The organism is Bradyrhizobium sp. 170 (genome assembly GCF_023101085.1).
Lineage (GTDB): Bacteria > Pseudomonadota > Alphaproteobacteria > Rhizobiales > Xanthobacteraceae > Bradyrhizobium.
The window spans coordinates 968,438-1,079,752 of record NZ_CP064703.1 but is presented as its reverse complement, the minus strand read 5'-3'; the positions used below and the strand labels follow the sequence as shown (position 1 = coordinate 1,079,752).

Annotated in this window: 118 protein-coding genes, 1 other RNA gene, 1 pseudogene and 2 riboswitches (2 of these 122 only partly in view); of the genes and pseudogenes, 37 read left to right on the top strand and 83 right to left on the bottom strand. The window is 63.4% G+C overall.

What is annotated here, in order from left to right; translation table 11 throughout:
- A protein-coding gene (locus tag IVB05_RS05135) for an EAL domain-containing protein (protein ID WP_247783358.1) crosses the window boundary here: on the bottom strand, positions 1-2,554 show its 5' portion. It extends 149 nt beyond the left edge of the window; 2,554 of the gene's 2,703 nt are visible here — the first part of the coding sequence; it begins with the start codon at positions 2,552-2,554; its stop codon lies off the left edge, out of view.
- A 258-nt stretch (positions 2,555-2,812) separates the two neighbouring features.
- Between IVB05_RS05135 and IVB05_RS05130 the strand changes: the two genes are divergently transcribed.
- Positions 2,813-3,916 (top strand): NAD(P)/FAD-dependent oxidoreductase, encoded by a 1,104-nt coding sequence (locus IVB05_RS05130; protein ID WP_247783357.1) that lies wholly within the window; start codon positions 2,813-2,815, stop codon positions 3,914-3,916.
- Positions 3,917-3,995: 79 nt separating this feature from the next.
- Here the strand turns inward: IVB05_RS05130 and IVB05_RS05125 are convergent, their stop codons facing one another.
- Positions 3,996-4,181, bottom strand: coding sequence for a DUF465 domain-containing protein (locus IVB05_RS05125; RefSeq protein ID WP_247783356.1), 186 nt, complete (start codon positions 4,179-4,181; stop codon positions 3,996-3,998).
- Between the two features lie 341 nt (positions 4,182-4,522).
- Between IVB05_RS05125 and IVB05_RS05120 the strand changes: the two genes are divergently transcribed.
- From IVB05_RS05120 to IVB05_RS05110, 3 genes are all read left to right on the top strand, one after another.
- Complete coding sequence (locus IVB05_RS05120) at positions 4,523-4,729, top strand: DUF465 domain-containing protein (protein WP_057851906.1); 207 nt, start codon at positions 4,523-4,525, stop codon at positions 4,727-4,729.
- 226 nt (positions 4,730-4,955) lie between these two features.
- Complete coding sequence (locus IVB05_RS05115; RefSeq protein ID WP_212419233.1) at positions 4,956-5,168, top strand: hypothetical protein; 213 nt, start codon at positions 4,956-4,958, stop codon at positions 5,166-5,168.
- Between the two features lie 23 nt (positions 5,169-5,191).
- Positions 5,192-5,443: a hypothetical protein gene (locus tag IVB05_RS05110; RefSeq protein ID WP_247518444.1), complete on the top strand. Its 252-nt coding sequence runs from the start codon at positions 5,192-5,194 to the stop codon at positions 5,441-5,443.
- Between the two features lie 122 nt (positions 5,444-5,565).
- Here IVB05_RS05110 and IVB05_RS05105 read toward each other — a convergent pair whose 3' ends face one another.
- Positions 5,566-6,249 carry a GGDEF domain-containing protein gene (locus tag IVB05_RS05105; RefSeq protein WP_247783355.1) on the bottom strand — a complete coding sequence of 228 codons (684 nt, stop codon included), beginning with the start codon at positions 6,247-6,249 and terminating at the stop codon, positions 5,566-5,568.
- A gap of 151 nt (positions 6,250-6,400) precedes the next feature.
- Between IVB05_RS05105 and purE the strand changes: the two genes are divergently transcribed.
- Positions 6,401-6,889 (top strand): 5-(carboxyamino)imidazole ribonucleotide mutase, encoded by a 489-nt coding sequence (gene purE, locus IVB05_RS05100; protein WP_247783354.1) that lies wholly within the window; start codon positions 6,401-6,403, stop codon positions 6,887-6,889.
- Entirely contained in the window at positions 6,886-7,989 is a 1,104-nt protein-coding gene (locus tag IVB05_RS05095) for a 5-(carboxyamino)imidazole ribonucleotide synthase (RefSeq protein ID WP_247783353.1), read from the top strand. Before purE ends, IVB05_RS05095 begins: the two co-directional genes overlap by 4 nt.
- 133 nt (positions 7,990-8,122) lie before the next feature.
- On the opposite strand, the gene aqpZ is transcribed toward IVB05_RS05095, so the two are convergent.
- A complete protein-coding gene (aqpZ, locus tag IVB05_RS05090) occupies positions 8,123-8,845 on the bottom strand; it encodes an aquaporin Z (protein WP_247783352.1) in 723 nt (240 codons plus the stop codon).
- Between the two features lie 256 nt (positions 8,846-9,101).
- On the opposite strand from aqpZ, the gene rpsU reads away from it, so the two are divergent.
- Positions 9,102-9,407, top strand: a complete 306-nt coding sequence (rpsU, locus tag IVB05_RS05085; protein WP_057838472.1) for a 30S ribosomal protein S21 — start codon at positions 9,102-9,104, stop codon at positions 9,405-9,407.
- 221 nt (positions 9,408-9,628) lie between these two features.
- Positions 9,629-10,273: a tetratricopeptide repeat protein gene (locus tag IVB05_RS05080; RefSeq protein ID WP_247783351.1), complete on the top strand. Its 645-nt coding sequence runs from the start codon at positions 9,629-9,631 to the stop codon at positions 10,271-10,273.
- A 197-nt stretch (positions 10,274-10,470) separates the two neighbouring features.
- On the opposite strand, the gene IVB05_RS05075 is transcribed toward IVB05_RS05080, so the two are convergent.
- The 14 genes from IVB05_RS05075 to IVB05_RS05010 form a co-directional block, all read right to left on the bottom strand.
- Positions 10,471-11,514, bottom strand: coding sequence for a hypothetical protein (locus IVB05_RS05075; RefSeq protein WP_247783350.1), 1,044 nt, complete (start codon positions 11,512-11,514; stop codon positions 10,471-10,473).
- 205 nt (positions 11,515-11,719) lie between these two features.
- Complete coding sequence (locus tag IVB05_RS05070; protein ID WP_247783349.1) at positions 11,720-12,004, bottom strand: cupin domain-containing protein; 285 nt, start codon at positions 12,002-12,004, stop codon at positions 11,720-11,722.
- 21 nt (positions 12,005-12,025) lie between these two features.
- Positions 12,026-13,123, bottom strand: coding sequence for an ionic transporter y4hA (locus tag IVB05_RS05065; protein ID WP_247783348.1), 1,098 nt, complete (start codon positions 13,121-13,123; stop codon positions 12,026-12,028).
- A 54-nt stretch (positions 13,124-13,177) separates the two neighbouring features.
- Positions 13,178-13,984 carry an alpha/beta hydrolase gene (locus IVB05_RS05060; RefSeq protein ID WP_247783347.1) on the bottom strand — a complete coding sequence of 269 codons (807 nt, stop codon included), beginning with the start codon at positions 13,982-13,984 and terminating at the stop codon, positions 13,178-13,180.
- An 18-nt stretch (positions 13,985-14,002) separates the two neighbouring features.
- Positions 14,003-15,400, bottom strand: a complete 1,398-nt coding sequence (locus IVB05_RS05055; protein WP_247783346.1) for an NAD(P)(+) transhydrogenase (Re/Si-specific) subunit beta — start codon at positions 15,398-15,400, stop codon at positions 14,003-14,005.
- A gap of 42 nt (positions 15,401-15,442) precedes the next feature.
- Positions 15,443-15,760 (bottom strand): proton-translocating transhydrogenase family protein, encoded by a 318-nt coding sequence (locus tag IVB05_RS05050; protein ID WP_212419221.1) that lies wholly within the window; start codon positions 15,758-15,760, stop codon positions 15,443-15,445.
- A gap of 11 nt (positions 15,761-15,771) precedes the next feature.
- Complete coding sequence (locus IVB05_RS05045) at positions 15,772-16,899, bottom strand: Re/Si-specific NAD(P)(+) transhydrogenase subunit alpha (protein WP_247783345.1); 1,128 nt, start codon at positions 16,897-16,899, stop codon at positions 15,772-15,774.
- A 133-nt stretch (positions 16,900-17,032) separates the two neighbouring features.
- Entirely contained in the window at positions 17,033-17,185 is a 153-nt protein-coding gene (locus IVB05_RS05040) for an aa3-type cytochrome c oxidase subunit IV (RefSeq protein WP_247783344.1), read from the bottom strand.
- A 97-nt stretch (positions 17,186-17,282) separates the two neighbouring features.
- Positions 17,283-17,669 (bottom strand): type II toxin-antitoxin system death-on-curing family toxin, encoded by a 387-nt coding sequence (locus IVB05_RS05035; RefSeq protein WP_247783343.1) that lies wholly within the window; start codon positions 17,667-17,669, stop codon positions 17,283-17,285.
- Positions 17,666-17,926, bottom strand: a complete 261-nt coding sequence (locus tag IVB05_RS05030; protein ID WP_057838483.1) for an AbrB/MazE/SpoVT family DNA-binding domain-containing protein — start codon at positions 17,924-17,926, stop codon at positions 17,666-17,668. The genes IVB05_RS05035 and IVB05_RS05030 overlap by 4 nt, the downstream gene beginning before the upstream one ends.
- A 139-nt stretch (positions 17,927-18,065) precedes the next feature.
- Entirely contained in the window at positions 18,066-18,653 is a 588-nt protein-coding gene (locus tag IVB05_RS05025; protein ID WP_247783342.1) for an intradiol ring-cleavage dioxygenase, read from the bottom strand.
- A gap of 100 nt (positions 18,654-18,753) precedes the next feature.
- Positions 18,754-20,628, bottom strand: a complete 1,875-nt coding sequence (locus IVB05_RS05020; RefSeq protein WP_247783341.1) for a M3 family oligoendopeptidase — start codon at positions 20,626-20,628, stop codon at positions 18,754-18,756.
- A 44-nt stretch (positions 20,629-20,672) separates the two neighbouring features.
- On the bottom strand, positions 20,673-21,116 hold the full coding sequence (locus IVB05_RS05015) for a hypothetical protein (RefSeq protein WP_247783340.1): 444 nt from the start codon (positions 21,114-21,116) through the stop codon (positions 20,673-20,675).
- Positions 21,113-21,445, bottom strand: a complete 333-nt coding sequence (locus IVB05_RS05010; RefSeq protein WP_247783339.1) for a helix-turn-helix transcriptional regulator — start codon at positions 21,443-21,445, stop codon at positions 21,113-21,115. Before IVB05_RS05010 ends, IVB05_RS05015 begins: the two co-directional genes overlap by 4 nt.
- Before the next feature lie 79 nt (positions 21,446-21,524).
- Between IVB05_RS05010 and IVB05_RS05005 the strand changes: the two genes are divergently transcribed.
- From IVB05_RS05005 to IVB05_RS04985, 5 genes are all read left to right on the top strand, one after another.
- A complete protein-coding gene (locus tag IVB05_RS05005; protein ID WP_247783338.1) occupies positions 21,525-21,866 on the top strand; it encodes a hypothetical protein in 342 nt (113 codons plus the stop codon).
- 119 nt (positions 21,867-21,985) lie between these two features.
- A complete protein-coding gene (locus tag IVB05_RS05000) occupies positions 21,986-22,627 on the top strand; it encodes a TerC family protein (protein WP_247783337.1) in 642 nt (213 codons plus the stop codon).
- A gap of 103 nt (positions 22,628-22,730) precedes the next feature.
- Positions 22,731-24,230, top strand: a complete 1,500-nt coding sequence (locus tag IVB05_RS04995; RefSeq protein ID WP_247783336.1) for a sigma-54 dependent transcriptional regulator — start codon at positions 22,731-22,733, stop codon at positions 24,228-24,230.
- Between the two features lie 365 nt (positions 24,231-24,595).
- Positions 24,596-26,731 carry a L,D-transpeptidase family protein gene (locus tag IVB05_RS04990; protein ID WP_247783335.1) on the top strand — a complete coding sequence of 712 codons (2,136 nt, stop codon included), beginning with the start codon at positions 24,596-24,598 and terminating at the stop codon, positions 26,729-26,731.
- A gap of 252 nt (positions 26,732-26,983) precedes the next feature.
- The gene (locus IVB05_RS04985; RefSeq protein WP_247783334.1) at positions 26,984-28,594 is read left to right on the top strand and encodes a DUF882 domain-containing protein; all 1,611 of its coding nucleotides are present in this window, start codon (positions 26,984-26,986) and stop codon (positions 28,592-28,594) included.
- A gap of 128 nt (positions 28,595-28,722) precedes the next feature.
- Here the strand turns inward: IVB05_RS04985 and IVB05_RS04980 are convergent, their stop codons facing one another.
- Both IVB05_RS04980 and IVB05_RS04975 read right to left on the bottom strand, forming a co-directional pair.
- The gene (locus tag IVB05_RS04980; RefSeq protein ID WP_214490606.1) at positions 28,723-28,998 is read right to left on the bottom strand and encodes a DUF2312 domain-containing protein; all 276 of its coding nucleotides are present in this window, start codon (positions 28,996-28,998) and stop codon (positions 28,723-28,725) included.
- 173 nt (positions 28,999-29,171) lie between these two features.
- A complete protein-coding gene (locus IVB05_RS04975) occupies positions 29,172-29,474 on the bottom strand; it encodes a DUF1244 domain-containing protein (RefSeq protein ID WP_247783333.1) in 303 nt (100 codons plus the stop codon).
- 225 nt (positions 29,475-29,699) lie between these two features.
- On the opposite strand from IVB05_RS04975, the gene IVB05_RS04970 reads away from it, so the two are divergent.
- A complete protein-coding gene (locus IVB05_RS04970; RefSeq protein WP_247783332.1) occupies positions 29,700-30,281 on the top strand; it encodes a DUF1036 domain-containing protein in 582 nt (193 codons plus the stop codon).
- The gene (pyk, locus tag IVB05_RS04965) at positions 30,278-31,714 is read left to right on the top strand and encodes a pyruvate kinase (protein WP_247783331.1); all 1,437 of its coding nucleotides are present in this window, start codon (positions 30,278-30,280) and stop codon (positions 31,712-31,714) included. Before IVB05_RS04970 ends, pyk begins: the two co-directional genes overlap by 4 nt.
- Positions 31,715-31,767: 53 nt before the next feature.
- Here pyk and IVB05_RS04960 read toward each other — a convergent pair whose 3' ends face one another.
- From IVB05_RS04960 to IVB05_RS04935, 6 genes are all read right to left on the bottom strand, one after another.
- On the bottom strand, positions 31,768-32,193 hold the full coding sequence (locus IVB05_RS04960; protein ID WP_247783330.1) for an OsmC family protein: 426 nt from the start codon (positions 32,191-32,193) through the stop codon (positions 31,768-31,770).
- 91 nt (positions 32,194-32,284) lie between these two features.
- Positions 32,285-32,959, bottom strand: a complete 675-nt coding sequence (locus IVB05_RS04955; RefSeq protein ID WP_214490601.1) for a TetR/AcrR family transcriptional regulator — start codon at positions 32,957-32,959, stop codon at positions 32,285-32,287.
- Between the two features lie 269 nt (positions 32,960-33,228).
- Positions 33,229-34,452, bottom strand: a complete 1,224-nt coding sequence (locus tag IVB05_RS04950) for a glycosyltransferase family 87 protein (RefSeq protein ID WP_247783329.1) — start codon at positions 34,450-34,452, stop codon at positions 33,229-33,231.
- Between the two features lie 252 nt (positions 34,453-34,704).
- The gene (locus IVB05_RS04945; RefSeq protein ID WP_247783328.1) at positions 34,705-35,835 is read right to left on the bottom strand and encodes a ribonucleotide-diphosphate reductase subunit beta; all 1,131 of its coding nucleotides are present in this window, start codon (positions 35,833-35,835) and stop codon (positions 34,705-34,707) included.
- 26 nt (positions 35,836-35,861) lie between these two features.
- Complete coding sequence (locus IVB05_RS04940) at positions 35,862-38,780, bottom strand: ribonucleoside-diphosphate reductase subunit alpha (protein ID WP_247783327.1); 2,919 nt, start codon at positions 38,778-38,780, stop codon at positions 35,862-35,864.
- Between the two features lie 114 nt (positions 38,781-38,894).
- Positions 38,895-39,111, bottom strand: a riboswitch (cobalamin riboswitch).
- Positions 39,112-39,247: 136 nt separating this feature from the next.
- The gene (locus tag IVB05_RS04935; protein WP_247783326.1) at positions 39,248-40,669 is read right to left on the bottom strand and encodes a short-chain fatty acyl-CoA regulator family protein; all 1,422 of its coding nucleotides are present in this window, start codon (positions 40,667-40,669) and stop codon (positions 39,248-39,250) included.
- A gap of 135 nt (positions 40,670-40,804) precedes the next feature.
- Here IVB05_RS04935 and IVB05_RS04930 point away from each other — a divergent pair, with 135 nt between their 5' ends.
- The 6 genes from IVB05_RS04930 to IVB05_RS04905 all read left to right on the top strand — a co-directional run bounded on the left by IVB05_RS04930 (position 40,805) and on the right by IVB05_RS04905 (position 48,045).
- Entirely contained in the window at positions 40,805-41,236 is a 432-nt protein-coding gene (locus tag IVB05_RS04930) for an acyl-CoA thioesterase (protein ID WP_247783325.1), read from the top strand.
- Complete coding sequence (locus IVB05_RS04925) at positions 41,233-42,786, top strand: MmgE/PrpD family protein (RefSeq protein WP_247783324.1); 1,554 nt, start codon at positions 41,233-41,235, stop codon at positions 42,784-42,786. Before IVB05_RS04930 ends, IVB05_RS04925 begins: the two co-directional genes overlap by 4 nt.
- Before the next feature lie 11 nt (positions 42,787-42,797).
- Positions 42,798-43,970 (top strand): 2-methylcitrate synthase, encoded by a 1,173-nt coding sequence (gene prpC / locus IVB05_RS04920; protein ID WP_247783323.1) that lies wholly within the window; start codon positions 42,798-42,800, stop codon positions 43,968-43,970.
- Between the two features lie 10 nt (positions 43,971-43,980).
- A complete protein-coding gene (gene prpB, locus IVB05_RS04915; RefSeq protein ID WP_247783322.1) occupies positions 43,981-44,901 on the top strand; it encodes a methylisocitrate lyase in 921 nt (306 codons plus the stop codon).
- 95 nt (positions 44,902-44,996) lie between these two features.
- Positions 44,997-45,211, top strand: a riboswitch (cobalamin riboswitch).
- A 109-nt stretch (positions 45,212-45,320) separates the two neighbouring features.
- A complete protein-coding gene (metE, locus tag IVB05_RS04910) occupies positions 45,321-47,708 on the top strand; it encodes a 5-methyltetrahydropteroyltriglutamate--homocysteine S-methyltransferase (protein WP_247783321.1) in 2,388 nt (795 codons plus the stop codon).
- A 139-nt stretch (positions 47,709-47,847) separates the two neighbouring features.
- Positions 47,848-48,045, top strand: coding sequence for a hypothetical protein (locus IVB05_RS04905; protein WP_247783320.1), 198 nt, complete (start codon positions 47,848-47,850; stop codon positions 48,043-48,045).
- Between the two features lie 180 nt (positions 48,046-48,225).
- Here IVB05_RS04905 and ftsH read toward each other — a convergent pair whose 3' ends face one another.
- Both ftsH and tilS read right to left on the bottom strand, forming a co-directional pair.
- Positions 48,226-50,148, bottom strand: a complete 1,923-nt coding sequence (ftsH, locus tag IVB05_RS04900) for an ATP-dependent zinc metalloprotease FtsH (RefSeq protein ID WP_247783319.1) — start codon at positions 50,146-50,148, stop codon at positions 48,226-48,228.
- Positions 50,149-50,415: 267 nt separating this feature from the next.
- The gene (tilS, locus tag IVB05_RS04895) at positions 50,416-51,450 is read right to left on the bottom strand and encodes a tRNA lysidine(34) synthetase TilS (RefSeq protein WP_247783318.1); all 1,035 of its coding nucleotides are present in this window, start codon (positions 51,448-51,450) and stop codon (positions 50,416-50,418) included.
- Positions 51,451-51,650: 200 nt separating this feature from the next.
- On the opposite strand from tilS, the gene IVB05_RS04890 reads away from it, so the two are divergent.
- Positions 51,651-52,919 (top strand): DUF892 family protein, encoded by a 1,269-nt coding sequence (locus IVB05_RS04890; protein ID WP_247783317.1) that lies wholly within the window; start codon positions 51,651-51,653, stop codon positions 52,917-52,919.
- Positions 52,920-52,991: 72 nt separating this feature from the next.
- On the opposite strand, the gene ybgF is transcribed toward IVB05_RS04890, so the two are convergent.
- The gene (ybgF, locus tag IVB05_RS04885) at positions 52,992-54,140 is read right to left on the bottom strand and encodes a tol-pal system protein YbgF (RefSeq protein WP_247783316.1); all 1,149 of its coding nucleotides are present in this window, start codon (positions 54,138-54,140) and stop codon (positions 52,992-52,994) included.
- Between the two features lie 182 nt (positions 54,141-54,322).
- Here ybgF and IVB05_RS04880 point away from each other — a divergent pair, with 182 nt between their 5' ends.
- On the top strand, positions 54,323-55,195 hold the full coding sequence (locus IVB05_RS04880; protein ID WP_247783315.1) for an alpha/beta hydrolase: 873 nt from the start codon (positions 54,323-54,325) through the stop codon (positions 55,193-55,195).
- A 120-nt stretch (positions 55,196-55,315) separates the two neighbouring features.
- On the opposite strand, the gene pal is transcribed toward IVB05_RS04880, so the two are convergent.
- From pal to IVB05_RS04810, 14 genes are all read right to left on the bottom strand, one after another.
- Entirely contained in the window at positions 55,316-55,807 is a 492-nt protein-coding gene (gene pal / locus IVB05_RS04875; RefSeq protein ID WP_247783314.1) for a peptidoglycan-associated lipoprotein Pal, read from the bottom strand.
- Positions 55,808-56,137: 330 nt separating this feature from the next.
- Positions 56,138-56,875: a hypothetical protein gene (locus IVB05_RS04870; protein WP_247783313.1), complete on the bottom strand. Its 738-nt coding sequence runs from the start codon at positions 56,873-56,875 to the stop codon at positions 56,138-56,140.
- A gap of 139 nt (positions 56,876-57,014) precedes the next feature.
- Positions 57,015-59,348 carry an EAL domain-containing protein gene (locus tag IVB05_RS04865; RefSeq protein ID WP_247783312.1) on the bottom strand — a complete coding sequence of 778 codons (2,334 nt, stop codon included), beginning with the start codon at positions 59,346-59,348 and terminating at the stop codon, positions 57,015-57,017.
- Between the two features lie 181 nt (positions 59,349-59,529).
- The gene (gene tolB, locus IVB05_RS04860) at positions 59,530-60,861 is read right to left on the bottom strand and encodes a Tol-Pal system beta propeller repeat protein TolB (RefSeq protein WP_247786589.1); all 1,332 of its coding nucleotides are present in this window, start codon (positions 60,859-60,861) and stop codon (positions 59,530-59,532) included.
- Between the two features lie 87 nt (positions 60,862-60,948).
- The gene (locus tag IVB05_RS04855; protein ID WP_247786588.1) at positions 60,949-61,818 is read right to left on the bottom strand and encodes a protein TolA; all 870 of its coding nucleotides are present in this window, start codon (positions 61,816-61,818) and stop codon (positions 60,949-60,951) included.
- A gap of 119 nt (positions 61,819-61,937) precedes the next feature.
- Positions 61,938-62,414 carry a biopolymer transporter ExbD gene (locus IVB05_RS04850; protein ID WP_247783311.1) on the bottom strand — a complete coding sequence of 159 codons (477 nt, stop codon included), beginning with the start codon at positions 62,412-62,414 and terminating at the stop codon, positions 61,938-61,940.
- A 37-nt stretch (positions 62,415-62,451) separates the two neighbouring features.
- Positions 62,452-63,165, bottom strand: coding sequence for a protein TolQ (gene tolQ, locus IVB05_RS04845; protein ID WP_247783310.1), 714 nt, complete (start codon positions 63,163-63,165; stop codon positions 62,452-62,454).
- 1,031 nt (positions 63,166-64,196) lie between these two features.
- Positions 64,197-64,961 (bottom strand): serine acetyltransferase, encoded by a 765-nt coding sequence (locus IVB05_RS04840; protein WP_247783309.1) that lies wholly within the window; start codon positions 64,959-64,961, stop codon positions 64,197-64,199.
- 80 nt (positions 64,962-65,041) lie between these two features.
- A complete protein-coding gene (locus IVB05_RS04835) occupies positions 65,042-65,425 on the bottom strand; it encodes a DUF1330 domain-containing protein (protein WP_247783308.1) in 384 nt (127 codons plus the stop codon).
- A gap of 29 nt (positions 65,426-65,454) precedes the next feature.
- Entirely contained in the window at positions 65,455-65,847 is a 393-nt protein-coding gene (locus IVB05_RS04830; protein WP_247783307.1) for a putative quinol monooxygenase, read from the bottom strand.
- A gap of 21 nt (positions 65,848-65,868) precedes the next feature.
- Positions 65,869-66,564 carry a dihydrofolate reductase family protein gene (locus IVB05_RS04825; RefSeq protein ID WP_247783306.1) on the bottom strand — a complete coding sequence of 232 codons (696 nt, stop codon included), beginning with the start codon at positions 66,562-66,564 and terminating at the stop codon, positions 65,869-65,871.
- A gap of 20 nt (positions 66,565-66,584) precedes the next feature.
- Positions 66,585-66,980, bottom strand: coding sequence for a cupin domain-containing protein (locus tag IVB05_RS04820; protein WP_247783305.1), 396 nt, complete (start codon positions 66,978-66,980; stop codon positions 66,585-66,587).
- A 102-nt stretch (positions 66,981-67,082) separates the two neighbouring features.
- A complete protein-coding gene (locus IVB05_RS04815) occupies positions 67,083-67,313 on the bottom strand; it encodes a 4-oxalocrotonate tautomerase family protein (RefSeq protein WP_247783304.1) in 231 nt (76 codons plus the stop codon).
- A 14-nt stretch (positions 67,314-67,327) separates the two neighbouring features.
- Positions 67,328-68,110, bottom strand: coding sequence for a carboxymuconolactone decarboxylase family protein (locus IVB05_RS04810; protein ID WP_247783303.1), 783 nt, complete (start codon positions 68,108-68,110; stop codon positions 67,328-67,330).
- A gap of 203 nt (positions 68,111-68,313) precedes the next feature.
- On the opposite strand from IVB05_RS04810, the gene IVB05_RS04805 reads away from it, so the two are divergent.
- Positions 68,314-69,207: a LysR family transcriptional regulator gene (locus tag IVB05_RS04805; protein WP_247783302.1), complete on the top strand. Its 894-nt coding sequence runs from the start codon at positions 68,314-68,316 to the stop codon at positions 69,205-69,207.
- A 22-nt stretch (positions 69,208-69,229) separates the two neighbouring features.
- Here the strand turns inward: IVB05_RS04805 and coaA are convergent, their stop codons facing one another.
- The 10 genes from coaA to IVB05_RS04755 all read right to left on the bottom strand — a co-directional run bounded on the left by coaA (position 69,230) and on the right by IVB05_RS04755 (position 75,978).
- Positions 69,230-70,186, bottom strand: coding sequence for a type I pantothenate kinase (gene coaA / locus IVB05_RS04800; RefSeq protein ID WP_247783301.1), 957 nt, complete (start codon positions 70,184-70,186; stop codon positions 69,230-69,232).
- A gap of 290 nt (positions 70,187-70,476) precedes the next feature.
- Entirely contained in the window at positions 70,477-70,962 is a 486-nt protein-coding gene (locus IVB05_RS04795; protein WP_247786587.1) for a DUF2852 domain-containing protein, read from the bottom strand.
- 108 nt (positions 70,963-71,070) lie between these two features.
- Positions 71,071-71,784, bottom strand: coding sequence for a TetR/AcrR family transcriptional regulator (locus tag IVB05_RS04790; protein ID WP_247783300.1), 714 nt, complete (start codon positions 71,782-71,784; stop codon positions 71,071-71,073).
- Between the two features lie 152 nt (positions 71,785-71,936).
- Positions 71,937-72,302: a hypothetical protein gene (locus tag IVB05_RS04785; protein WP_247783299.1), complete on the bottom strand. Its 366-nt coding sequence runs from the start codon at positions 72,300-72,302 to the stop codon at positions 71,937-71,939.
- Between the two features lie 102 nt (positions 72,303-72,404).
- The gene (locus tag IVB05_RS04780; protein ID WP_247783298.1) at positions 72,405-73,058 is read right to left on the bottom strand and encodes a glutathione S-transferase family protein; all 654 of its coding nucleotides are present in this window, start codon (positions 73,056-73,058) and stop codon (positions 72,405-72,407) included.
- 168 nt (positions 73,059-73,226) lie between these two features.
- On the bottom strand, positions 73,227-73,652 hold the full coding sequence (locus IVB05_RS04775) for a YciI family protein (protein ID WP_247783297.1): 426 nt from the start codon (positions 73,650-73,652) through the stop codon (positions 73,227-73,229).
- Positions 73,653-73,682: 30 nt separating this feature from the next.
- Positions 73,683-74,099, bottom strand: a complete 417-nt coding sequence (locus IVB05_RS04770; RefSeq protein ID WP_247783296.1) for a YciI family protein — start codon at positions 74,097-74,099, stop codon at positions 73,683-73,685.
- A gap of 223 nt (positions 74,100-74,322) precedes the next feature.
- Positions 74,323-74,697 carry a nuclear transport factor 2 family protein gene (locus IVB05_RS04765; protein ID WP_247783295.1) on the bottom strand — a complete coding sequence of 125 codons (375 nt, stop codon included), beginning with the start codon at positions 74,695-74,697 and terminating at the stop codon, positions 74,323-74,325.
- Positions 74,698-74,710: 13 nt separating this feature from the next.
- Positions 74,711-75,364 (bottom strand): glutathione S-transferase family protein, encoded by a 654-nt coding sequence (locus tag IVB05_RS04760; protein ID WP_247783294.1) that lies wholly within the window; start codon positions 75,362-75,364, stop codon positions 74,711-74,713.
- Between the two features lie 62 nt (positions 75,365-75,426).
- Positions 75,427-75,978 (bottom strand): dihydrofolate reductase family protein, encoded by a 552-nt coding sequence (locus IVB05_RS04755; protein WP_247783293.1) that lies wholly within the window; start codon positions 75,976-75,978, stop codon positions 75,427-75,429.
- Between the two features lie 114 nt (positions 75,979-76,092).
- Here IVB05_RS04755 and IVB05_RS04750 point away from each other — a divergent pair, with 114 nt between their 5' ends.
- The 3 genes from IVB05_RS04750 (at position 76,093) to IVB05_RS04740 (ending at position 79,449) form a co-directional block, all read left to right on the top strand.
- Positions 76,093-76,590 carry a helix-turn-helix domain-containing protein gene (locus IVB05_RS04750; RefSeq protein WP_247783292.1) on the top strand — a complete coding sequence of 166 codons (498 nt, stop codon included), beginning with the start codon at positions 76,093-76,095 and terminating at the stop codon, positions 76,588-76,590.
- Positions 76,591-76,819: 229 nt separating this feature from the next.
- Positions 76,820-78,496 carry a PAS domain-containing methyl-accepting chemotaxis protein gene (locus IVB05_RS04745; protein WP_247783291.1) on the top strand — a complete coding sequence of 559 codons (1,677 nt, stop codon included), beginning with the start codon at positions 76,820-76,822 and terminating at the stop codon, positions 78,494-78,496.
- 164 nt (positions 78,497-78,660) lie between these two features.
- On the top strand, positions 78,661-79,449 hold the full coding sequence (locus IVB05_RS04740) for an SDR family oxidoreductase (protein WP_247783290.1): 789 nt from the start codon (positions 78,661-78,663) through the stop codon (positions 79,447-79,449).
- Between the two features lie 114 nt (positions 79,450-79,563).
- On the opposite strand, the gene IVB05_RS04735 is transcribed toward IVB05_RS04740, so the two are convergent.
- Positions 79,564-80,130, bottom strand: a complete 567-nt coding sequence (locus tag IVB05_RS04735; RefSeq protein WP_247783289.1) for a histidine phosphatase family protein — start codon at positions 80,128-80,130, stop codon at positions 79,564-79,566.
- Complete coding sequence (cobS, locus tag IVB05_RS04730; protein ID WP_247783288.1) at positions 80,127-80,885, bottom strand: adenosylcobinamide-GDP ribazoletransferase; 759 nt, start codon at positions 80,883-80,885, stop codon at positions 80,127-80,129. Before cobS ends, IVB05_RS04735 begins: the two co-directional genes overlap by 4 nt.
- A gap of 72 nt (positions 80,886-80,957) precedes the next feature.
- On the opposite strand from cobS, the gene cobT reads away from it, so the two are divergent.
- Both cobT and IVB05_RS04720 read left to right on the top strand, forming a co-directional pair.
- The gene (cobT, locus tag IVB05_RS04725; protein WP_247783287.1) at positions 80,958-81,974 is read left to right on the top strand and encodes a nicotinate-nucleotide--dimethylbenzimidazole phosphoribosyltransferase; all 1,017 of its coding nucleotides are present in this window, start codon (positions 80,958-80,960) and stop codon (positions 81,972-81,974) included.
- A gap of 66 nt (positions 81,975-82,040) precedes the next feature.
- Positions 82,041-82,478 (top strand): hypothetical protein, encoded by a 438-nt coding sequence (locus IVB05_RS04720; RefSeq protein WP_247783286.1) that lies wholly within the window; start codon positions 82,041-82,043, stop codon positions 82,476-82,478.
- Between the two features lie 108 nt (positions 82,479-82,586).
- Here the strand turns inward: IVB05_RS04720 and IVB05_RS04715 are convergent, their stop codons facing one another.
- From IVB05_RS04715 to IVB05_RS04695, 5 genes are all read right to left on the bottom strand, one after another.
- Positions 82,587-83,000, bottom strand: coding sequence for a VOC family protein (locus IVB05_RS04715; protein ID WP_247783285.1), 414 nt, complete (start codon positions 82,998-83,000; stop codon positions 82,587-82,589).
- Positions 83,001-83,168: 168 nt separating this feature from the next.
- Positions 83,169-83,705: an SRPBCC family protein gene (locus tag IVB05_RS04710; RefSeq protein ID WP_247783284.1), complete on the bottom strand. Its 537-nt coding sequence runs from the start codon at positions 83,703-83,705 to the stop codon at positions 83,169-83,171.
- 30 nt (positions 83,706-83,735) lie between these two features.
- Positions 83,736-84,149, bottom strand: a complete 414-nt coding sequence (locus tag IVB05_RS04705; protein WP_247783283.1) for a DoxX family protein — start codon at positions 84,147-84,149, stop codon at positions 83,736-83,738.
- A 325-nt stretch (positions 84,150-84,474) separates the two neighbouring features.
- Positions 84,475-85,746 carry an RNA polymerase sigma factor gene (locus IVB05_RS04700; protein WP_247783282.1) on the bottom strand — a complete coding sequence of 424 codons (1,272 nt, stop codon included), beginning with the start codon at positions 85,744-85,746 and terminating at the stop codon, positions 84,475-84,477.
- Positions 85,743-86,111: a YciI family protein gene (locus IVB05_RS04695; protein ID WP_247783281.1), complete on the bottom strand. Its 369-nt coding sequence runs from the start codon at positions 86,109-86,111 to the stop codon at positions 85,743-85,745. Before IVB05_RS04695 ends, IVB05_RS04700 begins: the two co-directional genes overlap by 4 nt.
- A 475-nt stretch (positions 86,112-86,586) precedes the next feature.
- Here IVB05_RS04695 and IVB05_RS04690 point away from each other — a divergent pair, with 475 nt between their 5' ends.
- Complete coding sequence (locus IVB05_RS04690) at positions 86,587-87,552, top strand: glyoxylate/hydroxypyruvate reductase A (RefSeq protein ID WP_247783280.1); 966 nt, start codon at positions 86,587-86,589, stop codon at positions 87,550-87,552.
- A 145-nt stretch (positions 87,553-87,697) separates the two neighbouring features.
- Here the strand turns inward: IVB05_RS04690 and IVB05_RS04685 are convergent, their stop codons facing one another.
- Together IVB05_RS04685 and IVB05_RS04680 are read right to left on the bottom strand one after the other, a co-directional pair.
- Complete coding sequence (locus IVB05_RS04685) at positions 87,698-88,123, bottom strand: VOC family protein (RefSeq protein WP_247783279.1); 426 nt, start codon at positions 88,121-88,123, stop codon at positions 87,698-87,700.
- A 275-nt stretch (positions 88,124-88,398) separates the two neighbouring features.
- Positions 88,399-89,058 (bottom strand): TetR/AcrR family transcriptional regulator, encoded by a 660-nt coding sequence (locus tag IVB05_RS04680; protein WP_247783278.1) that lies wholly within the window; start codon positions 89,056-89,058, stop codon positions 88,399-88,401.
- Between the two features lie 108 nt (positions 89,059-89,166).
- On the opposite strand from IVB05_RS04680, the gene IVB05_RS04675 reads away from it, so the two are divergent.
- On the top strand, positions 89,167-89,811 hold the full coding sequence (locus IVB05_RS04675) for a glutathione binding-like protein (protein WP_247783277.1): 645 nt from the start codon (positions 89,167-89,169) through the stop codon (positions 89,809-89,811).
- Positions 89,812-89,913: 102 nt separating this feature from the next.
- On the opposite strand, the gene IVB05_RS04670 is transcribed toward IVB05_RS04675, so the two are convergent.
- The 14 genes and pseudogenes from IVB05_RS04670 to IVB05_RS04610 form a co-directional block, all read right to left on the bottom strand.
- Positions 89,914-90,480, bottom strand: coding sequence for a TetR/AcrR family transcriptional regulator (locus IVB05_RS04670; protein ID WP_247783276.1), 567 nt, complete (start codon positions 90,478-90,480; stop codon positions 89,914-89,916).
- A 4-nt stretch (positions 90,481-90,484) separates the two neighbouring features.
- Positions 90,485-90,952, bottom strand: coding sequence for a nuclear transport factor 2 family protein (locus IVB05_RS04665; protein ID WP_247783275.1), 468 nt, complete (start codon positions 90,950-90,952; stop codon positions 90,485-90,487).
- Positions 90,953-91,020: 68 nt separating this feature from the next.
- Positions 91,021-91,476 (bottom strand): tol-pal system-associated acyl-CoA thioesterase, encoded by a 456-nt coding sequence (ybgC, locus tag IVB05_RS04660; RefSeq protein ID WP_247783274.1) that lies wholly within the window; start codon positions 91,474-91,476, stop codon positions 91,021-91,023.
- Between the two features lie 76 nt (positions 91,477-91,552).
- Positions 91,553-92,464, bottom strand: coding sequence for a metallophosphoesterase (locus IVB05_RS04655; RefSeq protein WP_247783273.1), 912 nt, complete (start codon positions 92,462-92,464; stop codon positions 91,553-91,555).
- Between the two features lie 94 nt (positions 92,465-92,558).
- A complete protein-coding gene (locus tag IVB05_RS04650; protein ID WP_247783272.1) occupies positions 92,559-93,428 on the bottom strand; it encodes a DUF6869 domain-containing protein in 870 nt (289 codons plus the stop codon).
- Positions 93,429-93,592: 164 nt separating this feature from the next.
- Entirely contained in the window at positions 93,593-94,255 is a 663-nt protein-coding gene (locus IVB05_RS04645; RefSeq protein WP_247783271.1) for a hypothetical protein, read from the bottom strand.
- Between the two features lie 13 nt (positions 94,256-94,268).
- Complete coding sequence (gene ruvB / locus IVB05_RS04640) at positions 94,269-95,321, bottom strand: Holliday junction branch migration DNA helicase RuvB (protein ID WP_247783270.1); 1,053 nt, start codon at positions 95,319-95,321, stop codon at positions 94,269-94,271.
- Positions 95,318-95,764, bottom strand: a complete 447-nt coding sequence (locus tag IVB05_RS04635) for a hypothetical protein (RefSeq protein WP_247783269.1) — start codon at positions 95,762-95,764, stop codon at positions 95,318-95,320. Before IVB05_RS04635 ends, ruvB begins: the two co-directional genes overlap by 4 nt.
- A 100-nt stretch (positions 95,765-95,864) precedes the next feature.
- Entirely contained in the window at positions 95,865-96,284 is a 420-nt protein-coding gene (locus IVB05_RS04630; RefSeq protein WP_247783268.1) for a cytidine deaminase, read from the bottom strand.
- Positions 96,285-96,331: 47 nt separating this feature from the next.
- Positions 96,332-96,415, bottom strand: a pseudogene (locus IVB05_RS43700) (Holliday junction branch migration protein RuvA); the annotation flags it as partial.
- Between the two features lie 32 nt (positions 96,416-96,447).
- A complete protein-coding gene (locus IVB05_RS04625) occupies positions 96,448-96,942 on the bottom strand; it encodes a hypothetical protein (RefSeq protein WP_247783267.1) in 495 nt (164 codons plus the stop codon).
- Positions 96,939-97,556 carry a Holliday junction branch migration protein RuvA gene (ruvA, locus tag IVB05_RS04620; protein WP_247783266.1) on the bottom strand — a complete coding sequence of 206 codons (618 nt, stop codon included), beginning with the start codon at positions 97,554-97,556 and terminating at the stop codon, positions 96,939-96,941. Before ruvA ends, IVB05_RS04625 begins: the two co-directional genes overlap by 4 nt.
- A complete protein-coding gene (gene ruvC, locus IVB05_RS04615; RefSeq protein WP_247783265.1) occupies positions 97,553-98,080 on the bottom strand; it encodes a crossover junction endodeoxyribonuclease RuvC in 528 nt (175 codons plus the stop codon). The genes ruvA and ruvC overlap by 4 nt, the downstream gene beginning before the upstream one ends.
- A 265-nt stretch (positions 98,081-98,345) precedes the next feature.
- Positions 98,346-99,092, bottom strand: coding sequence for a YebC/PmpR family DNA-binding transcriptional regulator (locus IVB05_RS04610; RefSeq protein WP_247783264.1), 747 nt, complete (start codon positions 99,090-99,092; stop codon positions 98,346-98,348).
- A gap of 202 nt (positions 99,093-99,294) precedes the next feature.
- Between IVB05_RS04610 and IVB05_RS04605 the strand changes: the two genes are divergently transcribed.
- Positions 99,295-101,064: a methyl-accepting chemotaxis protein gene (locus IVB05_RS04605; RefSeq protein ID WP_247783263.1), complete on the top strand. Its 1,770-nt coding sequence runs from the start codon at positions 99,295-99,297 to the stop codon at positions 101,062-101,064.
- Between the two features lie 108 nt (positions 101,065-101,172).
- Positions 101,173-102,597 (top strand): methyl-accepting chemotaxis protein, encoded by a 1,425-nt coding sequence (locus IVB05_RS04600; RefSeq protein WP_247783262.1) that lies wholly within the window; start codon positions 101,173-101,175, stop codon positions 102,595-102,597.
- Between the two features lie 21 nt (positions 102,598-102,618).
- On the opposite strand, the gene IVB05_RS04595 is transcribed toward IVB05_RS04600, so the two are convergent.
- The 7 genes from IVB05_RS04595 to IVB05_RS04565 all read right to left on the bottom strand — a co-directional run bounded on the left by IVB05_RS04595 (position 102,619) and on the right by IVB05_RS04565 (position 105,701).
- On the bottom strand, positions 102,619-102,822 hold the full coding sequence (locus tag IVB05_RS04595; protein WP_247783261.1) for a hypothetical protein: 204 nt from the start codon (positions 102,820-102,822) through the stop codon (positions 102,619-102,621).
- Between the two features lie 63 nt (positions 102,823-102,885).
- Entirely contained in the window at positions 102,886-103,065 is a 180-nt protein-coding gene (locus IVB05_RS04590; RefSeq protein WP_247783260.1) for a hypothetical protein, read from the bottom strand.
- A gap of 116 nt (positions 103,066-103,181) precedes the next feature.
- Positions 103,182-104,003 (bottom strand): TIGR00282 family metallophosphoesterase, encoded by an 822-nt coding sequence (locus IVB05_RS04585; RefSeq protein WP_247783259.1) that lies wholly within the window; start codon positions 104,001-104,003, stop codon positions 103,182-103,184.
- Positions 104,004-104,006: 3 nt separating this feature from the next.
- Positions 104,007-104,582, bottom strand: a complete 576-nt coding sequence (locus IVB05_RS04580) for a 5-formyltetrahydrofolate cyclo-ligase (protein WP_247783258.1) — start codon at positions 104,580-104,582, stop codon at positions 104,007-104,009.
- Positions 104,583-104,787: 205 nt separating this feature from the next.
- A non-coding RNA gene (gene ssrS / locus IVB05_RS04575) (6S RNA) lies at positions 104,788-104,948 on the bottom strand.
- A 52-nt stretch (positions 104,949-105,000) separates the two neighbouring features.
- Positions 105,001-105,384, bottom strand: coding sequence for a cell division protein ZapA (locus tag IVB05_RS04570; protein WP_108514215.1), 384 nt, complete (start codon positions 105,382-105,384; stop codon positions 105,001-105,003).
- Positions 105,381-105,701: a DUF4164 domain-containing protein gene (locus tag IVB05_RS04565; protein WP_247783257.1), complete on the bottom strand. Its 321-nt coding sequence runs from the start codon at positions 105,699-105,701 to the stop codon at positions 105,381-105,383. The genes IVB05_RS04570 and IVB05_RS04565 overlap by 4 nt, the downstream gene beginning before the upstream one ends.
- 288 nt (positions 105,702-105,989) lie before the next feature.
- Here IVB05_RS04565 and tkt point away from each other — a divergent pair, with 288 nt between their 5' ends.
- From tkt to fba, 4 genes are all read left to right on the top strand, one after another.
- The gene (gene tkt / locus IVB05_RS04560) at positions 105,990-107,975 is read left to right on the top strand and encodes a transketolase (RefSeq protein ID WP_247783256.1); all 1,986 of its coding nucleotides are present in this window, start codon (positions 105,990-105,992) and stop codon (positions 107,973-107,975) included.
- Positions 107,976-108,115: 140 nt separating this feature from the next.
- Entirely contained in the window at positions 108,116-109,123 is a 1,008-nt protein-coding gene (gap, locus tag IVB05_RS04555) for a type I glyceraldehyde-3-phosphate dehydrogenase (protein WP_247783255.1), read from the top strand.
- 127 nt (positions 109,124-109,250) lie between these two features.
- Positions 109,251-110,447 carry a phosphoglycerate kinase gene (locus tag IVB05_RS04550; RefSeq protein WP_247783254.1) on the top strand — a complete coding sequence of 399 codons (1,197 nt, stop codon included), beginning with the start codon at positions 109,251-109,253 and terminating at the stop codon, positions 110,445-110,447.
- Between the two features lie 50 nt (positions 110,448-110,497).
- On the top strand, positions 110,498-111,315 hold the 5' portion of the coding sequence (gene fba, locus IVB05_RS04545; protein WP_247783253.1) for a class II fructose-bisphosphate aldolase. It continues 250 nt past the right edge of the window; only the first 818 of its 1,068 coding nucleotides appear in the window; it begins with the start codon at positions 110,498-110,500; the stop codon falls past the right edge of the window.

Sequence of the window (111,315 nt, the reverse complement as noted above, 5' to 3'; positions counted from 1 at the left end):
CCTGGGTCTCGACGCCCTCGGCAACAATCGACATTTCGAGGCCGTGGCCGAGGTCGATGACGGCGCGCACGATCGCCGCCGATTGCGGGTTGCGCCCGAGGTTCATGACAAAGGCGCGGTCGATCTTGATCTTGTCGAACGGGAACGCCTGCAGATAGCTCAGCGAGGAGTAGCCGGAACCGAAATCGTCCATCGAGATGCGGACGCCGAGCGCCTTCAGCCGCCGCAGCAGCGCAAGGCCGCGATCGAAATCCTCGATCAGCACGCCTTCCGTGATTTCAAGCTCGAGCCGGTCGGGAGCCAGGCCGGTTTCGAGCAGGATCGAATGCACCAGGCTGACCACGTCGCCGCGCATGAACTGCGCCGGCGACAGGTTGACGGCGATCTGCATCGGTACCGGCCAGGAGGCGGCCTCGCGACAGGCTTCGCGCAGGATCCAGACGCCCATTTCGACGATCAGGCCGCTTTCTTCCGCCAGCGGGATGAACTCGCCCGGCGACACGAAGCCGCGCACCGGATGCATCCAGCGCGCCAGCGCCTCGAAGCCGATGATCTTGCTGGCGGCGACTGTTGCGCCCGACGCGGCCTGCGGCTGATAGTACAACGACAATTCGCCGTTCCTGATCGCCATCGAGAGGTCCTGATGCAGCACGCGGCGGTCGCGGATCTGCTGGTCCATCTCGGGCGCGAAAATGCTGATCGAGCCGCGCGACTTCTGCTTGGCGCGGAACAGCGCCGCGCCGGAATTGGCCAGCAGCGAAGCCGCGTCCGCGCCGTGATGCGGAAATACCGAGATGCCGGTGGTGACCCCGGTGCGCACCGACTTGCCGTCGATCAGGAATTCGTCCGACAGGGCTTGCGCGAGCTGTTCGGCCAGCGCCTTGCCGGCCTCAGGCTGCTTGCCGTCGATGATCAGGCCGAACTCGTCGCCGGAGAGCCGGGCTACCACGCCGCCACGGGCGGAAGCCTGGATGCGGCCCGCGACCTCGATCAGGAGCTTGTCGCCCATCCCATGGCCGAACACGTCGTTGATTTCCTTCAAGCCATCGAGGTCGACGCACAGCACCGCGAATTCCTCGTCGGTGCCGGCGCAGGCCTCGATCATCTGCGCCAGCGCCTGCAGGAAGGCGGCGCGGTTCGGCAGATCGGTCAGGCCGTCATGATAGGCCATGTGCGCCATCCGCGATTCGGTCTGACGGCGGTCGGTGACGTCCTCGTGGGTCTTGATCAGATATTGCGGCTCGCCGGCCTCGTCGAGAACAGTCATGCGGCGGGTCAGGAACAGCCGCAGTCCATCCTTGGTGGAGATCGGGTGCTCTTCGGTGAGCAGGCCGCGCTTCTTGATCGCGGCCTCGTCGCGCGCGATGATCAGCTTGGCTTCGCGCGGATTGAAGATGTCGGCGGCGGTCAGGCCGGTGGCATCCTCGCGGCGGCGATTGAGAATTGTCTCGGCGCTGCGGTTGGCGAGCAGATACCGCCCGTCGCTGACGCGCTCCACGATCAGCGACACCGGGATGTTGTCGACCACCAGTTCGAGGAACTTCTTGGTGTTTTCGAGTTCGCGCGACAGCGACCGCCGGTCGGTGACGTCATCGAACAGCGCGATCAGGAATTCCGGCTTGTTGTTCTCGTTGCGCGCGACCACGCGGTTGGAGGAGAGAACGCGCCTGTCGTCGCCCCGTTCGACGAAATATTCGCCGCGGTGATAGCCTTCCGGCGCCGTTACCGCCGCCTGGTCCGCCGTCTCGATGCTCTTCGCGGTTTCGGGCCGGAAGATTTCGTCGGCGCGCTTGCCGATGATGTGATCGCGTGAGAAGCGCGAGAATCGCTCGAACGCGCGGTTGACGAAGATATAGCGGCCGTCCTCGATGTTCTTGGCGGCGACGCAGACCGGAACGTTGTCGAGCACCGATTCCAGAAATTTGGTGGTCGATGCCAGTTTGCGCGACAGCTGGCGCTGCTCGGTGCAATCCTCATGCGTTCCGATCGTCCCGCCATTGGGCAGGCGGAAGATCTTCGAAAGCACCGATCGCCCGCCCGGCAGTTCGGTGACGACGCCTTCCGGGCGGCGGGCAAGCTTGCTGAACTCGTCGACGGTAAGATTGATCAGGCCGCGTGCGAGACGCAGTTCGGCCAGTTGGCGGCCGGTCATCGAGCTCGAAATCTCGGCGCGGCTGAGCCCGTACATTTCGAGAAAGCGGTCGTTGCAGAAGACCACGCGGTTTTGCGCGTTGGTTATCATCACGCCCTGGTTGAGCGTGTTGAGCGCCGAGCCGATGAATGCGCTGCGCTGCAATTGTGCGCTCTTGGCCCCGCGCAACGCCGCCAGTATCCAGATCCCGATCGCAACCAGGAAGGAAACGACGGCGATCCCCCCGAGCAGCAGTTCCCACACCTGATTGGGATCGAATTCGCCGATATAGCTCGCCGGCGCAAAGCCCGCGGAAGCCGCGGCCCACGCAAGTCCGCACGGCGCAGCCATGGCGAGCAGACAGACGAGGGCCTGCGCCGGAATCAAATTCTTCCGTCCTGCCTGCCGGTTCCTGTCAGCCATTACCCACCCAAGGTTTGCGGGCGGAGTGTCTGGCTTGACGGGTTTGGATCGGGTAAATGACTACCCGTACAATTCTAAAATATGACCCAAATTACGGCAATTGGCCTGACATGATTAATGCTTCACTAACGGGACTGCGTTCGCGGCGTATTTCGAGGCAAACCAACGGGTTGTTTGACTGCTCGGGCGGACGAAACGATGATTGCCGGGCGTGGCAGGCGCCGATTTCCACGCCAGATTCCCAGGTCCGAAGCTGACATGGACAAGGTCGATTGCGTCGTCATCGGAGCGGGAGTGATCGGGCTCGCGATCGCACGGCGGCTGGCCCAGGCGGGCCGCGAAGTGATCGTGCTCGAGGCCGCTGAGGGCATCGGTACCATCACCTCCTCCCGCAACAGCGAGGTGATTCACGCCGGTATCTACTACCGCGCCGGCAGCCTGATGGCGCAGATGTGCGTGAGCGGCAAGCGCGCCCTCTACCAGTATTGCCGCGACCACGGCATTCCCCATCGCAATTGCGGCAAGCTGATCGTGGCGACGACACCAGGCGAAACCGAAAAGCTGCAGTCGATCCGCGCGCATGCCGAAGCCAATGGCGTCGACGATCTGCAGTTGCTGACGGGCGAGGCCGCGCGCGCGCTGGAGCCGGCGCTCAACTGCGATGCGGCCCTGCTCTCGCCCACCACCGGCATCATCGACAGCCACGCCTACATGCTGGCGCTGCGGGGCGACGCGGAGGAAGCGGGCGCGGCCTATGCGTTCCACACGCCGCTGTTGCGCGCCCGGGCCGGTGGCGGCCGGATCGAAATCGAAGCCGGCGGTGACGCGCCGATGACGCTTGCATGCAACCTGCTCGTCAACACGGCGGGCTTAAGCGCGCCCGCAGTGGCGCGCAGCATCGAAGGCATGCCGGTCGGGCTGATCCCCTGCGCCTATCTGGCCAAGGGCAATTATTTCAGTTGCAGCGCGCGGGCCCCGTTTTCACACCTGATCTATCCGGTGCCGGAGCCCGGCGGGCTGGGCGTGCACCTGACGCTCGACATGGCGGGACAGGCTCGTTTCGGCCCCGACGTGGAATGGATCGAGAGCATCGACTATGCGGTGGATCCTGCTCGTGCCGAGCGATTCTACCCCGCGATCCGGCGCTACTGGCCGACGCTGCCGGACGGCGCACTGATGCCGAGCTATTCCGGAATCCGGCCGAAGATCGTGCCGCCGGCAGTTGCCACGCAGGATTTTCTGATCCAGGGCCCAGCCGATCACGGCGTCGCCGGGCTGATCAATCTGTTCGGTATCGAATCGCCGGGACTGACGTCATCGCTCGCGATCGCCGATCATGTCGGCGCGCTGGTGGAGCTTTGACAGAGCCCACATGCGGGCGGATGAGCGCATCGGCGCCCATCCGGCCGTGTGGGGACTTTCGATACTTTTGCTGGGACTGTTAGTGGAGAGTTTCGCTGGCGGTATGCTTCAACCGCTCAATCTCATCCTTGACCATCAACTTGCGGCGCTTCAACTCGACAATTTGCAGGTCGTCTGTGGAAAGGTGCACGAGCGCTTCGTGCAATTCATTCTCGAGAATCTTGTGTTTACGTTCAAGTTCAACAAGATGCGCCTGTAGTGCCATACGAAATCTCCTCGGTGGTTGAACCTCAGATTCGATCCGGACGCGGGAGTGTACACCAGACGACGAATCTGTCGATGGGTATCCAGAATCGCGCCTGTCATATTTTCGGATTTATCTGTAACCAATCGTGAGTATGGGAACCCGGTCAGCTTGCGGACCAGCCTCGCAGGGACGATATTCACTGCCAGCCTTGAGCATGATCTCCGCGCAAACGCGTTCCGGTTTGCGCGGAGATCATGCTCAAATCAAAGAGCTAGAGCGGGATGACAATTCGAAGAAAAGTCATCACGCTCTAGGATAATCCGTTCACAACCTCATCATGCTTTCAGCTAACGTACACCATGACCGACGATGATGAGCGCGAGCTTGAAAACGAGCTCGCCCGGCTGCAGCAGGAGCATCGCGATCTCGATGCGGCGATCGACGCGTTGCATCAGTCGCCGGCGCCGGACCTGCTGCGGCTGCAGCGGCTGAAGAAACGCAAATTGCAATTGCGCGACCGCATCGCCTTCATCGAAGACCAGATCACGCCTGATATCATCGCCTGATCGTTGCGCTTGCCTCGTTCGGCCAATTCGGCTCGCCAAAACGTCCGCCTTCCGGCAGATCTTTTCCCCGACATCCACACAACCCGCGACATCACACAGCCCGGCGTAGCGAAGATCCTGCCGGACGGCCGACCGAAAAACAGGTTTCCGGTTGGCGGATGCGGCTTGACTCCTTGAGAACAAAAAGAGAACATGCCGTCCTGCCGCCAGCCTCGGGAGTCCCGCCATGTCCGTCACCTCACCCCTGTCCGACAACAGCCGCTACGAGCAGGCCTGCGATCAAGCCATCGCGATGTGCGACGGCAATCTGCGCTCGACCATCAAGGCGCTGATCATGGCGAACGAGTATCTGGAAACCGAACTGGAGGAATTGCAGGCGGCCATCGCCGCCGGCTGCGTGCCGGCGAGAACCTCCCATGCGGAGAGCGACGCGGCCTGATCAATCACCACCGGAGCGAACCAATGGCCGATGTCACATATTACGTCGCAATGCCATTCCTGCAGGATGATAGCGGCACGCCGATGGCGGGAGCCGCGGAAGAATGCCAGAGCCCGACGACCGCGTTACGGCGCGCCGAGACGATGTCGCGAATGGCCGGCAGCATCGGCGCCGTCGCCTTCAGCCGCAGCGGCGATCCGATGATCGGCGAATTCGGCGACGCGAAATTGCTGCGCAAGTTCGGCAATGTGCCGGATGACCTTAGCGGGTTGTAGCGTCGTCATTGCCTGCGACAAACGCGAAGCGTTTGCGCAAGGGAGCGAAGCGGACGAAGCAATCCATCTATCCGTTATGCCGTGCGATGGATTGCTTCGCTCCGCAATGACGACGCGCGAATTCACGACATCTCATGCCGCCGCAGCGCCTTGCGGACATACATGGCGCTGTCGGCTGCTTCCAGCGCGCGGCCGGCTTCGGAATGGGTATCGAGAATGGAGACACCCGCGGAGGCGCCCGCGGTAATGGTGCGGCCATCGAACACGAAGGTGAGGCGATCGATCGCCTCCTCCAGCGCGGCTGCCTTTGCCTTGGCGTCGGTCTCGCTGAGATTCCACAACAGCAGCGCGAACTCGTCGCCGCCCAGCCGGCCGACCACGTCGGAAGCGCGCACCTGCGCGAGCAGCGCCGTGACGATAGCCTTGAGCACCTGGTCGCCTGCGGCGTGTCCGAAGGCGTCGTTGATCGGCTTTAAGCGATCGACATCGAGCACGACTAGGGCGCCGCCGGCGCGATAGCGTTTGATGTAGGCGATCGCGCGACTGAGTTCGCGCTCGAAGCCGCGCCGGTTTGGAATGCCCAGCAGGAAATCGGTATCGGCGGAGGCCTGAAGTTCCTCGATCTGCGTCTGCGTCCGGGCCAGTTCCGCCTTCAGCCGGCGAATCGTCGCCTTGGTGCCGTTGGACACCGCCGGCGGCCGGGATCCCGGGGCGGATGACCGCCGCGGGGCGGTTTTTCGCCCGGAAACCGCGGTTTTGGGGCGTTTTCCGGCCCTGGAGGCGGTCGCCCTGGTTTTCTTCTTCATGGCCTTCCCTGTGCAGGCTTGCTTATGAAGGCTTGCCGGGATTCACCAAGACAGGATAGTCCATTCCTGATCCCTTGCCACGCCTTGGATGAGCCCCGGGCCGACCCTATAATCGGCCTATGTTTCTGGATTCCCGAACAGAATTGACGAGATGACCACACCCATCGCCATCATCATGGGCAGCCAGTCCGACTGGGAGACCATGCGCCATGCCGCCGAAACGCTGACGGCGCTCGGGATCGACTGCGAAAAGCGCATCGTCTCGGCCCACCGGACACCGGACCGGCTGTTTGCCTTCGCCAAAGGCGCCAAGGCCGCAGGCTTCAAGGTCATCATCGCCGGCGCCGGCGGAGCAGCCCATCTGCCGGGCATGGCGGCGGCGCTGACGGAACTGCCGGTGTTCGGCGTTCCCGTCGAATCGAAGGCGCTGTCGGGGCTCGATTCACTTTACTCGATCGTGCAGATGCCGGCCGGCGTTCCCGTTGGAACACTCGCGATCGGCAAGGCCGGCGCCATCAACGCCGCGCTGCTTGCGGCAAGCGTGCTCGCGCTGAATGACGCGGCGCTGGCAGCGCGATTGGCTGCGTGGCGCAAGCAGCAGACCGACGCCGTCAAGGAGCGTCCGGAGGGATCGGCGTGACGGCTTCAGGCAAGGTGAAGCTGAAGCCGGGCGACACCATCGGAATTCTCGGCGGTGGACAATTGGGCCGGATGCTGGCGATGGCGGCGGCGCGCCTTGGCCTGAAATGCCAGGTGTTTTCGCCGGACCCGGACTCGCCCGCCTTCGACGTTGTGCTGAACGCGACCTGTGCCGAATATGCCGACGTCGAGGCGCTGGAGTTGTTCGCCAACGATGTCGACGTCATCACCTATGAATTCGAGAACGTGCCGGCCGCCACCGCCATGGTGCTCGCCGCGCGGCGTCCGGTATTGCCGGCGCAGAGGATCCTCGAAACCACGCAGGACCGGCTGATCGAAAAAGATTTCGTCAAGCGGCTCGGCATCGACACCGCCGACTATGCCGACGTGTCGTCGGTGGAAACGCTGCAGAGCGCCATTGCGCGCATCGGCCTTCCCGCCGTGATCAAGACCCGCCGCTTCGGCTATGACGGCAAGGGCCAGGCGATCATTCGCGAAGGCGACGACCCCGCTCAAGTCTGGGAAGACCTCGGCACCAAATCCGCGATCCTCGAAGCCTTCGTTCCCTTCGAGCGCGAGATCTCCGTGATCGCCGCGCGCTCGGCGGACGGCGAGGTCGAATGCTACGATGTCACCGAAAACGAACACCGCGATCACATCCTGAAATTCTCGCGCGCGCCCGCCGCGATCTCGGATGCGCTGGCCGCAGACGCGCGTGCCGTCGCCGAGAAGATCGCCAACGCGCTCGACTATGTCGGCGTGCTCGCAGTCGAATTGTTCGTCGTTGCCGGAAACGGCGGGCCGCACGTGCTGGTCAACGAGATTGCCCCGCGGGTGCATAATTCCGGACACTGGACGCTGGACGGCGCCTCGATCTCCCAGTTCGAGCAGCACATCAGGGCGATCGCCGGCTGGCCGCTCGGCAAGCCGGTTCGTCACGGCGAGGTCACCATGACCAACCTGATCGGCGACGATATCCTCGACTACGAGCAATGGCTGACGGTGCCCGGCGCCACCGTGCACCTTTACGGCAAGGGCCCGCCGCGGCCGGGCCGCAAGATGGGCCATGTCACCGAGGTGTCCCCGGCCAGCAAGAAATAGCGCTAGAGCCCGGTTCTGATCTAATCAGAACCGGGCTCTAGATTCTTGTTTGACGCGTTTTCTTGACGCGAACCGGGTGTCCACTTCGCTCGAAAACGCTCTACCCGTGCTCTCGCCGGGCGCGTTTGAAAGATCAGGCCCTCTTCAGGCCTTCCACAATGCCGGCCGGCTCCTCGCTGAGCCAGCGATAGATCGCACCGCCGAGCGCACCGCCGATCAGCGGCGCAACCCAGAACAGCCAGAGTTGCGCCAGCGCCCAGCCGCCGACGAACAGCGCGGGTCCGGTGCTGCGCGCGGGATTCACCGACGTGTTGGTGACGGGAATGCTGACAAGGTGGATCATCACCAGCGCCAATCCGATGGCGAGCGGCGCAAAGCCCGCGGGCGCCTTGCCGTGGGTGGCGCCCATGATGATGAACAGGAAAATCATGGTCATCACCACTTCGGTGATGAAGCAGACCATCATGTTGTACTGCCCGGGCGAATGCGCGTCATAGCCGTTGGAGGCAAAGCCCTTGGCCAGATCGAAGCCGGGCGCGCCGCTTGCGATCACATAGAGCAGCGCCGCGGCAACGACCGCGCCGATCACCTGCGCGATCACGTAAGGAACGATCTGCTGCACCGGAAACCGTCCGCCGGCCGCGAGGCCGATCGTGACGGCGGGATTGAGATGGCAGCCGGAGATGTGGCCGATCGCATAGGCCATCGTCACGACGCTCAGGCCGAACGCCAAGGACACGCCGACCAGGCCTATGCCGACCTGAGGAAAGCCGGCGGCGATGACCGCGCTGCCGCATCCCGCAAACGTGAGCCAAAACGTGCCGATCGCTTCAGCGGTATATTTTTTGGTATTCATACTCGCCTCCCGCATGTTTAGGTTGCCGGATGCTAGGGGGAGCCCGTGATGGGCTCGTTATTTGAGGAACCAGGGTCGCACCGGTGCCGGATCCCGCCGATTTTCGTGGCTTTCCGGGGCGGGGAAACCGGCTTCTCAGGTGGACAATAGCGGATTTGTCTGCTACATGCCCGCGTTCAGGGTTAAGGGCCAGGCCTTTCGCCGGCCCTTTAACTTTACCAGAATTCCTATCCGATCAATTGAAAGAGGATGCCGCGTGCAGGTTCTCGTCCGCGATAACAATGTCGATCAAGCCCTCAAGGCGCTGAAGAAGAAGATGCAGCGCGAGGGTATTTTCCGCGAGATGAAGCTCCGCGGGCACTACGAAAAGCCCTCCGAAAAGAAGGCCCGTGAAAAGGCCGAAGCCGTGCGCCGCGCGCGCAAGCTGGCCCGCAAGAAGCTGCAGCGCGAAGGCCTGCTGCCGATGAAGCCGAAGCCGGTGTTCGGCGCCGGTCCCGGTGGCGACCGTGGCGGCGCTGGCGGTCGTGGTGGCCCGGGCGCAGGTCCGCGCGGACCGCGCTGAGCGCGTTCTAGAAAGATTTGAGTTGAAAACGCGGGCCTCAGGCCCGCGTTTTTGTTTTCGCCATCGCAGATCCGGCAGGATGGGATAATCAGCGCCGGTGCGAGCGGCGTGCTCGATCACTCGCATCTCCTTCGCCGGCCGTTGCGGCTATTTTGACCGATGCATTTTGCGGCTCATCGGGTTACCTATGCCGTATTGAACACGCGAGAGTATTCCGCTGCATGGCCGTTACGGATTACAATGCCCTTCCCTGCGCTTCGCGCTTCACGGCCGTACCCATCGCGCTGCTGGCGATCGTTCTCACTGTTCCTCTCGGTGGCTGTTCGTTCGACCTGGGATCATGGGGATCGGACAAGGAGAAGCCACAGGCCGTCGAGCAGAAACCGACGGGCACGATCAGCGGACAAAGCGTCAGCGACGCCCAAGGCTACACTACGCGCGGCCAAACTCTCGCCAAATCCGGCAAGCCCGAAGAAGCGCTGGCGGAATTCGACCGCGCGCTCACACTCGATCCCTACAGCGTGCCGGCGCTGTACGGCCGCGGCCTGATCTATCAGGCCGACAAGCGGCATGAGCAAGCGATCGCGGATTTCACTGCGGCCAACGGCCTGACGCCGCAACGGGTCGAGCCGCTGCTGGCGCGTGCAACCAGCTACCTCGCCATCGACAAGACAAAGGAGGCCGCTTCCGATCTGGACGAGGCGGTGCAGGCCGATCCCAACAGCGCGCAAGCCTGGTCGGCTCGTGGCGTCACCTATGAACGTCTCGGCGACAAGGCCAAGGCGTTCACCTCCTACGGCCGTGCGCTCGCGCTCCGCCCCAAGGACGAAGCCGCGCGAAGCGGCCTCGCGCGCACCGGCGGCTAGATGTGAGCGTCAAGAATACGCGTCAAATCAAAAATCCAGAGCCTCATTCCGATTCCATCGGAATGAGGCTCCAGGGTCTTCGCGGTTTTTGATTGAGTGAGGAGCCGGGCTGCAGCTTTGCTGGCGCGTTTCCTTGCGCCAGACAAAAGCCCTCGGATCAAGTCCGAGGACCTGCCTCGCCCGAAGAGGTCATAGACTTATTTCGGCAGCACCGCGTGGAAGAGTGACTTGGCGGTCGACAACGCGTCCTCGGCGGCCGCCGTGGCGCGTTCGCGCACGGAAGGTTCGGCCACTTCGGCACGCAGATCGAGCGGGCGCGAGACCGGAATTTCGGCAGGCGGCGTTGGGCGGTTCGGATTGACGGCTTCGGCATAAGGCGGCCGCGCCTGCGACGAAGTCTGACCAGACGATGGCTGACCATAGGGGTCGCCCGCCGGCGAGCCCGAGACCATGATGGGCGGCGGCAGCGGACGAAGGGCGGGCGCATTCGCGGCGGCAGGTGCATTGGCGACCACAGGCGCGTTCGTCACCACGGGCGCATTCGCAACCCTGGGCGCTTCGGGGGCGCGGGCCGTCTCAGGCGCGCGCGGAGAGGTTTCGCCATTGACGCGCAGGCGCTCGATCGCGGCGCGCGCCAGATCGTTGGCATCGCGCCTTTCTTCCGGCGCAGCCGCAGTCTCGACCGGGGCGGCCGGTGCTGTCGCCGCAACCGGAGCCGCCGAGGAATTCACGGGCTGCACGGGTGACGGCAGTATGACTCTGATCTTTTCCTTTTCACGCGGCGCCGCTGCATGACGGGCCTCGGCCGGGCTTTCGGCCGATTTCACATCCGACTTGGAATCGGAGGACTTGGAATCGGCGGACTTGGTGTCGGAGGACTTGGTGTCGGGCTTGGCGTCAGCCTTCGCTTCGGCTTTTGCGTCGGTCTTTTCCTGGGCCTTTTCGACCACCGCCGGCCGCTCGGCAGCGGTCTTTTCCATGATGGCCTTCTCGGAGATTCCCCTCGCCTTGACGCCGGCAGCCGGGAGATTGCTGACACTGGCCGTGGTGTCGGCCGACTTGGCGTCGGATTTGGCTTCAGCCTTGCCTTCCCCCTTGGGGTTGGCGGTCGACACCGCAGCGGCAGGAGCGTCCGCGTTGGGCTTGCTCACGATGTAGTGGTTGACGATGTACGCCCCGATGACGGTCGCAGCGACCGAGGGAAAGATGTCTACGGCGAACTTCTTCAGGTAATTCAGCATTCCGACCCTCCCCGCGGTCCTTCAATTGCCGGAACTTTGAGGCACATTGAGGGATCAACTGCGACGGATCGGAGGCAATTCAGCAGTTCCCGTGCAGGCCGGGCAACGCCGGCCTGGATCGAGCCGGAAAATCCAGGTTTCGTTTCCGGGAGGTTAACGGTTCCCGCCGCCGCCCGGCCCCGGGCCACGGCTCCACGGCGGATGGTCAGGGCTTCAGTTCGACCTCCAGAAACACGATCTCGGCTGCCGTCTCGTTGAGCACGTCGTGCTGGACGCCGGCTTTCCGGAAATAGGATTTGCCGGCCCCGAGCTGCGCCTTGGTGCGATCGCCGTTCGGCGCGACGATGGTCATCTCGCCCGAGGTCACCGGCACGATCACATAATCCATCCCGTGGGTGTGATGGCCGGTAGCGCTGCCCGGCGGCAGCCGCCACTCGGTAACGCGGACTTCTGATGTATCGACCTGAATGTCGGATTTGGCGGCGATCATATCAGATTCACTCCAGGGGAATTACGGCACGAACACCATAAACAGGAACACGGCGAATACCAGCATGTGCACGAGCCCGAACAGGATGTTGGTGCGGCCGGTGCCGAAGGTGAGCATGCTGATGACGAAGGTCAGCACCAAGAGCACCATCTCCGGCGCATTGAGCCCGAGCACCAGCTGCTTGTCGAGCGTGTAGGCGACGACTGCGACCGCCGGCACCGTCAGCCCGATCGTGGCGAGCGAAGAGCCGAGCGCGAGATTGATGCTTTTCTGCAGGTCGTTCCTGCGCGCGGCGCCGACCGCCGCAACGCCCTCCGGCAGCAGGATCAACGCCGCCACGATCACGCCTGCGAAGGCGGACGGCGCGCCAATCATCGCGGTCACGGCATCGACGACCGTCGAAAATTTCTTGGCCAGCAGCACCACCGCCAGCAGGGACACAAGCAACAGCGCGATGCTGAGCGCCAGCATCCGGTTGGACAGTCGGGATTCGCCGGCCGCCTCGCCTTTGGCCTGGTTGATGAAATAATCACGATGCCGGATGGTCTGGGTATAGAGAAACACGGCATAGAGAACGAGGGTGACGATGCTGACGAATCCGAGCTGGGCCGCTGAATAGATCGGCCCCGGCGCCGTCAGCGTATAGTTCGGCATGATCAGCGTGATGGTCGCCAGCACGAACAGCACGCTGAGATAAAGGTTCGCGCCCGAGACCTGAAAATCCTGCTCGCGGTAGCGCAGGCCGCCGATGAAGATGCAGAGGCCGACGAGGCCGTTGCACACGATCATCACCACCGCGAACACGGTGTCGCGCGCCAGCGCCGGTTGCGGCTTGTCGCCGAGCATGATGGTGGCGATCAGCGCGACCTCGATGATGGTGACCGCAAGCGTCAACAGCAGCGTGCCGTAGGGCTCGCCGATTCGCTCGGCGATCACCTCGGCATGATGCACGGCTGCGAACACGGTGCCGAACAGGATCGCCAGCAGCACCACCGCGAACAAGAACCCACCGACTGACGGCGTAAAGTTGAGCCCGAGGGCGATGGCCACGGCAAACAGCAGCATCGCCAGCGCCGGGAATATCCAGGCCGATCGCGGCATCGGTCCGTGTGCGCTCATGCGATCAAATCCCAACAGGTTCGTGGACGCAGGATGCGCCCACCATAACAGCCATCACCCCCTCGCAAGGTTGATGAAATTTCGCGCGATTTCAATCGCGCCGAAATTATCCAGATCGTTATGACCGCCTCGGGCAAGGCGGACAAACCGTTTCGGCTCGTTCGCCAGCGCAAACAGCCGCTCGCCAAAGGCAACGGGTATCGTGGGATCCAGCGCGCCATGCATCACGAGCAGCGGAACCTTGACCCTCGCGATCTGCGCGTCGGAACGGAACTGATCCCGCATCAATAGACGCACGGGTGCAAACCAGAACGCCGACGCGGCGACATCGGTGATCGACGTATAGGAAGCTTCCAGGATCAACCTCCCGATCCGCTGATCTGCCGCAAGCGCCACCGCAACGCCGGTGCCAAGCGAGAAGCCCCAGACGACGATGTTGTCCGCGCGATAGCGCGCGGCCGTAAAGGCATAGGCCGCCGCGGCATCCTGCAGCAATCCGTGCTCGCTCGGCTGCCCGGTTGAGCCCGCATAGCCGCGATAGGACAATACAACGACCCCGGTCCCGTCGGCGATGATGCTGCGAAAGCGGCCGAAGAAGCCGGCGAGATAGTCGCCATTGCCATGGAAGTAGAGCACGACCGGACGGCCCGGCCTGGCCGGAACGTGCCAGACGATGACCTTCTCACCGTCAGCCGTGGTCAGAATATGCTCTTCGGCCTCCGGAAAGCCCGCTGCTTGTGGCGCCGTGCGCGCACCCGTCGGGGCCGGAAACAGGACGGCGCGCTGCGCGAAGAACAACGCGAGCAGTCCGCAGACATAACCGACTGAGACGACGATCAGTAGCCATTTCAGTACGGTCATGAATTTCCTGGGAGCGCGTTACATCCCCTTGACGATGCTCTCGGTGACCTTCTTGGCGTCGCCGAGCAGCATCATGGTGTTATCGCGGTAGAACAGCGGATTGTCGATGCCGGCATAGCCCGAGGCCAGCGAGCGCTTGATGAACATCACGGTGCCCGCCTTCCAGACCTGCAGCACCGGCATGCCGTAGATCGGCGAGGTCTTGTCTTCTTCCGCGGCCGGGTTGGTGACGTCGTTGGCGCCGATCACGAAGGCGATGTCGGCCTGCGCAAACTCCGAATTGATGTCCTCGAGCTCGAACACCTCGTCGTAGGGCACGTTGGCTTCCGCCAGCAGCACGTTCATGTGGCCGGGCATGCGGCCGGCAACCGGGTGAATCGCGTACTTCACCTCGACGCCTTCCTTCTTCAGGAGGTCGCCCATTTCGCGCAGCGCATGCTGGGCCTGCGCCACCGCCATGCCATAGCCCGGCACGATGATCACCTTCTGCGCGTTCTTCATGATGAAGGCCGCGTCGTCGGCCGAGCCGAGTTTTGCAGGCTTCTGCTCGCCGCTGCCGCCACCTGCGGCCGCCGTCTCGCCGCCGAAGCCGCCGAGGATGACCGAGATGAAGGAACGGTTCATCGCGTGGCACATGATGTAGGACAGGATCGCGCCCGAGGAGCCGACCAGCGCACCGGTGATGATCAGCGCGGAGTTGCCGAGCGTGAAGCCGATGCCGGCCGCAGCCCAGCCGGAATAGGAGTTCAGCATCGAGATCACGACCGGCATGTCGGCGCCGCCGATCGGGATGATCATGAGCACGCCGAGCACCAGCGCAATGATGGTGATGAGCCAGAAGTCGATCGCGCTGCCGGACCGGACCAGGCCGAAAATGAAGAACACCAGCGCAAGCGCGAGCGCGATGTTGATGATGTGGCGGCCGGGCAGGATGATCGGCGCGCCGCTCATGCGCGCGGAAAGCTTCAGGAACGCGATCACCGAGCCGGTGAAGGTCAGCGCGCCGATGGCGACACCGAGCGACATCTCGACCAGGCTCGAGGCGTGAATCGCGCCGGGCTTGCCGATGTCGAAGGCTTCGGGCGCGTAGAACGCGCCGGCGGCGACCAGCACCGCGGCCATGCCGACCAGCGAGTGGAAGGCCGCGACCAGTTCCGGCATCGAGGTCATCGGCACCCGCCGCGCAATGACCGCGCCGACGCCGCCGCCGATGGCGATGCCGAGGATAACCAGCAGCCAGGCGACGCCGTCCGCCGGCGGATGACTGGCGAGCGTGGTGGCGACTGCGATCGCCATGCCGATCATGCCGAACAGGTTGCCCTGGCGGGATGACGCCGGACTGGACAAACCGCGCAGCGACAGGATGAACAAAACACCCGCCACGAGATACAGAATTGCAGCCAGATTGGCGTTCATCTCAGGTCCCCTTTGTCTTCGTCACCCCGAGGTGCACGCCGCTCACTTGGCCTTCTTCTTGTACATCGCCAGCATGCGCTGGGTGACAAGGAAGCCGCCGAAGATATTCACACAGGCGAAGATCAGCGCGATGAAGCCGAAGCCGCGCGCCCAACCGCTGCCGCTCGAGATCATCGGGACGCCGACCGCGAGCAAGGCGCCGACCACGATCACCGAGGAGATCGCGTTCGTCACCGACATCAGCGGCGTATGCAGCGCCGGGGTCACCGACCACACCACGAAATAGCCGACGAAGACGGCGAGGACGAAAATCGACAGCCGGAATACGAAGGGATCGACGGCTTGGGCTACATGCTCCATGGCTTCTCTCCTTAGGCTTTCGGCTGGAAGTTCGGATGGATGACGGCGCCGTCTTTGGTCAGCGCGGTGGCTTTCACCAGTTCGTCGTCCCAATTGACCGCGAGCGCCTTGTTCGGCTTGTCGACCATGGTCTCGATGAAGTTGAACAAATTGCGGGCATAGAGGCTCGAGGCCGATTGCGCCACGCGGCCGGCGACGTTGGTGTAGCCGACGATCTTGATGCCTTCGACATCAACGACTTCGCCCGCCTTGGCGCCCTCGACATTGCCGCCGCGCTCGACGGCAAGGTCGACCAGCACCGAGCCCGGCTTCATCGACTTCACCATCTCGGCGCTGACCAGCTTTGGCGCCGGCCGGCCCGGGATCAGGGCCGTGGTGATGACGATGTCCTGCTTCTTGACGTGCTCGGCGGTGAGGGCGGCCTGCTTGGCCTGGTACTCTTTCGACATTTCCTTGGCGTAGCCGCCGGCGGTCTGCGCGTTCTTGAATTCCTCGTCCTCGACCGCGAGGAACTTTGCGCCGAGCGACTCGACCTGCTCTTTCGTGGCCGGGCGCACGTCGGTCGCGGTAACCACGGCACCGAGCCGGCGGGCGGTGGCGATCGCCTGCAGGCCGGCCACGCCGACGCCCATCACGAACACTTTCGCGGCCGGAACGGTGCCGGCCGCGGTCATCATCATCGGGAAGGCGCGGCCAAAGGATTCGGCCGCCTCGATCACTGCGCGGTAGCCGGCGAGGTTCGCCTGCGAGGACAGCACGTCCATGACTTGTGCGCGCGTAATGCGCGGCATCAATTCCATCGCAAACGCCGCGACGCCGGCATCCGCGATCGTCTTCAGCGCCGCTTCATTGCCGTAGGGGTCCATGATCGCGATGACCAGCGCGCCGCGCTTGTATTGCGAAAGCTCGGATGCCTCCGGCCGTTTCACCTTGATGATGATGTCGGCGTCCTTCAACGCATCAGCGCTGACGGTGGCGCCGACGGCGGTGAATTCGGAATCCGGCAGGCCCGACTTGATGCCCGCGCCCGGCTCGATCGCGACTTCGGCGCCGATCGCCTTGAACTTCTTCACGGTGTCGGGGGAAGCGGCGACCCGCGGTTCGGACGGATCGATTTCCTTGGCAACGGCAATCTTCATGAGGCCTCCCGGCGCGGCGGGCGCGCGCGCAAGCAAACTAGCGTCTTTTTCGCTTAGTTGGATACCGGTTTCGCAACCGGCATGCGTGCAATTTTCTAGCCACCGCCGGGGTGGCGGTGCAGGCAGCGATGCGTCAGGTCAGGAAGTAGCCCATCAAGGCGACGATGATCACCACGGAGACCGTGCCGTATTTCACCAGCATGATGAACCCTTCATAGGTCTGCTCATGGGCCGCATAGTCATTGCCGTCAGCGGTCGTGTAGGCCACTTCGTTATGGTCTGCCATCGGTATCCCCAGTCAAAATCCGCGTTTCTCGCGTGCAATTACCGCAAAGCGTCTGGCAGGGCAACGGCCTACGCGCCGCACGTCCCTGCTTATCGGGTCATTCGGAAGGCCAATTATCCCGGATCCAGCGGGTCAGGCTTTCCTCGCTGACCTCGCCGGCGGCGAGGGAGAGGATGATCGACGTCGCGTGCGCCGGGTCGGGCGCAAATGGTATGTCGTTGACCCGCAAGAAGACCATCATGGCGTGAAACGCGATACGCTTGTTGCCGTCCACGAAGGCATGGTTGCGGGCCAGACCGAACGCATAGGCTGCAGCGAGTGCAGCCATGTCCGTCTGTCCGTAATTCCATTGATTTACCGGCCGCAAAACCGCCGACTCAAGAAGGCCATGATCCCGAATGCCTTCCGGTCCGCCGAATATCGCCAGTTGCTCGGCATGCATGTCGATGACTTCATCGACATCGAGCCAAACTGGCTCACTCATTTTGCAAGCGCGGCAAACGTATCGCGATATTCGTGCATAACCTGGCGCGCGATTTCCATGGTCCGCGCGTGCTTGGGGTTGAATGGCGAAAGGCGCAGGCTGCCATCCGGTTGCTCGACCGGATAGAACTTGTCCCCCTCCTTGAGATTGAGCCGGGCAAGAAGCTCTTTCGGCAGGATGACACCAACCGAATTGCCAATCTTCCGAATTTGAAGGGCGGTGTCCTCCAGCTTGTATTCGCGAGAGGCCTCTTCCATGCCGCGAGGGGTTTTGCTCATCATACGGGCTCCGTTGTACGGAATGTATAACACAGCCCAGCGAACTGTTCAACAAATGTATTACGTCGCCCCCGCTGACCCTATCCGCCCTCCTGTCTCGCCCGCGGCAATTGATGCTCTATCCGACCACGAAGTCGAAACGCCCGGCCAGCCACCCCGCGTTCTTGGCCGTGCGTATCTGCAAGTCCTTGCGGAAGAGGCCGTCGGAGCGGTTTTTTGACTCGCCGGGGAAATAGAGCTGGGTGGTCAGCACGCGGCCGTCGCGCGGCTGCACCTTCACATGGATATGGCGCGTACGGCCGGGATAAACGCCGGGCACGATGCTGCGCAACCGATAACGGCCTTCCGCATCGGAGAATTGATGGCCGCGCAGGCGGAAGCCGGAATTGTCGTAGCGGCCCTTGTCATCCGCCTGCCAGAAATCCAGCAAGGCTCCAGCGAGCGGTTTGCAGGCGCGCGTGAACACGAAGCCAACCAGCTCGATCGGCTGTCCCGCCATGCCCTCTTCGAACAACTCGGTTCGCTCAGGCGACGACGGCTTGAAGTACGGCCCTTCGGTTTGCGGCACGGTGGCGTCGTCGCCGTCGTGGCATGTGGGCGTCGGCGCAAGCGGGGCCTGAGCCACGCTGCCATCGACCATGAGCAGCGAACCGGCTGCGAAGACTCCCGCTCCAAGTACAACGCGCCGCGTCGGGGTGTCGATCATGGGGCACTCCCCTCCTGTCGTCACCGTCATCATGAAGGGCGACGGCGGCTGAAATTGTGTCCGCGCCCATCACAAATCCGTTTCGTGGCCGCGGCGCCCGTCAGCCCATCTCTTCCAACTCGTCGATCATGCCTGATATGACCGACAGCCCGCCGTCCCAGAATTTGGGATCCTTGGCATCGAGCCCGAACGGCTTGAGCAGTTCGGAATAATGCTTGGTGCCGCCAGCCGCGAGCATCGCCAGATAACGCTCGGCAAAGCCTTCGGAGGCGTTCTCGTAGACTGCGTAAAGCGAGTTCACCAGGCAATCGCCGAACGCATAGGCGTAAACGTAGAACGGCGAATGGATGAAGTGCGGAATGTACATCCAGAAATTCTCGTAGCCAGGACGGATGTCGATGGCCGGCCCGAGGCTTTCACCCTGCACGCTGAGCCAGATCTGGCCGATCCGCTCCGCGGTCAATTCGCCGTTCTTGCGCTCGGTGTGCACGGCGCGCTCGAACGAATAGAACGCGATCTGCCGCACCACGGTGTTGATCATGTCCTCGACCTTGCCCGCGAGCAGCGCCTGGCGCTGCCTGGCATTTTTGGTCTGCGACAATAGCCGCTTGAAGGTCAGCATTTCGCCGAACACGCTCGCCGTCTCGGCCAGCGTCAGCGGCGTCGGCGCCATCAACGCTCCATTTTTGGCCGCCAGCACCTGATGCACGCCATGGCCGAGCTCATGCGCCAGCGTCATCACGTCGCGCGGCTTGCCCTGGTAGTTCATCAGCACATAGGGATGCGCCGAGGGCGTGGTCGGGTGTGAGAACGCGCCCGGCGCCTTGCCCGGCCGCACCGGCGCATCGATCCAGCGATCGGTGAAGAAACGTTCCGCAATCGCAGCCATCTCGGTCGAGAAGCCGCGATACGCGGTCAACACCATCTTCTGCGCCTCGGGCCAGGCGATCGTGCCGGCCGCCGCAAACGGCAGCGGCGCGTTGCGGTCCCAATGCGCGAGTTTTTTCTTTTTGAACCAGCCGGCTTTGAGATTGTAATAGCGGTGCGACAGCCGCGGATAGGCCGCGCGAACCGAGCCGACCAGCGCGTCGACGACCTCGCGCTCGACGCGGTTGTTCAAGTGGCGCGAATCCGCAACATCCTGAAAACCGCGCCAGCGATCGGAAATCTCCTTGTCCTTGGCGAGCGTGTTGGTGACGAGCGCAAAGGTTCGCTCATTGTCCTTGAAGGTCTTTGCCAGCGCTTGACCCGCGGCCTTGCGCTTCTCCGGCGCGCGGTCCTGCAGCAGATTGAGCGTCGGCTCGATCGCGAGCTCCTTGGCCCCGACCTTGAAGCGCAGGCCGGAGATGGTCTGGTCGAACAGCCGATTCCAGGCGGCATAGCCGCTCTGGGATTTTTCGTGAAACAACTGCTCGACGCGATCTTCGAGCTGATAGGGCTTATCCTTGCGCAGATCCTCGATCCACGGCCGGTAATGGGCGAGCTCCGGCGTCTGCATCGCGCGCTCGATCACGGCATCGTCGATGCGGTTGAGCTCGAGGGCGAAGAACAGCAAATGTACCGACGCCGCCGTCAGCCGCTCGGAGACGTCGCCATAGAACTTGGAAATCGCCGGATCGACGCTGTCGCCGGCATGAACGAGGCCGGCATAGGAGCCGAGCCGGCCAGCGAGATCATCGATCGCCTCGTAGCGCCTGACAGCCCCGGCGAGCCAAAGGCCGCCATCGTCGCGGACAAGACTTTCCGCCAGCCTGCCCTTGTAATCCGTTTCAAAGGCTGCGCAGCCGGCATCCATCTTTTGCAGATCGCGCGCGACTTCGGCCGCGTCGATACCGGAATAGAGATCGGCCAGATTCCATTCCGGCAGCCTGCCGGTTTTTGATTTGGCTGCGGTCGCCTTGATGGCGGCGGCCTTGCCCGTGGCGGGTTTGCGGGACGCCTTATGGGCCCGGGATGTCGCGGTTTTTGCGGTCATGACAATTTCAGTATTGGAGTGGTGACCAGGAAATGGGCGGGAGATCAGGCGAAAGCCGCAAGCTGCGGTACGAACTGAACGAAAAGTTCTTCACCCTCGAGGAGCATTGGCTCAAGCTTTTCGTCGGTCGCACTGCGAATCGCACACCACAACGTGATCATGCGGACCATGAGCCACGATGTCGACGGGACTGCGGCCTTCGCGTGCAGTGCCACGAGATCGAGGTTTCGATGCTCGAACAGCAGCCGGCCGAATCCGTCTTCCAGGATGTAGCGGCCCCCTATCCGGGACACGCACAACTCGCAGGCCTGATCTGGAAGCGGGCTCAGCAGATAGAACTGGACGTCGCCTTTTTCCGTCACGCCGGTTTCCCATTCGCGTCCGGTCCCCGGCGCAGTCGCCGCGCTCAGCGCCGCCAGGATGGTGCCCAGTTCCCTTTCACTCCATTCGCCGGTGTTCTGTTTGCGCTCGAACGCCACGACGCTCATTTGCTTTCCGCTCCGAACAGCAGCCGGTACAATTCCGGCTCGTAGTACATTAACAGATGCTTCGCGAAGGCTGACTGTTCAATACCCAATTCGTTGGCCCATGCCCCCATGATTTCAGTTGGAACCCGGCTGAAGCCGTTCTCGACCTGTGAGATGAAAGTATAATACTTCAGGCCAAGACGTGCAGCGAGATCCGCCTGCGACAATTCGGCATCCGCCCTGCGCAGCTTGAGCCAATCCCCAGCCAGTTTCCGCAATTGCTTGGCCTCCGGCACAGCCTTGCCGGGAAGACGTTCAGTGAAAACGTCTTGATGTTTTCCTCGTTTCATGATTACTAAACTATCTAGAGTGAAATGACCGGGTAGGTGATGTTCCCTACCACAATCTCAGCTCGCGAATAAGAATCAGATGGCTTTCTTAGACCGCAGTCAGATTGTTGAGACAAATCCCCGGCCCCCCGCGGCCCGCGGCAAGGAGTTGTTTGCCGGCATCCTGCTCGTGGCGCTGCTGGCGACCGTGGGTATCCGGAACGTGGTGCCAGTGGACGCCCTGGCACCCGCGATCGTCACCCTGCTCTTTGCGGTTGCTGCATTGACGGCCGGTTTCGCGCTGCTCTGCCGGCGCGATCGCTTCCGCGTCATGTGGCTCGACCTCGCCGGAAGCCTGACGTTCATCGGCATCGTCCTCTCCGTTCTGATCGAACCGGACCAGATGGTCAGGCTCTTCGCCCTCTCGGATCAACCTGAGTAACGGGGAAGCATTTTTCCGCAGTCTGACTGCGTCTTTTTCTACGCACGTCCAAGCCCGGGCCCCTCTGGCAGTTCAAGCGAACTGCGATGTCGGATTGGACCTTCAACGGAGTGGCCCGAATGCTGGAACTAATCTCCTCGCAACACCTGACAGCGCTTTTCCAGGTCATCATGATCGACCTGGTGCTCGCCGGCGACAATGCGATCGTCATCGGGCTCGCAGCCGCCGGGCTTCCCGAGGGTCAGCGCAAGAAAGCGATTGTGATCGGCATATTGGCCGCAACGCTTCTGCGCATCGGCTTCGCGTCCGTCACGGTTCAACTGCTGCAAATCATCGGACTGCTGCTCGCGGGCGGCGTTCTGCTGCTTTGGGTGTGCTGGAAGATGTGGCGCGAGCTGCGTACGTCGCATCATCATGAACCGAAATTGCAGAGTCTCTCGGCAGCAAGCACGATCGATGGGGCAGCCCCTGCGGGCCATCAAAAGACGCTTGGCCAGGCCGTCTGGCAGATCACGCTCGCCGACGTCTCGATGTCGCTCGACAACGTGCTCGCCGTCGCGGGCGCGGCGCGCGAGCATCCGATGATTCTGATATTCGGCCTGGCACTCTCCATCGCGCTGATGGGGCTCGCCGCCAACTTCATCGCGCGCCTCCTGGAAAAGCACCGCTGGATCGCTTATGTCGGCCTCGCGATCATTCTCTATGTGGCCTTCGACATGTGCTACCGCGGCGTGCTGGAGGTTTGGCCACACCTCGCTTAGCCCCGCCTCAATGAGGCCATTTCTCAACCATTAAGCGTGCGTTAATCGCCATAGGCGAGAGTGCCCCGATTCGGTACATGTCGTGTAACGTGCGGGGTAAACCATGGCTGCCACCATCTTGATTGCCGATGACGACGCAGTGCAGCGCCGTTTGGTTGAAAACATGGTGCAGAAGTGCGGCTATGAGCCCCTCGTCGTCGACAGCGGCGATGCCGCCGTGGCCTTGCTGACCGCCCCGGATGCACAGGCGATCGACGCGGTCGTGCTCGACCTCGTGATGCCCGGCCTCGACGGGCTCGGCGTACTTTCAAAAATGCGTGAAGCAGGCCTGAGCATCCCCGTCATCGTGCAGACCGCCCATGGCGGCATCGACAATGTGGTTTCGGCGATGCGCGCAGGCGCACAGGATTTCGTGGTCAAGCCGGCGAGCTTCGAACGGCTGCAGGTGTCGCTGCGCAACGCGCTCAACACCTCGGCGCTCAAGGGCGAACTGCAGCGCATCCGCCACAGCCGCGAAGGCCGGCTGACCTTTGCCGACATCATCACCCGCAGCGAAGCCATGGCGGCCGTGCTGCGCACCGCGCAGAAGGCGGCAGCCTCCAGCATTCCGGTGCTGATCGAGGGCGAGTCCGGCGTCGGCAAGGAATTGTTCGCCCGCGCCATCCATGGCTCTAGCGAACGCAAGTCGAAACCCTTCGTCGCAGTCAATTGCGGCGCCATCCCCGACAATCTCGTGGAATCGATCCTGTTCGGTCATGAGAAGGGCGCCTTCACCGGCGCGACCGAACGCCACATGGGCAAATTCGTCGAGGCTTCCGGCGGCACGCTGTTTCTCGACGAGGTCGGCGAGTTGCCGCTGGCGGCGCAAGTAAAGCTGCTGCGCGCGCTGCAGGAAGGCACCGTCGAGGCGGTCGGCGGCCGCAAGCCGGTGAAGGTCGACGTCCGCATCATTTCCGCGACCAACCGCAAGCTGCTCGACCTCGTGAAGAACGGCGCGTTCCGCGAGGACCTGTTCTACCGGCTGCACGTTCTGCCGCTGACGATCCCACCCTTGCGGATGCGCCGCGAAGACATCCCGCATCTGTTGCGGCATTTCCTGGCGCGATTTGCCGCCGAGGAAAACCGCACCATCACCGGCATCAGCGGCGAGGCCGTGACCCATCTCGCGCAGCTCGACTGGCCCGGCAACATCCGCCAGCTCGAGAATACGGTGTATCGCGCCGTCGTCATGAGCGAGAGCGAGCAGCTTGGCCTGTCGGATTTCCCGCAAGTCCTCGGCCAGCCCGTACCGGACGGCCAGTTCCCGCACAGCGAACCACTGGTCGTCGCGCCGTCGACGGCACCCGCCATGGTTTCGGGTAGTGAAATACCCATCGCCCCGTTCGCCAATGCCGGCAGCCTCGCGATGCTGACCGCCACCGGCGAGGTGCGGCCGCTCGAAGATATGGAAAACGAGATCATCCGTTTCGCGATCTCGCATTACCGCGGCCAGATGTCGGAAGTCGCGCGCCGGCTCAAGATCGGCCGCTCGACGCTCTACCGCAAGCTCGATGAAGCTGCCGACAACGACCCGGCCGAAGGCGGCGCGCAGGACGCGAACTGAGGCGCGAATTGAGCTGATGGCCGGTGGGCGATTATGGCGTCCACGTGGCAAAGATCGTGGCAAACCAACGACATCGATCGTTCGGAAGCTTTTGAACCGTGGCTTGGCGGTGACAGACAAATGGCGGGGGTCGTGGCAAAAACGCGGGACCCGAGTTCAAAGGGTAGGTTGAGGTCAGTTTGTCGTGAGTTGTCCCGCATGGCGCTGGCTGCATGAAAGGGGCACATGTATCGTCTGCGTTTGAACCGTGGCGTGCAGGCGTACGACTGAGAAACCGATCGAGCCGGCGCTTCCCGCGCAAGCCGTGACGAACGATACCTAACGACTGTTCCATGCCGGGGCAGTTCGCCCAAGGGGGTGTGACGATGCGTGACTGTTCGACGAATCGTGCAGGATTTGACCGCGTGCTGATAGCTGTAGCGGCAACCTTCCTCACGGTTTCCGCGACCTCAACACTGGCGGCGCAGTCGACGACGCCGCGCGCCAGCGCCGCCGAACTCGCAATCGACGCAGCAGTTCCCCGTCCCGAACCCGCCAACGTTCCGCCTCCGACCGCCGGCGATTTCAAGATGGACTCCACCGCCTCGGTGCCTGACGCAGCCAAGGCACTCGACAAGGCAATCGAAAAGCCGGCCGAGCCCGGTTCGGCCACAAAGGCAGCTGGGCCCAAAGCCACCGAGACCGTCACCGCACCTGCGGCCAACGACGCAGCAACCGCCGCGCCTCCGGCTGCGGCAGCCACCGCGCCCGCCGCCGAACCCGCCAGGGAACCGGTGAAGGTAAGCACCGTCGCACCGGCCGACCAGCCGGTCGCCGACCGCCTGCGCGACATGCTCGGCGCCAAATCGCTGCGCTATTTCGACCGCAAGAACGAGCGCGCCGCCGTCGAGAAGTTCTATTCGGCACGCGACTACGCGCCGCAATGGACCCAGGCCGGCAAATTGACCGACAGCGGCAAGGGCGTGATCGCCCGCCTGAAGGACGCCGCCGCCGAGGGCCTCAATCCGACCGACTATCCGGTGCCGGATTTTTCGGTCGGCGCTTCGCCGGACCAGCTCGCCGAAGCCGAATTGAAACTGACCGCGAGCATGTTCGACTATGCGCGACAGGCCCAGAGCGGCCGGATGCACTGGTCGCAGGTCGCTGCCGACATCCTCTATCCCGAACACCCGACCGATCCGGCGGAAGTGCTCGCCAATATCTCGACCGCCAAGGACGCTTCCGCAGCGCTCGACGGCTACAACCCGCCACACAAGCCCTACAGGGATTTGAAGGCCAAGCTCGCCGAGCTGCGCGGTCAGGGCGACGGACCGATGATCCACATCGCCGAAGGTCCGGCGCTGGCGTTCAAGGCCGCCTCCAAGAAGCAAGGTGAAGTCGCGCCGGAAGATCCGCGCGTGCCGCAACTGCGCGCCAAGCTCGGCGTCGAGAATCCCGACGGCACGCATTACGACGCCAAGGTCGCCGCTGCCGTGCGCAAATTCCAGGAGAGCGTCGATCTCAAGCCGACCGGCGTGCTCGACGACCGCACGGTGAAGGCGATCAACAGCCCGAAGCGCGACCGGCAGATCGACCTGGTGCTCGTCAACATGGAACGCCTGCGCTGGCTGCCCCGCCAGCTTGGCGCGGCCTCGCTCGGTAACGCCTATGTCATTCTCAACGTCCCCGACTTCACGCTGAAGGTGATGCAGAACGGTGCGCCGGTCTGGACCACGCGGGTGGTGACCGGAAAGCCGGGCAAACATGCGACGCCGATGCTGACGGAAACGATGAAGTTCATCACCGTCAACCCGACCTGGAACGTACCGCCGTCGATCATTTACAACGAATACCTGCCGGCCCTGCAGCAGGACCCGACCGTATTGCAACGCATGGGCCTGCGCCTGGAACGCAACCGCGACGGCAGCATTCATATTTCGCAGCCACCCGGCGAGGCCAACGCGCTGGGCCGCATCCGCTTCAACTTCCCAAACAAGTTCCTGGTCTATCAGCACGACACCCCGGACAAGCATCTGTTCGCCAAGGAAGAGCGCGCCTTCAGCCACGGCTGCATGCGGGTGCAGAATCCCGATCAATACGCATCGACCCTGCTCAACATCGTGATGCCGAACGAGCGCTACTCGCCGGAGAAGATCCGCAGCATGTACGGCCGCAGCGAGATCGATCTGAAATTCCCGACGCCGATCCCGGTCAACATCACCTACCAGACCGCATTCGTGGATGACGCCGGCAAGCTGCAGACCCGCAAGGACATCTATGGCCGCGACGCCGTGATGCTCGGCCTGCTCAAGAACGGCCGCAACAAGGACCTCGAGGTCATGGTCTCCCATGCCCAGCCGAGCTATGCGCGCCCGAAAGACGGTTTGCCGCCCGGCGTCAGCTTCGCCAGCGACAACACCTCGTCCGGTCCGTCGTTCTTTGAGCGTCTGTTCGGGGGGCCATCGACCGTCACGCCGCCGGCCCCGGTTGGCCGCCGGCCGCAACAGCGGTTCACCCGGTAATCCTGTCCGAGCGGTTTTCCGAACAAAATCAACGAACTCGCCTTCCCGGCGAGTTCGTTTACGTTAACCATTATCCACCTCTAAATCGGCTCGGCACTTTTTCGCCACAGTCCACGGGTTAGGTTAAGTCTAACTTGGGGGCGGGACGGTAAACATCGGTTAACCATCCCGCTTTAAGAAAGCGTTCACCCTCTTTTGCCGGGGTCTGCAAAAGAAACACCGTGAACGCTCGTCGACTGGGTGGGCTCTTACGTGCTGGCTGGTTTCGCGCGCCAATTCAATTCGCTTGCTCTGCCAAAGGCCGGATATCGGATCGGCCTGACTTCGCTATTGCTGCTGGCTGGCGCAGGCTCGGTGCATGACGCGACCGCGCTGAACGAAACCCGCACCCTCTCCTTCCACCACACCCATTCCGACGAGAACCTCACCGTCACCTTCAAGCGCGACGGTCGCTATGACGAAGAGGGTCTCAAGAAGCTCAATCACTTCCTCCGCGACTGGCGCAGCCAGGACCAGACCACGATGGATCGGCACCTGTTCGACATCCTCTGGGAAGTCTACCGCGACGTCGACGGCAAGAAGCCGATCCAGATCATCTCCGCCTACCGCTCCCCCGCTACCAACTCCATGCTCCGCCGCCGCTCCTCGGGCGTAGCGCGCTTCAGCCAGCACACGCTCGGCCATGCGATGGACTTCTACATTCCGGACGTGCCGCTCGAGCAGATCCGTGCCGCCGGGCTCCGGTTGCAGCGTGGCGGCGTCGGCTTCTATCCGACCTCGGGATCGCCGTTCGTCCATCTCGATACCGGCAGCGTTCGTCACTGGCCGCGCATGACCCACGATCAGCTCGCCAGGGTGTTCCCGGATGGACGCACCGTCCACCTGCCCTCCAATGGCGGTCCGCTGAAGGGCTATGAGCTTGCCCGCGCCGACATCGACCGCCGCGGCAATGGCGACGACGCCACCACCGTCGGCAAGATGCCGAACCTGTTCGCGGCCCTGTTCAAGGGCGGCAAGTCGACTGAAGAGGATGACGAGGGCGCCAGCGTTTCCGTCAAGAACGAGAAGCCTGCACCGGCCAGCGTGACCGCCGCGAAATCCGCCGATCCGGTCCCGACCCCGCGCGCAAAGCCGGTCGGCGCGACCATTCAGCTAGCCTCGGCCGACGCACAGATCGTGTCGGCGCCGAAAGCCAAGCAAGAGTCCAAGCCTGAGGCGAAACAGGCTTCCGCCGACAACGCTGAACCGAAACCGCAGACGCCGACCGATATCATCAATTCCCGTGGCTTCTGGGACGACGTGCCGAAGGCGGCGAACCAGGCGACGCCCGCACAGGTCGCGGCCCTTCGGGCACGCCAGGCGCTCGCCGCCGCCACCGATCCGCAGCCGACCGCCAGCGTCACCGAATCGTTCAACAGGGCGATGGCCTATGCGCCGGCCGCCTCCTCGCCGGTTGATCGCGCCAACGTCGTCGCCGCCTCCGCGCCGGTCCCGGCGCGTCCCGCCCGTCCGGCGCGCAATGCCGGCGCCGCGACCGAAATCAACACCGTGGTCGCCAAAGGCGCGCAGGGTCAGGACGCCGTGGTCGCTACCTCGGCCCGCCTCGCCGCCGCCCAGGGCAACAATATCTGGATGCGGGTCGTGATGCTGGCGCCGAGCGCGAGCAGTGCGATGTCGACGACGGTGCTCGGCGACACCGAGATGACCCAGATGCGCAGCCACTTCGTCAAGCCGCCGGCCGCGATCGCCATGACCTTCTCGGAAGATCCGATGATGGGCATGACCTGCGACCGCTTCACGGGATCGGCGACCGTGCAACTACCGACGCAGTCGTTCGTGCTGCGCACCGCCGCGCTGCGCTAAGGTCCACTGTCTCCGCACGCTCCACGATCGTAGCCCGGATGAAGCGCAGCGCAATCCGGGTAAGCCTATCCGCTCGCGGCAGTGCCCCGGATTTCGCTTCCATCCGGGCTACGTGCTGCGTCAACGCCTCACAGCATACCCAGCGCCTGCATGTAGGTCTCCAAAATGGTTTCCTGCTCGGCGCGCTCATTGGCGTCCTGCTTGCGCATTCGCACGATGGTGCGCAGCACCTTGACGTCGAAACCGTTGCCCTTGGCTTCGGCATAGACGTCACGGATGTCGTCGGAGATCGTCTTCTTTTCTTCTTCCAGACGCTCGATGCGCTCGATGATGGCCTTGAGCTGGTCTTTGGCGAATTTTGTCGCGGGCTCGTCCTGGACGGCGGCGGCGGCGGAGGTGGCCATCGATTACTCCTGAATGGAACTGAAGGTGATGCTGAAAGATCAAGCGCCGCACGCGTTACCGCACGGCGCTTTTTTCAGGAGTGACCCTCAAGATCGGGGGCCCTTGCGTCAAGGAAACATCGCGCTCATCCACAGCGCGCCCACAGGAGATGAGGATACGCAGCCCGTGAGGCTCAATGCCCGGGGTGAACTTTCTTCATCGCGGCCAACTGCTCCGGGGTGGCCGTGCCCTGATGCTTCGCCTTCCAATTCTCATAGGGCATGCCGTAGACCGCCTCGCGGCTCTCATCCTTGCTGACGGCGACACCCCTGGCGTCGGCCTCTTCCTTCATCCAGTTGGAGAGGCAGTTGCGGCAGAAGCCGGCCAGATTCATCAAATCGATGTTCTGGACGTCGGTCCGGGCGCGCAGATGGCTGACAAGGCGCCGAAAAACGGCGGCTTCCAGTTCTGTTCTGGTTTTGTCGTCGATCGTCATGGCCTTGGGTCCTGGTCTTGAGTCCAGATCTTGGTCCTGCGTCATCTGGAGCCGAGCATATTGATATCAGGTGGGAATTGTCACAGATTTTGCCATATCTGCGCGCAAAAGTGGGTATCGCACGTGGAGTCCCGGTTTTCCATAGCGCGGGAAAAGCGTGCCCGGCCGTTGACAGGTCCCGCCGGGTCACGCGAAATCGTCAATGATTTGATATAGCTTCGGTGCATGACCGCAAAAGATTCTCGCCGTTCGTCCCCCCTCTCCGCACGCATGACCGCCGGCCTGACGCCGATGCTCGCGCTGGCGGCGGCGTGCCTGTGGAGCAGTCCGGCGGCGGCCGATTTCCGGCTCTGCAACAACACTTCCAGCCGGGTCGGCATTGCGCTGGGCTACAAGGACGCCGAGGGCTGGACCACCGAAGGCTGGTGGAACGTGTCCTCGCGAAGCTGCGAGACGCTGCTACGCGGAACTCTTGTCGCCCGTTACTATTACATCTACGCGCTCGACTATGACCGCGGCGGCGAATGGTCGGGACAGGCCTTCATGTGTTCGCGTGACAAGGAATTCACCATCAAGGGTACCGAGAACTGCCTGGCGCGCGGCTACGACCGCACCGGGTTCTTCGAGGTCGACACAGGCGAACAGCGAGCGTGGACCGTGCAACTGACAGAAGCCAACGAGCAACCCGCGCAGCGCGTGCCGGGAATTCCGGGAACGATGGGACCGGGCGGCCCCGGCGGGGTTCCCGGCCTGTCCAATCAGCCGAGCGGACCGGGTCTGCCGCCAGCCCCGGCGCCCAAGCAATGAGACGGCTCCGTCGCATCAAGATCCTCGCAACCCTCGGCCCGGCATCATCAGACAGCGCGATGATCCGAAAACTGTTCGAGGCCGGCGCGGATGTGTTCCGCATCAACATGAGCCACACGCCGCACGACAAGATGCGCGAGCTGGTCTCGACCATCCGCAATGTTGAGAGCAGCTATGGCCGCCCGATCGGCATCCTGGTCGACCTGCAGGGACCGAAGCTGCGGCTCGGTGCCTTTGCCGAAGGCTCCACCCAGCTCAAGAACGGCCAGAGTTTTGTGCTCGATTCCGACAAAACGCCGGGCGACAACAGCCGCGTGCAGCTTCCACATCCGGAAATCCTCGCAGCCCTTCGACCGGGCCATGCGCTGCTGCTCGACGACGGCAAGGTGCGGCTGATCGCCGAAGAAACCTCGCCCGAACGCGCGGTGACGCGGGTGGTGATCGGCGGCAAGATGTCTGATCGCAAAGGTGTGAGCCTGCCCGATACCGACCTGCCGGTGTCGGCGATGACGCCGAAGGACCGCGCCGATCTGGAAGCGGCGCTGGTGACCGGGGTCGACTGGATCGCGCTCTCCTTCGTGCAGCGCGCCGAGGACGTTCACGAAGCCAAGCGGATTATCCGCGGCCGCGCCGCCGTGATGGCCAAGATCGAGAAGCCGCAGGCGATCGACCGGCTCGGCGAAATTATCGACGCTTCCGACGCGCTGATGGTGGCGCGCGGCGATCTCGGGGTCGAACTGCCGCTGGAGCGGGTGCCGAGCCTGCAGAAGCAAATGACGCGGATGGCGCGCCGCGCCGGCAAGCCGGTGGTGATCGCGACGCAAATGCTTGAGTCGATGATCCAGGCGCCGGTGCCGACGCGCGCGGAAGTCTCCGATGTCGCGACCGCCGTCTATGAAGGCGCCGACGCCATCATGCTGTCGGCTGAATCGGCCGCCGGCAAATTCCCGGTCGAGGCGGTCTCGACCATGAACCGCATCGGCGAGGAAGTGGAGCGCGATCCGACCTATCGCTCCGTGCTGACGGCGCAGCGGTCCAACCCGGAGAATACGGTTGGAGATGCCATCGCGGACGCCGCGCGGCAGATCGCCGAGACGCTGGATTTGTCGGCGATCATCTGCTGGACCTCCTCGGGCTCGACCGCGATCCGCGTGGCGCGCGAGCGGCCGAAGCTGCCGGTGGTGGCGATCACGCCGAATATCGCCACGGGGCGCAAATTGTCCGTCGTGTGGGGCGTGCATTGCGTGGTGGCCGAAGACGCCCACGACCAGGACGACATGGTCGATCGCGCCGGCTCCATTGCTTTTCGTGACGGCTTCGCCAAGGCCGGCCAGCGCGTGATCATCGTCGCCGGCGTGCCGCTCGGCATCCCCGGCACCACCAACATGGTGCGCATCGCCAATGTCGAGCCGGAGGGCGAGGCGAAGAAGTGACGGCGTACGTTGTGCCGGGGCGCGCAGGCGCGAACCCGGAATGACAACGCCAGTTACTGCAGCGTCGCGTCCAGCTTGATCTCGGTGTTCAGAAGTTTCGACACCGGGCAGCCGGCCTTGGCCTTGCCCGCGAGTTCCTGAAATTTTGCATTGTCCGCGCCCGGGATCTTCGCATTCAGCGTCAGATGAACCGAGGTGATCGCAAAACCATCGCCCTGCTTTTCCAGCGTGACGTCGGCCCTGGTTTCCATGTGTTCGGCGGTGAGCTTGGCTTCTCCCAAAATCAGGGACAGCGCCATGGTGAAGCAGGCGGCATGCGCGGCGCCGATCAACTCTTCCGGATTGGAGCCGGGCTTGCCCTCGAAGCGGCTGGCGAAGCCGTAGGGGTAATCGCTGAGCGCGCCGCTCCTGGTCGAGATCGCGCCCCTGCCGTCCTTGATGCCGCCCTGCCACTTGGCGGATCCTGATGTCGTCGTCATCGCATGCTCCTTGTCACGGTTGAATCCGTCGATAAGCCGCAGCGTGGCAAATGGTTGCGACAAAGGCGTGTCGCAAACGGAAGCGAAGTTTCTACGCCCCGACCAGCGCTTTCGCCGGCAGCACCGCCTGCACGACGAGGCCGCGAGCGCGGGCATCCATCACGCCGACGGCGCGCAGCGCCAACAATGTGACGGTTTGCACGGCGTCGCGCAGCTTCGCGGGATCATCCAGATTCTCGGGCGCCAGCGGGCCGACCAGGGATTCATGCAGCGCGCCGAGCAGCGCGGTGGCAGCGAGCGCCGTGTCCTGTGCGGGGAGATGTCCGGCGCGCACCGCGGCGTCGATCCTGGCGGCAATCTCGCCGGAGATTTCGCGGCGGCTGGCGAGCCGCGACACCGAGACGTCAACATCGACAGGTTCGGCAAGAATGCCCCAGGCGAGCTTGCGCTGCGACAGCACATGCACGGCAACGGTGGTGACGGCGCCGGCCAGCGCCGAGGACGGCCCCGGCGCGGCATCCGCCGCGCGGCGGATCGCGGCCAGTTCGTCGCGCGAGACCTCGGCGATCAGTTCGGAAATCAGCTCGGCCTTGGAGGGGAAGTAGCGGTAGACGGTGCCGGCCGCGACATTGGCGCGGACTGCGACGGGCGCGATCTGGACCGCCGCCATGCCGCCCTCGGCCGCAGCGTCCCGCGCCGCCGCCAGGATGGCGCTACGCCGCGCCGCCAGCCGCTTTACGACCTGATGGGTTCGCCGATAGACCATGGCGCGCCTTCCGTCCCCGGCGCGCCCTGGAGCCCCGTGGAGCCTGCCAGAACGCGCACACCTTCAATGTCTTGAGCGATAGCCGCAGTCATCGCTTGAAGAAGTGAACAACTATTCACGCCTGATGACAAGACGGTTTTGCAGCGTGGTTCGGGGAGGATTGGCCGGCCAAGGCGCTTGCGAATGCCGCGCTGTGGGCGGCGTTCATCAAACCGCGAGCGATGTTTAATGCCCTGGCGCACGATATCGCCGCCATCGCCTCGCGCCGTTCACGCCCCCGCCGCAACCAGTTTTGGCGCCGGTTCATGCCGCCACCACGATCCGCCGCGGCGCAGGATCAGCGTGGACACGACCAGCGTGGTGCCAAGGCCGGTCGGAATACCGGTGAACATGTAGCAACCGATGAGGGCCACGACGGCGCCGAGCGCCGGAAGCTCGTAGGTGCGAAAACCGGACTTCAATCCTATGCGGACCAGGAAGGCGATCGGGATCGCCAGCACCATCATGTCGTACATGAAGAGATAGGGCGTGGTCAGCAGCGTCCCGGCGGCAAGCGCTGCGGCCTTCAGCGTGTAGGGCACACGGCTTCGCCACAACAGAGCCAGCACCACGGCAACAGAGGCGGTGAGAACCCACTGGAAAGCCCAGCCGAGCGGTTCGCTGCCGCCGAAGTAACGCACCATCGAGAAGATGCTCTGCAGCTTCCACCATGGGGCCTTGCCTTCGGTCAGGAACGTCTGCGAGAATTTCGGCATCCAGTGGAAGAACGCCAGCCAGCTCTCGATGCCGAAGGCGAGCCAGGAAGCGGCGGCCAGCACGACCGCCGTTACGCCGGCGCTGATGAACACGCGCCAATGCCCGGCTGCGATCAGCATGATCGGAAACAGCAGCCCGTATTGCGGCTTGTACGTCAAAAGCCCGAGGCAGATGCCTGCCAGTACCGGCCGTATCGGGATCAGATAGAGCGTGCCTCCGATCAGCGCCGCGGTGAGGAATCCGTTCTGCCCGACCAGCGCATTGATGAACGCCATCGGAATGGCGAGCGCGAGCAAATAGCCGAAGTTGCTGCCGACGATCGCGCGCATCGCGACGAGAAAGGGCAGAAAGCTGACCACGACCCAGCCGATAAAGGCGAGTTGATAGGGAAGCTGTGCAAGCAACGAAGCGACGAACAGGAACGGCGGCGGATAGTGCCAGGCAAAATAGCCGACAAAATCCTGGCCGAGTTTTGCGACCTCGACCTGCTTCTGGATGTCCCAGTCATACGCCTGCGCCGGAACGCCATCGAGCACCAGCCGCCCTGCTGCCCAGACGTTGATGAAGTCGGTCGGGATGCCGAGGCCGTTCGGATCGTAAACCCACCAGTGCGAGGAATATGCCGCCAGGCAAAGGGTCACGTTCGCAACTGCCAGCACAAGGCAAACCCTGACGAGCCACGCGGGAATTGCGGTTTGCTCCGGTGCGGTCTTGAGCGGGCTGAGGGCAACGGCCATGCGAAATCCTTGCTCGAGCGCACCCTGTCCGAACGCGCAGGCCCCCAAGCAATAGGCCGGACTGAATTGAGGAAATCTTAAGTTTTAGCGCGCCAACGTCGGTTTTTCCCAGTCGTCCCTGCGAACGCAGGGACCCATACCGCGTGATGCCTCAATGTGACGACCGGTTAGACGTCCTTTGCAAACAATCAGCTACGGTGGTTATGGGTCCCTGCTTTCGCAGGGACGACGGTGTACGAGTGCAAGCGTCTCCTACTCCCAGCTCAGCGCGCCGCCGTTCTGATACTCGATCACCCGCGTCTCGAAGAAATTCTTCTCCTTCTTCAGGTCCATCGCCTCCGACATCCAGGGAAACGGATTCTCGGTTTCGTCGAACACCCGCGCCAGCCCAAGCTGCGCGCAGCGGCGGTTGGCGATGAAGTGCATGTAGCTCTCGCACAGCGCCGCATTCAGGCCGAGGAAGCCGCGCGGCATGGTGTCCCGCCCGTAGGCCGCTTCCAGTTCGGCCGCCTCGCGCACCATGGCGCGGACTTCGTCCTGAAAGGCTTTGGTCCACAGATGCGGATTCTCGATCTTGATCTGGTTGATGACGTCGATGCCGAAGTTCAGATGAATCGATTCATCGCGCAGGATGTACTGGTACTGCTCCGCGATGCCGACCATCTTGTTGCGGCGACCGAGCGAAAGGATCTGCGCAAACCCGGTATAGAACCACATGCCCTCGAAGATGACGTAGAAGGCGACGAGATCGCGCAGGAACGCCTGGTCCGCTTCCGGTGTCCCGGTGCTGAAATCGGGATCGTCGAGATGCTGGGTATGCTTCAGCGCCCAGGCCGCCTTGTCGGTGATCGACGGCACCTCGCGGTACATGTTGAACAGCTCGCCCTCGTCGAGGCCGAGGCTTTCGACGATGTACTGGAACGTATGGGTGTGAACCGCCTCCTCGAAGGACTGCCGCAGCAGATACTGCCGGCACTCCGGATTGGTCAGATGGCGGTAGATCGCCAGCACGATGTTGTTGGCGACGAGGCTTTCGGAGGCTGCGAAGAAGCCGAGGTTGCGCTTGATGGCGCGGCGTTCATCCTCAGTGAGGCCGTCGCGTGATTTCCAAAGGGCGATGTCGGCCTGCATCGAGACTTCGGTCGGCATCCAGTGATTGTTGCAGCCGGCGAGATATTTCTCCCATGCCCATTTATATTTCAGCGGCAGCAGTTGATTGACGTCGGCGCGGCAGTTGATCATCCGTTTGTCGTCCACGGACACCCTGCCGCCGCTTCGGTCGATGGTGCCGAGGCCGGTTTGATCGGCCGCAACAGTGGTTTGCGCCACCAAGGGAAGCGGCATCCGGCGCTGGGTTGCAGCGGGTTCTGACCAGTCGAGCATTGTCGTTTCCTTCTTTTCTTGTCTGCTTACTGGCAGGCTTCGCATTCGGGATTGTCGATGGAACACGCGATAGCACCGGACAGGTCAGGCGCCGTGATGGCGGACGGCACGATGATCGGCGCGCCCGCCGACATCGCAGGTGCGGCCGCAACGGCGTTGAGCTTGCCGTCGGTGCCCCGCAGCGTGGACTTTTCGACATGCGTCGCACTGCGCGAGCGCAGGTAATAGGTCGTCTTCAGCCCGCGCGCCCAAGCCAGCCGATAGAGCGCGTCGAGCTTTTTGCCTGAGGGATTGGCGATATAGAGGTTGAGCGACTGCGACTGGTCGATCCATTTCTGCCGCCGCGAGGCCGCTTCGATCAGCCAGGCACTGTCGATCTCGAAGGCGGTGGCATAGAGCGCCTTGAGGTCATCAGGAATGCGATCGATCGTGCCAACGCTGCCGTCGAAATATTTGAGGTCGTTGACCATCACCTCGTCCCACAGCCCGCGCGCCTTGAGGTCGCGCACCAGAAACTCGTTCACCACGGTGAAGTCGCCGGACATGTTGGATTTGACATAGAGGTTCTGGTAGGCGGGCTCGATCGACTGCGCGACGCCGCAGATGTTGGAAATCGTCGCCGTCGGCGCGATCGCCATCACGTTCGAATTGCGCATGCCTGATGATTTGACGCGCTCGCGCAAGCGATCCCAGTCGAGCGTCACGCCGCGGTCCATCGCGAGGCCGCCGCGGGCTTCCGCCAATAGCTCGATCGAATCGATCGGCAAAATGCCCCGGCTCCACAGCGAACCGTCGAACGACGGATAGCGCCCGCGCTCGGCCGCCAGATCGACGGAAGCCGCGATGGCATAATAGGAAATCAACTCCATGCTGGTATCGGCGAAGGCAACAGCCGCGTCGGAAGCCATCGCGATTCGCAACGCCTGCAGCGCATCCTGGAATCCCATCAACCCGAGACCGACCGGGCGGTGCCGCAGGTTCGAGCGGCGCGCTTCCGGGATGGTGTAGAAATTGATGTCGATGACGTTGTCGAGCATCCGCATCGCAATGGTCACGCTGCGCTTCAGCCGCGGCTCATCCAGCCGCCCTTCCCGTACATGGTTGAGCAGATTGATCGAGCCGAGATTGCAGACGGCAGTCTCGTCGTCGGAGGTATTGAGCGTGATCTCCGTGCAGAGGTTCGAGGAATGAATCACGCCGGCATGGCGCTGCGGCGAGCGCAGATTGCAGGGGTCCTTGAACGTGATCCAGGGATGCCCGGTCTCGAACAGCATGGTCAGCATCTTGCGCCAGAGATCCGTGGCGCGAACCTGCTTGAACACGCGGATCTCGCCGCGCGCCGCCTTTGCCTCATATGCCGCATAGCGCTCGGCGAACGGTTGGCCATAGAGATCGTGCAGGTCGGGCGTCTCATCTGGCGAGAACAGCGTCCATTCGCCGTCGGCCTCGACGCGCTGCATGAACAGGTCGGGCACCCAGTTCGCGGTGTTCATGTCATGGGTGCGGCGGCGGTCGTCGCCGGTGTTCTTGCGCAGGTCCAAAAATTCCTCGATGTCGATATGCCAGGTTTCGAGATAGGCGCAGACCGCACCCTTACGCTTTCCGCCCTGGTTGACCGCGATCGCAGTGTCGTTCGCCACTTTGAGAAACGGCACCACGCCCTGGCTCTCGCCATTGGTACCCTTGATGTGGGCGCCGAGCCCGCGCACGCGGGTCCAGTCGTTGCCGAGTCCGCCGGAATACTTTGCCAACAGCGCGTTGTCCTTGACCGATTTGAAGATGCTATCAAGGTCGTCGGCAACGGTGGTGAGGAAGCACGACGACAATTGCGGCCGCAGCGTTCCCGAATTGAACAAAGTGGGCGTCGAAGCCATGAAGTCGAACGACGACAGCAGATCGTAGAACTCGATGGCGCGCCCCTCGCGGTCGATCTCGCGCAGCGCGAGACCCATGGCGACGCGCATGAAGAACGCCTGCGGCAGTTCGATGCGGTTGCCGCGCTCATGCAGGAAATAGCGGTCGTAGAGCGTCTGCAGCCCCAAAAACTGAAACGCCAGGTCGCGTTCCGGCTTCAGCGCCGCGGCGAGCTTTTTCAGGTCGAACCGCGCCAAATCGGGATCGAGCAGTTCGGCCTTGATGCCGGTCTTGATGTAGGCGGGAAAGTATTCGCCGTAGCGTACCGCCATGTCGGCCTGCGACGCGCTGGTCGGCGCATCAAGCACGAACGACAGAACCTCGGTGCGCAGCTTGTCGAGCAATAGCCGCGCGCTGACATAGGCGTAGTCCGGCTCCTGCTCTACCAGCGTGCGCGCCGCCATCACCGACGCCAGCGCCAGTTCGCCCTCGCCGATGCCGTCGTAGAGATTGCGCTGCGTCTCAGTGAGCACGGCTGCGGCGCTAACGCCGTCGAGACCGGCGCAGGCCTCTTCGATGATCAGCGTCAGGCGCGCGATATCGAGCGGGACCTGCAGGCCGCTCGCCAGCGTGACGCGCAGCGCAGGCTCGCCCGACGGCTGAGCGGCATTGGCGGCTTCCTGTCCGGCGCGTTGTCTAGTTCGCTCCTCGCGATACAGCACATAGGCGCGCGCGACCTTGTGGTGCTCGCTGCGCATCAAGGCCAGCTCGACCTGGTCCTGCACGTCCTCGATATGAAAGGTGCGGCCCTCGCTCATCCGGCGCGACAGCGCGCCGACGACTTCCGAGGTCAGTTGCTCGACGATTTCATGCACGCGGCGGGAGGCGGCCGCGCCATGCCCCTCGACCGCGAGGAACGCCTTGGTCATCGCGACCGAAATCTTGCTGGCGTCGAATTTCGAAACCGTGCCGTTGCGGCGGATCACCTGCATCGGCGGCGCGCTGTCCTGCGAAGCTGACGATTCGGTTCGCAACGCGAGAAAGGGAGCGGCTTTGGCTTCGGGAGAAACGAGTTGAGAAGATTGCGACATCGGCAGACCCCGTAGTGTTGTTGGGGCTGGATGTCTTGGAGCGACGCTGCATTGGATGCCCGGCGCAAAGCACCGGCATGATTCTGCGAGCGACCGCCGGACACCCCGCCCGTGGACGTTTTTCGGTGTCGCGGCAGGTCTCCTGGCTCGCAGGTCGGCGTCGTACCCGGTCTTCCCAATGCGTGGCCGCATCAGTGACGTGAAATCGGGAACAACTCACTGCTTACAGTTGCGGGGGCAGCGTCGGATTCTCGCAAAACACGCGATACACCGACTTCCCTCTTAGCCACCAAATCTTGCGATAGGGCGGGCCGTGACGGCTATATCTGGTATTATTCGGGCCGGAGTGTCAATGGGGCGCTGGAGATCGACGATCAAAAAATTTCCGCAGGGGGATGAAAAGCACGGGAAGCTGATTCTTTCTCCGCTTGAAAAACGTTTTCCCCGCTATTCCAGCCGCGTTCAGCTCATGACGTCGCATAGGGCGCGAAGCGGGACCGCGTTTCGTCGATTCGCAAGGCCCGGCCGACCGGCGGAAATGCGCGCTGCGGACAGTCCGGCCGTTCGCACACCTTGCAGCCCATGCCGATCGGCGTCGCCAGTGACGGATCGATCTTGAGGCCCTGCGAATAGACGATTCGCTCCGCATGGCGAACATCGCATCCGAGGGCGACCGCAAACGTCTTGGCGGGCGCGCCGTAGCCCCCTCGGCCGTGCGACACCGTCCGGGCAACCCAGAGGTAGGTTCGCTCATCGGGCATCCGCGCCAACTGCGTCAGGATACGCCCCGGGTTGGCGAAGGCCTCATAAACGTTCCACAGCGGACAGGTCCCGCCGACCCGCGAAAAATGGAAATCGGTCGCCGATTGGCGCTTCGATATGTTTCCGGCGCGATCGACCCGGATGAAGAAGAACGGCACGCCCCGCGCATTGTGGCGCTGCAGGGTGCTCAGCCGGTGACAGATCGTTTCAAAGCCCACCCCGAACTGGTGACTGAGCAACTCGATGTCGTAACGGCACCGCTCCGCCTCGTTGAGGAAAACGGCGTAAGGCAGGATCAGCGCGCCGGCGAAATAGTTTGCAAGGCCAATGCGGGCGAGGCCGCGTGATTCGTCGCTGGTGAACTTTGCCTTGTCGACGATCGAACATATCGCCTCGTCCAGTTCCAGAATGGCGATCTGCGTCGCGAGCTGAAACGCCTGCTGGCCGGGATCAAGGCTCGGCGACAGCCGCAGCGTCCGCGTGCGGCCATCGAACAGGCGCTGCGTTCCCGATCCCAGCTCGTCGATCGCGTCGATCAGGACAGTCACGCCGTGCCGGCTTTCGAGATACGACACCAGGCTTGGCGTCATCCGCCCGATCGGCAATTCCACGCGGCCGGCGATCGCTTCCGCCGCATCGTCGAGCTCGGCAATGTAGTTGTGATGCAGATAGAAGAAGTCGCGGACTTCCTCGAACGGCGTGGATGGCAGTACCGCCGCCACGGCTTGACGGTCGTCGCCGAGCCGCGCGGAGATTGCCGCATATTGCTCGGCGGCATGGCGGTATTTGCGGTTGAGGTTGACCAGCGCGCGCCCGACCGCGGGCATGTTTTGCGCGAGTTCGCGAAGTTCAGCGATAGCGATCGATTCGCCCAGTGAAGGATCCGCCAGCGCTTCGCGGAGGTCCGAGATCAGGCGCGCCTCATCGCCCTCGGCGAACGACTGCACGTCAAGGCCGAATACCGAATTGAGTGCCAGCAGCACCGGCACGGTGAGCGGCCGCTGATTGTTTTCCAGTTGGTTGAGGTAGCTGAGCGAGATCCCGAGTTTGCCGGCAAGTGCGGCCTGCGTCAGGCGCTGCTCCTCGCGCAGTCTTTTCAACCGCACGCCCATGAAGGTCTTTTTCATCGCATCACCTTCGCAAACTTTGCAAACTAAGCGGCTTTTCTTCGCAAGACTATGCTTTATCAGCCGTTTCGACGGTGCACGTTTGTAGATATTGCGAAGTCGTGAGGAAATAACAAGTCGTCCGGAGCAGGAAAAATGCATTCAGCGGCGTCGCCAAACCTCCATCCCAACGAAACCCGGTTCGTGGAGATGGTGTTTCCGGAGCAGGCCAATCACTACGGCACGCTGTTCGGCGGCCATGCGCTGAGCCTGATGGGCAAGGCGGCATTCGTCACGGCCACGCGGCACGCCCGCCAGAGCGTGGTGATGGCGACTTCGGACAGAATCGAATTTCATGAGCCCGTCCATGTCGGCGAACTCGTCGAACTCGTCGCCCAGGTCGTGCGCGTCGGCCGCAGCTCCATGACGGTCGCCGTCGACATGATCCGCGAAGACCTGATCAGCGGCCGGCGGAAATCCGCGGTGCGTGGAACGTTCGAGATGGTTGCGGTCAACGAATTCGGCCGTCCGGTTCCGATCGCGCAACCAACCATGACCGATCCAATCCAGAAGGAAGCTGCGTCTTGAAACAGCATAGCGTTCGCACGTCCAAATCGGCCGATCATCTCCCGCGCGCGAGCCAACTGGCCTGGAAGATCGCCGAGGTCGCCGCCGACCCGGTCGCGGTCGAGAGCGATGTGGTGGAGATGCTGGGCAACCGCATCATCGACAACGCCGCCGTTGCCGCGGCCTCGGTGGCGCGGCGTCCCGTTGCCAGCGCGCGAGCGCAGGCCGAGGCGCATCCGTTCCAGCCGGGGGCCACCGTGTTCGGCCTGACAAGGCCGCAGCGGATTTCGCCGGAATGGGCCGCCTGGGCCAACGGCGTCGCCGTCCGCGAGCTCGATTTCCACGACACGTTTCTGGCGGCGGACTATTCGCATCCCGGCGACAACATTCCGCCATTGCTGGCTGTCGCCCAGCACTGCGGGCTGACGGGCGCGGACCTCGTTCGAGGGCTGGCGGCGGCCTATGAAATTCAGGTCGACCTCGTGAAAGGCATCTGCCTGCACGAGCACAAGATCGATCACATCGCCCATCTCGGGCCGTCTGCCGCCGCCGGGATCGGCGCGCTGCTCGGCTTGCCTGCCGAGACGATCTATCAGGCCGTTCAGCAGGCGCTCCACGTCACCACGACCACGCGGCAGTCGCGCAAGGGCGAGATATCGAGCTGGAAGGCCTATGCGCCGGCCTTCGCCGGCAAGATGGCGATTGAATCCGTCGATCGCGTGATGCGCGGCGAAGGCGCACCGTCACCCGCCTATGAGGGCGAGGACGGTTTTATCGCCTGGCTGCTCAGCGGCCCCAAGGCGGAGTACGCAGTGCCGCTGCCGGAAAAGGGCGAACCCAAGCGCGCCATTCTCGACACCTACACCAAGGAGCACTCGGCCGAATACCAGAGCCAGGCCCTGATCGACCTCGCACGCCGGCTGGGACCGAAGATCGGCGATCTCTCGAAGATCGAAAGCATCGTCGTCCACACCAGCCACCACACCCACTACGTCATCGGCACCGGCGCCAACGACCCGCAGAAGATGGACCCGAAGGCGAGCCGCGAAACGCTCGACCATTCGATCATGTATATTTTCGCGGTCGCGCTCGAAGACGGCGGCTGGCATCACGAGCGATCCTACGCCCCCGAGCGCGCCGGTCGCGAAACCACGGTGGCGCTGTGGCGCAAGATCTCGACGATCGAAGACCCCGCATGGACCCGCCGCTACCACAGCCACGATCCGAAGGAAAAGGCGTTCGGCGGCCGCGTTGTCGTGAGACTGAAGGGTGGCTCCGTCATCAGCGACGAACTAGCGCTGGCTGACGCGCATCCGCTCGGCGCCCGCCCGTTCAGGCGGCCGGACTATATCCGGAAATTCCGCAACCTGGCGGAAGGCGTAATCAGCGCGGCTGAGCAGGATCGCTTCATCGCTACGGTGGAACGACTGGCCTCGCTCAAAGCAGGTGAACTGACCGACCTCACCTTCGCGATCGATCCAAAATTTCTCGGCAGCACATCGACGCACGGCATCTTCGACTGGCGCGACACTGCTCCGGTTGCGGTCCAGCGCGCCGCCAGCAATCGATAAGGGAGATTAAAATGACGGACATCAAGCCTTCGCCCAAGAAATCGGTCGCACTTTCAGGCGTGATCGCCGGCGACACCGCGCTGTGCACGGTCGGCCGCACCGGAAACGACCTGCATTATCGCGGCTACGACATTCTCGACGTCGCCGAAAGCTGCGAATTCGAGGAGATCGCGTATCTCCTCGTTCACGGCAGCCTGCCCACCTTGTCGGAGCTCAGAAACTACAAGGCCAAGCTGAAGGCGCTTCGCGGGTTACCTTCAGCGGTATTGCAGACGCTGGAATTGCTGCCTGCCGCCGCGCATCCGATGGACGTGCTCAGAAGCGGCGTTTCCGCGCTCGGCTGCATCCTTCCCGAGGCCCATGATCACAATCAGCCCGGCGCGCGCGACATTGCCGACCGGCTGATGGCCTCGCTTGGGTCGATGCTGCTGTACTGGCACCACTACGCCCACCATGGCCGCCGGATTGACGTCGAAACCGACGACGATTCGATCGGCTCGCACTTCCTGCATTTGCTTCATGGCAGAATGCCGCCGCCATCGCACGAGCGCGCGATGCATACCTCGCTGATCCTCTACGCGGAGCACGAGTACAACGCCTCGACGTTCACGGCGCGCTCGATCGCGGGCACCGGCTCCGACCTCTACTCCGCGGTCACCGGAGCGATCGGCGCGCTGCGCGGGCCGAAGCACGGCGGCGCCAACGAGATCGCGTTCGAAGTGCAGAAGCGCTACGGCGATACGGACGAGGCGGAGGCCGATATCCGCCGCAGGGTCGCGGCCAGAGAGGTCGTCATCGGCTTCGGTCACCCGGTCTACACCATTGCCGACCCGCGCAACAAGGTGATCAAGGAAGTCGCGCGCCGCCTCAGCATCGAGGGTGAGAACACCCGGATGTTCGAAATCGCCGACCGGATCGAGGCCGTCATGGCCGATGCCAAAAAGATGTTCGCCAATCTCGACTGGTTCAGCGCAGTCTCCTACCACGCGATGGGAGTGCCGACCGCGATGTTCACGCCGCTGTTCGTGATTTCCCGTACGTCGGGGTGGGCGGCGCATGTGATGGAGCAGCGCATCAACAACAAGATCATCCGCCCGGCCGCGAACTATATCGGCCCGGAGAATCTGAAGTTTGTGCCGTTGCATGAGCGTGGCAAGGCGGCCATCGCCCCACGCGCCGCGTAAGGAAGCAACAATGGTGTATCTCCTGGGTACTGATCTGGCCGACAGGCCGGCCGGGGTCCGCTTTCGCGATCTCCTGGACAAGCCAGGCATCCTCCAGATGCCGGGCACGCACAACGGAATGGCCGCGCTGCAGGCCCGCGACGCGGGCTTTTCCGCGCTCTATCTGTCCGGCGCGGCGATGACAGCATCGATGGGCCTGCCGGATCTCGGCATCATCACGATCGAGGAAGTCGCCTTCTTCATCCGCCAGGTGGCGCGCGCCAGCGGCCTGCCGGTGCTGGTCGATGGCGACACCGGCTATGGCGAAGCGCTCAACGTCATGAACATGGTGCGCACCTTCGAGGACGCCGGTGCCGCGGCCGTTCACATCGAGGACCAGTTGCTTCCGAAAAAATGCGGCCATCTCAACGACAAGAAGCTGGCGGATGCGCGCGACATGGCGGCCAAGGTCGCCGCCGCTGCCAAGGCGCGGCGTCATCTCTATCTGATTGCGAGAACGGACGCCGCAGCCAGCGAAGGCATGGACGGCGCGGTAGCGCGTGCAAAGCTCTATCTGGAAGCGGGAGCGGATGCGATCTTCCCGGAAGCAATGATTTCGCGCGAGATGTTCCAGGAGTTCGCCAGGCGCATTCCCGGCGTTCCGATGCTGGCGAACATGACCGAGTTCGGCAAGACGCCGTTCTTCACCGCGTCCGAGTTCGAGGCCATGGGCTATCGCATGGTGATCTGGCCGGTATCGTCGCTCCGCGTCGCCAACAAGGCCCAGCAGAATCTGTTCGCCGCCCTCAAACGCTATGGCAGCACCTGCAAGATGCTCGACCAGATGCAGACGCGCGCCGAACTTTACGCAACGATCGGGCTGCACGATTACGAAGCGCTCGACGCCTCCATCATCAGAACCATCGTTCCCACAGGCATGCCGCAGAGGTGAACTGTTCCGTCATCTTGCCGGTCGATATGGAATTCATTGAAAAGCCAATGCGGTCGGCGCCACCCGATCTCGTATTGACTGAGATCGCCGTTGACCTTAACTGAACCCGTCGTGGTTCTTCGGGCTCATTCGGCCCGAAGCTAAGAGGGAAGCCGGTGCGGCCGAAAAGCCAAAGCCGGAGCTGCCCCCGCAACTGTAAGCGGCGAGCCGCTGTCCAACAAAGTCACTGAGACCTTGCGTGGTTTCGGGAAGGCCGGACAGCAGCACTGACCCGCGAGCCAGGAGACCTGCCTCGACAACATACACGTCCTCGGGCGGGGTGTCCCGGTGGTGCGGTTGCGATTCCGCGCGCGCTCCGCCGTCCGCGGAATCCAGACGTGTCACTTCGGCCTTTGCCCCCAACTTTTGGGGTTAAGCCAATGTCTTCTTCTACATCGCCATCTTCTACGTCGTCTCCTTCCACGATCTCCACTTCCTCGCTTCCCGTTGCTTCCCTCGGCACACCACGTATCGGCCCGCGCCGCGAGCTGAAATTCGCATTGGAAAGTTTCTGGTCCGGCGCGATCGACGAGAAGGCGCTGATCGAAGCCGGCGCCGGTCTTCGCGCCGCCAACTGGGCGCGCCAGAAAAAACTCGGCGTCAACGTGATCCCGTCGAACGATTTCTCCTTCTACGACCAGATGCTCGACACGTCAGTGATGGTCGGCGCGATACCGGAAATCTATCGCTGGAACGGCGGCCCGGTCCCGCTTGCGACCTACTTTGCAATGGCCCGCGGCGCGCAAGGCACAACGCACGAGGCGAGCTGCGACCATGCGCATCACGGGCACGACGCCGCGCACGGCGTGCCCGCGCAGGAAATGACAAAATGGTTCGACACCAACTACCACTACATGGTGCCTGAACTGACGAAGGATCAGCAGTTCACCCTCGCCTCTCGCAAACCGATCGAGGAATACGACGAAGCCAAGGCGCTGGGCTATCAGACCCGCCCCGTGCTCGTCGGCCCGGTCACGTTTCTCAAGCTGGCAAAAAGCAAGGACGCCAGCTTCAATCCACTGTCGCTGCTCGACCGGCTGCTGCCGGTCTACATCGACGTGCTGCGCGAACTGGCCTACCGGGGCGCTGAATGGGTGCAGATCGACGAGCCATGCCTCGTGCTCGACCTCGACATCGTCGCCCAGCAGGCACTGCGTTACGCCTATACAGAGATCGCCAACGCGGTGCCGCAGCTCAAGATCATGCTCGCGACCTATTTCGGCGGGCTGGCCGGCAACCGCGACACCGCGCTGGCGCTGCCCATCGCCGGCCTGCATCTCGACCTGGTACGCGCGCCTGAACAGATCGACGGCCTCGCCGATTTTCCGGATGACCGCGTGCTGTCGCTCGGCATCATCGATGGCCGAAACATCTGGCGCGCGGATTTGAGCCGGATCCTCGACCGGCTCGCGCCCGTGATCGCGAAACGCGGCAGGGAGCGTGTGCAGATCGCACCCTCCTGCTCGCTACTGCATGTCCCGATCGATCTGGCGCTGGAAACGGGGCTCGATTCCGAAGTCACAAGCTGGCTGGCGTTCTCGGTACAGAAGCTCGAGGAGCTGACGACGCTCGGGACGGCGCTCGCCGGTGGACGCGGAGCGGTCGAGGCCAGCCTGAAAGCTTCGGACCAGGCAGCCGCCGCCCGCAAGGCCTCGCCGCGGATTCACAATGCGAAGGTGGCGGCGCGCATCGCCGGCATCGATGACGCCATGCGCCGCCGCGCCAGCCCCTTCGCCGACCGCGCCGGCGTTCAGCACGAGCGCTTCAACCTGCCGGCTTTCCCGACCACGACCATCGGCTCGTTTCCGCAGACGCCCGAAGTCAGGAAAGCGCGCGCCGCGCACGCCAGCGGTACGCTGACGGATGAAGTCTACAAGGTTTATTTGCAGGACCAGACGGCCCAGGCGGTAGAGTGGCAGGAAACCATCGGTCTCGACGTGCTCGTGCATGGCGAGTTCGAGCGCAACGACATGGTGCAGTACTTCGGCGAGCAGCTCGCGGGCTTCGCCTTCACCACCCATGGCTGGGTGCAATCCTACGGATCGCGCTACGTCCGTCCGCCGGTTTTGTTCGGTGACGTCTCGCGCCCGAAGCCGATGACGGTCGAGTGGTGGCAGTATGCCCAGTCACTGACGAAAAAGCCGATGAAGGCAATGCTGACCGGCCCCGTCACCATCCTGAACTGGTCGTTCGTGCGCGACGACATCGCCCGCAGCGAGACCTGCCGGCAGATCGCGCTCGCGATCCGCGACGAGGTCGCCGATCTCGAGGCTGCCGGCGCCGGCATGATCCAGATCGACGAGGCGGCGCTGCGGGAAGGCTTGCCGCTGCGCAAATCCGAATGGAAGGCCTATCTGGACTGGGCCGTCGACGCCTTCCGCCTCTGCTCGTCCGGCGTGCGCGACGAGACGCAGATCCACACCCATATGTGCTACTCGGAGTTCAACGACATCATCGGCGCGATCGGCGCGATGGACGCTGACGTGATTTCAATCGAGACCTCGCGCTCGAAGATGGAATTACTCGACGCGTTCAGGGACTACCGCTATCCGAACGAAATCGGCCCCGGCGTCTACGACATCCACTCGCCGCGGGTACCCGAGATCGGCGAGATGACCGGCCTGCTCAAGCTCGCGCGAGCGCGGCTTTCCGACGCCCAGATCTGGATCAATCCGGATTGCGGATTGAAGACCCGCAAATGGGAAGAGGTGCGGCCCGCGCTCGTCAACATGGTGGCGGCGGCTCGCGAATTGCGGGCGCTGGCGTAGCACAGGAGCTGCGTAGGGTGGGCAAAGGCGCACTTTGCGCCGTGCCCACCATCTGCACTCCGCAAGATGGTGGGCACGCTTCGCTTTGCCCACCCTACAACTGTCCTTATGATCACCGCGAAAGATCGAGGAGAATGCGATGCGCTTCTGGATTCAATGCACGAGGTTCGAGACGGGGCAGCCCGTCCATATCAATATCGCGCTCGTCGGCAGCATGTCACGCGACGGCGAGTGCACCGTTCTTGCCTTTGTCGGCGGCGACGGGGAGACGATCGAAGTGGTAGAGACGCCGGAGCATATCCTGGCCGTGCATCTCGGCGCCCCGGCGAAGGCATAACTCATCTCCCATGTACGGGCGCTTGGGCCGATGGGCGCGACAGGCGCGGCTCGGCCGACGCTCTCTCTTGTGGCGCACACGTGCCATGGTGTGCCGAGCCACGCCATGGCTAACGATGACATCGCCGACATAAAAAAACGCGGCGTTTCCGCCGCGTTTCTCTATTCGAATGCTGCCAGCTTACGCCTGCGGCTGCGGCTCCAGCCCCGGGTCGGGATCGGGACGCGGGCGCGGCTTGCCGGCCGGCGGCACGGCGGAGGCGCGCGGCGTGCTCGGCTCCAGCACCGACTCGCGGTTGGGCTTCTTGCCGTTGAGCAGGTCCTGAATCTCGTCGCCGCTCAGCGTCTCGAACTCGAGCAGGCCCTTTGCCAGGGTTTCGAGGTCTTCGCGCTTCTCGGTGAGGATTCGGGTTGCTTCGTTGTAGCCCTCTTCGACAAAGCGCCGGATCTCGGTGTCAATCTTCTGAACCGTGGCTTCCGATGCGTTCTGGGTGCGGGATACCGACATGCCCAGAAACACCTCGTCCTGGTTTTCGCCGTAGGACACGGTGCCAAGGGCTTCAGACAGACCCCAGCGCGTTACCATCATGCGCGCCAGTCGCGTTGCCTGCTCGATATCCGAAGAGGCGCCGGACGTAACCTTCTCCTTGCCGAAAACCAGCTCTTCCGCGACACGGCCGCCCATCATGATCGCCAGCCGCGACGTCATCTGCTCGAGCGACATCGACAGCTTGTCGCGCTCGGGCAGTTGCATCACCATGCCGAGCGCGCGGCCGCGCGGAATGATCGTGGCCTTGTGGATCGGATCGGTCGCGACGACGTTGAGGCCTACGATGGCGTGGCCGCCCTCGTGAAAAGCCGTCAGCAGCTTCTCTTCCTCGGTCATGACGAGCGACTTGCGCTCGGCGCCCATCATCACCTTGTCCTTGGCTTCCTCGAACTCGGCCTGCGTCACCATCCGCTTGTTACGGCGGGCGGCGGTCAGCGCGGCCTCGTTGACGAGGTTCATCAGGTCGGCGCCGGAGAAGCCCGGCGTACCGCGCGCGATGGTCTTGAGGTTGATATCCGGCGCCAGCGGCACCTTGCGGACGTGAACCTTCAGGATCTGCTCGCGGCCGACGACGTCAGGGTTCGGCACCACGACCTGACGGTCGAAGCGGCCGGGACGCAGCAGCGCGGGATCGAGCACGTCGGGACGGTTGGTCGCCGCGATCAGGATCACGCCCTCGTTGGCCTCGAAGCCGTCCATCTCGACCAGCAACTGGTTGAGCGTCTGTTCGCGCTCGTCATTGCCGCCGCCGAGACCGGCGCCGCGATGACGGCCGACCGCGTCGATTTCGTCGATGAAGATGATGCAGGGCGCATTCTTCTTGGCCTGCTCGAACATGTCACGGACGCGGCTGGCGCCGACGCCGACGAACATTTCGACGAAGTCCGAACCCGAAATGGTGAAAAACGGCACGTTGGCTTCGCCCGCGACCGCACGCGCGATCAAGGTTTTGCCCGTGCCGGGAGGGCCGACCAGCAGCACGCCGCGCGGAATCCGTCCGCCCAGACGCTGGAATTTGCCGGGGTCGCGCAGGAACTCGACGATCTCCTGCAGGTCCTGCTTGGCCTCGTCGACGCCAGCTACGTCCTCGAAGGTGACGCGGCCATGGGCCTCCGTCAGCATCTTGGCGCGCGACTTGCCAAAGCCCATCGCCTTGCCGGCGCCGCCCTGCATCTGGCGCGACAGGAAGATCCACACGCCGATCAGCGCGATGAAGGGCAACCAGGAGACGAGCAGCGAGACGAACCACGGCACGTTGTCGCCGGGCGGCTTCGCGGTGATCGAGACCTTGCCGTCATAGAGGCGCTTCACCAGCGTCGGATCGTTCGGCGCATAGGTCTGGAAAGAGGAGCCGTTGGTGAAGGTGCCGTGGATATCCGGCCCCTGGATCACGACGTCGCGAACGCGGTTCTGATCGACCTCGCTCAACAGCTGCGAAAACGAGATGTCCTGCGAGGACGTGCGCTGACCGGGATTCTGGAAAAGCGTGAACAATGCCAACAGCAGCAAAACAATGATGACCCAGAGGGCGAAGTTGCGCAGATTGGCGTTCATTGATCTTCCTTCGTGGTCGCGCGGATCGCGGCCCTATATCCTTGGCAGTAAACCCTTGAGTATTCCTTGGGTAGTGAGGCGAGAATCCCCGGTCCACTGCACCCAATCTAGGTGGCGTCCGGGTCAATGCCAAGGGAACCACACGGGACTATTTAACGCATCTTAACGCGATTCCCGGTCAAAAAATGACGCAAAAGCCGAGGTTTTTCCGAGGTGGTTAAGGCTCTTCGTCCCGATATCGCTGATATTGCGGTATGAGAACGCTTCTCACGCCCGGTTGCCCCTCCGCGGCGGTGCTGAATCGACATGAATTCGCCCCTTCGTCAAGCTGATCGCCGCCCCCGCCAGCGTCTGTTTCAGCCTTGTCTGCCTCTCGCCATTCGCAATGGCCCGGTCCAGCACCGCCAGCAGCGCTTCGACCTTGCCGAGTTCCGCGGGCCCTTCGTGACCGGCCCGGTCAATTGCGCGCTTGAGCAGCCGAAGCCGGATTTCCTCTGGCAGACCGGCAAACGCGGCGGCATCGAATCCGAAGCGCGAGGCATCATCGCGATCTCTCAAGGCGAGATAGCGCTCGGCGCCGTCGGCCAGCACTTCAATCGCGGCATTCGCCCGTGCCAGCCTTGTTGCCAGCCGCGCCAGGTTTCGGCTGTCGCCGCCCTCCTCGACCAGCGCAGGCATCAACGCGCGCAGCCGCGGCCGCGTGAAGTTCATGTCCCGATTGGTGGGATCGTCGGCAAAGGCGATCTTCGCCTTGCCCAGCGTCGCAACGAGCCGGGATTTCGGAACGTCGAGCAACGGCCGCGCCAGCCACACGCCCTCGCGCTCGGTCTCGCGCGCCATCGCGGCGAGACCGGCGATGCCGCTGCCGCGCAGCATCCGCATCAACAGCGTCTCGGCCTGGTCGTCACGGGTATGCGCGGTCAGGATGTGCGTCGCGCCGCTCGCCTGCGCGGCTTTCGCCAGCAGCCGATAGCGCGCCGCGCGGGCTGCGGCCGGCAAGCCGGTCTTCGGCTTGGTCCCGGTCCAGCGTAACGTTCGATGGGGTAGATCGAGCGTACGCGCGATGCGCTTGACGTCGCGCGCCTCGCGTGCGGCCTCGGGGCGCAAACCGTGGTCGACGGTGACGGCGATCAATCGCGGCCCGCGCGAAAGCGCACGGCGCCAGCGGGCGGCGAGCCACATCAGGGCAAGGGAATCGGGACCACCGGATACCGCCAGCACGAGCGCGGGCGCGGCCTTCCACTGTGCGAACAGAGCTTTCGCTTGCGGCACCGAGATCGGGGACTGGTCAGGATCGGGCATGGCTCGGCCGGCGCAATGGGAACGCCTATGTTTGGAGCCATCCGCCGACGATCGCAAGACGCAGGCCACCCCATCAACCGCTGCATGAGACCAGTTCCGATTGAGCCGGAGCACGGCCTATGCCCCACACGGTTTAGTTAGGAACAAAGCACGGAGCGTGCCGTTCGGGGACTCATCATCCCAACCTTCGAGGCCATCCCATGTATCACCACGTCAAGAAATTGATGTTCACCGTCCGCGTCGATGAACCCGACCCGCGCTTTGGCAATATGCTGCTTGAACAGTTCGGCGGCGCCAATGGCGAATTGGCGGCCGCTATGCAGTATTCGATACAGGGGCTCAATTGCGAGGATCCGGACCGCAAGGATCTCTTGATGGACATCGGCACCGAGGAACTGAGTCATCTTGAAATCGTCGGCACGCTGGCGCGCATGCACCTCAAGCCCATGAAGTTCGACCGCCAAGCGGCCGAAGCCGATCCGCTCGTCGCCATTGCAGGTGGTGGCGGGGTAAATCTGTTCAATTCGCAAGGCAACGCCTGGACGGCCGATTACCTCAAGGTAACAGGCGAACTCGACGTCGACCTGCGCAGCAACATCGCGGCCGAGGCGCGGGCCAAGATCGTCTACGAGCGGCTGATCAATTTCTGCGATGACGCCGGCACCAAGGACGCCCTGCAGTTCCTGATGACCCGGGAAATCACCCACATGAAGGCGTTCTCGCTGGCGCTCGAGAGCATGAGCAAGCCGGCCTTCAGCATCGGCCGCATCGCACCGACGCCGGGATTGGTCGACCAGTTCTTCAACGATTCCACCGGAACCGGTGAGCATGGCGAGATCGACACCCGCGGGCCCTGGAACGAAGGCAACGGCTGGGTATTCACGGAATCGCCGGCCATTCAGGCCGAACAGGGCGCCGCCAGCGCCATCGTCACGGAAAGCTCGCCGCCGGCCGACGAGGCCGGGCTGAACGATCTGTTGATCGATGAGCTCCGCGACATCCTGCATGCGGAAAAGCAACTGACCAAGGCGCTGCCGAAAATGGCCGAGGCGGCGCGCTTCGATCAGCTGCGCGAGCTGTTCGAGCAGCATCTGGTCGAGACCGAAAACCAGGTCGAGCGCATCAACGAGTGCTTCGATCTACTCGGCAAGACAGCCCGCGCGAAACCGTGCAAGGGAATGATGGGGTTGATCGAGGAAGGCCAGGAGGTCATGGCCGAAGGCGAGAAAAAGGAAGACGCCGCGGCCGATCTCGCGCTGATCGGCGCGGCGCAACGTGTCGAACATTACGAGATGTCGGCCTATACGACTGCGAAAAATATCGCCCAGCAACTGCGCCACAGCGCGGTCGTCGCTCTGTTGTCGAAGTCGCTGGCCGAAGAGGAGAACTCGGATCAGCTTCTCAACCAGGTGGCGCGATCACTGATGTCAGTGGCAAGAATGCCGGCTGCGATCGAGCAGGCGGAATAGATCGCTGCGATAGGCTCTTGCGGTCCACCATGGGCCGCAAGAGAAATCAGTACCAATCGTCGACACGGCAGATCAGCACTTAACCCGCTTTTGCTCACGGTCCACGGCAGCCTTCACGCCGGCAGATGCGCGCGGATATTTCCGCGTCACCTCGCCGAGCGCTGCGCAGGCGGCTTCCTTTTCCTTCAGCGCCGCCAGCGACTGGCCGAGCCGCAGCAGCGCGTCGGGCGCCTTGCCCGACTTGTCGAACTTGGTGGTCACGCCGAGGAACGCCTCGGCGGCGTCGCGATATTGCTGGCGCTGGAAATGACTCTCGCCGAGCCAGTATTGCGAATCCGCGACCAGCGGATCGCTCGGATATTTCTGCGCAAAGTTCTTCATCGTCGCTTCGGCCAGCGCATAGTCCTTGCGCTGCATGTAGCCGATGCCGAGATCGAATTCGTCCTTCGACGTGGCCGAGGGCGGCAGTGTGGTCAGCGCGGCGCTGGCGCCGGGTCCGGGGCCGCGCGGTGGCGGTGCGGCGGCGACGGGCGGCGGAAAGGCGCCTCCGGGATCGCGCGGACCGCCGAGATTGAGCGGCTCGCCCGGACCGCGTCCGCTCGGCGCGCCGATCGACGCCTCGTTTCCGATCGGCATCTGGCCGCCGCCAAGCGCACGCGGCGCGCCGGGGGCGTTGGGATTCTGGCTGGGATCGAAGGCATCGCCACGGCGCCGGCCACCGGCCTGCGGGGCTGCCGGGTCCTGTGCGATCGGCGCGGGAGAGGCGATCTGCGGCTGCTGGTCGTAGCCGGGTTGGGCCTGCGGATAGCCCTGCTGCTGGCGAGCCCCCTGCTGCGGATAACCTTGTTGCGGATAGCCCTGTTGCCCCTGCGGCGGGCCGGGTTGAACTGGAGGCGGCGCCGCGGCCACGCTGGGCTGCGCCGTCGGCGGCTGGCCGCCTGGCGCCGGCGGCGCGGCGCCGAGCTGGCGCAGCCGATCCTCGAGCTGCCGGTTGCGGTATTGCAACTCCTCGTTCTGGCCGGTCAGTTGCCGGAGTTGGGTTTCCAACCGCTGGATCCGCATTTCCAGGTCGGCGTCATCAGACTGCCCCTGGACCTGCGGGGAGCTTTGCGGAGAACGCTCCCACGGGAATGTGATCTGTGCGGACGAGGTCTGCACAGACAAGCCCAGCATCGCGGCGATCGCCGCGGCACCGGCAGCATTGAGGAATCTGGATGACATTTTGCCCTGACGACGAAAATCACGTGTCAAACGAAAGCAGAACACTATTGAGATAGCGAGTGCGCCAGAATTGTGACTGGCATTTCCGATTCGGTTCGTTGAGTTCCGGTATGGTTTAGTATCCGCTTCAAGACAAGCCGCCGGGCTCGGCGGACCGTTCACAAATCGAGGGAGATCCGCTCATGCACATATCCGTGAACGGGGTGCGGCTGTTCTTCGATGTCGAGGGTGCGAAGCTGGTTCCGGACGGGCCCGCGATGCGGGAAAAGCCCACCTTGCTACTCCTCCACGGCGGTCCGGGCTTTGATCATTCAATTTTCAAGCCTGCCTATTCCGCCTTGGCCGACATTGCCCAGATCGTCTATCTCGACCACCGCGGCAACGGCCGCAGCGAGGACGGCCCGCGAGAGGGCTGGACCCTGGCCCAATGGGGCGACGACGTGCGCGCGTTCTGCGACGTACTTGGCATCATCAATCCGATCGTGCTCGGCACATCCTTCGGCGGGATGGTCGCGCTGGCCTATGCCACGCGCCATCCCGACCACCCGTCAAAGCTGGTGGTGATCAGCACCGAAGCCGCTGGAGACACCTATCTTGACCGGCGCGTGGCGCTGTTCGAGCGCTTCGGCGGGCCCGAAGTGGGCGCGCTCGCGCGCAGCAGGTTTCTGGACGTCAACAACCCGAGGGATCAGGCGGCGGTCGACGCTTGGCGAAGGCTCGCCTTCCCCGTCTATACGCGGACGCCGCGCGACCCGAACCTCGGAAGCCGTACGGTCGGAAAGCCGGCGGTGGCACTGCACTTTTCCGCAAAGCCGGGCGGCGAGAGCCACACCTTCAACATGTTCCCCGACCTCCATCGCATTCAGTGCCCGACCCTTGTGATGGGCGGCGAAGACGATCCGATGCATCCGATCGAGAGCCAGGCGGATATCGCGACCGCGCTGCCGCCGCACCTGGTGCAATTCGAACGATTTGCGAATTGCGGGCACGCCGTGGTGCCCGATGCGCCTGAACGGGCGATGGGGGTGATCCGGGAATTCATCCTGCGATGCTAGATTAACTTCTTGACGCGTTTTCTCAGCGCGAGCCGGCATCCGCTTGGCTTGCAAGCGCAATGTGCAGTTAAACCGGCGCATGAAGGCGCCGGTTTTGAGATTTGAAAAAGGTCGAACGCGTCAGGCGCCGGCGTTCAGCACCGTGACGGCGCGACGGTTCTGCGACCAGCAGGAGATGTCGTTACAGACCGCGACCGGACGCTCTTTGCCGTAGGAGATCGTACGCATGCGGTTCGGATCGATGCCGCGCGAGGCGAGATAGCTCCGCACCGACTGGGCGCGGCGTGCGCCGAGCGCGATGTTGTATTCGCGGGTGCCGCGCTCGTCCGCATGGCCTTCGATGGTGAAGGAATAGCGGTTGTAGGTCTGCAGCCACTGCGCCTGCTTCTCCAGCGTGGCGATCGCCTGCGGGCTCAGCTCGGTCTGGTCGCTCTCGAAGAAAACGCGGTCGCCGACATTGACCACGAAATCCTGCTGGCTCCCCGGGGTTGCCGCGCTCGCCATCGCGCCATCGGCGCCGACGTTGTTCTTGGCGCAGGCGCCCATCGACAGCGCCACCGCGACCAAGGCCGCCAGCTTCCATCCCTGGAGGATACGCATCTGATATTTCATTCCGGAGCCTCCACGCTCACGTTTTTCGACTGTTATCCGGTCTACAGGTCGATGGTTAAGCGAACGTTCCGTCAACCTTGATGGAACCTTGCCAGACCCGATCAAATGCCGACAAACCGTGAAAAGCGACCGCGATAGTTAATGGTTTGTAAATGTGGCGCGATGGTGAAGGCAAGCGCGCACCGGCCCCAAATCACTAGATTTAGGGCTTTGTCATGGACATCGGGGCGAGATGCGCCGGCCCCCGGGGATGAGGAAGCCTTGCCGGGTTGCCGGCGCGGAGGAAGCCGACGCGGACCGGGCAGCTGATTCTGCCGCGGTCCGTCCGGCTCAGGAACTCGGAGCGATCGAGGCGCGCTCGTACGCGGAAGCGACACGGGCCGGCCGTGCAGCCCGGCCGCCGGCGCGCTCGAACAGCATCCGCCGCTCGAATGCGGTCGATCGCATCATCGGATAGCGCTCGAAGACCCTTTCCTTCATCGCCGGAAAATCTGCCGCCATCAGTCCGACCGGCTTGAGCAGGCCGGGGAACATACGGGGTTCGGCAATGGTTTCGTGCAGGAACACGCGGCGATAAAACGCCTGGTGTTCGGCACGCACGATCGCCAGCCCGAGATCGGCGTTGAAATATTCGCAAGCCATATAGGCGAGCCGCAGCGTCAGATAGGGTAGTTCAGGGAAGCGCTTGATCTTATCAGGGTCGGCGACGAAACGCGCGGGATCAATGATGACCTCGCCCCGATCGAGCCGGGGATACAAAATTTCGCCGAATGCCTCTGCCGAACAGGACTCCCGCCACTCCGAAGTGAGCAAGCTGATGCGAACGGAACTGTAGAGTTCCCCGAACAGGAAGACGCCAAAAGTCCAGGAATTCGGCAGATCGTCATATTGATCGGTAACACGCTGCGCGGGAGATTCCTTGACAGCCCCTTCGCGAAGATAGGCACGGTAGCGAAGGTTGTAGATTTCTTCTTTTTCTTCCGGTGTTTGCGCTAGACGATAGTCGACTTGATCCAACAGGTCCGAACTCCGTCCAAAGGCCGTATTAAACTCGGCCGGGGACCTCATGCTGCACTCCTAACGCTTCCAAGCAACCTCTACGAGCGGGTAAAGGATTAACAGCTTGTTAACGAGATTGCAAAGCCTTCAACAGGTTAAGGTTACTCCGTGAGGCCAAATTCCTCCGTATTTTCACGGGGATCGGAGGTCAGGCGATGGACCGTGAGGCGACCGGAACCAGCACGCTGTCCGGCGGACGGCGGCCATGCGAGGCATTCAGCAACTGGCGAACCCGCACCGCGGGCACCGGCGGGCTGAACAGATAGCCCTGCGCCTCGGTGACCGCGCCATCGGCGCTGATCAATTCGAGCTGCTCGTTGGTCTCGATGCCCTCCACCACCACGGACATTCCGAGATCGGCCGACAGCCGCGCCACGCCGCGCAGCAGCGTCAGCGGACGATCGCTGTCGATCCCTTCCAGGAACGAGCGGTCGATCTTCACCTTCTGCAGCGGGAAATTATGCAGGTAGCTCAGGCTGGAATAGCCGGTGCCGAAGTCGTCGAGCGAGATCCGCACGCCGAGCGAATGCAATTGCGACAGCACATCGTGCGTCAGCTGCGTGTTTCGCAGCAGCGAGGACTCGGTAATCTCGATTTCGAGCCGGTTCGCCTGCAGGCCGGAGACCTCGAGCGCGTAGCGGACTTCGCTCAGCACGTCGCGCTGATGGAATTGCTGCGGCGAAAAATTGACCGCGACGCTGACGCCTTCGGGCCATTTCATGCATTCCATGCAGGCCTTGCGCAAAATCCAGCGGCCGAGATCGACGATCAGGCCCATGTCCTCGGCGACCGGAATGATATCGGTCGGCGAAACCGTGCCGCGAACCGGATGATTCCAGCGCAACAGCGCCTCGCAGGTGGATATCCGTCCCGATTTGAGATTGACCAGCGGCTGGAAGAACAGCTCGAACTCCTCGTTGGCCAGCGCCTTGCGCAGGTCCAGTTCGAGGATGCGGCGGGATTCGACGACCAGCGCCATCTCCTCCCGGAAAAAGCAGAAGGTGCCGCGGCCGTCGGCCTTGGCGCGGTACAGCGCCATGTCCGCGTTCTTCAACAGCGTATCGGCGCTGACGCCGCGAGAGGTCATGGCGATGCCGACGCTGGCGCCGATCTCGACCAGATGATTGTCGATCTTGTAGCGCTCGCTCAGGCGATCGACGATGCGCCGGGCGAGACCGGCGGCGTCGTCGGGGGAATGGATGTTCTGCTGGAACACCACGAACTCGTCGCCGCCGAACCGCGCCACGAAGTCCTCGGGCCGCAGCATCTCGCGCAACCGTTCGGACACTGCGCACAACAACTGGTCGCCGCAGGGATGGCCGAGCGTGTCGTTGACCTGCTTGAACTGGTCGAGGTCGACGAACAGCAGCGCCGACAATTGTTCGGCGCCCTGCTGCACAGCCAGAAGCCGCCCGATCTCGTCCCGGAAATTGACCCGGTTCGGCAGCGCCGTCAGTTCGTCGTAACGCGCCAGATGACTGATCCGGGCCTCCGCATTGCGGCGCTCGGTGATGTCTTCGACCAGCACGACCGCGCCGCCGCCCTCCATCGCCTGGAACGTCCAAGACAGCGACCGGCCCCGCGTGACGTCGGGATCGGTGGTGATCATGTCGCGGGCCTGCGTGTTGACGATCTCCGACAGGATCATCTTGCCGCTCGCCGCCGAAATCGAATCCGAGTTGATGCAGGCTGCGACAATGTCGTGCGCGCTGGCGCCGCCCTGGATGAGATCCTCGGAGAGGTTCATCATCTGGCTGAAGCGATGATTCATCACCGCAAGCCGGCCATCGGCGCGAAACATGCAGAGCCCATGCGGCATGTTGTTCAGCGCGGTATCGAACTGGCCGGCCAGCGCCGCTTCCCGAAAACTCGACGTCAGTGCCTTGACGAAGATGGCGTGCAGGCTGAGGTTGATGCCCTTGAGGCCCATGAAAAACAGCGCCAGCAGCGCGGCGAGGCTGATGTAGAAAAAATCGGCATGCGTCGCCAGCGCCAGAGACATCGGGCCGCAAGCCAGCAGGATGTGATACTGGATCAGCTTGGGACGGCCGTAATTGCGGGCAGCGCCGCCGGCGGTGTAGCCGACCGTCGCCGCGACGCAGATCATGTGCGCGACCGCGTCGTTGTTGCCGAAAATCGTTAGGAAGCACCAGACGCCCAGCACGCTGGCGTAGACCATGGCGCCGGTCGCATAGCGCGGCTCCAAATATTTGGCCTGCTCGAACGTCAGCACCTGGGTGCGCCGCTCGTATTTGCGCATCTGGAAGGCGCGGACCGTGCCGATCACGATGATGAGCACAGCACACGGCCACAACAGCGCGTTGCCGGTCTTGAGCGCCGTCAATACGGCGGCGACGGCGGTGCTGACCGAGCCGATGAACATTGGCCAGAAATTCTGGCACATGGAATCGACCAGCGCCGCATAGAGCGCCGGCTCCGGCTCTTCCCGGCTACCTCGTTTTTTCGGGTCGACCAACTGCATCGGCAGGGCACGCGTCCTGTTAGGGTAGGTAGTTCTACCCTTCTCAGATGAAGCCTTTCTGAGGGAACATCGTTACCGAGACGTTGCTTTTTGCTTCGCACATCAAAAATTTGCCCGGAAAATCAGCGGGCTAGGCAATGATTGCCGATTAACGATTGTGCTCCCGCGCGGCCGGGTTCCATCAGGACAATAGCGGCGACCATGCCGGGTCGGAGGCAAAACCGGGCGTTGGTACCCGCAATTCGTTACGACCTGAGATATCGACGGTGAACAAGGACGGCCCGCTGCTGCCGCCGGGCTCGCGGAAGAACATCACCACCCGGCCGTTCGGCGCGAAGGTCGGCCCCTCATTGTGGAAGCCCGAGGTGAGGATCCGTTCGCCCGAACCGTCGGTCTTCATGATGCCGATCGCGAACTGGCCGCCGCCCTGTTTGGTGAAGGCGATGTAGTCGCCGCGCGGCGACCACACCGGCGTCGAATAGCTGCCCTCGCCGAACGAGATGCGCTGCGCCCCTCCCCCGGTCGCCGCCATCACGTAGATCTGCGGCTTGCCGCCGCGGTCGGATTCGAAACAGATCCGGCTGCCGTCGGGCGAATAGGACGGCGAGGTGTCGATCGCCGGCGTGTCGGTCAGCCGCGTCGTCGATTTCGAGCGCAGGTCCATCACGAACAGGTTCGAGTTGCCGCCCTGCTGCAGGCTCATGATGATGCGCTGGCCGTCGGGCGAGAACCGCGGCGAGAACGACATGCCGGGGAAATTGCCGACGATCTCGCGCTGCCCGGTCTCGACGTTGTACAGATAGACGCGCGGGTCGCCCTGGCCGAATTCCATATAGGTGATTTCCTGGGTCGACGGCGAGAACCGCGGCGTCAGCACCAGATCGCTTCCCTTGGTCAGGTAGCGGACATTGGCGCCGTCCTGATCCATCAGCGCCAGCTGCTTGACCCGCCGCTCCTTCGATCCCGTTTCGTGGACGAACACGACGCGGCTGTCGAAATAGCCCTTCTCGCTGGTCGCTCGCTCGTAGATCTGGTCGGAGATGATATGGGCGATCCGCCGCCAATATTCCGGCGAGGTCTGGTATTGCTGGCCGGTGAGCTGCTGCTGCTGGTTGACATCCCAGAGACGGAATTCCGCTTTCAGCCGGCCGTCGCCCTGCCGCGTCATCCGGCCCGTGACCAGATACGTTGCGTTGATCTGCTTCCAGCTCTGCCATTGCGGCGCGGTGTCGATGTTGGTGATGCGCTCGATGAAGGCGGCCTGATCGATCGGCGCGAACAGCCCGCTGCGCTTGAGGTTGTTGGTGATGACCTGCGCCACGCCGACGCCGACCTCGGCATCGCCGGGCGTGCCCGCCACGAAATTCGGAATCGCGATCGGTTGCGGAACGAACTCACCTTCGGGAATGGGAATCCGCTTCGGCGCCTGTGCGAAGGCATTGCGACCGCCGGAGGCCGCGCCAAGCGCAGCCATTCCGGCAATGACCTGACGGCGGCTCGGGCGATACAGCATGTTCGGCAATCCATCTTTATCAGTCATCGCTTCAAACTTTGCTCATATCTGTCATTGCCAACGGGTGTCCGCCACGTGACAAAACCGTTAGACTTTTTCCTTGAACACCGGCGCGAAATATTTCCATTCCTCGTAAAGGGCCGCCGGCAGCTTGTACGGCTGGCATTCGATGATCGCGCGCAACGCGCTCTCCTGATAGACGCGAAGGTAGGGGGTCGCCGGAGCGCCTTCCGGAACCGGCGACCCTTCAAGGGTGCCGTCGCGCTTCAGACGAATCGCAAACGCGGCTTCAGGCTTCTGCGATTCGATTCCCCCATAGGGCTTCTTCCAGCATCGCTCGACCTGCCGCTGGAACATCGCGCCCCAGGTTGCGGAATTGTCCGCAGCCGTGCCCTTCGCAAGGCCGAGCGCCGCGTTCGAATTCAGCGTGTCGCCGGTCGTGGCCTGACGCGACGGCTCACGCTTGTCGAGCAGGGCCGCGATCTGGTTCTGATCGAAGTGCCGTTCGACAATCCGCTTCTGCGGCTCCGGCGGCTTCGCCGCCTGCACCGGCTTCGGCGGCGGCTTCTTCTCTTCCTTCTTGATCGCTTCCGCGATCGGATCGGGCTTGACCGGATCCGGCTTCTTCTCGGCCGGCTTCGGCTCTTGCTTCGGCTCTTCCTTCGGCTTCTCGACGACCTTCGGCGGGTCGGGCTTCTTCTCGACCGGCTTTTCCTCGACCTTCGGCTGCGGCGGCGGCGCGGTCTCGGTCACGACAGGCGCCTTCTCGGTGATCTTGCCGACAGCATCGTCGACCGGCTTGGCTTCGGCGACCTTCTCGACCAGCGGCTTCGGGTTTTCCTTCTTGCCGGTCTTCATGCCAGCCATGACCTTGGCGAGCTGGTTCGAATCAATCACATCAACCGCCACAGACTCTTCCGGCGGCATTTCGAGGGCCTTGGTCGAGACAGACACCATCGCCCACCCCAGCACGAGGACGTGCAGGGCGACCGACGCAACCAGTGTCTTGTCGACGTCCTTGATCTTCACTTGAGCTTTCCCGCTCCGCTGTCAGCCGTCGCGTGCCGCTTCATGGCTCATGAGCCCTGCTCTGGGATGATGACGATATTCGCCTTGAATCCCGCCGTCCTAATATACCCCAATAATTTCATCATATCCGTGTAACAGACGTCCTTGTCTCCGCGCAGGTATACCACGCTCTCGGCTTCCGACCGGGTCTCCCGGATCGCCTTGATCTTGGGCAGCAGGTCATTGGCCGAAATCAGCGTATCCCCGAGATAGAGCTCGACGTTCGAATTGCAGGCCCCGCCGGTGCGCTTGACAGAGAGCGTCAACGGCGGCGTGTTGGCCTGGATCTGCTTGCTGCCGCTGGCGACCGGCAGGTCGATATCGATGCTCGAGGTCATCAGCGGCGCCGCCACCATGAAGATGATGAGCAGCACCAGCATCACGTCGACCATCGGCGTGACGTTGATCTCCGCCATCACGGCGGCACGACGCCGGCCGCGGCGTCCACCGCCACCGCCCGCCGAACCTGCCATGTTCATCGCCATGATCTTGATCTCACGATGCGCTCGTCATTTGCCGTTCTCACGCCCGCTCGTCGATCTGGCGGGACAGGATGGCTGAAAACTCGTCGGCGAAGCCTTCCAGCCGCTGCGCCTGCCGATTCACTTCGGACGTGAACTTATTGTAGAAAATGGTCGCGGGGATGGCGGCGATGAGACCGATAGCGGTCGCAAACAGTGCCTCCGCAATGCCCGGCGCTACAACCGCGAGTGAAGTGTTTTTCGAGGCCGCAATCGACTGGAAGCTCGACATGATGCCCCAGACGGTTCCGAACAGGCCGACAAACGGCCCGGCGGAGCCGACGGTCGCCAGCACCAGCAGCCGCCGCTCCAGCCGCTCGACCTCGCGGGCGATGGAGACGTTCATCACCTTCTCGATCCGCATCTGCAATCCGGCAAAGGAGCGTGTCTGGCTCTCGAACGAGCGCTTCCACTCGCGCATGGCCGCGACGAAGCACGCCGCCATCGATTGCGTCGGCTTGGCCGACAGCGCGCGATAAAGTTCCTCGATCGATTGGCCGGACCAGAACGCCTGTTCGAAGCGGTCCATGGCGCGCTTGGTGCGGCCATAGAGGAAAATCTTGTCGATCGCGATCGCCCAGACCCAGACCGAGCAGGCCAGGAGTCCCATCATGACCGTTTTCACGACCCAATGGGCCTGCAGGAACAGCGCGATCAGCGACACGTCAGCGGAGACCAACGGCAGGGCTGCCGGAGCCACGTCGGCGGGATTCATGGGCGGTATCCTCTCAACGCAAGTGTCCCTATTTCCTCCGGGAGCAATCGGCTGCCGGTACCACAGCCGCGCGTCGGGCGCGGCGTCATGCGCCAGCGCGAGAGCTCTCTTGGTGTCGCATGGGGGGCCCGCCGAAAGCCGGGTCCTGCTTCCCCTGCCAACATGTCAAAACGAGGGCTATCAGCGCGTCATTCCGTCCCTAACCAGACGCTAAGCTTGGTTAACTTTAGGTTACCAAAGGGGAATCCGACTGCCGGAAATCGAGGCAGGCCGGGCGGTTACGGGGGCCTAGGGTCCGGGTTCCATGCCCTCGGAGGTGGGTTGCCCGGCCGGCCGCCTCGCCCTTCGGGACGGCCGCTTCCGCCGCCCCGTCATTGCGAGCGTAGCGAAGCAATCCATAGCGCCGCAAGTGGAGAGGTGGATTGCTTCGCGGAGCCTGTCATCGGGCGCGCATTCGCGCGACCCGTTGGCTCGCAATGACGGCCGGGCAACGTTTCGCGGTCTCGCGACGCATTGCGCCCGAGGTTTGCTGGAGAACTTCCCGCCCTCTTGTTGAGAGGGCGCAGGGAAGACCGGGTGCACGCTGCACCCGCGGTCTCGTGTGCAATTTGCGCGTAAGAAGACGCACACGAGCATACAGGTTCAGCGGAAACACTCCGGCCTTCCCTGCGCAATGGCTTTACGGCTTATAGCGAGCTCTCCCCGGTGAACGGCTCTTTTGCCACCGTCGCCCGTGAGAGGCGTGCCTCTCGCGGACTTAACGCCAGCACCGCGGCGTCCGGACCACACGACTTCGCCGTACGCTTGAGGCGCGTACGTCTATCGCGCCCTTCACGTCCATCGCATCTCACCGCACGTTCGTGACGATGGCCAACGCCCCTCATCCGCCGTGAGACGGGCGGAGTTATGCGGCTGATTTGGCCTGCGACGAAAGCGGAATATTTTTGCAATCGAGACTGGACCGGGCAAATCACATTGAAAGCGCTAGGAAAATTCGCGTGCGCGCGCAGCCGCAAACCAGGCCGTTTCGCTCAGGCGGAAACCCTTGGCTCCGGGCAATTGGTCAAGTGCGCGGGAACGCCGATGGCGGTGCAGCCGGGCGGCACATCGTGCTCGACAACCGCACCGGCGCCGATCTTGGCGAAATCGCCGATACTGACACCGCCGATAATGGTCGATCCGGCGCTGAGCAAAACACCCCTGCCGATTTTCGGCGCGCGGTCGGGCTCCGAATGTTTTCGGCCGATGGTGACGTTCTGCAGGATCGTCACCTCATCGCCGATCACCGCGAAGGCGCCGATGATGACGCCGGTGGCGTGATCGAGAAACACCGACGTTCCGATCGATGCTGTGGGGTGAATGCTGACGGAAAGCTGATCGGACGACAGGCTTTGCAGCAGCAGCGCGAGATCGTTGCGGCGCTGGCGCCAGAGCCGGTTGGAGACGCGCCAGGCCTGCAGCGCGACGTATCCCTTGAAGTTCAGGAGCGGCGGCAGCAGCGTCGTCGTCGCGGGATCGTGAACGGCGATGCTTTGCAGATCGCGGCTCGCCGCGTCGATCAGATCGGGCGAAGCACCGAAGGCGTCGCGGGCAAGCTGCGCAAACCGCGCGCGATCCGCCGGGCTCCCGCCGAGCCGCGCGCCAATCTGGTGGGCCAACGCATGCGCGAAATCAGGATGATCGAAAATGGCCGTTGATAGCGCCGCGCCGAATACCGGGTCGCGCGCCACGGCGCCTTCAGCTTCACGCCGGATCGACCGCCAAAGCTGATCGACAGCAATTTCATTCTGGATCATGACAGCCGCCTCAGATTAGTGCGTCCGCATAATATAGACCGGCCGAGACACGGCGCCATGAGGTACGGTTCGAAAAAGCTTTACTGCGGCACGCCGTCTACCGCGAAAATGCGGAAACTGCCGTATTTTTCGCCGACCGCGCGAGCCTTGCTGTATTCGGGCGAATGGCGCCACTTCGTCATTTGCTCCATAGAGTCCCATTGAACCAGGACGACACGTCCCTTCGGCGGCTCACCGTCAACTGACACCCCGCCGCCTCCCCCGAGATATCGTCCGCCGTAAACTCTAAGACTCTCCCGCGCGAGCGGAGCGAACTCCTGCGCAAATCCTTGGGGGTCCCTGACGGTGTTGTCTTCGATCATGTAGACGGGAGGCTTTGCCTGCGCGTGGATTGAATTGACGCCAAACCCGCCGATGCCGATGCCGGCCACCAGCGCCGAGACTACCGCGAATGAAGTTTTCATTGTTGTCTCCTGCAGGCGAAGCCCAACGATTATTTCGATTTCGCGCCTAGCATGATGGGCGCGGTTTGCACGAGCTTGAGCGACTTGACCATCTTCTCCGTCGTGGCCTTGTATTTCTTGAAATGTTCGGATGCGAGATGCGATCGATAGGCATCCACGTCGCGATAAATTTCGAAGACCTTGACGCGAGCAGGATTGTCCTTGTCCGATACGGCGTAAAGGACCAGAACACCCGGCTCCACGCGAATGGCGGCTTCAATCTGCTCCTGTACCGCGGCCCTGTATGCCTCCAGCTGCGCCGGGTCGATCTCGATCTCCGCTACCTGTATGTACTGTCCATTCGTCTGCTGTGCGACGGCGCCACCGCCGAACGCTACGGCCAGCACGGATGCGCCGAAAACGAAAAGCTGTTTGGTATTCATCGTCTCCTCCTGACAGGCCTTTCAGCGGTTATGCAGCTTGTAGCGGAGCCAGATCGCTCCGCCCTCAAGAAGCCGATGGCTTTCGAGGGTCATCGACCTCAGAGGCGCCGACCGACCGGCACTTTCCTCCAGTGAATCAAAGATGCTCGGCGCGCCCTTTGCCCCATCGACTGCCGGGCACTGGATCAGACTGATTTCATCGACCAGGCCAGCCCGGAGTAACGCGCCGTTGGATACGCCGCCCCCTTCCAGGATCAAGCGCTTCACGCCGAGTTCGCGATTCAGAATTTCGAGCGTCAAGCCTAGATCGAGTTCAGTCTCACCTGCGAAGAGATAGGACACACCCTCGCTGCGCAGGCCGGCCAAATGCGCGTCCGAAACCTTTTCGGAAAGAGCCACGACGATTGGATCGCCGCCGATGTCCGAGCGGCCCCAGACGATCTTGCCATTGGCATCCAGCACGACCCCGTAGGCCTTCGCGTCGCGACGAGCGAGCCAGGCCTGACGGGAAATGCTCTCCTCGGTCGATACGGGATACGTTTTGCCTTTGGCAAACTCTTGGCCGGTGACGCGGCCGACAAGCCAGGCGTCCCCGCCAAGTTCGTCGTGCAACCTCTCGAACAAACCTGCCGCGACGGTATTCTCCGGCCGCCAGCGGCTGAGCAGTGTGCGGCCGTCGACGCTCGCGCACATGTGGCAGATTACGTATGGCTTCATTTCCAGTCTCCGAACGGACTTTACTTCCGGTATTGGTCATCGCTGACCTTTTCCATCCAGTCGACGTTCTTGCCGTCGATCGATTCCTGGACCGCGATGTGAGTCATCGCCGTGGTCGGCGTCGCACCATGCCAATGCTTGAGGCCAGGCTGAAACCACACGACGTCGCCGGCGCGGACCTCCTCGATCGCTCCCCCTTCACGCTGCACCCAGCCGAGACCCGAGGTGATAATCAAAGTCTGTCCGAGCGGATGCGTATGCCACGCCGTCCGGGCTCCGGGCTCAAAGGTGACGCTGCCGGCCCCTGCGCGAGCAGGTTCCGGAGCCTGGAAGAGCGGGTCAATCCGGACCGATCCGCTGAACCATTCGGCCGGCCCTTTGCGAGACGGCTGCGAACCTGCGCGCTTGATATCCATGGTCAACTCCTTCGATCGAACGAGGCTTGCGTGAAAATTCGCGAATATGGCCACGCCGCCTGCGACGAGTACGTTTCTGCGCGTCAGCATCGTTCCGTTCCGTCAAAGAGGATCATAGCCAGGCCTCTTGTAGATCGTTTCCGGCTTGCCAAGGATGTCGGGCCGGAAAACCCTCTCGGCCCAATCCTTCGGTTTGACATCCTCGATCGCGACCGAAACCGATTCCTCGCCAACCTTCAGCGTGTCCATCACCGCGCGGGTGAGAGCTTCCGCAAGCAAAGCCTTCTGCTGTTCTGACCTGCCCGAATAGAGTTTGACGATGACGTGCGGCATTATCGGTCCCTCGATCAGCGCGGGCGCTTTTCAATGACGTCCTTGAAGACGGGAGCAGCGGAGAATGCGTTCGGCCAGCCAGCGTAAAAGGCAAGATGCCCCACGACCTCGCCGGCCTGTTCCTGCGTCAACCCGTTATCCATTGCCCGGTTCAGGTGATAGGTGATCTGCGCGACCTGCCCCGTCGCGACGAGGGCGCTGACGGTAACAAGGCTCCGATCCCGCGGCGCCAATTCAGGCCGCAGCCAGAGATCGCGGAACAGCACGTCCGTCGTGTATTGGACGAGACCCGGCGTCACCTTGCCGAACTGCTGCTCGACGCGGGAGGCGCGCTGCGCCTCGGCGGTCTCGTCGAGGGGAAGCATCGAACCGGAGGCCGGCGGCAGTTGGTCGGGCCCGATGTTGCGAGCCTTGAACACTTCCCTGGCGATGGGGACGGCCCCCATGGCGTTGGCCCAGCCGGTATAGAACGCGAGGTGGGTAATGCTCTCAGACACTTCGGCCGGCTTCACGCCATGGTGGAGCGCGAGGTCGAGATAATACGGCAGTTCGACGCGCTGATCGCGGGCGATCAGGGCCGAGATCGTGACGATGCTGCGGTCGCGCGGCGAAAGACCTGGACGCTTCCAGAGATCCCCCAGCACAACACCCTGCGCATATTTCTCGAGGGCGGGCGCGACGGCCCGGATATCTTCCAGCATCGGCATTGGCTTTGTTCCTTCGGCGCTTGTCACCCCTTGGGCTGAGGCCGGCGCGACCAGACAGAGCGACAGGACGGTTGCAGCGAGCATTCTCATCGAAATCTTCCTTCGCGATTGACGACAGCGCCAGCAATGGGCGGCAACGGCGGGCCGCGGAGAACATCGGCAGGGCCGAGCGGATCAGACGCCCCGCGCAAGCCGCAGTTTCTTCGGACGACGTCTTCGATCAAAATCTAAGGCTTCCAGAGGTCAGGGATTAGGTGATAGAAAATGAATAGAATTATTAGATAGGCTTATGAATGGACCGGGAGAACGCCAGCGACCTCCTCGTCTTCCTGGCAGTCGCGCGAGAGCGCAGCTTCACCAGGGCGGCGGCAAAGCTCGGCATGTCCCAATCCGCTCTCAGTCAAATCGTGCGCAATCTGGAGGAGCGGCTCGGGGTGCGCTTGCTCAACCGCACAACGCGAAGCGTGGCGCCGACGCAGGCCGGCGACCGCCTCCTCCAGCACGTCGGTCCGAAGTTCGACGAAATGGACATCGAACTGACCGCCCTGGGAGAACTGCGCGAGAAACCCGCCGGCAATATCCGGATCACGGCCACGGAGCATGCCGCGCAGGCAATCCTGTTGCCTGCGCTGGCCAAGATCCTGCCGAAGTATCGGGACATCAGGGTGGAGGTCATCGTCGACTACGGTCTCGCCAACATCGTGGCTCAACGCTACGACGCGGGCATTCGCCCCGGCGAATTGGTCGAGAAGGACATGATCGCGGTGCGCGTCGGTCCGGATCTGCGGATGGCGGTCGTCGGCGCGCCTTCTTATTTTGCCGGCCGGAAGAAACCGCGCACGCCTCGGGATCTCACCGAACACGATTGTCTCAATCTGCGCCTTCCGACGCATGGCGGTCTCTACGCCTGGGAGTTCGAAAAGGACGGACGTGCGCTGAACGTCCGGGTCGACGGTCAGCTTGTCTTCAACGGCGCCGGCCCGCTGTTAACGGCGTCGTTGAACGGCTTCGGTCTGGCCTACCTGATGGAAAACAATGTGCAGCCGTACATCTCCGAAGGGCGGCTCGTCCGGGTTCTCTCGGACTGGTGCCCGCCGTTCTCAGGCTATCATCTGTACTATCCGAGCCGGCGCCAGCCCTCGCCCGCGTTCGCCCTTCTCGTCGATGCCCTTCGGTATCGACGTTGAGATGGCCAGGCATCGTCAAGCGCTAAAGCCGTCGCAGCGCCACCGTCTCGATGACGTGATCGGCACCCTTGGTGAGGATCAGCGTCGCGCGTGGCCGCGTCGGCAGGATGTTTTCCTCGAGATTGGCGAAATTTGTGCGCTCCCAGATCGCCGTTGCGGTGGCGATCGCTTCATCGTCCGACAGCAGCGAATAACGGTGGAAGTAGGATCTTGGATCGTGGAACGCGGTGTCGCGGAAGGTCAGAAAGCGCTGCACGTACCAATCGCGCAGCACCGACACGTCGGCGTCGATGTAAATGGAAAAGTCGAAAAAGTCGGAGACGACGGGCACTGCCTTGCCGTGGTGCGGCAACGGGGCAGTCTGCAGGACATTCACGCCCTCGACAATGAGGATGTCGGGCTGGTCGACCTCCTGCCACTGGTTCGGAACGATGTCGTAGGTCAAATGCGAATAGACCGGCGCCCGCACCGGGCTTCGTCCGGCTTTGATGTCGCTCAGGAACGACAACAACCGCGCCCGATCGTAGCTCTCCGGAAATCCCTTCTTCTGCATCAGCCCTTCGCGCTCCAGCACCGCTTTGGGATAGAGAAAGCCATCGGTTGTCACCAGATCGACTTTGGGCCGCGGCGACCATCGTGCGAGCAGCGCCTGCAGGACGCGCGCGGAGGTCGACTTACCCACCGCAGCCGAGCCGGCGATACCGATGATGTAGGGCACTTTGCGGTCGCGGATGCCGAGAAACTGGCGCTGCGCGTAATAAAGGCGCTGCGCGGCATCGACATAGATCGACAACAGGCGCGAGAGCGGCAGATAGATTTCCTCGACCTCCTTGAGGTCGAGGCGGTCATGCATCGAACGCAGCCGCGAGAATTCGCCGGGCTCCAACGTCATCGGCGTATCGTTGCGCAGCTCGGCCCACTGCTCTCGCGAAAAGATGCGGTAAGGATTATATCTCTGGTCGGGAGCACGGATATCCATGTCGCCGCCTCTCAAACTCTTAAGGCGCACACCCGTGGAGAGCTTATCCGCCGCGATGACGCTTGTCAGCCTCGACCACGTGCGTAGCTGGAGCATGTCCGTTCATAAAGCGACGGTTGCGGCATGTCGGTTTCGGGTCAAAGCGGAAGCCGGGCCGGGCTGTTTCCCGAGAACACCTGGTCCCAAAAACAAACCGCCCACCTGCTCTCGCAGATGGGCGGCTGTATCGCCATCAGGCATCATGGGGGCATCACGCCTGAGGCTGAACTCTCACCCGCGACGCTATTCGCTTAGCCCTGCTGCGGCTGGTCGTTCGGCGGGGTCGGACGCGGCTTGTGCTGCGCCATGAACTGGTCGAACTCTTCCTTGTCCTTGGCGTGACGCAGGCGATCGAGGAAATTCCTGAACTCGACCTGCTCTTCCTCGAGCCGGCGCAGGGTTTCCATGCGGTACTCGTCGAAGGCGCGGTTGCCGCTGGTGGGCGGGCCGAAGCCGAAGCCGCCAAAGCCGCGGCTCTCCATGCGGTTACGCATCCGGTCCATCTTGTACTGCATCCGCTCCATCTTGTTCTGCCAGCGGTCTCCGTGACTCCAGCAACCCATTTTTCTGCTCCCTAGTGTGAAAAAGAGGAGGGCAAGGCCGATCGGCCACCAGATGATGAAGCCGAGGATGGTCACGGCAATCCAGCCGGGGTGCCAAGGGCTCTCAAGCATACGCGGGCGATAGGTCTCTTCCGTCGGGCCGCGCCATCGATTGACATCTGCGGTGTAGGCCATTTCCCTCTCCATGACGGCGATCACGCCGTTGTGAATGTAAATAACATTTACATACCTAAACTATCCCACGTTTTTGTCAAGCGGGCGGCTGGCCGCACCCTCGAAAATTTATTTGGGAGTTCCCCAAGGGCCGGCAGGCGGCACGGGCGGCGGGCCTGACGGTTTCTGGTCCGGTGGCCGGCGGTCGGTCGGGAAACCGAGGCCGCGCAGGTAGATCAGCACTTCGGCTTCCAGGAGTTCTTCCGGCGACATCGGCAGTTTGCGCCGCGCGGCGTCGCCGCGGCCAAACAGCGAGGCGACCCCGTGCGACATCGACCAGATATGCAGCGCCATCATCAACGCCGGCGGTCGCGGCATGCCGGGCGGCGCCAGCGCGGCGAGCCGCTCGGCAGCGGCGCGAATGATCGCGAACGCGCGCTCGCTGGCCGCCATCAATGTAGGGTTTGCATCGACGGGGAGCCCGGATTCGAACATCGCCGAATAGAAAGCGGGCTCGTTGCGCGCGAAGGCCAGATAGGCCTTGCCGACCCGTTCGAACGCCGTAACCGTGTCCGGGCGGCCGTCGTCCCAGGCCTGCGTCAGCAGCGCTTCGAACTGCTCGAAGCCGCGCTGGGCGATCGAGGACAGCAGTTCCTCGCGATCGCGGAAATGCCGGTAGGGCGCAGCGGGGCTGACGCCGGCCATCCGCGCGGCGTCGGCGAAGGTGAAGCCGGCCGCGCCTTTCTCGGCGATCAGGCCGAGCGCCGCCTGCAGCAACGCCTCTTTCAGATTGCCGTGATGGTAGCCGCGCTCGCTGCGGCCTTGGTCCTTTCGCCAGCTCATGTGAAAGGCTTTTACATGAGCCGGCTGAAAAGGTCACTTATTTTGAGGCCGTTAACGGGCGTTCATCAAGATTAACGGCGTGCGGGGCGGCGCAATTTCCGGACGATTCCAACCGCCCGGGTCCTAACCGCCCGGGGCCTAGCGGCCCGGGTCTAACCGCCGGGGATCGGGAGGACCGGCATGATCTCCACGCGCTCGCCGGGAAAGATCGCAAAGTGCGGGTGGTTCTCGAACAGCTTCGCGGCGGCCTCATGCGAGCCGGCGCGCACCACCGTGAAGGCGCCCATCTCGTTGGCGATGTCAGCAATACCGTTTGAATCGACCTTCTTGGTCTTGCCGAGCGGGCCACCCATGGCGACGAGCGCCGCCTGGTGTTTTTCGACCCAAGCCTTCCATGCCGCTATTCCCTGCGCCTCCCTGGCGCGCCGCTCAGCTTCAGGCAGCGCATTCCAGGCCGCCATTTTCGCGCTGGTCTTGCTGCCGAGAAAGACGGCGAGGAACGTATCGTTGGTGCTCATAGGGTTTCTCCTCTCTTGCGGTTGACGGATCGCGATAGGCTCTGGGTCAGGACCCATAAACTGTACGAAAAACCCGGATGGCGACTTCGAGCCGGACCTCAATCAGCCGGTCGGTGGTTTGCCTGTGTTGACCGCCAATTGAGCGTCGAAGGCACGCTTGTAGGCGGGCCGCGCTTCGCCGCGGGCCACATAGGCGGAGAGGTTCGGATATTCGTCCAGCAAACCCGACGCTTTCAACCTGAGCAGCACCGACACCATCATCAGGTCGCCCGCGCTGAACGCGCCATCGAGCCAGTCGGCATCGCCAAGACGACGGGAAAGTTGGCCCAGCCGGTCACGGACGCGATCCTCGACGAGAGGCATGCGTTGCACGGACCAGGACTTGTCGCCCTCAAGGATCCTGGCGGTTCCGAGTTCAAGGATCGGCGGCTCCACCGTGCTGAGCGCGGCGAACATCCACGTGATCGCGCGCGCCCGGGCATTCGCATCGTCCGGCAGCAGGCCCGCATGGCGCTCCGCGATATGGAACACGATCGCCCCCGTCTCGAACAAGCCGAGATCGCCTTCCTCAAAGGTCGGAATCTGCCCGAAAGGATGAAGCGCCAGATGTGCGCCTTCCTTCATCGCCCTGAACGAAACAAGACGAACCTCGTAAGGTTGGCCCACTTCCTCCAGCGCCCAGCGAACGCGCGTATCACGCGCCAGCCCCTTGCCGCCATCGGGTGACCGCTCAAAGGCGGTAATGGTGATGGTCATCGTGAGGCTCCTCCTTGGCCAAAATCTTCGGCTGCGGGGCTGGCAAGCCGTCGAGGCAAACTCACCGAGATTGAAACGGCCCCGTTCCCTGTCCGGTTTGTCCGCATAGCAGACCTTTGCAAACTCAGGACTGAACGGCGTGCGGAGCCTGTTTCAGCGCCTCCAGACTCACCGCGCCTTGTGCGCATTTCCCTTCTGCAACTTGTCAAAGCCCTTGGCCGCCTCACGCACCTCTTCGGAGAAATCGGCCATCTCCTGCACCTGGCGGATCTCGATGATTTCGTTCTCGGAGGCCGGGCATTTCTTGGCCCAGGCGATCGCCTCCTCGCGCGACTTCACATTGATCATCCAGTAGCCGCCGAGCACTTCCTTGGCCTCGGTGAAGGGGCCGTCGGTGACGACAGGCTTGCCGGTGGCAAACGAAACCCGCGCGCCCACCGACGGCGGATGCAGCCCGTCGAGTGCGATCAGCACGCCGGCCTCCTTCAGCGCCTCGTTGTACTTCATCATCGCCTTGACCCGTTCCGGGTCGAGCTGGACGTCCGGCGGCGCGGTCTCATAGCCCAGGGGGATCATCAGCATCATGAATCGCATGGTGGGGTTTCCTTGTTTTTCAAGTTGCCGTCACTTCTTCGCGACCTGAGACCGCAGCCGCTCTTCCTGCTCGCGCAGTTCGGGGGTGAGCGCTTCGCCGAAATCTTCCGTGGCAAACACCTGGCGGATTTCGATCTCGTCGCCATTGCCGAACGGCGCGCGCTGCATCCATTCGATCGCTTCATCGAGCGACTTGGTGTTGATCAGCCAGAAGCCGCAGACGAGATCGCCGGAGAGAGCGAACGGGCCGCGGCTGACGCTGCCCTGCCCGCTGCCATACCTGATCCGTGCGCCCTTCGTGGTCGGATGCAGCCCCTCGCCCGCCTCCATCACGCCGGCCTTCACCAGTTCCTCGTTGAACTTGCCCATCGCGGTCAGCAGTTCCGTGCTCGGCATCACGCCGGCTTCCGTATCCTTGCTGGCCTTCACAATCACCATGAATCGCATCGTTATTCTCCGTTTTGATCTCTTGGGCCGGCTACTGTCGCGACGGCCTTCGTCAACAAGACGAGCGGGCTTTTACGCCGCCGACATGTCGGTGGAAATTATTTTTGAGGTAATTTGACCGGCTTCTGGACATCACGCGCGGCGGTTGCGGCGCTATAAGCCGCCGGGTCGACAGTATCCTGAGAAACCTTCGTGGGCCCGGTGCGCCAAGCCGGCAGTTCGATCAAGCCGGCGGCGGCTGCTTGACGAAGGCGCCATTGTCGTAAGCCGCGCCGAAATAGACGTCGATGCGCTTCACCTTGTCGCCCTCGAAGACGACGAACTCGGTATTGCGAAACGTGCTGCCGCTTTTGGCGACGCAACGATAGGTCACGAAGGCCTCGTCGCCTTCGACGAAAATCCGCTCCAGTTCGTGCCGCTCGATCCAGTCGCTGTTCTTCCAGCAACGTTCGAAATAGGTCGGCTTGTCGATGGCATCGTCATAGGGGCTGGTGAAGCGAAAATCCTCGCTGAACGCGTTCTCGACGAACGCGCGATCGTTGGCGAGATAGGCTGCAAATATCCGGCGGATCGTCTCCTCCCTGCTAGCGTGAACCACTCAACGCTCCTTCTTAGCGCTCTTTGGGCACCATCTGGAAATAGGGCTCAGCCTCTTTGATCACGCGCGCGAATGAGGGACGCACCTTCAACCGCTCGAGATAGGCCGCGAGATTCGTGTGCACGCCGCCGAATGGCTCGGCCATGTTGCCGTAGAACAGCGACGGCGCCGCGGCGCAATCGGCGAGGGAGAAATCGTCGCCCATCGCCCAGCCGCCGCGTGCCATCTGCTGCTCGATCATGGCGTAAGAGGTCCGCAGTTGCGCCCTCGCCTCTTCCACGCCATGCGGATCCGTCTTGTCGGCAGGCCGCAGCCGGTCAATCATGATCTTCTGCATCGGCAGATGCACATAGAGATCGTAGAAGCGGTCGCGCAGCCGCGTCTGCAGGGCACGGCCGGGATCGTCCGAGATGAAGCGGGTTCGGCCGCCGTAGTTCCTGTCGAGATATTCGACGATGATGCTGGACTCCGGCACGGTCTCGTTCCGCGCATCGTCGCGCAGCACCGGAAATTTTCCGATTCCCCACAGCTTCACCAGCGCGGCGCGCTCGGCGGGATTGCCGAGATCGACCAGGTTCGGCGTGAACGGCGTGTCGTTCTCGTACAGCGCGATCAGCGCCTTCCAGCAGTACGAGGCCAGCGGGTGGAAATGCAGGGTGAGCGACATGGAAAAACTCCCGGTGTAACAAGACGGCCCGCGTTCGCGCGCGCCGACATCTGCGCCAAAGATTATTCTGCCGCTGTAGGCACGTAGCGCAGGATCACGATGCCGGTCGACAATGGCCGGCTGTCGATCAGCTTCAGCTTGCGCTTTTCGCCCGGCTTGAACAGCGGCGTTCCGCCACCGAGAATGACCGGGGTCACGGCGATGCGGAACTCATCGATCAATCCGTGCGGGATCAGGCTGCTGGCGAGATCGGCGCTGCCGAACAGAAAAATATCCTTGGCGCTGTCGCGTTTCAGCCTGCCGACGGTCTCGAGCACATCCGCATCGAACATGCGCGTGTTGTTCCAGCCGGACGCTTTCACCGTGCGGGAGAAGACGTATTTCGGCGCGGCATTCATGAAATCGGCGACTTCGCCGGTCGCGCTCGGCCAGTGATTTGCCATCAGTTCGTAGGTGACACGGCCGAACAGCAATCCGCCGGCAGCGTTCAACTGCTCGATCGACAATTGCTCCAGTTCCTCGCCCCAGACGTCGGAATGCCAGGAAATATCCCGGTTTGGACCTTCGACGAAACCATCCAGCGTCATCAGATTCCACATGATCAACTTCGCCATCGCAGCACTCCCTAAAACCGATTGCGATTTGCAACTGGTTGTATCCTGAGGCAACCGGTGCAATATTGCAAGCAGTTTTTTTGGGGCGCCGTGACCGCCCGTCTGGAACCGAACATGACCGACATCAGCCGTTCCGGCTGCCCGATCAATCTCTCGCTGGAAGTGCTCGGCGATAAATGGAGCCTGCTCATCATCCGCGACATGATGTTCGGCAACCGGCGGCATTTTCGCGAGCTGCTGACGAAGTCCGAGGAAGGCATCTCCTCCAACATCCTCGCCGACCGGCTGAAGACCCTGCTCGACGAGGAGATCATCACCCGCGAGGACGATCCCACGCACAAGCAGAAGGGAATCTATTCGCTGACCGAACAGGGCATCGAGCTGCTGCCGGTTCTCGCGCAGATGGCGGCCTGGGGTTACAAATATCTCCCCGTCAGCGAGGAGCTCGGCATCCGCGCGCGGCTGCTCAGCGAGGGTGGCCCGAAACTATGGGCGGAGTTCATGGACGAGTTGCGCGAAAACCATCTCGGCGCGAAGCGGCGCAGGCGAACCGGTCCCTCGGTAGGCGAGCGACTGCAGGCCGCGTATGAGAGCGTGGTGCGCCGCAAGTAAGTCGTGTCCGACTTGATCCACCCCCCGTGCGTTGCACCCGCACAGCGAGCGGCGTGTGCTGATGTATCTTGCAAGTCTATGTTTTTACTATGCTATCCGTCATTCTACGGATGACATCGTTAACGCATTCTTGTTTCCTTCGGATCAAATGTTCCATTCCGGGCGACGAGGCTCGAACTGGCATTGATCACAGCCTCACCATTTCACACCACTTTGGACGAGGTCACTCGTGTTTCAATTTCTCAAGAATTCATCTTCAGACAAGGCGCTGGCTGACGCGCTCGGCCGCTCGCAGGCCGTGATCGAGTTCGATATGGACGGCACCATCCGCACCGCCAACGACAATTTCCTGAAAGCCCTCGGCTACACGCTCGGCGAAATCCAGCGCAAGCATCACAGCATGTTCGTCGATCCGTCGGAGCGCGACAGTGCGGCGTATCGCGATTTCTGGGCGGCGCTCAAGCGCGGCGAATACCAGGCCGCCGAATACAAGCGGATCGGCAAGGGTGGCCGCGAAGTCTGGATCCAGGCGACCTACAACCCGGTTCTCGACGGCAACGGCAAGCCTTTCAAGGTCGTGAAGTTTGCGACCGACATCACCGCGCGCAAGATCAAGAGCATGGAGGACGCCGGCCAGATCGCCGCGATCAGCCGCGCGCAGGCAGTCATTGCGTTCGAAATGAACGGCACCATCGTCACCGCCAACGAAAACTTCCTGAAGGCACTCGGCTACACGCTCGCCGAAATCCAGGGCAAGCATCACAGCATGTTCGTCGATCCGTCCGAGCGTGACAGCGCGGCCTATCGCGAGTTCTGGGCACGCCTCAACCGCGGCGAAAACCAGTCGGCCGAGTACAAGCGGATCGGCAAGGGCGGCCGCGAAGTCTGGATCCTCGCCTCCTATAACCCGGTGCTCGACGAGAAGGGCAAGCCGTTCCGGGTGGTGAAGTTCGCCACCGACGTCACCAAGGAGAAATTGGCGACCGCCGACCTCGCCGGCCAGATCGCATCGATCAGCAAGTCGCAGGCCGTGATCGAATTCAACATGGACGGCACCATCATCGGCGCCAACCAGAACTTCCTCAAGACGGTCGGTTACGCGCTGGACGAGATCCGCGGCCGGCACCACAGCATGTTCGTCGATCCGTCCGAGCGCGACGGCGCGGCCTATCGCGAATTCTGGACGTCGCTCAACCGCGGCCAGTATCAGGCCGCCGAATACAAGCGGATTGGCAAGAACGGCAAGGAGATCTGGATCCAGGCGTCCTACAATCCGATCCTCGATCTCAACGGCAAGCCGTTCAAGGTCGTCAAATACGCCACCGACACCACCGCACAGGTGCTGGTGCGCATGGGCAATGAGCGCGTGCGCGGCATGATGGAATCGGTAGCAGCCGGCGCGGAGGAACTGAACGCCTCCGTGCGGGAAATCTCCGAAGCCATGACCAAGTCGCGCGAGACGGCATCGACCGCGGTCGGGCGGGTCGAGGCGGCCGACGCCCAGGCCAAGCGCCTGAACGAGGCGGCGCAGGCCATGAGCGGCATCGTCGAACTGATTGGCAACATCACCGGCCAGATCAACCTGCTGGCGCTGAACGCGACGATCGAATCGGCGCGCGCCGGCGAGGCCGGGCGCGGCTTTGCCGTGGTGGCGTCCGAGGTCAAGAACCTCGCCACCCAGGCCAAGCAGGCGACCGACAGGATCGGGCAGGAGATCGGAAATCTCAACGGCATCTCCGGCGACGTCGTGAGCGCGCTCGACAGCATCAAGCAGGCGATCCAGGGCGTCAGCGAATACGTCACGGCAACCGCAGCCGCGGTCGAGGAACAAAGCACCGTCACCAGCGAGATGTCGTCGAGCATGCAGCGCGCCGCCGCGGAAGCAAAGGCGATCGCGCAGCGGTAACGGCTCGCGATCGGCCGGCGCATTGACCCGATACGGGAGGTTTTCCCGTATCGCATCGGGCCTGGCCAAATCTGCATTGAATTTCATTGCGCCGCGGCCGGGACACGGAACGGGGCATGGGTTATAGGAGCGGGAAATTCTTTCTCTCGCCAACGGACCCGCCCATGCCCCCCTCCCCGCAGAAAGTTGCTCTCGTCACCGGCGCCGCGCGCGGCATTGGGCTGGCGACGGCGAAACGGTTTCTCGCCGAGGGCTGGCGGGTGGCGCTGCTCGACATCGAGGGCGAATTGCTGCGCGGCGCGGTCGCCGGCCTCACCGACCCCGACAACACGCTGGCGCTGCATTGCGACGTCTCCGACGCCAAGGCGGTGGCAACCGCCATGGCCACCGTGAGCGAACGCTTCGGCCGGCTCGACGCGCTGGTCAACAATGCCGGCATCGCGGTGTTCGCGCCGCTGCTCGACACCTCGGATGAAGACTGGAGCCGTATCCTGCAGGTCAACCTCACCGGGCCGTTCCTGTGCACCAAGGCGGCAGCGCCCTTGATGCGCGAACATGGCGGCGGCGCGATCGTCAACATCACGTCGATCTCGGCGGTGCGCGCGTCGACGCTGCGCTCGGCCTACGGCACCAGCAAAGCCGGGCTCGCGCATCTCACAAAACAGCTTGCGGTCGAACTGGCCTCCATCGGCATTCGCGTCAACGCGGTGGCGCCGGGCCCGGTCGAAACCGCGATGGCAAAGCAGGTCCACACGCCTGAAATCCGCGCCGACTATCACGACGCCATTCCGCTGAATCGTTACGGGCTCGAGGAGGAACTGGCGGAAGCGATCTTCTTCCTGTGCAGCGATCGCTCGAGCTACATCACCGGCCAGGTTCTCGCCGTCGACGGCGGCTTTGATGCCGCCGGCATCGGCCTGCCGACGCTGCGCGGCCAGCGCCGGAACGGGTAGATTTCGCAGACTTCGTAGGGTGGGCAAAGGCGCACTTGCGCCGTGCCCACCATCTTGCTGAAAATCGAATGGTGGGCACGCTTCGCTTTGTCCACCCTACGATTCTCTGATCCATCAGCGCGTATTCACCGCAACGACGCGCCAGCCGTTCTCGAGCCGGTCGATACGCGTCAGCGACAGCGGATCGATCACGAAGCGCAGCGCCTGCTCGGGCGCAAGATCGAGCGCGATGGCGAGCACGGCGCGAATGGTGCCGGAATGCACGACGAGGATCGCGTCGCCCGCGGGCAGCGGCGCAAGCCCTGCGCTCGCACGTGCGATCTGATCGACGAAACTTTCGCCGCCGGGCGGCCGGTTGCTTCCTGGCGATTTCCAGAATTCGTGATACGCGGCCCCGAGTTCGCGTTCGATCTCGCTGTGACGCCGTCCAGTCCACGCGCCAAAATCCTGTTCGCGAAACGCGGCCTGTTCGACCGCAACGAGACCCAGTCTCTCGGCCGTCTCCCGCGTGCGGCGCGCCGGGCTGCACACCGCAAATGCGCCTCCCGGCAATCTGGCCTTGAGCGCGGCAAAGGCGGTGGCATCGCCGAGATCGGCCGGCGCGTCGGGCCCGTGAATCACCCCGCGCGGGCCGTCGACCGGCGCGTGGCGGATCAGCCAGAGATTTGTCGGTGCGTTCATGGCTGCGCCAGCCGGGCGGCGAGCAGGACAAGAATCGCGGTCTCGGCCACCTGCTCGGCGCCGCCGAGCACGTCGCCGGTCTGGCCGCCGATCTGCCGCAGCGCCAGCCACGCGATGGCCAGCCCGCTCAAGCCCGCCACCACCGCCGCGAAGAACGCGTTGCTCCATGACAGCGACAGCAGCGCGATCAGCAGCGCCAGCCCGCCGGCGATGGCCGCCGTCGCCGCATCGGGCTGGCCGGCATTGCGGGCCAGGCCATCCTTGCGCGCATAAGGCAGGTTCAGCGACATCGCGGGCAAGACGCCACGCGCCAGCGCGTGCGCGGCCATCAGGCCAGGCACCACATAGCCGTCCGGAATCGCTGCGAGCGCCGACAACTTCGCGGCAAAACTCACCAGCAGGATCATGGCGCCATAGGTGCCGAGCCGGCTGTCGCGCATGATCTCCAGCTTCGATTCGAGATTGCGGCCGCCGCCGAATCCGTCGGCGACGTCGGCAAGCCCATCCTCATGCAGCGCGCCAGTGATGATGGCGCTTGCACCCAGCGCCAGCGCTGCGGCGGCCAGATCGGGCACACCGATGGATCGCAGACCGAGACACAGCAATCCAACCACGGCGCCGATCAGCGCGCCGACCACCGGAAACATCCGGTGCGCGCGCACGAAATTTTGAGGCATTGCGCCATCGGGATGCGGCATCGGCAGCCGCGTCAGGAACGCGACGGCGGTTTTGAAATCGTCGAACCATTCATTCATGGCGGTGTCCGGAGAATCGCTTTAGCGTGCGACGCTCGTTTGCCCGCTCAAAAGAACGACAGCGAGAATCGCATGCAGTTCGACAATCTAGACGACATCCGCGCCTTCTGTCGCGACCTGCGCGGCGGCGACCAGCGATTCGCCGACATCGCCGCACAGCGGCAACAGAAACTGACAAAACCGCCGGGCAGCCTCGGCCGCCTCGAAGAACTCGCGATCTGGCTGGTGCAATGGCAGGGCCGCGAGAAACCGCTTCTGCAGCGCGTCACCATCGCCGTGTTCGCCGGTAATCACGGCGTCGCCGCGCGCGGCGTCTCGGCCTATCCGCAGGCCGTCACCGCGCAGATGGTGGCGAATTTTGCCGCAGGCGGCGCGGCCATCAACCAGATCGCAAAAGCGGCTGCTGCCGAACTCTGCGTGGTGCCGATCGACCTCGAACGTCCGACACGTGATTTCACCGAGGCCGCGGCGATGAGCACGGATGAGTTTCTCGAAGCGGTCGACGCCGGATATCGCACCGTGCCTGACGATTGCGATCTGCTGGCGGTCGGCGAGATGGGCATCGCGAACACGACCACGGCGGCAACGCTGTGCGCGGCCCTGCTCGGCGGCGGCGCGACGCGCTGGGCCGGCCGCGGCACCGGCGTCGACGACGACGGGCTGGCGCGCAAGTGCGCGGCGATCGAGACCGCGCTGAATTTCCATCGCGGCATTCTCGGCGATCCGCTGGCGGTGGCGGCTGCACTGGGCGGCCGCGAACTTGCGGCGATCGCCGGCGCCGTGCTCGCCGCAAGGCAACATAAAGTTCCGGTGCTGCTCGACGGTTTCGTGACGACGTCAGCGGTGCTGCCGCTCGCGCGTCTTGATGCAGGCGCGCTCGATCATTGCCGCGCCGGGCACGTCTCGGCCGAATCCGGCCACCGCGATCTCTTGGGCGAACTGAAGCTGCACCCGCTGCTCGACCTGAACATGCGGCTCGGCGAAGCGTCGGGCGCAGGCGTCGCGATCCTGCTGGCGCGCGCCGCCCTCGCCTGCCACGCCGGGATGGCAACTTTCGGGGAGGCTGGCGTCTCCGCCGCGGAGGATTGACGAAACCTTGCCACATATGCCTGCATAACTGCCTCAGGGCAGACAATGCTGACGAAGGAACCGCGCATGCGAATAGCGGTCGTCAAGGTAGTCGTTGTCGCCGCCGCGTTATTCGCGGCGATCGCCCCTGCGCGGGCCGAGATACGCATTCTCGCCAGCCCCGGCGGACAGGTCGGTCCGTTTATCGCGCTATTCGATCGCGTGAACGCCTCCGGCGAACGGGTGGTGATCGACGGTCCCTGCCTGTCGGCCTGCACGCTGGTGCTGATGATGGTGCCGACTGAGCGCATCTGCGTGACGCGCCGCGCGGTGCTCGGATTTCACGCCGCGCGCTCGATCGACGGCCGCGGGCGAATATACGCCGAACCGGAAGCCTCGCGGGATGTGGAGGCAGCCTATCCGGCGCCGGTGCGGGACTGGATCGGCCGCCGCGGCGGATTGACGTCGCGGCTGTTGCTGCTGCGCGGACGCGAACTCGCCTCGATCTATCCGCGGTGCAAGTAGAGCTTCGTAGGGTGGGCAAAGGCGCTCTTGCGCCGTGCCCACCGCCTTCTGTGAGGCACCAATGGTGGGCACGCTTCGCTTTGCCCACCCTACGGCGCCGCGCCGCTGTTACATATCTTCCTTCGGGCAATTCACCATCCAGGGAATGCCGAACTTGTCGACGCACATGCCGAAGCCGTTGGAGAAGAAGGTCTTGCCGAACGGCATCCGCACCGTGCCGCCCTCGGCGAGCGCGTTGAAGCGGCGCTCGGCATCCGCGGGATCCTCGACCGCGAGCGCAACGGACATGCCCTGCGGCTGATGGTAGTCGCCCGGCGTCGCATCGGACGCCATCAGCACCTCGCCGTCGACGGTGACGCGGGCGTGCATGATCTTCGTTTTCCAGTCCGCCGGGACCGGCATGTCGGCAGGCCCGTCGCCATACGGCATCATCGCCTCGATCTGCGCACCCAGCGCCTTTTGATAGTACTTCAGCGCTTCCTCGCAATTACCGTTGTAGAACAGATAGGGATTGACCTGCATCGCTGGCTCCTTGGGTAAGTTTAATCAGTCACGGCGTTCCCCGGATGCAACGCAGCACGAAGTGATGCGCTGCTGTTCCGGGGTCTATGGGTCCCGGCTCTGCGTCGCATCACTGGCGTGCTGCGCCGCGTCCGGGACATGTTAGTATTGGCGCTCAAGCATTGGCGCTCATTTCTCGGTGAGCTTCTTCAGGCTGGCGAGGCCGGCTTCGAAATCCTTTCCGATCATGTTGTCCAGATTCATGAAGACCTGGATCAGCCTGGTCACGAAGCGTGCGGGACCATGCATCAGCCATGTGACATGGGTGCCATCGCCCTGCGGCAGCATTGTGAACTCGGCGGTGTTGTGGCCTTCGAACGGCGTGAAGAAATCGAGCTTGATGACGATCTTTTGCGGCGCGGAGACTTCGAGAATTTCCATGCGGCCGGAACCGACATTCTTGTCGCCGTCCCAGGCATAGACCGCGCCCTTGCCGCGCTCCGCACCACTAAAGGTGCGCTTCATCGCCGGATCCTTGTTTTCATACGGCGACCAGCTTCCCCACTGGTGAAAATCGTTGATCAGCGGAAAGATCGTTTCCGCCGGCGCCTTGATGTTGACCGAGCGCTGCACACGAAGAGTACTCGGCTTGGTCGCAGCGAGAATGAGGACTACGGCAATGGCAATCGCCAGTATGACGGCGATGATGACAATGACTTCAAACATGACTGGCTCCGTAAGCGATCGTTGAGTTAATCAGCGGTGGAACGGGATCAAGGCGCGCAGATTTCTGTCTCGCAGCCACAACCCGCCCCATAGCATCAGGCCGAGATAGAGCCCGAACAATGTATGGGTGAACAAGGGGCTGTCGATCCGCACATGCGAGGCGATCGCGCCGCCAAGATAGCCGGTGAGCAGGATCGCGCCGAGGATCGAGGTCGGCGGGATAGCATAGAGCACCGTGCAAACGATGGTGACGGCACCAAGGCCACGCATCAGCGCATCGCTTGAACCATAGCCCATCCTGTCCATGGTTTCGGTGACGATCGGCCACGGCACCAGCTTGATGGCGCCGTCGATCATCAGGAACACGATGACGAGGCCGGAGAGGATGCGGCCGGTCCAGCGCGCCGGCCTGGAGGCTGGAAGGGTCTCGGCGATGACGGTCATGATTGATCCCCGTGGTCTTGAATGGCTGCTCGGATTCAAGACGAACGAGGGGAGCGGGAACCGACAGGGAAGCGAAATTTTTTGCGGTGCTCGCCTTGTCCCTTCTCCCCTTGTGGGAGAAGGTGGATCGCTGACGCGAAGCGTCGGCGAGACGAATGAGGGGTCTGTCTCGGCGGAGAGAACCCCTCATCCGCCCTCGCTTCGCGAGCGCACCTTCTCCCATCGAAGTCGGATTTATCCGACTTCGACATATTGAGTGCCCAACTCGGGCAGACCCGAGTTGGGTGGGGGAAGGAAGAAAGCAAGGGGAGAAGGAATAAGAGACCTACTTCCCCGCCTTCTTGCCGAGGGGCTGGCTGTCGCGCTGGAGGCGGTCGAGGTGCATGCGGATGTGGGCGGCTTCGGCCGAGGTGTTCGCCAGCGCGATGGCGCGGTCGAAGGCGGTGCGGGCCTCGTCGTTGCGGCCGAGCTGCATCAGGAAGGCGCCGCGCACGCCGAAGAAATGAAAATAGTTCGACAGCCGCGCCGCCAGCGGCTCGATCATGTCGAGCCCGGCCTGCGGTCCCTTCACCTTGGATACGGCAACCGCGCGATTCAGCGTCACCACCGGCGACGGCTGCATGATCTCAAGGGCGCCATACAGCAGGTCGATCTGGGTCCAGTCGGTATCCTCAGGTCTCTCGGCGCGGGCATGCAGCGCCGCGATCGCAGCCTGCACTTGATAAGGCCCGCTGCGGCGATGGCGCATCGCCTTGTCGATCAGCGCCAGTCCCTCGGCGATGAGAGACTTATTCCATAGCGAGCGATCCTGATCGTCGAGCAGGATCACCGCGCCATCGGCGTCGAACCGCGCCGCGGCGCGCGCATGCTGTATCAGGAGCAACGCAGTCAGCCCCATGATCTCCGGCTCGCTCTGGAACAGCCGCAGCAACAGCCGGGCCAGACGAATCGCCTCCTCACACAAGGGGCTGCGAATCTCCGCGGTGTCGCCCGAGGCCGAATAGCCCTCGTTGAAGATCAGGTAGATCATGGCGGCGACGGAGGTGAGGCGTTCAGAGCGCTCCACCGCGCCCGGCGTTTCGAACGGCACGTCGGCGTCCGCCACGCGGGCCTTGGCCCGCGTGATGCGCTGCTCCATCGCGGCTTCCGAGACCAGGAAGGCGCGCGCGATCTGCTTGACCGTCAGCCCTGAGACGATACGCAGCGCGAGCGCGATCTGCTGCGTCGCCGGCAGGTCCGGATGGCAGCAGATGAACAGGAGCCGCAGGATGTCGTCGCGGTAGTGCGAGCCGTCGAGCCGCTCGGCCAGCTGTTCCTCCGCGTCATCGAGATCGGAGATCGCCTCGTCCTCGGGCAGCGGCTGCTGCTTCTTGCCGCGCCTGATATCGTCGATCGCGACATTGCGCCCGACCATGATCAGCCACGCCGCGGCATCGCGCGGCGGGCCGTTCTGCGGCCAACTCTTCAGCGCACGGAGGCAGGCGTTCTGAAAGGCCTCCTCGGCGGTGTCGAGATTGCGGAAATAGCGCAGCAACGCACCGACCGCCTGGGGGCGAGCCGAAGTCAGCGCGGCATCGATCCAGGCGGTATCGGTCACGGCTGCACACTCCCCGGCACAAACTGGCCGACGGGACGGATCTCGTAGGCACCGCCGGGATTGGCCGCGCCGAGATCGCGGGCGACGTCGAGCGCTGCGTCGAGGTCCTTGCAGTCGACGAGATAGAAGCCAAGCAACTGTTCCTTGGTTTCGGCATAGGGGCCGTCGAGCACCAGCGGCGGATCGTCCTTGCGCAGCGTGGTCGCAGCCGTGGTCGGCAACAGCCGCGCGACCGGACCGAGCCGGCCCTGCTTGGCGAGTTTGTCCTGCACGACGGCAAGCTTGTTCATGACCGCGGCGTCCTGTTCCTTGGTCCAGGAACCGACGGTGTCTTCGTCGTGATAGCAAAGGATGGCGTAAAGCATGGGGGCTAAGCATCTCCGTTGTCTTGATGACGAACGATTATGCCCTTAGCCGACAGGTGCGTCGAAGAAATTTTGGATTGTTCCGTCGCCGGTCAGGGACCGACGATCGGAGGCGGTGGCGGATTGAAGTGCCGGTAGGTATGGACGACCGCCTTGGAACAAAGAAGGCACACACAGAGAATGAGAATGATACACCTGACCGTTTTCACCTGACGGCCTCAACTTTCGTCCAGCCAAAGTCGCCGTAACTGTCCTGGGAGGCGAGCGCCGCCCAGGACATCACCGCTACGATGACGATTTTACGCATTACCAATAGACGCCATACTTGGCGGCGATCCGGAGCGCCTTCTGCTCGTCGGCTCGATCAATTTGCGCACGTGAAGGGCCTCCCTTGTTGGATGAAAGGAGGCTAGAGAAGCGGGTCGATCCGTTATGTGAGGCGGGTCACGCGAAACAGCCTGCGAAAGGAATGGCAATGAACAAGGGGGCGCTCGCGCTGCTGGTGCATGGCGGAACGGAAAACTGGTCGCCGCAGCGCTGGAAGAGCCGGTTCGACGACGTCTGCGAGGGGCGCCGCGTGCTGTTGCTGCCGGATGCCTCGTTCGATCCCGCGGAGGTGCATTACGCTGCGGTGTGGAAGCCGCATCCGGGCGAACTTGCTGCCTTCCCCAATCTGCGCGTCATCTTCAATCTCGGCGCCGGCGTCGATGCACTGATGGCCGATCGTTCATTGCCCGACGTACCGCTGGTGCGCGTGGCCGTCACCGACCTCACCGCACGAATGACCGAATATGTCGTGCTGCATGTGCTGATGCACCACCGGCAGGAGCCCTACTTGCGGGAGTCGCAGCGCGAAAAGCGCTGGGCGCCGAAATCGCAATGGGCGGCGGGCGCTGTTACGGTCGGCATCATGGGGCTGGGCACGCTCGGGGCTGACGCGGCCGATGTGCTCAAGCGCCTGGGCTTTCGCGTCGCGGGCTGGAGCCGGAGCCCGAAGACGATCGACGGCATCGATTGCTTTCATGGCGAGCAGCAGTTCGACGCGTTCCTGCAGCGGACCGACATCCTGGTCTGCCTTTTGCCGCTGACGCCGGAGACACGGCACATTCTCAACCGGGCACTGTTTGAGAAACTGAATCGCAAAAGTCCGCTCGGCGCGCCGGTGCTGATCAATGCCGGCCGCGGGGCCTTGCAGAACGAAGCCGACATCCTGCAATGCCTCGACGACGGCACGCTCAGTGGCGCCTCGCTCGACGTTTACGCCACCGAGCCGCTCCCCGTGGACAGCCGGTTCTGGACCCATCCGAAGGTGGTGCTGACCCCGCACAACGCCGCCGACACCGATCCCGACGAAATATCGAAATATGTCGCGCAGCAGATCGCGCGCTTCGAGGCCGGCGGCGCGCTGGAGAATGTGGTGGACCGTGGGCGGGGGTATTAAGACTCTAACGTCGTCCCCGCGAACGCGGGGACCCATACGCCGCGGCCTTGTCGTGTGCGGAGTCTCGGCCACCGCATCCCATCGATGGATCACGCGGTATGGGTCCCTGCTTTCGCAGGGACGACGTTGAGAGATCGCCCCGCCCTCACCCCTTCGCCGGTAGCGCGTGCGCAAAACTCCAGGAATGGCCGAACGGGTCCATGATGCGGGCGTAGCGCGCGCCCCAGAACGAGTCCCACGGCTCGAGCGTGACGGTGGCGCCGGCCTCCTTGGCGCGTTTCACCGCGGCGTCGCAGTTCTCGACTTCGAGATGCATGGTCACCGACGTGCCCTTGATCTGGTCCGGCGGAAACACCGCATCGACGCCATGGGAGCCGCGATGCTCGGGAAAGTCGTCCATGACGAATATTCGCGCACCATTGACCTGAATTTCCGAATGCATCAGCCGCTTGCCGTCCTCGGCCGGCATCCGGACGGTTTCGATGGCACCAAGCGCCTTCTTGTAGAATTCGAGCGCGGCATTGGCGTCGCGGACGACGAGATGGGGGGTGACGATCTGGACGGTAGTCATGGCTGCACTCCTGAGTTTTGGACAACGTCATGAAGACGAGCGAGGGCCCCCGAAGCCGACAGCGATCAGAAAGAAAGGTTGTCGTCCCTGCCTAGTGCGCAATTGCGCACGGGCGCAGGGACCCATACCGCGTGATCTCTCGATGAAGCGTGGTGGCTGACGCTCTCCGCAAGTCAACTAGGACTGTGGGCTACTGAAGCGAAGCCGTCGTGCCGCGTGCCCTTCTCAACGGCCGCGGCGTATGGGTCCCTGCTTTCGCAGGGACGACGCGGCGCTTATTTCGCCGTCCCGAGCATCACATCGAGCGCTCCGTTCACAATCGCCTCCAGCTCCTTGCGCGGCGTCCGGGCGCGGGCGCGGATCGCGATGGTGTGAATGGTGGCGGAGGCAAGTTGCGCCAGCACGACCGCGTCGGCGCTCGCCGGCAGCTCGCCCTTCTCCTTGGCGATCCGGAAACAGGCAGCAAAAGCCTTGTCGAGTTGGGTGAAGCCTTCCAGCACCATGGCGCGGATATCGGGATCGTGCACCGCCTCGGAGGCCGCGGTCATGACCGTAAAGCAGCCGCGCGGACCGGATTCGCCGGACAAATAGATGTCGAGCGCCACCGCATAGATCCGCTCGAGCCGCCGGCGGATCGGCAGCTCGTCACGGAAGACGTCGCCCATCGCCACCCGAGCGTCCTCGCGGTAGCGCCGGTAACTCTTGATGAACAGCTCGCGCTTGTCGCCGAACGCCCCGTAGAGGCTCGGCCGGTTCATGCCGGTGGCGGCGGAGAGATCGTCGAGCGACGTCGCTGCGAATCCATCCTTGCGAAACAGATCGAGCGCCTTGCCGAGCGCCACGTCCGGCTCATAGGCGCGCGGGCGGCCCCTGCGCTTGGGCGCCACGGGGTCGTCGATCTTCGTCACACGCGGCTTTTTACTTTTTTGTACCATTTCGCAATAAATTCCTTGACCGAGCTTATATTATGCGGAACAGTATAAAAATCAATCCCGCCCGCCCTGAGCGCCGGCCCGATTGATCAACCGCCAAGGAGGCAAACCATGGATCTCTATTTCTCGCCGCTCGCCTGCTCGCTGGCGACCCGGATTGCGCTGTATGAAGCCGGCGCTGAGGCCAACTATCTCGAAGTCGATCCCAAGACCAAGGTGGTGCAGAAGGACGGCTCGGACTTCCGCGCCGTCAACCCGCTCGGACTGGTGCCGACGCTGCGCACCGACGACGGAACGGTGCTGACCGAGAATGCCGCGATCCTGCAATATGTCGCCGACCGTTTTCCAAACGCCGGCATCTCGGCCGCCTCGGCTGAGGAGCGCAGCCGCCTGCATCAATGGCTCTGCTTCATCGGCACCGAACTGCACAAGGCGCTGTTCGTGCCGCTGCTCGACAAGACGGCGCCGCAGGAGGCGAAGACATACGCGCTGACCAAGAACCTGTCGCGGCTCGACTATCTCGAGAACTACCTGAAGGGCCGTGAATTCCTGCTCGATCACTTCAGCGTCGCCGATGCCTATCTCGTCACCATCATCAACTGGACGATGGCGACGCCGCCGGTCGAACTGGCGAAATGGCCTGTCGTGAAGGCCTATTACGAGCGGCTGCGCGCGCGGCCGAGCATCGCGAAGGCGGTCGCCGAGGAGTTCGAGATGTACAAGGCCGAACTCGCGCGGCACAAGGCGGCGGCGTAAGTTAAGCGTAGCCCGGATGTGGCGAAGCGAAATCCGGGGTAAACTCGCGCGACGTGCCGAGCCGTCCCGGATTGCGCTGCGCTCCATCCGGGCTACGAAACGTCAGACTGGCGGCGCCAGCAACCGCGCCGTCAGATCGCTCAACGCCCGGCGAAAGATTCCGGCGTCGTTGCGCGCCCGTGCCAGCACCAGCGCGCCCTGGATGGTCAACAGCGCATCCTCCGCGCGGCGCTGCGCCTGGCTCCTGCTCAATCCGGACCGCCGCAGCAGTGACGCCAGCGCAACCTGCCAGCGCGCAAAATAATCATCGACGCTTGTAGCAAACGTATCGCGCGCCGCCCCGAGCGCCACCAGCCCGACCAGACAGACACGATCGCCGGAATGAAAATACTGGTCGACGCCTGCGATCATCGCAGCGACGGCGCGCGCAGGGTCGGAGGCCTCGCGCAACGGCGCATAGATATTGAGTTCGAACCAGCCGTCGATGTCGGCCAGCACCTCGGTGGCCATCTGCTCCTTGCCGCCGGGGAAGAGGTGATAGAGGCTGCCCTTGCCGAGCCCGGTGGCCTCGGTGATCAGCGTCAGCGAGGCCCCCTCATAGCCATGCGCGCGAAACACCTCGCCGAGCGCGCGCAACACTTGGCTGCGCTCGACGCCCTTCTTCAGCATCGCGTCACAGCGGGTTCCCGCTTAAGCCCGCGACATCGGCCGGGCGCGGCCCCGGCGCCGGCCAGTGGAAGCGTCGCTCGCTCTCCTTGATGGCGATATCGTTGATGCTGGCCTCGCGCCGCCGCATCAGGCCGTGTTCGTCGAACTCCCATTGCTCGTTGCCATAGGAGCGATGCCACTGCCCGGCATCGTCGTGCCATTCATACTGGAAGCGCACCGCGATGCGGTTCTGGTCGAACGCCCAGAGATCCTTGATCAGGCGATAGTCGTACTCCCTAGCCCATTTGCGGGTGAGGAATTCGACGATCGCATCGCGCCCCTGGAAGAATTCGGCGCGGTTACGCCAGCGGCTGTCCTCGGTATAGGCCAGCGACACCCGCACCGGATCGCGCGAATTCCAGGCGTCTTCCGCCATGCGCGCCTTCTGGGCGGCGGTTTCGCGGGTAAAGGGCGGCAGCGGCGGACGCGACATGAGATATCTCCGGATTTGCGATCCCGGGATCATTGTACCGATCGGTACAAAGAGTCAATCGGCAACAATCAATCCGACGCCAGATCGGCCTTCATCAACTGCCGCAGCGATTTCGGGATCGGCTGCGCCCGGCCCTCGCTGATGAAGGCGACGCGCACCGCGGCCTTGACCAGCACCTCGTCGCCGCGCCGCACCTCCTGCGCCAGCGTGATCGAAGCGCCCTTCACCGCGACCGGCCATGTCACCACGTCGAGCACGTCGTCCATCCGCGCCGGCCGCAGGAAATCGAGCTGCATCGAGCGCACCACGAAGGCAAAGCCCGGCGTCTCCTCCTGCGCCTGTTCGAACAGCGCATGCTGCGACGCGCCCATCAGACGGAGATGATTGGTGCGCCCGCGCTCCATGAAGCGCAGGTAATTGGCGTGATAGACGATGCCGGAAAAATCGGTGTCCTCGTAATAGACGCGGACCTGCATGTGATGGCGGCCGTCACGGATCTCGCCGTCGAGAATGGGTGATGTCACTTGCGGTCCCTGATCGCGCTGGAAAGTAGTGGTTTTGCGCAAAATCAGCCCGGCACGCAAGCGCAGCGAGGTTCCGCTACGCCACCGCCGGCCTCGCCGCGCCCAGCGTCACCAGCACGATTTCCGGTGGTACCCCGAGACGGAACGGCATGATGCTGCAGCCGAGGCCGCCGGAGACCACGACGTCGCAGTTCATGCGGATGTGGCCATAGGCGAGCTGCTGCCCGGACGGCGAGATCGGCGACCAGCCCAGCATGCGCACCTGGCCGCCATGGGTATGCCCGGAGAGCTGCAGCGCCACGCGCGAGGGCACGCGCCTCGCTATGTCGGGCTCATGCGCCATCAAAACCACCGGCGCGTCGTCGGTGATTTTCGCCAGCGTCGCGCCGAGATCGTCGACGCCGATGCGCTTGAGCGGCCTGAAGCGGCGCGCCGGTATATACGCCAGCTGGTCGCCGAGACCGGCCAGCCAGAACGAATGGCCGTTCTTAGAGAGCTTCTTCGCGTCGTTTTCGTAAACCGGAATACCGGCGGCCTCCAGCGCGCGGCCTGCGGACGGCAATCCCTGCCCGTGGCGCTGCACTTCCTTGTCTTCCCACCAATCGTGATTGCCGAGCACGGCGTGCACTCCAAGCGGCGCCTTCAGGCCGGCGAGTACCCGCGCCCATTCGGCATCGGGAATGAAGCGTGTCACCTTGCGGTGTCCGGCCACATAGTCGCCGAGCATGACGACGATGTCAGGCTTGAGCGCATTGGTGCGTTCGACGATCTCCTGGACATGATCGAGCGACATCCAGGGATCGCAGGCATGGAGGTCGGCGATCGCTGCGATCCTGAGCTTCAACCCTGCCGGCCATTGCGGCGGAGAAAGGTCGTACCGGACGACGCGAAGCCGCAGGAGCGGGGCGCTGAATCCGTAGGCGGTGGTCGAGACGCCGAGCGCGCCCAATCCACCCATGGCTTTCAGAAAATGACGGCGAGTTAACATGTGATCCAATCGTGATGCAGCGCAAACATGGTGGCGGATTGAGCCTGAATTGCGGTGCGTTTGTGCAGAACGTCAGCAGAGCTCCGGCAGCTTCTCACCAGCGGTGCTGCCCCACCAGCGCATCCAGACACGCCTTCAGCTCGTCGGGCGCGCGGTAATACCAGACGCCGCCGAGCAGATCACGGAAGCGCTTGTTCGCAGAAGCCTCGCGCTCGATCCGGTCGATCGTTTCCATGCTGATGACGTCCTCGAGCGGACCGGCGGCGAGCAGCGACAGCATCACCGGGTTGGTCTCATTCTTAAGGATTTCGACGGTGAGGTCGATTGCCTTATCGGGGTACTCCTCCCGCAGATCGCGCTCGTAGTCCATCATGGCGAAGAAATTGTCGTCGCGGTCGCGCTCGGATTTCGAATATTGCTCGACCCAGGCGCGCGCCAGTTCCGGCACCGACATGGCTTCGCAATCCAGCGGATGTTTTGGCGTCCGGCGCGCGCGTTCATCACGACGGTAAGCCTTGGTATTGGCGATTGCCTCGATGCGGCTCTTGAACGGCTCGTCGGGTCCAAAGCGAATTCCGCCGAGCAACCAGCGCAGCCGCGCATTATGTTCCGCCTCGGCTTCGATCCGGCCGATCACGGCAGCGCCATGCGCATAGAGCAGCGACAGCATGAACTTGTCGTTGAGCTGCATCACCGTCGGCTTGTCGGGTTCGGAGCGCAACACTTCCAGCGCGAGGTCGAACGCGCGATCCGGCCGCTTGTGCGGCAGATGGTCGAAATAGGGGAACGCCGACCAGGCGGCGCCAGTCTTGTCGCGTCGGCTCAGGCGCTGCAGCGTGCCCCACATCGAGGCGAGCTCGGAGATCGACATGGCGTCGAGAAAAATTTCGGTATCGTCGGGCGTCGCCAGTTCCGGCGCCGCCGCGATGAGCGCCAGCATGTCAGCGTCTTCGGTCGAACCCATAGCTATTGCACTCCACGGCAAGCAGACCCGAAGCTGATGCGCGCCCGGCGTTTGCCCTTAGTGCATCGCCGCAGCGATCGGGTTCGAAGCGATCAGTCGTCGCTGTCGCCGTTGCCGAACAGGCCGAACTGCGCGGGATCGCGCGGGATTGCGCGATCATCTGTCTACGGCGCGGTTCGACGTGAGCCGCGCTTGAGGAGAACGCCCGCCCAGATCAACTGGATAAGCAGAAAGAGCGGCCAGGCGAACCAACCCCAGAGCCAGCAAACCTGCGACCCGCACGCCTTGAACCCGATTTCAGGGCGGATAATCAAATTAATGCCTTCACCGTCGAGCTTTGGACCGACGGTTGCCACTTCGATGCGTATATCATTGATACCGGGTCGGAGAGCGAGGCCAAAGTTTGTCGGCGGCCATTTCCATATCCCAGGCGCTTCATTCAACTCCGCAACCAGATCGCGGCGAGTATGGAACTGATTATGGCTGCTCTTCGGCAACGCCGAATATGCAGTCGGGATTTCTGATAGCTCCGACGATGCCTTGAGAAGTATTTCCGTGCCGGGATTCGGAAATTCCAACCGACCAGTGGAGCGCCAATCGCCCTTAACTCCGGACTCGCCAAGCTCGGGCCTGTGGGTATGCGTCTCGCTGAACTCCAGCTCCATCCGCAGCCTATCGTGTCCAAATCTAAATAGCTCCTGGTTGACGATGAAGCCGGCCGAAAGCACGATGGGAATAGACACGGTGCGGCTGGCGATATAGCCGCTTACGAAGTACACGCTCAGCACCAGCGTTGTCACAAGCCAGATCAACCACGCTGCGCGCAAGGAAAGGCCTCCCTCAATCTTCGTCGCTGTCGCCGTTGCCGAACAGGCCGAACTGCGCGGGATCGCGCGCGGGCTCGGCGAGGCCGAGATGGCGGAAGGCGTGCGAGGTCAGGAGCCTGCCGCGCGGGGTACGCTGCAAATAGCCGCACTGGATCAGGAACGGCTCGATGATGTCCTCGATGGCGTCGCGCGGCTCCGACAGTGCCGCCGCCATGGTCTCGACGCCGACCGGCCCGCCGCCGTAGTTCAGCGCGATCGTCGTGAGATAGCGCCGGTCCATGGCGTCGAGGCCGGCGGCATCGACCTCCAGCGCGCTCAGCGCGTGGTCGGCGATGGCGCGGTCGATGGAGCTTGCGTCGGCTGCGGAGGCAAAGTCGCGCACGCGGCGGAGCAGGCGGCCGGCGATGCGCGGCGTGCCGCGGGCGCGGCGCGCGATCTCGTTGGCGCCATCGGGCGTCATGCCGATATTGAGCACGCGCGCGCCGCGGGTGACGATCTTCTCCAGCTCTTCCTCGGTGTAGAAATTCAGCCGCACCGGAATGCCAAAGCGGTCGCGCAACGGATTGGTCAACAGCCCTGCGCGCGTGGTGGCGCCGACGAGCGTGAACTTTGCGAGATCGATCTTGACCGAGCGTGCCGCCGGACCTTCGCCGATGATGAGGTCGAGCTGAAAGTCTTCCATCGCGGGATAGAGCACTTCCTCGACCGCCGGGCTGAGGCGATGGATTTCGTCGATGAACAGGACGTCGCGCTCTTCGAGATTGGTGAGCAGCGCCGCGAGATCGCCGGCTTTTGCAATGACGGGACCGGAAGTGGCGCGAAAGCCGACGCCGAGTTCGCGGGCGACGATCTGCGCCAGCGTGGTCTTGCCGAGGCCGGGAGGACCGACGAACAGCACGTGATCCAGCGCCTCGCCCCGCTTGCGCGCGGCCTCGATGAAGATCGAGAGATTCTTGCGCGCCTGCGCCTGCCCGACGAACTCGGACAGCAATTGCGGACGCAGCGCGGTGTCGCCGACATCGTCGGAACGGCGCTCGGGGGTAACGATGCGGGGGGGAGGATTCATGCCACCCTCGCAAACCGGCGCGTCAGGCGCCAGCAGATGACCGATGCGATAAGCGACGGGATAAGAAAAATGAGGAAGCTCTCCATCGGCACATTGATCAGGTCGCGCGCCGATCCCATTGCAATCATGTCGATCAGCGCCAAGTTCAGGATTGTTGCACCCGCCGCGGCCGCCAGGGGCACCAATATCGAGTTGTGGCGGAAGCCGATGGCAGCAACAGCGTGGACAATGCCTGCAAGAAGCGCGGGTGCCGCGAAGAAGGCATAGGAATAGATCACTATTGTTACTATCCAGGCAAGAAGCGGCGGGCCGAAATCAAACTTCATCCACCAGCCTACGATGCCGAAAATGGGCGGCCAAACGAGCAGAAAGATCGCAACGATGGATGCGAAGCGCCACGCCGCCGAGAGCGATCCATCTTTGCCGACAAAAAGTGTCGTCATAGTCACTTCGCCAGTTCCTTCAGCCCCAAGCGAACAAGCCGCGCGGTGTCACCGACATCATCGGAACGTTGCTTGGGCGTGACGATGCGGGAGGGCGGGTTCACTCACTGCCCCGCTTGTACTTGTTGGGCAGGAGTTCGCCGATGGTCACGACTTTCGGCGCACGGCCGTTGTCGGGGACGATGACCCGCGCGTTGGCGTCATAGTCGTGGATCAGTTCGCGACAGATGCCGCAGGGCGAGACCACCGCGATCTTGCCGGGCTCACCGGGCTTGGGGTGACGCACGGCGACGATGGTTTCGATACCGTGGTCGCCGGTTTCGGTGATGGCACGGCCGATGGCGATCGCTTCGGCGCAGACCGCGATCCGGCCGATATAGGCGTCGATATTCACGCCGGTGACGATACGGCCGTCGCGGGTGCGCATGGCGGCGCCCACCTCCTGCCACTTGTTGCGATAGCGCTGGCTGATAGCTTCGGTGGCGACGGCGATCAGTTCCTCGTCGTTGTTGCTCAGCATGGTGGAGAATGCATTCCTTTGTCAGTCGGTGGCCGGCCGACGCCAGTCTATTTCGACAATTCCTTCAAGCCCAGCGGGATCAGTTGTGCGGTCTCGGCTTTCTCGCCGGCGCTGCGCTGTGTCGCCGACACCGTCGGAACGGCGCTCAGGGGTAACGATGCGTTCATGCCCGGACCTGCTGGTCTGAGCGGCGGCGGAACGGCCACAGCACACTGTTACAGACCAGCCAGCAAAATATCGTGCTGCCGACATGCAGGACGAGGAATATCGACAACCTTTCCCAGGCCGGCGGACTCGCGCTCTTTACCATCACGAAGACGGCGTATGCCACGGTCACGAACAGCGATCCAAGAAAGACCGGGCGGAAGGGTACCAATCCGGTTCGCGATGCCGCTTGAGCAATCATAGCCACGAAAGCCAGGAACAGCGCCTGCACACCGCCGGCAATATAGGCAGCGATCGAAAAAAAGCCGAACACCCGCAAATAGGCCGAGAGATTGTAGCTAGCGGCAGGCTGACCATACCCGAAAAACATTCCCGTTACCCATATCAACAGGAAGCCGAGCGGCGGGCCGGCTGCGAGAAAGATCAGGAACACCAGCGCTGTCTTCGGCGTAAACCCCACCGCGTCGCTCACATTGTCCGTCGCGTCGCTCACTTCGCGAGCTCCTTCAGCCCCAAGCGAATAAGCTGCGCCGTCTCCGCATTCTCACCCGCGCTGCGCGAGGCGGCCGCGATGGCGGCGGCGGCCTGCGGCTGGCCGTAGCCGAGATTGACCAGCGCGGAGATCGCGTCGGTGACCGGGCGCGGCGCGCGCTGATCGTCGATCGCGCCGGCAAGGTGCACCACGGCGGGATCGACATTGGCGAACGCCGGCGCCTTGTCTTTCAGCTCGCTGACGATGCGTTCGGCAACTTTCGGGCCGACGCCCGGCGTGCGCGACACCGCGGCCTTGTCGCGCAGCGCGATGGCATTGGCGAGTTCGGCCGGCGGCAGCGTCGAGAGCACCGCGAGTGCGACCTTGGCGCCGACGCCCTGCACGGTCTGCAACAGGCGAAACCATTCGCGCTCGAGGTCGCTGCGGAAACCGAACAGTTTTATCTGGTCCTCGCGGACATAGGTTTCGATAGAGAGCACCGCCGCCTCGCCGGGCGACGGCAGCGCCTGCAGCGTGCGCGTCGAGCAATGCACCTGATAGCCGACACCGCCGACGTCGAGGATCACGTAGTCCTCGCCGTAGGAGTCGATCAGGCCTTTCAGTTTGCCGATCATAGGCTGGCCACCTTCAGCCGCAGCGCTGCGCCCTGGCGGTGATGGGCATGCGTAATCGCGATTGCGAGCGCGTCCGCGGCATCGGTGGATTTCGGCTCGGCTTTCGGCAGCAGGATCTTCAGCATCACCGCGATCTGGTTCTTGTCGGCATGTCCCGCGCCGACCACGGTCTTCTTGACCTGATTGGGCGCGTACTCCGCAACCGGAATGCCGAACATCGCGGGCGCGAGCATGGCGACGCCCCTCGCCTGGCCGAGCTTCAGCGTCGCGACGCCGTCCTTGTTCACAAAAGTCTGCTCCACCGCGGCCTCCGCCGGCCTGAAATCGCCGAGGACTGTGGCGAGCCCCTCGTGGATCGCCAGGAGGCGGCTGGCCAGCGGCAGATCGTCCGGCGGCTCCACCGAACCGCAGCCGATGAAGACGAGACGGTTGCCCTCGGTCTCGATCACGCCCCAGCCGGTGCGGCGCAGGCCGGGGTCGATGCCGATGATCCGGACGGGTTGGCGAATCGGTGGGAGTGTCATGGCGTAGTGATAACGCCAGAGCCGGGTGAACGAAACATAAAGAGAACGGAAATCCCCGGGATACGGGGGCTGGCCCCCAGCGCTCGCAAGCCGCAATCACCGAACCGTCGTCGTCCCTGCGAAAGCAGGGACCCATACGCCGCGGCCCCAATTGTACTGGAAGGCGTCAGTCATCTCGCTTTTATCGATAGGACAACGCGGTATGGGTCCCTGCGCCCGTGCGCAATTGCGCACTAGGCAGGGACGACCAATTACCAATCACCAACTACCCGCCCATCTTCGCGACCAGCGCGTCGGAAATCTCGAAATTGGCGTAGACGTTCTGGACGTCGTCGTGCTCGTTCAACAGGTCCATCAGCTTCAACAGCTTCTCGCCGGTCTCGTCGTCGACCGCGATCGTGTTCTGCGGCTTCCAGGTCAGCGCCGCCTTGCGGGCTTCGCCGAATTTCGCTTCCAGCGCCTTCGCAACCTCGCGAAAGGTTTCCTGCGAGGCGTAGATCTCGTGGCCGCTTTCGCTTGATACCACGTCGTCGGCGCCGGCTTCGATCGCTGCGTCCAGCATGGCGTCGTCGGAGGCTTTGCTGGCGTCATATTCGATGATGCCGGTGCGATCGAACATGAAGGCGACCGAGCCGGTTTCGCCGAGATTGCCGCCGGACTTGGCGAAGAAGGAACGGATGTCGGACGCGGCGCGATTGCGGTTGTCCGTCAGCGCCTCGACGATCACGGCGACGCCGCCGGGGCCATAGCCCTCGTAGCGGATTTCGTCGTAGCTCTCGCTGTCGCCGCCGGTCGCCTTCTTGATGGCGCGCTCGATATTGTCCTTCGGCATGTTCTCCTGGCGCGCCGCGATCACGGCCGCGCGCAGCCGCGGGTTCATGGCCGGGTCCGGGGTTCCGAGCTTGGCCGCCACCGTGATTTCCCGCGCCAGCTTGCCGAACAGTTTCGACTTCTGGGCATCCTGCTTGCCCTTGCGGTGCATGATGTTCTTGAACTGGGAATGGCCGGCCATGCAGGGGTCTCTTGGATTCGTCCGGAGGAGATGTGGGTGAAAGCGCGGCCTTATAGGCCGGCAATCGGGCAAAATCAAAGATTTGCGGCCGATTCGGCTACTAAAGTAGCGCCCGCCAGCTGGAATATCAGGCAGTTGTTAACCATGATTTCATGCTCGGATGAGAGGATTTCGCACCGGTCCTCAACTTTTAAGAGATGCCATGGCGTTCGGTTTGTTCAAAAAGCAGGTGCTGGAAGCGGCTGCCCCTGCCGCTGAAGCCAAGGTTCCGCAGGCCCCGGCCGCGGCTGAGGCCGTCAGCACCGAGGGCGATTCGGCCAGGGCAATCCTTGAACTGCTGGAACTCGAACTTGGCACGATGATCCGCCAGCTCGAGCGCGCGGCCAATTCGGTCGCCGGCGGTGCCGAGGCGACGGCTGCGACGCTGTCGACCATCCGCCAGCGCACCGATGCCCTGACGAACCGAACCAGCGCCGCACAGGGCACCGCGACGACCTTTTCGCACGCCGCCGACAAGTTCACCCAGTCGGCGCAGGGCATCGGCTCCCAGGTCCGCGACGCCGGCAAGCTTGCCGACCAGGCCAGCGACGCCGCCCGCGAAGCCAGCGCCAATGTCGACCGCCTGAGGGAGTCCTCGGCGGCGATCGGCAATGTCGTCAACCTGATCGCGCAGATCGCACGGCAGACCACGCTCCTGGCGCTCAATTCCACCATCGAGGCCGCACGCGCCGGCGAGGCCGGGCGCGGCTTCGCGGTGGTCGCTACCGAGGTGAAGGCGCTCGCGGTGCAAACCCAGAACGCGACTGAAGAGATCACCAAGAAGATCGAGGCGCTGCAGCGCGACGCCGCGGGCTCGGTCGACGCCGTGCATCGCATCTCGCAGGCGATCGAAGCGATCCGCCCGGTGTTCGAGAACGTCAACGGCGCGGTTGCCGAGCAGAGCGCGACGACCGGCGAAATGGCCGACAACGCGGCTTCCGCCTCCAGCTTCATCGGCTCGGTCGGCGACAGCGCCACCGAGATCGATCATGCGACCAAGGAAGCCGAGGCCCATGGCGAAAGCGTCGCCAGGGCCGGACAGGCGGTCACCAAGTTTGCGCAAAAACTCAAGGCGCGCTGTGCGGTGCTGCTGCGCCAGGGGGACAAGGAAGGCGCACGCGAGGATCGCAGCAAGCAGCAAAAGCTGCCCTGCAGCCTCAAGATCGAGATCACCGGCCCGCGCGGCGTGATGTCGGCTGCGGTCTACGAAATCTCGATGGATGGCATTCTGGTCAGCGGGACTGAAGCCGAAAAGCTGGCGCAGGGCCAAAGCTTCGATGCCACGCTGCAGGATGTCGGACCTTGCCGGATCAGGATCGGCGACCGCTCGAAGGCCGGCACACACGCCCGGTTCGAGCGGCCGAACGCCGCGCTGATCGAGAAGATCGAAGACAGGCTGTGGTCGATCCAAGACGACAACACCGAGGCGGTCACCCGCGCGATGGAAGCCGGCGCGGCGCTGAAGAAGATTTTCGAGAACGGTATCGACAGCGGCGCCATCTCGATGGAAGCCGTGTTCGACACCAACTATGTCGAGATACCGGGCAGTAACCCGGTGCAGTACCGCACCAAAATCCTGGACTGGGCCGACCGCGCGCTGCCGCCGTTCCAGGAAGCGTTCCTCGCCAAGGACAAGCGGATGGCGTTCTGCGTTATGATCGACACCAACGGCTACCTGCCTGTTCATAACAAGATCTATTCGCACCCGCAGCGGCCGGGTGACGTCACCTGGAATACCGCCAACAGCCGCAACCGCCGCATCTTCAATGATGCGGCAGGCCTTGCCGCCGGGCGCAACCAGCGCGCCTATCTGATCCAGAGCTACGCCCGCGACATGGGCAACGGCAACATGGTGATGATGCGCGAGATCGACGTGCCGATCCGCGTCAAAGGCCGCCACTGGGGCGGCTTCCGCACGGCCTACCGGCTCTAGTGCGCTCTCAGGCAAGACCCCAAGGCGCGAATCGCGTTCTAAACCTGGAATTGGAATGCGATCGCCGCGGTGGGCCGATCATCGGCTCTGACTGGAGAAAGCTCGAACATGTCCTTTGTGCAGCGTGCAGTCCTGGACACTCAATCCAACCAGACACTGGCCGAACGACTCATTGACCAGCTTGCCGACCGCATCGGCGGGCTCGGCGTGGAACTTGCCGATATCGCCGGCAACGTCCAGGAGGTCGCAAGCCGCGTCGCGAACCAGTCGGAGCGGTTCCACCACTTGCAGAAGACGGCCCAGACGATGGTCTCGGCCAACCGCGACATCGCTAATGCATCGCAGGCGGTGCAATCGACCACGTCCGCAGCCGTCGTAGAGATCGTTCAGTCGCGCAGCGCGGTGGATACGGCCGTCAAGCACATCGCCGAACTCGTCGAAGCGGTCGGCCGCATCGAGGCCCGGCTCAGCGCCGTCGGCTCCGCCCTCTCGCAGGTTGCAAAAGTTTCCGGCTCGATCGAGGCGATTGCGAAGCAGACTAACCTGCTCGCGCTCAATGCCACGATCGAGGCGGCGCGCGCCGGAACCGCCGGCCGCGGCTTTGCCGTGGTCGCGAGCGAAGTGAAGAGCCTGGCGGAGGGAACTCGCCAGGCCACGCAGCAGATTTCCGATACCATGCGCGATCTCGACGGCCAGATCGGCAGCCTGATCGGCGAGAGCAGCGACGCCTCACTCCGCGCCAAGAGCGCCGGTGAAGGCGCACAGCAGATCAGCGGCATCATCGCGCGCGTTCACCAGGGCATCGCGTCCGTAGGTCAGGAGATCGACGGCGTCGCCAGGGCCGCGACGTCCAATCTCGGCCATTGCGACACCGTTATCACCGAGCTCAGCGAGCTCGCCAAGGGCGTCGACCTCTCCTCGCGCGATCTCAAGCACGCGGACGACCGAGCGGCAAAGCTGCTCGAAACGTCCGAAGACCTGATCGCGCAGATCGCCGGCAGCGGCGTCGAGACTTCGGATGCACCGCTGATCCGCGTCGTCGTCGACACCGCGAAGCGCATCTCGGCCGAGTTCGAGGCCGCGATCGACCGCGGCGAGATCACGGTCGACCAGTTGATGGACGAGAAGTACCGCGAAATCGCACGTACCGATCCGAAGCAATATCTGACCGACTATGTCGCCTTCACCGACCGCGCCCTGCCTTCCATTCAGGATCCGATCCAGAAGAGCGATCCGCGCATCGTGTTCTGCGTCGCCTGGGCCAAGGGCGGCTATCTGCCGACCCACAATCCGAACTACCGCCTGCCGCAGGGGCCCGACCCCGTCTGGAACAACGCTAATTGCCGCAACCGCCGCCTGTTCAACGACCGCGCGGTGAAGAAGGTGGCGGCGAACACAAAACCGTTCCTGCTGCAGACCTATCGTCGCGACATGGGCGGCGGAAATTTCGTGCTGATGAAGGACCTGTCGTCACCGATCTTCATCGGCGGCCGCCACTGGGGCGCATTCCGCATGGGTTTTCGGCAGAGCTAGACCGTGACCGGTCGTCGCGCGCTATCGCAGGCTCGCCGGCAGTTCAAACCCCTGGTATTCGCGCGTCAGCAACGCCTTCAGCGCCGGCATGTTCGGCGTCGCGCCTTTTGCCGGCATCGGGTTATTGTCCGCCTTGACGAAGTCCGGCGGCGTGCCCGGCAATTTGTACAGATTGAAATTGGTTCGCCTGATCGCGAAGTCGGCCTGCAGGTAGCGCTCGCTCATCATCAGACCTACGTCACAGCCGCGCCGATAGCGTCGGCCGAGCGCTTCTCTCCGCGTGGACCTTTAGGCATTGCCGACTCCCGCGAGCTTGGCGTCGCACTCGGCGACCACCGATTCCCAATATGCCACGTCTTCGGGAGTGTGGGGCTTTTCAAAGGCGTTGGCCGCAAAGCCATTCAGCATGGCGATGGCCAATCGGCGTTCATCTTCCCATAGCCCAATCAAATCGACATCGTCTGACATATCGCGCCTCATGCTTTCCGCTAAGCATAAAGGATCGCGGCTGGATGGCGATAGATTTCAACCCCGCCAAACTGCGACACTACCCGGCATCGACATTCTCCGGCCTTTGAATCCCTTCAGACCCAAAACCCCGGCACCGCCGGCTCGAGCCTTCCGCCTTTCCGCACCGGCGCGACGCGCAGCGCGAGGCCGGTGGAATCATCGGTCTCGACCGCAACGCCGCTGAGTGTCGCCACGCCGGCCGCCGGTTCGAAGCGCCCTGAGGGAATGCCCGTCGTGAAGCGCCGCAGCGGCTCTTCCTTCTGCATGCCGATGATGGAATCATAGTCGCCGGTCATGCCGGCATCGGTCATGTAGGCGGTGCCGCCGGCCAGGATCTGGTGATCGGCGGTCGGCACATGGGTGTGGGTGCCGACGACGAGGCTGGCGCGGCCGTCGCAGAAGAAGCCGATGCCCTGTTTCTCGCTCGACGCCTCGCCGTGGAAATCGACCACGATCGCATCCGCCGCCTCGCGCAGCGGACAGGCTTCGAGTTCGCGGTTGAGCGTCGCGAAGGGGTCGTCGAACGGCGTCATGAAGACGCGGCCGATGGCGTTGATAACAAGCGCGCGTTTGCCGTTCTTGGTATCGACCAGCGCCGCGCCGCGGCCCGGCGTGCCTTTTGGGTAGTTCGCGGGGCGGATCAGTTTTGGCGCGCGCTCGATGAACACCAGCGCCTCGCGCTGATCCCAGGCGTGATTGCCGAGGGTTACGGCATCGGCGCCGGCGTCGAGGAATTCCTGATAGATCGCCTCGGTGATGCCGAAACCGCCGGCGGAATTCTCGCCGTTGACGACGACGAGGTCGAGGGCCCAGTCACGGACCATGCCAGGCAGATATTCCGCGATCGCGGCGCGGCCTGCCCGGCCGACCACGTCGCCAACGAAGAGAATACGCAAAGTTCAGCTCCGGAAATCGAACACTTTCTTTTCCGTTAGCACATAATCCAGCGCCACGTCGTGCGGCAGCGCGGGAACGGCTTTTATTTCCTGCAACGAAAAGGCGGTGCCGACCGCCGTGATGGCTTTCACTTTACGCAAATGGGCGAGCGTATAGTCGTAATGTCCGGCGCCATAGCCGATGCGGTGGCCCTCGCGGTCGAACGCCGCCAGCGGCACAAGCATGACATCGGGAATGAGTTCGGCGGCGGCCGGCGACGGCTCGAGGATGCCGAGCGGCCCCATCATCAGCCGGTCGTCGGGCGACCACGCGCGAAACGCGAGCGATTTGCCGCGCGCCATCACCGCCGGCAGCGCCAGCTTCGCGCCTTGTTCGGCGAGCTTGCGCATCAGGGGCGCGGGATCGATCTCGCTGCGGATCGGCGAATAGCCTGACACCACCATGCCGGGCAGAATCGTGAATGGCACGCCACGCTTGGCCATCGCCTGCGCCGCGGCGGCGCGTTGCTCATCGCTCAACGCATCGCGTTTCGCCAGCGCGGCGGTGCGGAGGTCGGCTTTGGACAGGGTTGCCGTCATGCGGGGTCTTGTTCTGCCGTCATCAGCAAGCACAGGATTTCGACGCAATCGTAGCCCGGATGGAGCGCAGCGAAATCCGGGGCCTTGTCGCAATCGAACAGCCTGTCCCGGATTGCGCTTCGCTCCATCCGGGCTACGCTGGGCACGCCTCAGCAGCGGCAATGCACCGAAGAACTTTGGAAACAACCCACCGACAAAACAAGAGTGCGAAGCCGCGAACGCCGTTGAAGCACTCGATCCCGGAGTTCCCTACGAAAGTAGGTGGGCACCATATGTCCGGGTCCACGGACCCGGCCAGGGACAGTTCCCTAAAGGATCGATAAGGCCCCGGGGATATATGGCTCCTGACGCACGACGCAGCTTCGCGGAACCAATGTAAGCGCTACGGACCGACTCCGCCAGCACTAACGCTGGCCCTTCACCCGATCGCGACGCCGCTGCCGATGGTGCGGTTCAGCATCTGTGTGGTCTTCTCGATGCGGTCGGCGGCGGCGTTGAGCGCGTTGGCGACCGCGACCTGGGTGGCCTTGGCGCGGTCAGAGGCGGCGACACGAACGTTGCGCAGGGTTTCGAGTTCGCCCTCCAGCGCGCGGATGCGCGCGTTGGCATCGAGCAGTTCATCGCACACGGTGAGCGCGGCCATCACCGTGAGGCGCGCATCGCCGATCTCGCCGAACTTGCCGCGCAACTCGCCGACCCGCGTTTCCAGGCTCTCGGCGAGCTTCAAGAGCCGCACTTCCTGCCCTTCCTCGCAGGCCATGCGATACTGCCGGCCATTGATGGTGACGTTGATGTGGCTCATTCGCTCTCTCCGGCATCGAGCACCGCGCGGATGGTGCCGATCGCGACATCCAGTTTTTCTGATACCTCGCGATTGGTGCGCTCCAGCCGCCGCGTCTTCACCAGCGAGCCGTCGAGTTCGTCGGCGAGCCGCGAGCGATCGGCGCCAAGCGCCTGGATCCGGCTCGCCAGTTCGTTCTCGTCGCGGTCGGCGTCGCGCCGCCGCTCCGCCGCGGCCTCGAGCGCATCGAGCGCCATCATCAGGCGCCGCGTGGCGACGTCGATGTCGGCATAGACCGGCTCGGCATTGCCGGCCCCGTTGCTGTGACGATCGCTCATGAGAGACAGCGCGCACCTTCGCGGTAGGCCCGCCGCACAGCAGCAAAATCCGCGGTTCGGCAAGCGGTTAGAGCCCGAAATTTACGTGGCAAGCGAGGGAAGCGCAACGCCAACGCGAAGCTATGCACTGCTAAGCAACTTTTCGGACGGCAAGCGCGTTTCCCCGCCTTGGACTCACGGGGATTGTGGTGCTATCCAGCCCGGACTTCCCATAGGCCCACGCCCGTATTGCGGCCTCGCCCGGTACGTACCTACAACCAAGCACCTCATTTCAGGCGGATTTTCATCATGACGCAGGTCGATCATACCCGTATGGCCAATGCGATTCGCGGGCTTGCCATGGATGCCGTCGAAAAGGCGAAATCCGGCCATCCCGGCTTGCCGATGGGCGCCGCCGACGTCGCGACCGTGCTGTTCACACAGTTCCTCAAATTCGATGCGACGGCTCCGGCCTGGCCGGACCGCGACCGCTTCGTGCTCTCGGCCGGACACGGTTCGATGCTGCTCTACGCCTTGCTCTACCTCACCGGCAACAAGGACATGACGCTCGACCAGATCAGGAATTTCCGTCAGCTCGGCTCCAGGACGCCGGGACACCCCGAGAATTTCGAGACCAGCGGCGTCGAGACCACCACCGGCCCGCTCGGCCAGGGCATCGCCACCGCGGTCGGCATGGCGCTGGCGGAGAAGATGCTGGTCGCCGAGTTCGGCAAGAAGGTGGTCGGCCACCACACCTACGTGCTCGCTTCCGACGGCGACCTGATGGAAGGCGTGTCGCAGGAAGCGATCGCGATGGCCGGCCACTGGAAGCTCAACAAGATGATCGTGCTGTATGACGACAACGGCATCTCGATCGACGGCCCGACGTCGCTTGCCGATTCGGTCGACCAGGTGAAGCGATTCAAGTCCGCCGGCTGGGCGGCTGAACTGATCGACGGGCATGATCCGAAGGCGATCGCGGCCGCGATCACCCGCGCGCAAAAATCCAACAAGCCGTCGCTGATCGCCTGCAAGACCACCATCGGCTACGGCGCGCCGACGCGGGCCGGCACGGCGAAAGCCCATGGCGAGGCGCTCGGCGCCGACGAGCTCAAGGGCGCCAAGGAAAAGCTCGGCATCTCGCTCGAAGCCTTTTCGGTGCCGGACGATGTGTTGAAGGCATGGCGTGAGGCCGGCAGCCGCGGCACTGCCGCGCGCGAGGAATGGCAAGCCCGCTTCGACGAGCTCGGCAGTCGCAAGCGTGCCGAGTTCGAACGGCGGATGCGGCACGAACGGCCGGCTTCGCTGGCGAAGGCGCTGCGCGCCCACAAGAAGGCGCTGCTGGAAACGCCGCAGAATGTCGCCACGCGGAAATCCTCCGAATCCGCGATCGAGGCGATCGCATCAGCGATGCCGATGGAATTTTTGGCCGGCTCCGCCGACCTCACCGGCTCCAACAACAACAAAGCGAAATCGGCAGTAGCGTTCTCCGCCAAGACGCCGAAGGGCCGCTTCATCCATTACGGCATCCGCGAGCACGGCATGGCCGCGGCGATGAACGGCATCTTCCTGCATGGCGGTTTTGCGCCGAACGGCGCGACCTTCCTGGTGTTCACGGACTACGCGCGCCCGGCGATGCGGCTCGCCGCGCTGATGGGCGCGGGCGTCGTCTACGTGATGACCCATGATTCAATCGGGCTCGGCGAGGACGGCCCGACGCATCAGCCGGTGGAACACCTCGCCGCGCTACGTGCGATTCCCAACATGCGCGTGTTCCGGCCCTGCGACGCCGTCGAGGTAACGGAATGCTGGGAACTGGCGCTGAACCGTGTCGACGGTCCGACGGTGTTGGCGCTGACCCGCCAGAACCTGCCGCAACTCCGAACCAATGCGCCGAACGATAACCCTTGCGCGCATGGCGCCTATGAGCTGGTCGCGGCGCAGGGCGACGCCAAGGTGTCGCTGTTCGCCTCGGGCTCCGAGGTCGAGATCGCGGTGGCCGCCCAGAAGCAGCTGGCGGAACGCGGCATCGCGTCGCGGGTGGTCTCGGTGCCCTCGCTCGAATTGCTGCTGGCGCAGCCGGCGGACCGGCGGAAGGCCATCATCGGCAACGCCCCGGTCAAGATCGCCATCGAGGCCGCGGTACGCTGGGGCTGGGATGCCGTGATCGGCCCGGATGGTGAATTCGTGGGCATGCACGGTTTCGGCGCCAGCGCGCCCGCCAAGGACCTTTTCAAGCACTTCGGAATTACCGCCGAGGCCGTCGTTAACGCTGCCCTGAAGCGCTTGGGCTGACGGTTGAGATTACTGGGAAAAAGGACTACCTAGACCCCCATCTTGACCGTTCCCGCCCGGCCGAACCGGGCGTTCCGCCGTCAGCACCTCCGTGGAACGTCTCCGCGGGGCCGGCTCCGGCTATTAGAGGAGAAACGAGCATGGCAGTCCGGGTCGCGATCAACGGATTTGGCCGCATCGGCCGCAATATCTTGCGGGCCATCGCGGAATCCGGCCGCAAGGATATCGAAGTGGTCGGGATCAACGATCTCGGCCCGGTCGAGACCAACGCCCATCTGCTGCGCTTCGATTCCGTGCATGGCCGGTTCCCCGGCATCGTCACCGTCGACGGCGACTCGATCAGCGTCGGCAATGGCAAGATCAAGGTTTCCGCCGAGCGCGACCCCTCGAAGCTGCCGTGGAAAGAACTCGGCGTCGACATCGCGATGGAATGCACGGGTATCTTCAGCGCCAAGGCCAAGGCCGTTGCGCACCTGACCGCCGGCGCCAAGCGCGTGCTGGTCTCCGCTCCCTCCGACGGCGCGGATGCGACCATCGTCTACGGCGTCAACCACGACAAGCTGACCAAGGATCACCTGGTCGTCTCCAACGGCTCCTGCACCACCAACTGCCTGGCCCCGGTCGCCAAGGTGCTGAACGACACCGTCGGCATCGAGACCGGCTTCATGACCACGATCCACGCCTATACCGGCGACCAGCCGACGCTCGACACCCTGCACAGCGACCTCTATCGCGGCCGCGCCGCGGCGATGTCGATGATCCCGACCTCTACCGGTGCGGCCAAGGCGATCGGCCTGGTGCTGCCGGAATTGCAGGGCAAGCTCGACGGCGTCGCGATCCGCGTGCCGACCCCGAACGTCTCGGTGGTCGACCTCAAGATCGTCGCGCAGCGCAAGACCGACGTGAAGGAAATCAACGAAGCGATGAAGCGCGCTTCGGAACAGCAGATGAAGGGCATCCTCGGCTACACCACCGCGCCCAACGTCTCGATCGACTTCAACCACGATCCGCACTCGTCCACGTTTCACATGGACCAGACCAAGGTGCAGAACGGCACGCTGGTGCGCGTGATGTCCTGGTACGACAATGAATGGGGTTTCTCCAACCGCATGTCGGACACCGCCGTGGCGATGGGGAAGCTTCTGTAAGTCTCGTGTTCCGGACGCGTTGCGGCACGAAGTGACGCGACGCAGAGCCGGGACCCATCCAACCCAGGTCCCAGTTCTGCACAGCGGCACTTCGCGCCGCAGTGCGCCCGGGACAAGAGACCTGCCAATGACAAAAACATTCCGCACCCTCGATGACGTCGACGTAAAGGGCAAGCGCGTCCTGCTACGCGTCGACCTCAACGTGCCCATGGAGAGCGGCCGCGTCAGCGATGCCACGCGGCTCGAGCGCGTCGCGCCGACCATTACCGAGATTTCCGACAAGGGCGGCAAGGTCGTCCTGCTCGCCCATTTCGGCCGGCCGAAGGGGCGCGATGCCAAGGATTCGCTCAAGCCCGTTGCCACAGCACTCGGGCAGGTCATCAAGAAGCCGGTCGCCTTCGCGGATGACTGCATCGGCGAGGCTGCAGCCAAGGCGGTGGCTGCGATGAAGGACGGCGACGTCCTCTGCCTGGAGAACACCCGCTTCCATAACGAAGAGGAAAAGAACGATCCGGCCTTCGTCGCGGAGCTGGCAAAGCTCGGCGACATCTGGGTCAACGACGCCTTCTCGGCCGCGCACCGCGCGCATGCCACGACCGAAGGCCTCGGCCACAAGCTGCCCGCCTATGCCGGCCGCACCATGCAGGCCGAGCTCGACGCGTTGGCTAAGGCGCTGGAAGCGCCGACCAAGCCGGTCATCGCGATCATCGGCGGCGCCAAGGTCTCCACCAAGATCGACCTCCTCGAAAACCTCGTCAGCAAGGTCGACGCGCTGGTGATCGGCGGCGGCATGGCCAACACCTTCCTGCACGCGCAGGGCGTCGGCGTCGGCAAGTCGCTGGCGGAGAAGGATCTCGCCGCCACCGCGCTGCGCATCATGGAAAAGGCGGAGGCTGCGAACTGCGCCATCATCCTCCCCGTCGACGCGGTGGTTGCCTATCACTTCGCGGCCAACTCGCCCTCGCACGCCTATGGGCTCGACGCCATTCCGGCCGACGGCATGATCCTCGACGTCGGCCCGCAATCGACCGCGCGGATTCACGCCGCGATCGACGACGCCAAGACGCTGGTCTGGAACGGCCCGCTCGGCGCGTTCGAGATGACGCCGTTCGACCGCGGCACGATGGTTGCGGCCAAGCACGCGGCAGAGCGGACCAAGGCGAAGAAACTGATTTCGGTTGCGGGTGGCGGCGACACCGTCGCGGCGCTGAACCAAGCCGGCGTATCAGGCGATTTTTCCTATGTTTCGACGGCCGGCGGCGCGTTTCTCGAATGGATGGAAGGCAAACCGCTGCCCGGCGTGGAAGTTCTGAAGCAGCGTTAAACCGAGATTTAATGGAGCGCCGAAGGCGCGGCAAATACAGGAGAATTTGAATGGCTCGCATTACCTTGCGTCAACTGCTCGATCATGCGGCAGAGCACGATTACGGGGTGCCGGCGTTCAACATCAACAATATGGAGCAGGCGCTGGCCATCATGGAGGCCGCCTCTTCGCTCGATGCCCCCGTCATCATCCAGGCCTCGCGCGGCGCGCGCTCCTACGCCAATGACGTGATGCTCAAGCACATGATGGACGCGGTGACCGAAATCTATCCGCAGATCCCGGTCTGCGTGCATCTCGACCACGGCAACGAACCCGCCACCTGCATGACCGCGATCCAGGCCGGCTTCACCTCCGTCATGATGGACGGCTCGCTGAAGGCCGACGGCAAGACCCCGGGCGATTGGGACTATAACGTCGGCGTGACCAAGACCGTCACCGACATGGCCCATCTCGGCGGCATCTCGGTGGAAGGCGAACTCGGCGTGCTCGGTTCGCTGGAGACCGGCATGGGCGACAAGGAAGACGGTCACGGCGCCGAAGGCAAGCTGTCGCACGACCAGTTGCTCACCAACCCCGACGAAGCCGTAAAGTTCGTCAAGGAGACCAGGGTCGACGCGCTGGCGATTGCGATGGGCACTTCGCACGGCGCCTACAAGTTCACCCGCAAGCCGGACGGGGATATCCTCGCCATGAACGTGATCGAGGAGATCCACCGCAAGCTGCCGAACACGCATCTCGTGATGCACGGTTCGTCCTCGGTGCCGCAGGATCTGCAGGAGATCATCAACGCCAATGGCGGCAAGATGAAACCGACCTGGGGCGTGCCGGTGTCCGAAATTCAGCGCGGCATCAAGAACGGCGTGCGCAA

Bases quoted from the DNA above. Each gene is read 5' to 3' on its own strand.
- IVB05_RS04685 (WP_247783279.1), bottom strand. From the start codon at position 88,123: ATGACTACCGTCCAGATCGTCACCCCCCATCTCGTCGTCCGCGACGCC.
- IVB05_RS05055 (WP_247783346.1), bottom strand. From the start codon at position 15,400: ATGAACGCCAATCTGGCTGCAATTCTGTATCTCGTGGCGGGTGTTTTG.
- IVB05_RS04870 (WP_247783313.1), bottom strand. From the start codon at position 56,875: ATGAGGTCCCCGGCCGAGTTTAATACGGCCTTTGGACGGAGTTCGGAC.
- IVB05_RS04820 (WP_247783305.1), bottom strand. From the start codon at position 66,980: ATGGATATCAAGCGCGCAGGTTCGCAGCCGTCTCGCAAAGGGCCGGCC.
- IVB05_RS04830 (WP_247783307.1), bottom strand. From the start codon at position 65,847: ATGAATACCAAACAGCTTTTCGTTTTCGGCGCATCCGTGCTGGCCGTA.
- IVB05_RS04835 (WP_247783308.1), bottom strand. From the start codon at position 65,425: ATGAAAACTTCATTCGCGGTAGTCTCGGCGCTGGTGGCCGGCATCGGC.
- IVB05_RS04550 (WP_247783254.1), top strand. From the start codon at position 109,251: ATGACAAAAACATTCCGCACCCTCGATGACGTCGACGTAAAGGGCAAG.
- IVB05_RS04950 (WP_247783329.1), bottom strand. From the start codon at position 34,452: ATGGCCGTTGCCCTCAGCCCGCTCAAGACCGCACCGGAGCAAACCGCA.
- ybgF (WP_247783316.1), bottom strand. From the start codon at position 54,140: ATGTCATCCAGATTCCTCAATGCTGCCGGTGCCGCGGCGATCGCCGCG.
- IVB05_RS04980 (WP_214490606.1), bottom strand. From the start codon at position 28,998: ATGGCCACCTCCGCCGCCGCCGCCGTCCAGGACGAGCCCGCGACAAAA.
- IVB05_RS05005 (WP_247783338.1), top strand. From the start codon at position 21,525: ATGGCTTTCTTAGACCGCAGTCAGATTGTTGAGACAAATCCCCGGCCC.
- IVB05_RS04750 (WP_247783292.1), top strand. From the start codon at position 76,093: ATGACCGACATCAGCCGTTCCGGCTGCCCGATCAATCTCTCGCTGGAA.
- IVB05_RS04955 (WP_214490601.1), bottom strand. From the start codon at position 32,959: ATGGTCTATCGGCGAACCCATCAGGTCGTAAAGCGGCTGGCGGCGCGG.
- pyk (WP_247783331.1), top strand. From the start codon at position 30,278: ATGAGACGGCTCCGTCGCATCAAGATCCTCGCAACCCTCGGCCCGGCA.
- IVB05_RS04855 (WP_247786588.1), bottom strand. From the start codon at position 61,818: ATGGTGTCTGTCTCGACCAAGGCCCTCGAAATGCCGCCGGAAGAGTCT.
- coaA (WP_247783301.1), bottom strand. From the start codon at position 70,186: ATGGATATCCGTGCTCCCGACCAGAGATATAATCCTTACCGCATCTTT.
- IVB05_RS04935 (WP_247783326.1), bottom strand. From the start codon at position 40,669: ATGAAAAAGACCTTCATGGGCGTGCGGTTGAAAAGACTGCGCGAGGAG.
- IVB05_RS04940 (WP_247783327.1), bottom strand. From the start codon at position 38,780: ATGTCGCAATCTTCTCAACTCGTTTCTCCCGAAGCCAAAGCCGCTCCC.
- pal (WP_247783314.1), bottom strand. From the start codon at position 55,807: ATGAAATATCAGATGCGTATCCTCCAGGGATGGAAGCTGGCGGCCTTG.
- IVB05_RS05035 (WP_247783343.1), bottom strand. From the start codon at position 17,669: ATGAGTGAGCCAGTTTGGCTCGATGTCGATGAAGTCATCGACATGCAT.
- IVB05_RS05080 (WP_247783351.1), top strand. From the start codon at position 9,629: ATGGCCGTTACGGATTACAATGCCCTTCCCTGCGCTTCGCGCTTCACG.
- ftsH (WP_247783319.1), bottom strand. From the start codon at position 50,148: ATGAACGCCAATCTGCGCAACTTCGCCCTCTGGGTCATCATTGTTTTG.
- IVB05_RS04775 (WP_247783297.1), bottom strand. From the start codon at position 73,652: ATGCGATTCATGATGCTGATGATCCCCCTGGGCTATGAGACCGCGCCG.
- IVB05_RS05115 (WP_212419233.1), top strand. From the start codon at position 4,956: ATGTCCGTCACCTCACCCCTGTCCGACAACAGCCGCTACGAGCAGGCC.
- IVB05_RS05020 (WP_247783341.1), bottom strand. From the start codon at position 20,628: ATGACCGCAAAAACCGCGACATCCCGGGCCCATAAGGCGTCCCGCAAA.
- IVB05_RS04945 (WP_247783328.1), bottom strand. From the start codon at position 35,835: ATGCTCGACTGGTCAGAACCCGCTGCAACCCAGCGCCGGATGCCGCTT.
- purE (WP_247783354.1), top strand. From the start codon at position 6,401: ATGACCACACCCATCGCCATCATCATGGGCAGCCAGTCCGACTGGGAG.
- metE (WP_247783321.1), top strand. From the start codon at position 45,321: ATGTCTTCTTCTACATCGCCATCTTCTACGTCGTCTCCTTCCACGATC.
- IVB05_RS04675 (WP_247783277.1), top strand. From the start codon at position 89,167: ATGGATCTCTATTTCTCGCCGCTCGCCTGCTCGCTGGCGACCCGGATT.
- gap (WP_247783255.1), top strand. From the start codon at position 108,116: ATGGCAGTCCGGGTCGCGATCAACGGATTTGGCCGCATCGGCCGCAAT.
- IVB05_RS05070 (WP_247783349.1), bottom strand. From the start codon at position 12,004: ATGATCGCCGCCAAATCCGACATTCAGGTCGATACATCAGAAGTCCGC.
- IVB05_RS04770 (WP_247783296.1), bottom strand. From the start codon at position 74,099: ATGCGATTCATGGTGATTGTGAAGGCCAGCAAGGATACGGAAGCCGGC.
- IVB05_RS04990 (WP_247783335.1), top strand. From the start codon at position 24,596: ATGCGTGACTGTTCGACGAATCGTGCAGGATTTGACCGCGTGCTGATA.
- ruvA (WP_247783266.1), bottom strand. From the start codon at position 97,556: ATGATCGGCAAACTGAAAGGCCTGATCGACTCCTACGGCGAGGACTAC.
- IVB05_RS04960 (WP_247783330.1), bottom strand. From the start codon at position 32,193: ATGACGACGACATCAGGATCCGCCAAGTGGCAGGGCGGCATCAAGGAC.
- IVB05_RS04840 (WP_247783309.1), bottom strand. From the start codon at position 64,961: ATGATCCAGAATGAAATTGCTGTCGATCAGCTTTGGCGGTCGATCCGG.
- IVB05_RS04970 (WP_247783332.1), top strand. From the start codon at position 29,700: ATGACCGCAAAAGATTCTCGCCGTTCGTCCCCCCTCTCCGCACGCATG.
- IVB05_RS04565 (WP_247783257.1), bottom strand. From the start codon at position 105,701: ATGAGCGATCGTCACAGCAACGGGGCCGGCAATGCCGAGCCGGTCTAT.
- IVB05_RS04755 (WP_247783293.1), bottom strand. From the start codon at position 75,978: ATGGCGAAGTTGATCATGTGGAATCTGATGACGCTGGATGGTTTCGTC.
- IVB05_RS05010 (WP_247783339.1), bottom strand. From the start codon at position 21,445: ATGAAACGAGGAAAACATCAAGACGTTTTCACTGAACGTCTTCCCGGC.
- IVB05_RS04635 (WP_247783269.1), bottom strand. From the start codon at position 95,764: ATGACGACACTTTTTGTCGGCAAAGATGGATCGCTCTCGGCGGCGTGG.
- IVB05_RS05030 (WP_057838483.1), bottom strand. From the start codon at position 17,926: ATGGAAGAGGCCTCTCGCGAATACAAGCTGGAGGACACCGCCCTTCAA.
- IVB05_RS05125 (WP_247783356.1), bottom strand. From the start codon at position 4,181: ATGGCACTACAGGCGCATCTTGTTGAACTTGAACGTAAACACAAGATT.
- IVB05_RS04850 (WP_247783311.1), bottom strand. From the start codon at position 62,414: ATGGCGATGAACATGGCAGGTTCGGCGGGCGGTGGCGGTGGACGCCGC.
- IVB05_RS04760 (WP_247783294.1), bottom strand. From the start codon at position 75,364: ATGTCGCTCACCCTGCATTTCCACCCGCTGGCCTCGTACTGCTGGAAG.
- IVB05_RS04655 (WP_247783273.1), bottom strand. From the start codon at position 92,464: ATGTTAACTCGCCGTCATTTTCTGAAAGCCATGGGTGGATTGGGCGCG.
- IVB05_RS04795 (WP_247786587.1), bottom strand. From the start codon at position 70,962: ATGGCCTACACCGCAGATGTCAATCGATGGCGCGGCCCGACGGAAGAG.
- IVB05_RS04785 (WP_247783299.1), bottom strand. From the start codon at position 72,302: ATGAGCACCAACGATACGTTCCTCGCCGTCTTTCTCGGCAGCAAGACC.
- IVB05_RS04735 (WP_247783289.1), bottom strand. From the start codon at position 80,130: ATGAACGCACCGACAAATCTCTGGCTGATCCGCCACGCGCCGGTCGAC.
- IVB05_RS04865 (WP_247783312.1), bottom strand. From the start codon at position 59,348: ATGCAGTTGGTCGACCCGAAAAAACGAGGTAGCCGGGAAGAGCCGGAG.
- IVB05_RS04690 (WP_247783280.1), top strand. From the start codon at position 86,587: ATGAACAAGGGGGCGCTCGCGCTGCTGGTGCATGGCGGAACGGAAAAC.
- IVB05_RS05000 (WP_247783337.1), top strand. From the start codon at position 21,986: ATGCTGGAACTAATCTCCTCGCAACACCTGACAGCGCTTTTCCAGGTC.
- IVB05_RS05105 (WP_247783355.1), bottom strand. From the start codon at position 6,249: ATGAAGAAGAAAACCAGGGCGACCGCCTCCAGGGCCGGAAAACGCCCC.
- IVB05_RS04880 (WP_247783315.1), top strand. From the start codon at position 54,323: ATGCACATATCCGTGAACGGGGTGCGGCTGTTCTTCGATGTCGAGGGT.
- IVB05_RS04810 (WP_247783303.1), bottom strand. From the start codon at position 68,110: ATGAGAATGCTCGCTGCAACCGTCCTGTCGCTCTGTCTGGTCGCGCCG.
- IVB05_RS04570 (WP_108514215.1), bottom strand. From the start codon at position 105,384: ATGAGCCACATCAACGTCACCATCAATGGCCGGCAGTATCGCATGGCC.
- IVB05_RS05040 (WP_247783344.1), bottom strand. From the start codon at position 17,185: ATGGCAGACCATAACGAAGTGGCCTACACGACCGCTGACGGCAATGAC.
- IVB05_RS04995 (WP_247783336.1), top strand. From the start codon at position 22,731: ATGGCTGCCACCATCTTGATTGCCGATGACGACGCAGTGCAGCGCCGT.
- IVB05_RS04680 (WP_247783278.1), bottom strand. From the start codon at position 89,058: ATGGTACAAAAAAGTAAAAAGCCGCGTGTGACGAAGATCGACGACCCC.
- IVB05_RS04720 (WP_247783286.1), top strand. From the start codon at position 82,041: ATGCGAATAGCGGTCGTCAAGGTAGTCGTTGTCGCCGCCGCGTTATTC.
- IVB05_RS04825 (WP_247783306.1), bottom strand. From the start codon at position 66,564: ATGAAGCCATACGTAATCTGCCACATGTGCGCGAGCGTCGACGGCCGC.
- IVB05_RS05060 (WP_247783347.1), bottom strand. From the start codon at position 13,984: ATGACCGTACTGAAATGGCTACTGATCGTCGTCTCAGTCGGTTATGTC.
- IVB05_RS04670 (WP_247783276.1), bottom strand. From the start codon at position 90,480: ATGCTGAAGAAGGGCGTCGAGCGCAGCCAAGTGTTGCGCGCGCTCGGC.
- IVB05_RS05025 (WP_247783342.1), bottom strand. From the start codon at position 18,653: ATGATCGACACCCCGACGCGGCGCGTTGTACTTGGAGCGGGAGTCTTC.
- ruvB (WP_247783270.1), bottom strand. From the start codon at position 95,321: ATGAATCCTCCCCCCCGCATCGTTACCCCCGAGCGCCGTTCCGACGAT.
- IVB05_RS04665 (WP_247783275.1), bottom strand. From the start codon at position 90,952: ATGTCGCGTCCGCCGCTGCCGCCCTTTACCCGCGAAACCGCCGCCCAG.
- IVB05_RS04590 (WP_247783260.1), bottom strand. From the start codon at position 103,065: ATGTCAGACGATGTCGATTTGATTGGGCTATGGGAAGATGAACGCCGA.
- IVB05_RS05075 (WP_247783350.1), bottom strand. From the start codon at position 11,514: ATGCTGAATTACCTGAAGAAGTTCGCCGTAGACATCTTTCCCTCGGTC.
- IVB05_RS04975 (WP_247783333.1), bottom strand. From the start codon at position 29,474: ATGACGATCGACGACAAAACCAGAACAGAACTGGAAGCCGCCGTTTTT.
- IVB05_RS04705 (WP_247783283.1), bottom strand. From the start codon at position 84,149: ATGACCGTCATCGCCGAGACCCTTCCAGCCTCCAGGCCGGCGCGCTGG.
- ruvC (WP_247783265.1), bottom strand. From the start codon at position 98,080: ATGACACTCCCACCGATTCGCCAACCCGTCCGGATCATCGGCATCGAC.
- IVB05_RS04780 (WP_247783298.1), bottom strand. From the start codon at position 73,058: ATGACCATCACCATTACCGCCTTTGAGCGGTCACCCGATGGCGGCAAG.
- IVB05_RS05015 (WP_247783340.1), bottom strand. From the start codon at position 21,116: ATGAGCGTCGTGGCGTTCGAGCGCAAACAGAACACCGGCGAATGGAGT.
- IVB05_RS04930 (WP_247783325.1), top strand. From the start codon at position 40,805: ATGCATTCAGCGGCGTCGCCAAACCTCCATCCCAACGAAACCCGGTTC.
- IVB05_RS04595 (WP_247783261.1), bottom strand. From the start codon at position 102,822: ATGAGCGAGCGCTACCTGCAGGCCGACTTCGCGATCAGGCGAACCAAT.
- IVB05_RS05130 (WP_247783357.1), top strand. From the start codon at position 2,813: ATGGACAAGGTCGATTGCGTCGTCATCGGAGCGGGAGTGATCGGGCTC.
- IVB05_RS04650 (WP_247783272.1), bottom strand. From the start codon at position 93,428: ATGGGTTCGACCGAAGACGCTGACATGCTGGCGCTCATCGCGGCGGCG.
- IVB05_RS05050 (WP_212419221.1), bottom strand. From the start codon at position 15,760: ATGGAGCATGTAGCCCAAGCCGTCGATCCCTTCGTATTCCGGCTGTCG.
- tolQ (WP_247783310.1), bottom strand. From the start codon at position 63,165: ATGAATCCCGCCGACGTGGCTCCGGCAGCCCTGCCGTTGGTCTCCGCT.
- IVB05_RS04805 (WP_247783302.1), top strand. From the start codon at position 68,314: ATGGACCGGGAGAACGCCAGCGACCTCCTCGTCTTCCTGGCAGTCGCG.
- IVB05_RS04630 (WP_247783268.1), bottom strand. From the start codon at position 96,284: ATGCTGAGCAACAACGACGAGGAACTGATCGCCGTCGCCACCGAAGCT.
- IVB05_RS04890 (WP_247783317.1), top strand. From the start codon at position 51,651: ATGTATCACCACGTCAAGAAATTGATGTTCACCGTCCGCGTCGATGAA.
- IVB05_RS04580 (WP_247783258.1), bottom strand. From the start codon at position 104,582: ATGACGGCAACCCTGTCCAAAGCCGACCTCCGCACCGCCGCGCTGGCG.
- cobT (WP_247783287.1), top strand. From the start codon at position 80,958: ATGCAGTTCGACAATCTAGACGACATCCGCGCCTTCTGTCGCGACCTG.
- prpC (WP_247783323.1), top strand. From the start codon at position 42,798: ATGACGGACATCAAGCCTTCGCCCAAGAAATCGGTCGCACTTTCAGGC.
- IVB05_RS04815 (WP_247783304.1), bottom strand. From the start codon at position 67,313: ATGCCGCACGTCATCGTCAAACTCTATTCGGGCAGGTCAGAACAGCAG.
- IVB05_RS05110 (WP_247518444.1), top strand. From the start codon at position 5,192: ATGGCCGATGTCACATATTACGTCGCAATGCCATTCCTGCAGGATGAT.
- IVB05_RS04610 (WP_247783264.1), bottom strand. From the start codon at position 99,092: ATGGCCGGCCATTCCCAGTTCAAGAACATCATGCACCGCAAGGGCAAG.
- prpB (WP_247783322.1), top strand. From the start codon at position 43,981: ATGGTGTATCTCCTGGGTACTGATCTGGCCGACAGGCCGGCCGGGGTC.
- tkt (WP_247783256.1), top strand. From the start codon at position 105,990: ATGACGCAGGTCGATCATACCCGTATGGCCAATGCGATTCGCGGGCTT.
- IVB05_RS04905 (WP_247783320.1), top strand. From the start codon at position 47,848: ATGCGCTTCTGGATTCAATGCACGAGGTTCGAGACGGGGCAGCCCGTC.
- aqpZ (WP_247783352.1), bottom strand. From the start codon at position 8,845: ATGAATACCAAAAAATATACCGCTGAAGCGATCGGCACGTTTTGGCTC.
- IVB05_RS04695 (WP_247783281.1), bottom strand. From the start codon at position 86,111: ATGCTTTACGCCATCCTTTGCTATCACGACGAAGACACCGTCGGTTCC.
- tilS (WP_247783318.1), bottom strand. From the start codon at position 51,450: ATGCCCGATCCTGACCAGTCCCCGATCTCGGTGCCGCAAGCGAAAGCT.
- IVB05_RS04715 (WP_247783285.1), bottom strand. From the start codon at position 83,000: ATGCAGGTCAATCCCTATCTGTTCTACAACGGTAATTGCGAGGAAGCG.
- IVB05_RS04605 (WP_247783263.1), top strand. From the start codon at position 99,295: ATGGCGTTCGGTTTGTTCAAAAAGCAGGTGCTGGAAGCGGCTGCCCCT.
- IVB05_RS04790 (WP_247783300.1), bottom strand. From the start codon at position 71,784: ATGAGCTGGCGAAAGGACCAAGGCCGCAGCGAGCGCGGCTACCATCAC.
- IVB05_RS04710 (WP_247783284.1), bottom strand. From the start codon at position 83,705: ATGTTTGAAGTCATTGTCATCATCGCCGTCATACTGGCGATTGCCATT.
- IVB05_RS04600 (WP_247783262.1), top strand. From the start codon at position 101,173: ATGTCCTTTGTGCAGCGTGCAGTCCTGGACACTCAATCCAACCAGACA.
- tolB (WP_247786589.1), bottom strand. From the start codon at position 60,861: ATGCTGTATCGCCCGAGCCGCCGTCAGGTCATTGCCGGAATGGCTGCG.
- IVB05_RS05120 (WP_057851906.1), top strand. From the start codon at position 4,523: ATGACCGACGATGATGAGCGCGAGCTTGAAAACGAGCTCGCCCGGCTG.
- IVB05_RS05065 (WP_247783348.1), bottom strand. From the start codon at position 13,123: ATGAGCGCACACGGACCGATGCCGCGATCGGCCTGGATATTCCCGGCG.
- IVB05_RS05045 (WP_247783345.1), bottom strand. From the start codon at position 16,899: ATGAAGATTGCCGTTGCCAAGGAAATCGATCCGTCCGAACCGCGGGTC.
- IVB05_RS04740 (WP_247783290.1), top strand. From the start codon at position 78,661: ATGCCCCCCTCCCCGCAGAAAGTTGCTCTCGTCACCGGCGCCGCGCGC.
- cobS (WP_247783288.1), bottom strand. From the start codon at position 80,885: ATGAATGAATGGTTCGACGATTTCAAAACCGCCGTCGCGTTCCTGACG.